This window comes from Halomonas sp. TP35 (assembly GCF_052375975.1).
Taxonomy (GTDB): domain Bacteria; phylum Pseudomonadota; class Gammaproteobacteria; order Pseudomonadales; family Halomonadaceae; genus Vreelandella; species Vreelandella citrativorans.
Window position 1 is genome coordinate 1 of the sequence record NZ_JBQSUZ010000003.1, and the last position, 114,505, is coordinate 114,505.

Sequence of the window (114,505 nt, forward strand, 5' to 3'; positions counted from 1 at the left end):
GCCTTCAGCGAATGAAAAGACAGCTTCGTGTGCAAGACTTGATGCTGAGTGCCCTCACCACAATCGATCAGGTACCAGCCCTTGCCCTTGCTCTCTCGCAAAACGACCCCGGCGACGTTTCTGCTTTTCTGCTTTTCTGCTTTTCTGCTTTTCTGCTTTTCTGCTTTTCTGCTTTTGGTGGGTACACCGGCTGAGGTGCCTAGGAAGAGTAGATTCATGTCGCGTCCATGCTTTCTCTTATGCATTAGTTTTAAGACTAAGCCAATGGACTTTCAGCTAGTTAAATAGTAGCAGTAGTTCCCTTACAATCATAATAAGGCATACATTAATACAGATGAAACTGATCTACATCCTACGAGTTTGACTTACACGACTTATAGCTAAATAATATTCGCAAAATTCTGATCGCAGCGAGCAATTTGTTCTGCAACCATATTTTGCTATATCTATTAACGATGACCAGGATAAATAAAGCTGAAATTTGCTTTTAATAACGTGTTCATTATCACAAAAAACATACACAACCATCTTAAAAAAATAAACTCTTAGCCCTAAAAACAACCATTCCACTCAAGAATTCTTAATAGAATCGTAATGTTCAATAGCTTTAACCATACGGTCTAAAAGAGGCTTTAGACCATCAAAATTAATTTTATTTCTCTGATCTTGTATAACTTTTTTAGCAAAAACCTCCTTCCCGTATTCCTTTGCATTATCTCTTCCGTCTTTAGGATTAAATGTCTTACCTGACACTACTACACCTCTGGCAGTGTCATCAAAAAGATCTTCAATCATCGTATCTTTACCTGTTGCGCTCAATGGCGTTAACACTATATATAAATTGTGCATCACATGAATAAAATCAGCTTTACGAAAATCATGCTTTTTCAATGAAACTGGGTAGACGGTTGGCGTTTCTATTTTCTTTAACTTATTTTCAATTTCCTTGTAAAAGCCTGAATCATTATCCAGAACAATCAAGACAGGATGCTGTGGCTTTGGGGCTTTATAAAATGCATATTGAGCTTCAAACTTGCTAATAAAATAACTCAGATATGATGTACCACCGAAAAGCTGCAATAAAAATCTCGTACGTTTGGAATACTCTAAAAAACGCACTAGAAGATCATAACTTGGTTTTTTAGTTTCAGAATTGACTCTTGTTTTTGCCAGCTTTGGGTAAGCGCTCACTAGCCTTTTTATCGCAGTTTTAAGATATACATTATCCGTCTTACCTTCACAAAGAATTGTTGGCTTAGCGTTACCATAAAACAAGCGATAGTATAAAAAGCGACTAAATGTTCTCTCTCGGTCACTCAAAAGCGGTAAAGTATTGTGGCCATGCTTAGCAAATTGGTAAACATAATTCAGCGGCGCTTTTTGCCTTAACCTATTATAGCTATCGACTTGGTCAATAAAATTAAGCTGGCCTTCAAGCTCGTTAATATTTCCTTCTACAACGACATCTGAAACTATCTTTGTAAAACTACCGGTTCGAAAAAGACTATGGCATTGTGATTTAGCTGTTCGCCAATACTCTTTTTTCACGTTGGGCTTCCGGTTAACAACAAGGCCTGTTACATCTTGTCTAGAATCTTTAAATTGAACTCTTGTTTTTTTATCATTAATAGAAAAACCGGAACGTGAAATTTCACTTTTAAGCTTCTTTCCAGCAGCATATTTTCCGTTATCCAATCTCGCAATTTTTTCCGGAAAAACCTTCTCACGAGTAGAAAAAGTAAGGTCATCTGCATATCGAGTATAAATGCATGAGTACTTTTCAGCCAGCGCAGCTAATCGAATATCTAATGCGTGAGTAATCAAATTTGTTATGACTGGAGAACAAGGACCACCTTGGGGCAATTTGTTATCATAGCAAGCAATCTGAGCAATAACGGTGGCAATATGTGAGTCTAATTTAAAATTTTTATTTTTAATGAAAAAACCTCTAACCCGACCAAAGTTAAAGCTATCAAAAAAATCTTTCAAATCTATATTCAATACATTCTTCTGACCTAAATGCATCATAGCATTAGTAATAATCGAACGATTACGAACAAAGCCATGAGAAAGCGACTGCTGTTTTATATCAGCATTAGGCACCTTAATCTTAAGTATTTCGTGATTATTAGCTTTAGAACTTTTATCCCTATTTTTGTTTACCTCTGAACGTGGAAACTTAACTTTATTAATTTCATCAATACAATCCAACAAAAGATTCGAGAGGCTTGATTGAAGGCTTTTTAGTTTTTCAATTGGTGCATTTATTTCTCGTTTCCCACCGTTCTTTTTGGGGATAGAAAACTGAACATACTGATTCTCTGGTCTTAATATGTATAGCACATAAGTGAGAAAAGAGGCTTTAACCCCGAGCAATTCGGCAAGCTCTTGTTTAGTCGTTACAGCTTTAAGCTTGCTTAATTTGTTCATAAAAAACTGGCTACTAAGTCAATTCACAAAGAGAGGGAATGGCTTATGGGCACCCCTACGCATGTAAGGTCAACCTAGCGTCAAGTGTAACACTCTAAAGATGCATTCCTGCCGGACATTCTTTTCACTGATCGCGATACGCGACCCAAAATCTGCCCATAAGCCGAATCCAACTTTATCAAGCGACGATTTTATTTTCAATGTATTATAAAATTTTTTCTCTACTGCTCTCCTTCTGATCTCAATATTTTTTTAATCAAATTGTTATTTTTTATGTAAGTCGAATTTTTGCCAGTCTTCTCTAGGTTGAATATCAACTAAAGCTGTAATTACATTCAGCTCAAGCGTACCTTGCAGTGATAAAAGCATATGAAGGCGTATTTATTTAACTTTATTAGTTACCTATTCTGACTCCCACCCATTAATTCGACCAAAGTAAAGCAAAGACACTGGTTTGAGTAGCAGCACCAACAAGACGACTTCTAGCCCTACCCCACACAAACCATTTCTCCACCAAACCACTGCTGCTTTAGCCCCCGCTGCTTTTCCAGCAACAACGTTAGGTAGTCGCGCAATGGATGAGCGGATGGCAGCGTGGCAAGGTGCTTGCGAAGTCTGCGCTGGTAAGGAAACTGTTCAGCAGGCACATGCAGCGGCGTGGCGTGTTGGGTGAGCCATTCGATGCCGGGTAGGAGTAAGTGGGTGGCGTTACTGTCGAGTGCGAGCATGACGCCTTTGACGTCGAAGTCACCGGCATAAATATGCGGCCGTTGGGTTTTGCGCCAGGCCTCGGCCAGTTGCGCAAAGCCGCCGCCGTAGTGGCTGTCGCCACGGTAGACGATTAGCGGGTTTACGTAGCCGCTTAGCGCTGCAATATCCGGCGAAAATTCATAGAAGCTACCCAGATTCTCTACTTGAATCAGCACATCGCAAACCTCAAGGCGAATTTCATGCCAATCAACATCATGCATTGAACGCGGTTTAACCGATAACCAAGCGGGCACACTGGCGGGAAGGCTTACCAATACCCGCTGCGCGCGCGGGCCTTCGCTTACATTTTTGTCTTCATTATAACCCTGCTCAGCCTGCTGCAAGCTGCTTGCTCCGCTTAAGTAGTCCTCCACCAACCTTTGCCCTAACTCTTTCAATGTTCGGTTAATATTTGTCAGCTGCTGTTGATCAAAAACGTGTTTATCACCGCGCCGCGCAGCCCCCAAAGCCACTTCGTGCATGTCAGACCAGTCAAGCACCGTTGTTAACGCTTGGCTCGGCTGCCGGGAGACACAAGGTTTTTTAAGCAACTCCTTAGAGACACCCTGTAATAGTCGATAGGCTGACGGAGAAAGTGAATAACTCATACGGCCAACTGCAGTTCAACGTCGTGGATCAGGCGCAGGTGATTGAAGGCACTCGCCTGGCTCTCCTGCTGTTTAAGGCGAAACGCGCGCTGGTCGTTGCGCGGCAGGCCCTGGTACTCGGCGATCACTTGGAACAGCCAGATTTCATCCGGCCATTCGAGCGGGCTTTGGTGCAAGTAATCAAGGGCACTGACCGGCGCTGCCTGGGGCTGGTCGATCACGCTTAAATAAAAGTGTTCGACATCCTGCTTTAGCGCCTGTTGGCGGGCGGCGGCCAGGCTGCTCTCCTGGGCTTGGGCGGGTGCCGCTGCTTCGACCGTTTGCGGGGTGTGGCGCGGCTGGGGAAGTTGGTGGAGCAGGTCGGCGAGTACCTGGCACTCCAAGTTACGGTCAAGCGCCGGGGCGGCTGCTGCGTTTAGTGGGGCGGCCTGGTTGACCAGCGCGGGCACTTCGCTGCGCCGGGCGTAGTTGCCGGGTACAAAGCCTGGGTGCTCGCGCATAAACGCGGCCATGCCGCTAATCAGGCGGCTGCGCGCCTGCTGCTTACGAAAGCGCGCCATCAGCTCGATCAAGCGCCGCTGCACTTCGCGTAGGCCGGTGTAGTGGTGGCTTAACTGCTGCTGTAGCTGGCTGATCAATAGCTTGCGCAGGCTGCCGTCGCTGCCTACCAGCTCTATCAACTCGTCAAAGTTAATCAGCGCCAGGCCGTCCAGAAGCCTTGCGATCTGTTTCTGGGCGCGGTCGTTTTCGCGAATTTTATCGTTAAGCTGGCTGACGAAGCCAAAATCGCTATTCAGCCGCTGCCATAAGCTGTCGATGGCATCAGCAAAGCGCCCGTTCAGGTCGTCGACTTCCTGGCGCAGGCGCATCAGCTGTTGCTCCAGCCGCCAGTGCTCGCCCCGACTGCGCGCCTCGCGGTAGCTGTGTACCAGCGCACGAATCAGCTCCAGGGTTTCCGCCACGTCGGCGTTCACATGGCGGCGGGTTTCATCGGCGAGCATTTCCGCGATCAGTTCGCGCACCTTGGGCGACAGCTTCACGCCGCTCTGCTCGTCCGGGCGCCACAGAATACGCGCCGCCAGCATCTTGCGCAGCGCGCTATCGCTGAGTGATTCCAGCGGCACTTCATCGCGGGTGTAGGCCTGCATCAGCGCTTCAGAATGCTTGCCCAGCAACGCCAAGCGCTCAGCGCCGGTTTTGAGCAGGCGGCTCTCCAGCTCATTCACGCTCTTATTCACAACAGAGCCTCCTGCGTGCCTTCTTCTCCTTCGGCATCAATCGGCAGGTTCTCTTCATCCCGAATAAAGCGCACCAGGTCGACCAGGTAATCGATCTTGCCGGTGATCACAAATACCTGACGCTCTGAGTGCGGCTGAATCAGGTAGCCGTGCTCTTTCAGGCGCTTGAAAACCTGCTTTACCTGGGCATCCAACTGGTCACTTTGTGAGCCAAAAAAGCTGTCGGTAGCCAGGCGTTCCAGGCGCTCGCGCAGGCTTTGGTTGTCTTCACACTTGGCGCTGAATTCGGCCGGTTTGAGTACATCGCCGGGGGCGGCCAGAGTATCGCGGCCCAGCGCTTCTTGAACCAGCTGTAGCCACTCCAGCAGCGGCAGTAGGCTGTTGAGCGTATCGCCAAGCTGGCGTGAGAGCTGATCCCGGGCGCTGTCATTCAGTTGGCGCCAGGCCAGAAAATAGACGCTGCCGTCTTCGTTGCTGGCCAGCCGCCGGTTAAGCGGCCGCAGGTAGGTGTCGATCTCCTCGCGGGTTTCTGCGTTGCTCAAGTGACGATAGCCGCTTTCATCGCTGACCGGGCAGACAAATTCCCCGGCGAGTAATCGCTCAAGCAGTGGGCCATGTTCGATCATACCGTCACCTCCTGCTGACGTTCCTGGAGCCGCTCGGCCAGGCGGCTCAGGCGCGGTTCAATGCGTTTTAACACCCGTTTATTGGCGTTAGCGTTATCGCGGTCAATCAAATAGCGATTGGCGAACAGCAGCAGTACATCCGATTCGGGATTGGGGAACGCGCCGACAATATGAATGCGGTTGCTGTCACAGGCCTCAAACAGCTTTTCGACGTTGTGATAGGCCAAGGTGCCGATCTCATCGATGGGCCAGTGGATGGCGATTTCTGCGTCACCACGCAGCAGGCGAGTAAACGCGAGCAGGAATTTACACAGAATCAGGTAGGCCATGCCGTGGCTGGAGGACTCCAGCAGCTGGCGGTCGTTTTTAATCACCAGGTCTGTGCCGCCTTCGTTCAAGTGAAGCTCCAAGCGCAGCAGGCTTTCAAAGCTGTACTGCTGGTCGCTGCGCAGTAAATCGACCACGTCGGCGAGGGTGTTCAGGTAATCGTCGCTGGGTAGCGTCTGGCCGGATTCGCGCCACTCTTTATAGCGCTGAGCGAACAGCTTCAGCGGCTCCCAGAAGCCCAGCTCGTCGATGGTGGACTGAATACGCACTTCGGCCTTGGTGATGCCTTCCAGGCGCAGGTCGTCGGCGACTTCTTCAGAAAGCCGGCGGCTCTGGGCGCTGATGCGGCGGTTCAAATCGCGGAATACGGTAAAGAATTTATCCAGGTCGTCGCTCAGGTTGCGGCCTTCCTGAATCAACTGCTGCTGTTGGTCTTCAAGCAGTTTGAGCATGTCGCGCAGTAGCGGCAGTTGGAGGCGCGGGTTGTCGCTTTGCAGCTTGCTGCGCTCGCTCTCCAGCGCTTCGGCAAAGCCGCTGCTGGCGTCCTTGATCAGTTGGCTTTCCACATCCAGGCAGCCACGGCGCAGCTGTTCGATTAACTGATGGCGATTGCCCAATGCCTGGCGGGCGCGCTCAATGCGCTCGTCCACATCGCCCAGCGGCGCAGAAGCGGCCTGGCCGTCGGGTTCAATGGCGAGGCCTTCCAACTGTGTCAGCAGTGGCTTTAAGGCTTCCAGGCTGGCGTGTTCACTCTCTCGCTTCGTTTTAAGCGTGCTGACGGTGCTTTGGTGAGTTTTGCGCGCGGCCTGAAAATCATTTTTCAAACGCTCTTTATCGCGCTGAAGTTGCTGCTCGGTTTGCTCCAGCTCGGCTTCCTGGGCGACCAACTGCGGCTTGTGCTGCCCCCACTCCACGCGCATAAAGCGGGTGTATTCGGTAAGTTCATCCTGACGCGCGGCGGTGACGCGGATGCGTTCCTCCTGGCTTACCAGCCGCGCCTTGGTGTCTTTTAGCTTTGCCGGGTCGACGCCCTGCTCGGCCAGCTCCTGGCTAAAGGCCTCTTCCAGCTCCGCCCGCTGGCGTTGGTGCTCGGTGTTGGCATCGCTCAGCTGCTGCTTGTACTGGCGCAGCTGGGCTTCCAGGCTATCCACCTGGCTTTGGCCATCGGCTTTTAACTCTAACAACTGGCTTTGATGGGTTTCACCCAGCGTTGTTAGGGCTTGCTGCTTCTCTTCACGCAGCTCAGCTTGTGCCTGCTCCTGGCGGGCTAACGTGGCTTGATGAGTGGCGCGGCGCTCCTGTTGATGCTTGGCGTGGCGTTCTTGCTGCTGGCGGCGCGCTTCAAGGGCAAACTCAACTTCCTGCTCGGCACGCTTATGGGCCATACGGCCCTGATCTTGAGCTTCATCGGCCTGTTGGACGCTCTCGTTATGCTGTTTAAGCGCTTTCTCGGCCGTTTGGCACTCTGCCTGCGCGCGCCGTTTGGCACTATCCGCTTCTTCAATGGCGGCAAGCAGCGTGGCTTCGTCCTGGGCGTAATCGGGCAAGGCAATGGCCGAGAGATCCAGCGCCAGCCCAAACAGGTCGTCGCTGCCGCCGTCGGCTAGTTGAGGTGCTAGATCGCGCCGTTCCAAAAGCTCGGGCGCAATCACTTTACCTAACTGCTGCTCCCAGCCGGGGCGATGGTAGCGCAGAAAATGGCGCAGGCTGCCCTGTTCAGGGTCACGCTGCTGGTAAAGCGCGTAGCTGCGCTGCTCGGCGCGCTCAAGGTGCTGACGCAGCTGAACCAACTGCTGCTCGGCATCGTCCCTGGCGCGGCGGCAGCTTTCAAACTCGCGGCGCAGGCCATCTAGCGTCGCGGCCGATGCATTACGCTCTTGCTGGGCCTGATCCAGTCGCGCCTGGGCAAGCTCCGCCTCGTTGGCTTCTTCGGCGGTTTGTGTCGAAAGCGAGAGCTGGGCTTTTAGCTCGGCCAGCTGCTCAACGCCCAATTCAAGCTGGGCCTGATACTCGCCTTCCAGGCGTTGGCGCTCCTGTTGATAGCGCTCGCTTAGCTGCTGCTCGGCTTCCCACTGCTGTTCACGGCGCAGGGCTTTCTCTTCGACCAGGGCGTCGATCAATTCCTGGGCTTCACCGGTCTGGCGGGCCAGCGCCTCGGAAAGCTCACGCAGGCGTCCATCAAGCCGCGCCTGGCTCTCTTTTACCGCATCCTGCATCACGTTCAGGTGGGCGCGCAGCTGGTCGCGCTGCTCGCGCCACTGAGGCAGCGCATTGATATCGCGCTCAAGAGCGGGCATATCCGCCTCGAAATAGTGCTCGTACTGGGTTTGCAGATCATTAAGGCGGCGCTGGGTCTGCTGTAAATCGCTGACCACTTCGCTATGGCGGTCGTTAAGCTCATCCCGCGCCTGGGCGTAGTCGCTTTCCCGCTGCTGGAAATCGCGTTGATGGCGTGCAAGCTCGGCGTCCACATCGGCCATGCGCCGCTCAGCCTGCTGGCGGTCATCTTCAAGCTGGGGCTTAAGCTGCCAGAGGGTGGCATCCAAATGGGCAAGCTCGCGATCAATCCCGGCAAGCCGGGCAAGCGATGCCTGCAGGGGCTCCAGGCGCATCGATTGGCGCATCTGGGCAATCCATTCACGCGCCTTGGTGTTACGAATCCGCGTGACCGGCAGTTCAACGCCATCCTCTTCGAAAATCGCTGCCAGCATGGTTTTGAGGGTATCCATCTTGCCCTCTTTGGCATGCACCGCCGACACCAGCTTTTCAATATGGCGAATGCGCCGCTCGGGTTTGACCAGGCTGAACTGCGCGGCGATCTGGCGCAGCTTGAGGCCATCACGACTATTGCCGTGCAGTTGGGTAAAGTCGTTCTGGATCACCGAGCGAAATTCAGAGGTCGCGCCAAGCTTGGACGACACCGGCGTACCGCTGCGGCGCAGGCCGCTGGCCCACTGGCTGTAGTCGAGTGCGGTCACGCCCGCCTCGCTCTCCACCAAATAATCTTCCGGCTGATAAGGCCCGCCCACAAAGCGGTACTCTACCCCGCCTTCAGCTTTTCGGGTCAACACTGCCTGGCAGATGTTGCCCGCCTCACGGCGGTATTCATACACCAGGTAGCTGTTGCGATGCGGCAGATAAAACGCATCAAACTTCATGCGCGTTTTGGGCACTACCTTATTGGGCAGCTCGCCGTAAAACACCGGTACCAAGCGCTGAAGCGTGGTTTTACCCGAAGCGTTAGTACCGCAAATATTGGTGTGGCCGTCCACACTGAGTTCAACCACGCCTTCAAGGTGGCCGTGAATCATCACGATACGTAGCAGGTGGGCCATGCCGTGTCCTTGATCGATAGGGTTTCGAAAACGACTATCTTGCCAGACGCGAGCCATAGCAGCTACGCGTCTAAAAAAAGCTGGCCTACCATAGCACTTAGTACTACAAATAAAAGGTGACAGTAAAGGTATCAAATGCGAGTATTTAAGAACAAAGTATTCACTAAATGGGCAGCAAAGGAAGGGCTGGGTGATGCTGCCTTGTTAGCCGCCGTTGAAGAAATGGAACGCGGCATGATTGATGCCAACCTGGGTGCTCATGTGGTGAAAAAGCGCGTGGCGGTGGGTGGTCGAGGTAAAAGCGGCGGGGTCAGAACCCTGTTAGCTTACAAAGTCAGTAATAAAGCGTTTTTTGTTTATGGCTTTGCCAAAAATGCTCGCGTCAACATCAGCGCCAATGAACTAAACGCATTGAAATATTTGGCAAAAGAACTGCTGGCTTACAGTGACGAAGCTTTAGTAGAAGCCATTAATCATGGCGTGTTAATTGAGGTAGAAAACGATGGATAAATCAATCCTGGACATGGTGCATGAAACAGCTCAAGACCTGCACGCGGCGGGTGTAATGAAAGAAATAACACTGCGCGAGTTCGATGCGCTTTGCCTGCCCCCAGTAAAAGAGTACACAGCGCTACAGATCAAGCGAATTCGCACAAAAAACCACGCCAGCCAAGGCGTTTTTGCGGCGTACCTGAATACCAGTGTTTCAACGGTTCAGAAATGGGAGCAAGGCCAAAAGAAACCCAATGGCTCCTCGCTAAAGCTGCTGAACCTGGTGGCTGAAAAAGGATTAGAAATACTGGCTTAGCCGTTAGTGCCTTCTACTCTGCTTAATAACCCCTCAAAAAAAACGCACCTCGTTGGCTGCCAGCCCTTCCAGCGACACCAAGCACAACGCCAACCCGTTCAGCGAAGCGCTAGAAAGCGCGTTAGAGATCAAGCTAATGCCTATACTTAAGCAAGCCCAGGATCCGCTTGATCTATTGAATCGCGGTAAAGTACTTCAAGAAGCGTTTTAAGTTAATCATTGACACAGTTTTAGGACTTTCTATGCCCCGCTACCCCGAGCACCTTACCGGCGAAGGCCCGGTTAATCCCTTTCCGGGAATAAAAGTACTTGAACGCCGCCTGGGCCGAGCGATCCCCCACCAGTTGGGTTCCAACGAAGGGCTGGACATGCCTCACCAGGCGCTGCGCGAGCACTTTGGTGATGCGCTGGCGGCGCACGCTTACGGCTATGGAGACGCCGAGGCGTTTGGTGTGCGTACCCGGTTAAGCACTCAGTTGGGCACGCCTTTTGATCATCTGTTGGTTGATGCGGGTGCCGATAGCCTGATTGCGCTGGCATTACGCACTACCTGCGAACCCGGCGCTACGGTGGTGTGCACGGCGGGCACCTATCCCACGTTTGGCTACTTTGCGAAAGGCCAAGGCTGCCGCTTGGTTGAACCTGGCTACCATGAAGCGCCCGGCGTGTTGGCGCCGGACCTGGAAGCGCTGGTCGCCGCCGCGCAACAGGAAAACGCCCGCCTCGTTTACCTGGCCAACCCGGATAACCCCAGCGGCCACCTGCACAGCGACAGCGCTATTATCAAACTGCGCGAGGCGCTGCCGGATACCTGCTGGCTACTGCTGGATGAAGCGTATGGCGATTTTCGTGATGATGCGGGAAGCGAGTTTTCGGCTAAAGCGCTGCCCGGCGTGATTCGCCTGCGTACACTTTCCAAAGCCCACGGCTTAGCGGGGCTGCGCATTGGCTACGCCATTGCAGAGCCTGACGTACTGGCCATGATGATGAAGGTGCGTATTCACTACGCGGTTTCCGCACTGACGCTGGCCGCCGCCGAAGTAGTACTCGACCATCCTGAAGAAGTGCGCCAGCACGTGGCGGATGTAAAAGCCCGCCGAGAGCAGTTGGCCGAGTACTTTCGTGCTTTAGGGGCCGATGTACTGCCGAGTGCCACCAACTTTATCGGCATTCGCCTGCCCAGTGAGGAACTGGCCGCCCACGTACATCAGCAGCTGCTTTCAGAAGGTGTGCTGGTCGCTCGCCTAGCGCACCCGGCGCTCGCCAACGTGATACGCATTACCGCCGTAGCGGATGCCCTGGTGCCGGGCCGGCTGGCAACGCTTGAGCAGGCTATTAAAGCGCACGTCTGAACTGCTTAGACTTATCTATAACCCCGGCTTAAGCCGGGGACAACCAGTGCCTGAAATCCTCTAGCTCGCCCCATACCGCTTGGCGATAGAGGCGCTGTAGCCTGCCTGTGACGCTGTCGTGGCTAATCGGTTCGCTGGCGGGCGGTGCGCCTGCGCGAACGCCTATCCGGCGTCCATCAAGTTCTCGAAGCGGGAGTATTTCCGCGGCGGTGCCGGTTAAAAAAGCCTCATCGGCGGTATACAGCTCATCGCGAGTAATTCTGCGCTCACGCACCTCAATACCCAGCACCTGTTGCGCTAGCTGAATCACGCTATCCCGGGTAATCCCCTGCAGGCACGAGGTCACCTCGGGCGTGTGCAGCACACCATCGCGTAGCAGAAAGACATTAGCCGCCGAGGCTTCGGCCACATAGCCCTCGGGGTCGAGCATGATGGTTTCATCAAAACCGGCTTTAACGGCGGTGTTGAGCGCCAGCATCGAGTTGACGTAGTGGCCACTGGTCTTGGCGCGACACAGGCTGATATTCACATGATGGCGTGCCCAGGAAGACGTTAGCGCGCGCAGCCCGTGGGTAGCGGCCTGGGGTGAGATATACGGCCCCAAATCCCAAGCGGCCACCATCACATGGGTCGTCAGCCCTTGGGCGCGTAGCCCCAAGCCTTCTGCGCCTAGAAACACAGTGGGTTTCAAGTAGGCATTGCTCAGGCCGTTTTTACGCAGGCACTCGCGCTGGGCGGTGATTATTTCCGCTTCGTTAAACGGCAGCGGGACGTCCAGCGCATGGGCGCTTTCCGCCAAGCGGCGCGTGTGTTCTGCCACCCGAAAAAGATGTGTACCGGTAGCGCCAGCGTAGGCGCGCACACCTTCAAAACAACCCATGCCGTAATGCAAGGTATGGGTAAACAGGTGCACCTTGGCCTCGCGCCATTCGCGCCATTCACCGTCCTGCCAAATCCAACCGTCGCGATCATAAAGCGGTGTCATGCCCGTTCTCCCATTGTTGGCGCCAGCCATCGATCAGAACCTGCTGGTGCGGCTGCAAGGCCTGATAGCCCCAAGCAGCGATTTCATCATTCTGCGGATCGGGTACGCCAAGCGCGCTGCCCGCTAGGATTTGGATAACGGCGTGGCCACATAATGGAACGTAGCCTTCTGAGTAGCCGCCTTCGTGCACAAAGGCGAGCTTGCCTGCGCAGCAGCGCTCGGCCAGCGCTTTAAGCTGAGCCGTCATGCGGGCGAAGGCGGCACTGTTGAGGAGCATCTTGCCCAGCGGATCTTTGGCACAGGCGTCATAGCCACAGGCCACTACGATCAAATCCGGCGCGAAGGCTTCGAGCACTGGCAAAATAAGCCTTTCCATCGCGTACTCATAAGCCCCGAGGCCACAGCCGGGAGGCAGTGGCAGGTTAAGGTTGGCACCCAAACCGGCCCCCTCACCCTGCTCCGCAAAGTGCCCTGTTTCCAGCGGGTAATTGGCCGCTTGGTGCACCGAGACAGTCAACACATCAGGCTCGGCGTAAAATGCTGCCTGCTGGCCATTGCCGTGGTGAACATCCCAGTCGAGAATTGCCACCCGCTTCGTCTGACCCAAGGCACGTGCGCACATGACCGCGACAGGGATGTTGCCTAACAGGCAGAACCCGCGGCCCTGGTCCGCTTCCGCGTGATGTCCTGGCGGACGACACAGGGCATAAGCATTGTTGACCTGCCCCAGCGCCACGGCTTCTACCGCTGCGATAGCCAGCCCAGCCGAGTGCTGGGCGGCGGCCCAACTACCCGGCATGAATGGGGCGCAGTCGCCGCCGTTACCGCCCTGCGCCCGGTCGCCTTTTTGTAGCGCCTCTAAATAGCGCGGGGTGTGAAAACGCAGCAGGTTATCAACGCTGGCCGCCGGCGGTTTGACCACTCGGAGTTCGTCGATCAGGCCGCTAACTTCCAGTATGTTTTTAAGCCGCCGCTTGCTTTCGGGGCTTTCCGAGGCGGCTTGGGGCTGCAAGAACTCATTGGGGGCAGAAAACACCCCTATCGCGCCCTGGTCATGCCAAAAGCAGCGCTCGTGCCAGTAAAATCCCGTTGTGCTCATGGTGCAAAGCCCTGCATAAAGGCAGCCAAGTTGGCGCTAAGGTGCTCGGTCGGATAGCCTCCTTCCTGAATAATCACCGTGGGCAGCGCCAGCGCTGCCAAGTGCTTGCCCACGTCGATAAACGCTTCGGTTTTCACACTCAACCCCGCTAGCGGATCGTCCTTATGGGCATCCAAACCTAGCGCGACGACCACGGCTTCGGGCGCATAGCGTTGCAGGTGATCAATCAAGACCGCGAGAGCGTCTAAATACACCTCTCCATCGCTACCCACCGGCAGGGGCAGGTTAACGTTGGCGTCCAGGCCACCGCTCTCCCCCTCTTCATCGGCACCGCCCCAGAAAAACGGGTAGAAGTCGCTGGGGTCAGCGTGTAGCGAACCGGTCCACACATCGCTTCTTGCGTAAAAAATATCTTGAGTTCCGTTTCCGTGATGGAGATCCACATCAATGATGGCCACCTTGGCATAGCGCTCGCGCAGTACGGTGGCAGCAAGCCCAGCATTATTTAACAGGCAAAAACCGCCTGCGCGCTCCGGCCCCGCATGATGGCCCGGCGGGCGACACAGCGCATAGGCATTGGGCGAACCGTTCAGCACCGCTTCTGCTGCAGCTTCAGCGGTGGCCGCCGAGGCCAGCGCCCCACGAAAGCTGGTCGCGCCTATCGGGCAGGCCATATCGTGCAGGTGCCACCCGGCTTGGCCAAGTGGATGGCGTGGATAGTGATGGCCGCCGCCGCAAGGATGAACATTAGGGGCGACGAATTCTGCGGCATTGGGGAGTTCCTGCCAACGCGCATAGATAGTGTCGAGGAAATGCAGATAGCGCGGCGTATGGATCTGCTCCAGGCGCTTACGCAGCGTGGGGGAATCGGCAGTTAAAGGCTCGCCCAGCGTAAGCCCTGCGCTTGCCAGGCCCTGGGTAAGCAGCTCGGCACGCACCGGGCCTTCTGGTGAAGGCGCAGGCTGGCCGCGCAGCAGGAAAGTCGGCGGTGCGTGGTAGGCCTGATCGGGGTGGTAAAAACATTTCATAATGCGTTCACAATCCTTGGCAGCCCGTTAGAGTAAAGAAGGAATCCAGGTAGATAGCACTGGGAAAGCGGCAAGCAGCACGATCACCACAATAAACGACACGTAAAACGGCAGCGATGCCACGATAGCCCGCTCATAAGGTACTTCGGCTATTCGCGCGGCGGTCATCAGCGTCATACCTACCGGCGGTGTTACGTTGGAGATATTGAGTACCACGATCATTAGAATCGCGAAGTGCAGTGGATCAAAACCCAGCTGCATCATGGCGGGTACTAACACCGGGGCAATCACGACCAGCGCGGGCAGCACATCCATCACCGTGCCAATCAACAAGAGTAGCAGGCAGACCAGCATTAGCTGCACAAAGGCCACATCGCTAAAGGTGGTAATCATGCTGGCAGCGTCTCGGGCAATCCCTGAGCGGGTAACGAACCAGCCCAGTACGGCCGAGGTAGCGAGCAGGAAAAACACCACGCCGGAGAAGCGTACCGTGGTCACCAGGGCGTCCCCTATCTTGCGCCAGGTAAGATTGCGGTAGAACACCACGCCAATCACGATGGCATACACCGCCGCAAAGCCGGAGGCCTCGGTAATCGTGGTGAGCCCCGAAAGAATGCCGCCCAGAATAATTAGCGGCACCACCATCGCCGGTAGCGCAACCAACAGCGCCACCATTGCTGCCTTAAAGGGCGTGGGCGCCTGTTTGGGATAGCCGCGTTTCCAAGCCAGGAAAAAGCTCACTCCAAGTAGCGCCAACGCCATCAGCAGGCCGGGGATAATGCCGCCCGCAAACAGGTCGATCACCGATATATCGCGCAGCAGCGTGGCGTAAACCACCATGACCACACTAGGCGGAATGATCGGCCCGATAATTGATGAGCAGGCGGTAACTGCGGCGGCATACTCGGCGTCATAGCCTTGTTTTTTCATCTCGGGGATCATGATTTTGCCGATGGCGACGGTATCGGTCACTGCCGCGCCCGTGAGGCCGGCAAAAAATACCGAGACCGAAATATTGACGTGGGAAAGCGACCCACGCACCCGACCAAACAGCGCATTGTTAAACGCGATCAGCTTATGGGTGAGTCCGCCCTGGTTCATCAGCTCAGCGGTAAAGATAAAGTACGGCACGGCAATCAGTAGAAAGCCGGAAACGCCGGAGAACATACGGTCCGCGATAATCCCCAGCATGCGCTCGCCACCCAGCGCAAAGCCACCCGCCAAGCCCGACATCGCCATGACCACTGCCACCGGCGCCCCAATAAACAACAGCAGTACGAAGACTAAAATTGCAGGGGTCATGAGCGGCTCTCCCCGTCATTGGTTTCAATGAGCTCATCAATCATGTCGCGCTCATCTATAAAGTGCTCCAGCAAGGCAAAGCCGTGTACCAGATGAAGCAACATAATGACGCCGCTGATAGGCACCACTACGGCGGTGAACTTACTGGGAATGCGAATTTGATCGGAGACCATGTATACTTGGGTCGCGTTGGTGAAGTAGCCCCAGCCATACCAGATCAACATCAATGCAAACAGGCCGATGACGGCCAGACAAAGGCCAGCCGCAATCTGCACCATGATTTTGGGCAAACTACGCACCAGCAGCGTCATTGCCACGTGTTCGCCATAGCGCAGCGAAATGGTCATCGAGAGAAAGCCTATCCACGGCAAAAACAGCCGCGCCAGCGAGTATGTCCAGCTCAGCGTACTGCCGGTAAATAGCTTATAAAGAAACGCGGTAAAAGAGATGCCCAGCATGGCAAGGATGCAGCCAATACTCAGTACGATCGCCACCTGATTGACGCTATCGCTTAGGCGGCGCAACGGGTATAAAACGCCCATAATGATTCCTCACGCTGGGGCATGCCCACTCCCCAGCGTTTATCCGTCGCTAACCGTTATTGACCATAAATACGCATGTCGTCGTTCGCTAACTGCTGACCAACCTGCTCGACTTCATCAAGCAGCCCCTGCACGCGAGCGCCATCCATGCCGAAGTCATCAACAATCCACGTCTGCCAAGCCGGGCGGGCAATCTCGGCCATACGCTCACGTTCGGCATCGGGCATCAAGTAGCAGTCTTCAAAGCGCTCACAGGATTCCACCCAGCTGGCCGTCGCCAAGGCACCCGACATCCCGTGACTTAGCTGAATCGCTTCGCGGGCAGAGCTTATCAGCGCCTGTTGGTGACTTTCCGGCAGCGTCTGATACCAGGATTCACTGACCATCCAGGGCGCGCTGTTATACACATGCCCGGTGAGCGTGGTGTAGTCCGTCACGGCATCGAAGTTGAAGGTGGTATTGAGCACAGGCGCATTGAACTGGCCGTCGGCCAGCCCGGTTTCCAGCGCGGTAATCAGCTCGCCCCAAGGCAAAGGCGTGGCGGAAGCGCCCAGTGAGCGCATGATCGCCACGTGGGCGGGGTTCTCTTCGGTGCGAATATTAAGCCCTTCCAGATCCTCAAGCGTCTCGATCAAATGGACATTGTTGGTAAACGCGACGAAGCCGCCGCCGTCATCAAAAGTGCCCAAGTAGCGCATATTGGCTTCTTCGACGGTGCCGGACATAAAGTCGGCAAACCATTCGCTGTCAAAGAAGGTCCATGCCTGCCGCCAGCTGGTAAACAAAAACGGGGCGGTGACCACTTGATAATCACCATAAAAAGAGGACATGGCCCCGGCTGACATAATGGTCGACTGAAGCGTGCGGCCAGCCTGCACTTCAGAGCCATTTTCCACTTCAGAACCCAACTGCCCACCGCCGAAAATGGTGACTTCCAAATCGCCGTCGGTACGCGCTTCCACAAGGTTTTTGAAGTGCACCAGCGCCGGATAAATTTCGTTGTTACTCATATCCTCCGGCAGTTGCGTGGCGATCACCATTTCATACGACTGCGCTTGCACGTTGGCACTGGCAATCGCTAATGGAAGTGCTGCCATAGCAGCAAAGAGGAAAGATTGTTTAGCGTTCATAACACACCTCGTTTTGATTATTGGTTGGTCTTCGTTATGAGTGACGTCTTAGGTCATTTTCGTAGCGACAGCAGGGTTGTAGTTATTCTCACAATGTCGGCTTATTCATCCTGGTCAGGCAGCGACTCCCATACCTCAATAGCGGCGGCCAGGTCTTCAAGCGATGCGCCAACCGATTTAAACAGCGTGACGGTGTCATCGGCGCTTCGGCCAGGCTTAGCACCAGAGAGCACTTCGGCTAACTCAGCCTGAATATCCGCAAAAAGGAACGCCCCTTCATCAATCGCCTGAAGAATATCGCCCGCTTCGCCCTGGGCGCCTGCGTAGGTATCCACAAACACTGCCGCACGGCGTAGGCATTCGGCATCGGTTTCGCGCATTTGTGGTCGAAATGCGCCAATCAAATCCAAGTGCGTGCCGGGCATTAACCATTCGCCTTTAATCAGCGGCTGGGTTGAAAGCGTCACGCAGCTGACGATATCGGCTTGCGCTACGGCCACGGCCAAATCGTCGACCACTTCAGTAGTAAAGCGCGTGGCGTACGCCTGGGCGATCGCCGCGGCCTTACTGGCGTTACGCCCCCAGACCATCACCCGCTTAATGGGCCTAACGCTGGCATGAGCTTCAATCACCATGGACGCTAGCTTGCCCGTGCCCACCACCAGCAGCGTTTCGGCAGACTCCTTGGCTAACGCCCGAGCCGCTAATGCGGAAGCAGCCGCCGTACGTCGCCGCGTGAGTTCGCTGCCATCAATACATGCAAGCGGCTGGCCGTGTTTTCCTTCGCTGAGCAGGTAAAGTCCTGAAATCGCCGGTACGCCATGGTCTGCGTTTTGCGGAAATACATTGACCATTTTGACGCCAATATAGCCGGTAGCTTCCCAGGCGGGCATCAGTAGCATGGTGGCTTCGCCGTCGGGCCGGTGCATGGCGTGATGATGGCGCGGCGGTGACTCAACGCCATTTACAAACGTTGCATGCAGCCGACTAATCAGCCCTTCCCAAGAGAGGTGGCAAGCCACCTCTTCAGCAGAAACAATCCGCATATCAAGCCTCCGGCAGCGCGGCGACCACCATGATTTCGACTTTCCATTCAGGTTTGGCAAGCTTTGCCTCAAGTGCAGCACGCACGGGTGGGCGTCCAGGCACAATCCAGGCATCCCAGGCTGCGTTCATTTGGTCAAATTCGGCCATGCTGGTGACCCAGACTTGCGCTGAAATAAGGTGCTGTTTGGAAGTGCCCGCCTGCTCCAGCAGCTGGTCGATACGCGTTAGCACCTGTTCGGTTTGACCACGCATATCGGCGCTAGCATCGCCCGGCACTTGGCCTGCCAAGTACACCGTACCGTTATGAATAGCCACTTGGCTCATACGCGCATTGCTGTCTTGATAGGTAACGCTCATAGAGTTTCTCCAGAAAATAATAGGTTCCATTTGAGACTACGATGTCGCTAGGCAACTCGCTTGCCCCAAACTCCGACAGTTTTGCCCGTAAATCAGGTAAGTCTCAAGGCGGGATAAACAAGTGGCAAAAAAGAAGTGAAAAAGAGGAGAAAAGCCTAGCGGTCTGAAGAAGGGGCAATGCCAAAGTGGCGGCGATAAGCGCGCGAAAAACTGCCTTGATCCCGAAAACCCACCAGCATTGCAATGTGGCCCAGGCTCAACGCTGTGCCGCGCCAGGGTGCGGGCATGTTCCAAACGCCGCTGTTGCACGTAGGCCAAGGGCGTTATCCCGGTCAGCTCGCGAAAGCAGGCATGAAAATGCCCGGGGCTCAGCGCACACAGAGCGGCCAGCTGTTCTACCCGAATATCATCGGCTAGATGCTGGTCCAGCCAAGCGTCAAGGCGCTCCAGGTCAAGTCGCTCACTCACACACCGCGTGCCCAACTGGGCAACGGCTGAGGCGGGTTCATCCTGCAAATACATGGTCAGCGCACGCAGTAGCAAAATGGCGATTTCGTTTTGTAGCCCGGGGCACTGCTCAAGCTGATTCGCTAGCGCATGGGTAAGCTGATTTAACGCCGGAGGGATGGTAAAAAAACGTGGCTTATCAAATAGCCGCTCGATGTCATCGCCCTTTTCCAGGCTGGCTAACTGGGCAACCGGAATATCCAGCACCAGGGTACGGTTACTGCCATCGCCTTCATACTCATGATGCCGTGAAGAGGGAATTAAACAGCCACGGCGGGCGGTAACACGCTCCCCCTGTCCTTCCATGGCAAGCTCTGTCACCCCGCTGGTTGCCAAAATCAGCTGATGAAAGTCATGCGAGTGAGCCACATGTTCAGATGCCAAGTTTCGGCTTTGCAGCTCAAAACGTGTCATGGCAATCGCCTTTCTTATTGGAATCTATCTTTGCACTATAAAACGACCCTTAGCGGAAAAGCGAGCCAGCAAAGATAGCGCCGAGCGAACGCACGGGTTCATTGAAGCCATCTTTACCTACCCACTGAACCCTACATACCAGATCACAAAAGGCACCGCGGCCAAAAACAGGATAGAGACCATGGCAAGCAACCCGTCTCTGGTTAAGAGCCCGGCCGCGAAGCAGGCGATAGCCGCAGATGCTATTGAACCCGACGTGGGGATGACTTCCATAAACGGCATGAAGGGCGTTACGGCCAGGATAACGGCGAGCGGCAGGTATGCGGCTTGAGAAAACGCTCAACAAAGTGCACCGGTTTGCGCAGCCAGTTAATCCCTTTACAGAGTTTATGGGTGGATAGCGCTTTACGTGAAATGAAGCCTAGCAGCCAGAGGCAATCCCGCCCCAGAATTATCTGTGACACGAGAATAAACTCAATGATGGCCACAATGGCAGAGCCCCACCGGAATCGAGCTTGCGGGAGACGTCGAAATGAGGGCAAACATGAGCATCAATGACGCAAAGGAGTGTGCGCCAAGCTCGTCGACAAGCGACCCGATCGTTACTTTTTGCCCGTGCACCGAGTGTTCAAGGTGATTCAGAACCTCGCCGAGTGCCCGCGTCGTGTGCTCGGCCATTATTGAGCTCCCTGCTTGCTATAAAGCCTTTCAGGCAATAAATGAAGCACCTGTATCCATGGCATGAAATAGCCGTCTACAACAACGGCGCTGTCACTGTCGAGTGTAGTGCAGATCGGTATATTCAAATATGAGGCAAATATGGGGCGCCGCACGAGTGTAGACACGCGCCAATACGCACAAGCTGTTTGGAGATTTTAGGATGCCAGAACCAAAAAAGGGCCTAGCGATAAACGCTAAGCCCGAAAATTTGGTGCCGGTGGCCAGACTCGAACTGGCACACCCGTAAAGGCGGCGGATTTTGAATCCGCTGCGTCTACCAATTCCGCCACACCGGCAATGGATGCGCATTATACGGAGATAACCACGCAGGTCAATCACATTGACTGACTTTATCTAGCGAAGGGGGTATCCTATGCCGCCTGTTTGACCACCGTTAAGAGCCAACCCATGCAGCGCGCGGACTTTTATTTCGAGCTACCCGATGAGCTGATTGCTCGCTACCCTTCTGAGCAGCGCAGCGACTGCCGTTTGCTATGCGTGGATGGCCAGAGCGGCGCGCTTGAGCATCGCCAGTTTACGGACCTTCTTGAGCGCTTAAACCCCGGCGATTTGCTGGTGTTTAATGACACACGAGTGATCCCTGCCCGCCTGCACGGCCATAAAGCCAGCGGCGGCAAAGTGGAGATGCTGCTTGAGCGCCCGCTGGACAGCCACCGAGGCCTGGCACATATCCGCTCGAGCAAATCGCCCAAGCCCGGCACCGAGCTGATCTTTGAAGGTGATATTCACGCCATGGTGGAAGGCCGCCACGACGCGTTGTTTGAGCTGCGCTTTTTAGGCGAGACGCCAATGATCGCGCTGCTGGAGCAGCACGGCCATATGCCACTGCCGCCTTATATCACTCGGGAAGATGAACTCAGCGACCGCGAGCGCTATCAAACCGTTTATGCCCGCCGAGATGGCGCCGTGGCCGCTCCCACGGCGGGCCTGCATTTCGACCAACCGCTGCTGGATGCCTTGGCTGAAAAAGGGGTTAACAGCGCGTTTGTCACCCTGCATGTGGGCGCGGGTACTTTTCAGCCGGTGCGGGTGGACAATATTGTTGAACACCATATGCACAGCGAGTGGATCGAGGTGTCAGAAGCCACCTGCCAGCAGGTACGCGAGACGCAAGCTGCGGGCAACCGGGTGATTGCCGTAGGCACCACCAGCGTGCGCTGTTTGGAAAGCGCCTGTCAGAAAAGCAGCGATGGGCAGATAGCGCCCTACAGCGGGGATACGGACATTTTCATCTACCCCGGCTACGAGTGGCGCTGTGTGGATGCGTTGATTACCAACTTCCACCTGCCGGAATCGACACTTTTGATGCTGGTGTCGGCGTTTGCCGGTTATGACACGATGATGAACGCCTACCGTGAAGCCGTTGCCGAACGCTACGCTTTCTTTAGTTATGGCGATGCGATGCTGCTCACCCGCTAAGCGCCTTTACGTTGCCCTTAGCGTTTTACCGATGATTATTTGACGAGTTACCACAATGCGAAACGAATGCTTTATGCGCTTTGAGCGCTTGGCCGACGATGGCCGCGCTCGTCGCGGTCGCCTCCACTTCCCCCGTGGCACGGTCGAAACCCCTGCGTTTATGCCGGTGGGCACTTACGGCACGGTAAAAGGCATGACGCCGGACTCCATCAAGGAGATCGGCGCGGAAATAATCTTAGGCAACACCTTCCACCTGTGGTTGCGCCCCGGTACCGAGGTCATTGAAGCCCACGGCGACCTTCACGACTTCGCCCAGTGGGACAAGCCGATTCTCACCGACTCCGGCGGCTTTCAGGTGTTCTCATTAGGCGAGACGCGCAAGATCACCGAGCAGGGCGTGCACTTCCGCTCGCCGGTGGATGGCAGCAAGGTCTTTATGGGGCCCGAAGAGTCCATGGCCGTGCAGCGCTCACTGGGCTCTGACGTCGTGATGATTTTTGACGAGTGCACGCCCTACCCGGCCACGTTTGAAGAAGCCGAGAAATCCATGGAGCTGTCGCTACGTTGGGCCAAACGCTCACGCGATGCCCACGGTGACTCGCCTTCAGCGCTTTTCGGCATCATCCAGGGCGGTATGCACCCCGAGCTTCGCGAGCGCTCGCTCAAAGGCCTCTTGGAGATCGGCTTTGACGGCCTGGCGATTGGCGGGCTTTCCGTTGGTGAGCCCAAAGAAGAGATGATCAAGGTGCTGGATTACCTGCCCACCTGGATGCCTGATGAAAAACCACGCTACCTGATGGGCGTGGGCAAGCCTGAGGACCTGGTGGAAGGCGTGCGCCGGGGCGTTGACATGTTCGACTGCGTCATGCCGACCCGCAACGCACGTAATGGCCACCTGTTTACCGCTGACGGTACGGTCAAGATTCGTAATGCCAAGCATCGCCATGACACCAGCCCCCTTGAAGAGGGTTGTGACTGCTATACCTGCAAGAATTTCTCGCGCGGCTATTTGCATCACCTGGACCGCTGCAATGAAATGCTGGGTTCGATGCTCAATACCATCCATAACTTACGCTACTACCAGCGTGTAATGGCTGATTTGCGCGCGGCAATCGAAGCGGGTACATTGACGACCTTTGTGGAAGGCTTTTATGCTCGGCGCGGCCTGCCGGTGCCTCCCCTGGCCGAATAGTCATCATCCGCTTTGGCGGGTAAGCCAAGGGGCGCTTATAAACATGATAGTTAATCAACGCCTCCTCTAACTCTCTCACCCATTAAGGGTCTTAACCCAGGAGTTCTCTGCAATGCTGGATTTCTTCATCTCATCAGCCCATGCCCAGGAAGGGGCAGCTGGCGGTGGCATCGCGCAAATCGTTATGTTGGTCGGCTTTGTGCTGATTTTCTATTTCCTGCTGTGGCGCCCTCAAGCTAAACGTGCCAAGCAGCACAAACAGCTGGTCACCAGCCTGGACAAAGGCGATGAAGTCGTGATCGGCGGAGGCCTGGTTGGCCGCGTCACCAAAGTCAGCGATGAGTTCCTGACCCTGGAAATATCTGAAGGCACCGAAGTCAACGTACAGAAAAACGCCGTTGCTGCCGTGCTGCCGAAGGGCACTATTAAGTCCATCTAACGCTTAAAACACCCCTGCCGATTCAGTGCCAGCCACCCCGGCAGGGGTGCCATGGTAGATACGATGGTAAATTTTGCTGTGCGTGGACCTCCCCGCACAGCAATTCCGTTTGTAATTGAAGGCAGGGCTTGCATGCTCAACCGTTACCCCCTGTGGAAGTATCTGCTGATACTGGTCGTCCTGGTGGTTGGCCTTATCTATTCGCTTCCCAACTTATTCCCCGAAGATCCCGCTATTCAGCTCAGTAGCTCCCAAGGCGAAACACTGAATGAGCGCCAAATTGAACGCGTTGAGAGCGCACTCGGCGAAAACGGCATCGCCGTTAAAGGCGTCGAAGAAGTTAACGGCCTGTGGCTGATTCGCCTGCGTAACGACAATGACCAGCTCAATGCCCGCGATATTGCCGCCGATCTTTTAGGCAATGACGCGACGGTCGCACTGAACCTGGCAGAAGCTACGCCGACTTGGCTTCAAGCATTTTCCGCCTCCCCCATGACGCTGGGTCTTGACCTGCGCGGTGGCGTTCACTTCCTGCTGGAAGTGGATATGGACGCTGCGCTTACTCAGCGCCTGGAAGTGAATGCCAGCGCCATGCGCGAGCTGTTGCGTAGCGAGCGTATTCGCTACCGCAATACCGATGTTGAAGGCCGCTCCCTCTCCATCGACTTTGCAAACGCTGAAGACCGCGACAATGCACGTCGTTTGATCAGCCGTGACTTCCCCAACTTTGACTATACCAATGAGGGCAGCGGCCGCTCCTCCAGGCTGGTGATGGCGCTGAGCGATCAGACCATTAACGAAATCCAGGACTACGCCATCAACCAAAACTTGACCACCCTGCGTAACCGGGTGAACGAGTTGGGAGTTGCCGAGCCGATGGTGCAGCGTCAAGGCCCTAACCAAATTGTGGTTGAACTCCCCGGCGTGCAGGACACAGTGGCCGCCAAACGGATCGTGGGCGCGACCGCTAACCTTGAATTCCGGTTGGAAGCCCGTAACGACACGCCGAATGCGGAAACGGAAACCCACGTATTCCGTAACGATTCATCACGCTCTGCCGAGCTAATGCGCGATGTCATCATTAGCGGCGACAGCGTTTCCAGTGCCAGTAACAGCTTTGATGAAAACGGTCGCCCTCAGGTGAATATCAACCTGGACGGCACTGGCGGCACGTTGATGAACCGCGCCACGCGCACCAATATTGGTCGCAATATGGCGGTGCTGTTTATCGAGCACAAGAGCGAAGATACGGTCGTCATTGACCCGGAGACCGGCGAAGAGACGATTGAGCGCGAGCCTTATGTAGAGCGCGGCTTGATTAGCCTGGCCACCATCCAAAGCGCGTTGGGCAACAGCTTCCGGATCACCGGGCTCGACTCTCCCACTGAAGCTGCCGAACTGTCGCTTCTGCTGCGTTCGGGTTCGCTGGCGGCGCCGATCTACTTTGTACAGGAGCGCACTATCGGCCCAAGCCTGGGTGCGGAAAACATTCAACGCGGCCTGCTCTCTGTTCAGGTGGGTCTACTGCTGCTCGTGCTGTTTATGCTGGCGCGCTATAAAGTGTTTGGCATTTTTGCCAACATTGCGCTCGCTCTTAACCTGACGATTCTGGTCGCGGTCATGTCGATGCTGGGCGCCACGCTCACCTTGCCAGGCATTGCGGGCATCGTGCTGACGCTGGGCATGGCGGTGGATGCCAACGTACTGATCTTTGAGCGAATACGTGAAGAGTTGCGTAACGGGCTGTCGATTCAGCAGGCCATTCATGCAGGCTACGAACGCGCCTTTACCTCGATTGTCGATGCCAATATTACCACGCTGTTAGTGGCGATCATTCTGTTCTCGATTGGCACCGGCCCGGTCAAAGGCTTTGCGGTCACACTGTCTATCGGCATCTTGACGTCCATGTTCACCGCGCTAATGGTGACACGTGCCTTGGTCAACCTGACCTATGGCAGCAGGCCCGTCAAAAAGCTATGGATCTGAACAATATGGATCTGAAGAACCTAGACTTAAAAAGCATGGATCTGAACCACGTGCTCAGCCCCGAATGCAAGAGGTGGCAATGAAACCCCTATCACAACTGCAAATCGACTTTATGGGGCGGCGCAATATTGCGTTTATCGCCTCTGCCGTGATGCTCATCGTGTCGATTGGCGCCCTGCTCTCCCAACAGCTCAACCTGGGGCTCGACTTCACTGGCGGCACACTGATCGAAGTTCGCTACGGCGCCGCACCCTCGCTGGATGCCATTCGCCTTCTGCTGGTAGAAAGCGGCTTCCAGGATGTTTCTGTACAAACGTTCGGCGCATCAACCGAGGTGCTTATTCGCCTGCAACAGGCCTTTGATCCTGACGTTGGCAGCGACGTTGTCAACCTGCTAAGTGCCAGCGGAGACAGCGTTACTCTGGTGCGCGCTGAATTTGTTGGCGCCCAGGTGGGCGATCAGCTGCGCGATCAAAGCGGCCTTGGCCTGCTGGTCGCGCTCGGTGTGGTCATGCTGTATGTCGCTTTCCGCTTCCAGTACAAGTTTGCCATCGGTGCGCTGTTGGCGCTGCTTCACGATGTGATTATCGTCGTGGGCGTGTTCGCACTCTTTCATCTTGAGTTCGACCTGACCGTGCTGGCGGCGATTCTGGCGGTTATCGGCTACTCATTGAACGACACGATCGTCGTCTATGACCGTATTCGTGAGAATATCCGTACGTCACGTATCGACGATATGACGCAGATCATCAACGAAGCCATCAACGCCACGCTATCGCGCACGCTGGCAACCTCCGGCACGACCATGCTGGTACTGTTTGCCCTGTTAATCCTCGGTGGCGATATGATTGAGAACTTCGCTATCGCCTTGCTGATCGGTATTGGCGTCGGCACGTTCTCCTCCATCTACATCTCGGGCGCGCTGCTTCTGCCGCTCAAGCTTTCGCGTGAGGACTTGATCCCTACCAAAAAAGAGCTTGATGAAGAGGAAGAAGAACTGCCGTAACAATCCGTTCTTGTATAACGACAAAAGGCTCTGCCGGGATAACCCGGCAGAGCCTTTTTAGTGGTTGGCTGGCAACCTGGAACGTCTACCACTCAACATTCACAGCGTGCTATTAACTACCAGCCATTCATTTTCAACTATTCATTCACTACCAGCCCATCAAAAATGCGGCGCCAGCTGTTTGATCAGCGCCTTGTAAAGACGTGGGCCTGCGGCCATCAATTGGCCTTCTACCTTAACGCTCGGCTGACCATCGGGCGTGCCCATTAGCGCGCCGGCTTCTTTCAAAAACAGCGTACCCACCTGCATATCCTGCTCTTCCATACCCAGCACAAAGGCGCTGTCCACTCGGCCGCTGGCCAGCTCACACATGTCCAGCAGGCCACAGCCCGTCGCGACAAGAGTTTCTACCTGAGGTGCAAGTTGTTGGGTAACGGTAAGAAATGCCGGCAAGTTGCCAGGACGCAGCCACGCTTCGGGCAGGCTCATGGCCAAACGCGTACCGGTAATCGCGGTGGGTTTGCTAACCCGCATACGCTTGCCATTGTGTTGAGCGCCACGACCACGGCTGGCGATATATTCATCATCGCCAAACGGTGAGATAACCACCGCGTGTTCCGGGCGGCCTTTAACCAGACACACCACTGAGAGAGCAAAGCCTTTACCCGCTACCGCTAAATTAGAGTAGCCATGAATGGGTTCGATCTTCCAAACGGTCTCACTACCTTCGTCTTCACCCGCTTTATGCGAGGTGTAGCGACCCACATAGCCGTGCTGGGGGTAGCCACGCTCCAACTGGTGGACAATGGTCGCCTCGGCCTTGCGCGCCGCGTCTTCAAGCAGACGGTCAAGGTTGGATTCTTCATGAGCGTTTTCGATACGCTCACGAACACGTTGAAACTGTTCAACTGCGCTGCGCGCTGCGCGCAACGTAAATTGGACCATCGGATTCATGATCGGGCCTTGTCACAGTGATGTTAAAGAACGTTAGGCGAAGGAATAATTGCCTATGGCGCGCAATTCTAGCAGACCCCTCTCGGGCACGCTATCGACTCGTGCTAAACTGCTCGTTTTCCGCGTTTGTTCGCTATGTTCTTCATCAAGCCCTGTTCTTCATCAAGCCCTGTTCACATTTATCGAGCCCTATCATTATGCTTGAGCGCATTCGTATCGTTTTAATCGGCACCAGCCATCCAGGCAACATCGGCGGCGTTGCTCGCGCCATGCACAACATGGGCCTGGCCGATTTGGCGCTGGTGGCTCCGCGCTGCGAGATCATTACTCAGGACAGCATTTCGCGCGCCTCCGGTGCGGATCATCTTCTGCATCAGGCCAGCGTACATGCAACGCTTGAAGATGCCGTTGCCGACTGCACGCTGGCCGTTGGCGCGAGTGCGCGCTCGCGCACCCTGCCCTGGCCCATGCTGACACCGCGCGAACTGGCAGACCGCCTACCCGGCGAATGTCAGGCATCAACATCACGCGTCGCACTGGTCTTTGGCCGGGAAGATAGCGGCCTGACCAACGCCGAGCTGCAGCGCTGCCACGCCCATGTCCACATCCCCACCAATGCTGACTTTAGCTCGCTGAATCTGGCCGCCGCCGTTCAGGTACTTGCCTACGAGAGCCGCATGGCCTGGTTAAGCCAGCAGGACGCAGCGCCCACGCCTGATACTGATGATGAGCTAGTGCCCCACGAAGAGCTGGAGCGTTATTTCGAGCACCTGGAGCGCACGCTAATTACCATTGAATTTCATGACCCAGCCCAGCCTCGTCAGTTGATGGCGCGGCTACGCAGGCTCTATTTGCGCGCCCGCCCCGAAAAAATGGAGATGAACATTTTACGCGGCATTTTAACCGCAACGGAAAAATCAGCAGACAAACAATGACCGGCATCCGCAAACCTGGGGTGGGGCATAGCTTGAAGTTACGCACCCGCGCCCCAACCTCGCTATCCTGCTAACGATGCGTTCTGTCATCCGCGATGCCTTAAATGACCGCGTGCCAGCCCTGACCAAGGATCACTCATGTTCCAACGCCTACGTGAAGACATTAACAGCGTATTTGACCGCGACCCGGCGGCCCGCAATTTTTTAGAGGTACTGACCAACTATCCCGGCCTCCACGCGCTGTTAATTCATCGTTGCGGTCACTGGCTATGGAAAAAAAACCTGAAATGGCTGGCCCGTACGCTGTCTACGTTTTCCCGCTGGCTGACCGGCATCGAAATTCATCCAGGGGCCACTATCGGTCGGCGATTTTTTATCGACCATGGTATGGGGGTTGTTATTGGAGAAACCGCGCAGGTTGGTGACAATGTAACGCTGTACCAGGGTGTAACTCTCGGTGGCACCAGTTGGAACAAGGGCAAGCGCCACCCCACCCTTGAGGATGGCGTTATTGTCGGCGCGGGGGCTAAAATCCTCGGTCCCTTTACCGTGGGTGCTGGCGCAAAGGTTGGCTCGAACGCGGTGGTCACCAAGGAAGTACCGCCTGGCGCAACGGTGGTGGGCATTCCCGGCAAGATTGTTAAACGCACCGACCCCGACGTTGAAGAAGCGCTAGAAGTAGACCCGGTTCGTCGCGAGGCCATCTGCCAAAAATTTGGTTTTGATGCCTACGGTGTCAGCCAGGACATGCCCGACCCGGTGGCACGCTCCATGCAGGCAATGCTGGATCACATGCACGCGGTGGATGAGCGCATTGAACGAATGTGTTCAACGCTGCGTAAGCTCGATGGCAGTTACCATGAAGGAAGCCTGCCCGCGCTGCGCGATGAAGACTTTGCCGATATTCTGGATGAAAACGATACCGGTTGCGCCCCCAAAAGCTCAGATGACAATACGCCGCCTCCGGCTAAAGGTTGACCAAACTACTCAGGCTTTCCCATAATGGCAGCACATTTGCCGGGAGCACGCTGAACGTTCAGCGCCGAGGTGCCTGTCATGCGTTTAACTACCAAAGGCCGTTACGCCGTTACCGCCATGCTCGACTTGGCGCTGAACGGCGAGCTCAGCCCGACCAGTCTGGGGGATATTTCGCAGCGTCAGGGGATTTCCCTCTCCTATCTTGAGCAGCTGTTTGCGCGCCTGCGCCGCTCAGGTCTTGTCCGCAGCGTTCGCGGCCCGGGCGGCGGCTATTTGCTGGCCAAACCAGCGGCCGACATTAGCGTTTCAGCAGTCATTGATGCCGTTGATGAAACGGTAGATGCTACCCGCTGCCAAGGATTATCCGACTGTCAGCAGGGAAGCACCTGCCTGACCCACCACTTGTGGTGCGAACTATCCGGCCAGATTCGACATTTTCTTGATGACATCACCCTTGCCCAATTGATGCAGCGCCCCGATGTTCTACGTATCGCCTCGCGGCAAAAAAATCGCGTTGAAGCGGGTATTCTCGCCTCATCACCGTAATGGCCAAGGGCGTTATTACCGCTGCCCTGGCGCTATTAAATTAAGCGGGTCTTCATGACAACGACAACCACACCTTCACTGCCTATTTATCTGGATTACGCCGCCACTACGCCGGTGGATGCCCGCGTAGCCGAGGTTATGCAGCGCTATCTGACCGCGGACCAGCTATTTGCCAACCCTGCCTCGCGCAGCCATATGCTAGGCTGGCAGGCTGAACAAGTGGTGGAGCAGGCGCGTCGCCAGGTAGCCGATACCATTGGCGCCGACCCGCGTGAAATTGTCTGGACCAGCGGTGCAACAGAAGCTGACAACCTGGCGCTGATTGGCTACCTGCGGGCCAACCGCGAACGCGGCATGCACCTGGTCACGTCTACCATTGAGCATAAGGCAATCGTTGATACAGCGGTTGCGCTTGAGCGCGAAGGCTTTGACGTTACCTGGCTTACGCCCGCACACGACGGTACCATTTCGCCGGAGATGCTACGTGCTGCCATGCGTGATGACACCGCGCTGGTTTCATTAATGGCGGTCAACAACGAGCTAGGCAGCATTAACGATATTGCCGCGCTCGCCAAGGTAGCCCATGAATTTGGCGCAGTTTTCCATACCGATGCGGCTCAGGCCGTTGGCCGAATCCCGTTGGACGTGGTGGCTCAAAAGATCGATTTAATGTCCCTTTCTGGGCATAAAACCTATGGCCCTAAAGGCGTGGGTGCACTGTATGTCAAACGCCACCCGGACATTCGCCTTGAGGCATTGATTCACGGTGGCGGGCATGAGCGCGGCATGCGCTCCGGCACCCTTCCAACGCATCAAATTGCCGGTATGGGTGAAGCATTTTTGCTGATGCAAAAAGAGCATGCTGACGATCAGGCACATATCACGCACCTACAACAGCGCTTTTTAAAGGGGCTTGAAACACTGGATGGCGTGGTGGCCAACACCCCGCTTGACCGCGCAGTACCCAATATTTTGAACCTCGCGTTTGAAGGCATCGACGGTGAGTCGCTGTTGATGGCCCTGCGCGATGTGGCCGTTTCTACCGGCTCCGCTTGCAACTCGGCAAGCGTTGACCCTTCGTACGTCTTACTGGGGGTAGGCGTTCCGCGCACGCTAGCACTTTCATCGCTACGCTTTAGTTTTGGACGCTTCACCACGCAAGACGATATTGATCACGCGCTAACCCTCATTCGCCATGCGGTGAGCGGTTTACGAACACTGCCACGCTAAGCGGCTAGCGCTTTTACAAGGAGCACGCCTTATGGCAACACTCAACATTACCCCAGCTGCCGCACAACAGATCCGCCACGTGCTTGATGAACGTGGCCAAGGCCTAGGCCTGCGTGTGTCGGTCAAGCCCAGCGGCTGCTCGGGCTACAGCTATGTGCTGGACTTTGCCGATGAAGTCGGCAGTGACGAAGTTCTCTTTGAAGATCACGGCGCCAGCGTTTATGTGGCACCTGATGCACTTGAGATGCTGGACGGTAGCGAAGTGGACTATGTCAGCGAAGGGCTGAACCGCTTTTTCAAGTTCAACAACCCAAATGTTAAAGATGAATGCGGCTGCGGTGAAAGCTTTACGGTGTAATACGCAGGCGCCAATGTCATCATCGGTATTCAACCCCCGCTTGAGGCGCTATAATCGCGCCCACTCGGTAATCGGTGAACACTACCGTCATTTTGCCGAAACGATTTTCCTTCGCCGCCCCGGTTTGCCGAGGCGGCAATTTCTGCTTTATCCCTTTTTCTAAAGGCCTCAAGGAGATATTTACATGGCTACTGAACGCACTCTGTCTATCATCAAGCCCGATGCCGTTGCCAAAAACGCCATTGGCGACATCATCGCTCGCTTTGAAAAAGCAGGCCTGCAGGTTGTTGCCGCTAAAATGACCCACCTTTCTGAAGAGAAAGCGGGCGGTTTCTACGCCGAGCACAAAGAGCGTCCGTTCTTTAAAGACCTGGTGGGCTTCATGACGTCCGGCCCAGTGGTTGTTCAAGTGCTTGAAGGTGAAGGCGCGATTGCCAAAAACCGTGACCTGATGGGTGCTACCAACCCAAAAGAAGCGGCCCCGGGCACTATTCGTGCTGACTTCGCGGAAACAATCGACGCTAACGCTGTCCATGGTTCCGACTCTGCAGAAAGCGCTGCGCGCGAAATTAGCTACTTCTTCGGTAATGACGAAATCTGCCCGCGCTAATTTTTAGCGGCGCCGTTTCAACATTCGTTGCCGGCCATTTTCGCGGGGGCCTGGCCCCCGCCCCTTTCTAGAACGCTGACCGCCATGACCACCACCGTAGCCCAACATACGCCCGCTTCCCAATCTGCACCTGACAGTGAAACGCCAGCGGCAAAAGCGCCTGAGCGCCAGAACCTGCTTGGCATGTCGCGCGAACAGATGGAAGCGTTCTTTTTGTCGATTGGCGAGAAGAAATTCCGCGCCGCTCAGTTGATGAAGTGGATCCATCAGGAAGGTAGCGACGACTTCACCGCGATGACCAACCTGTCCAAACCGTTGCGCGAAAAGCTGGCAAAAGTGGCCGAAATTCGTGGTCCCAGCGTTATTTACGAAGGCACCTCAACCGACGGTACCCGTAAGTGGGTATTAGAAGTAGAGGATGGCAGCTACGTTGAAACCGTGCTGATTCCCGCTGAAAACGGCAAGCGGCGCACGCTGTGCGTCTCTTCTCAAGTGGGCTGCTCGCTGGACTGTAGTTTCTGCTCCACCGGCAAACAGGGCTTTCAGCGTAACCTTACCGCCGCCGAAATCATTGGCCAGGTATGGGTTGCACAGCGCAGCGTCGGGCCGCGCCGTGACACCGCTAACCGCCCGGTTACCAACGTGGTCATGATGGGCATGGGCGAACCCCTGCTCAACTTTGACAACGTAGTGCCGGCCATGAAGTTAATGCTGGATGACAACGGCTACGGGCTCTCCAAGCGCCGCGTCACGCTGTCGACCTCAGGCGTTGTGCCGATGATCGACAAACTAGGCGACGAAATGGACGTAAGCCTGGCTATTTCACTGCATGCCTCTACAGACGAGCTGCGCAATGAACTGGTGCCGATCAACCGCAAATACAACATCCAAATGTTGCTGGATGCATGCCATCGCTACCTGTCCAAGTGCCCGGACAATCGCCAGGTCACTATTGAATACACGCTGATCAAGGACGTTAACGACCAGAAAGAGCATGCCGAACAGCTCGCCGCGCTGCTTAAAGAGTTGCCCTGTAAGATTAATTTGATACCGTTTAACCCGTTTCCTAACTCAGGGTATGAAACACCATCACGCAACCAGGTCATGCGCTTTCAACAGTGGCTGTATGATTTGGAGTATAACGCGACGGTTCGTATCACTCGGGGTGAGGATATCGACGCAGCCTGCGGTCAGTTGGTGGGACGCGTGAAAGACCGGACGAAGCGCAGCGCTCGCTATATTCAATCGGTACAGATTGACGCTGACTAAACGGTGCTTATCTTGACTTCCGACGAGCACAGCGCTTTGATGGACACGGTTTATTCGTTGTGCCGGCGGTTAGTTAGCTATTTACACCATGAGGATCAACATGATCTGTCACTACAGGCGTTTTAACCCGTTTAGGGTGCCCATGTTCGCTGTACTGTTTAGCAGCGTATGGCTCGCCGGTTGTGCCACATCAAACACGTTACCTTCTCAGGCAAGCAATGACGCCAAGGATGCGTATACGCAGCTCGGCGTTGCCTACCTGGAGCGCAACAATCTCCCACGGGCGCGCGCCGCCTTGGGTCACGCGCTGGAGATCGATCCGCACCATGCCAAAGCATTGCAGGCCTTAGCCATGGTCTATCAACAGCAGGGCGACATCGAACTTGCCGACCAATATTTTAAACAAGCGATCGACGCCGACCCGACATTTACCCGTGCCCGCAATAATTACGCGGCATTTTTGTATCAGCAGGGGCATATTGCTGCCGCTTGCGATCAGTTGGAAAACGCATCTAATGATGCCCAGTACGCCAACCGTGCCCAACTTTTTACCAACCTGGGCCAATGTTATTTAGCGCTGGAAGAATTTGATAAAGCGCGTGGGCGTTTAGCCCGCGCGCAGCGTATCGACCCGCGACAGTCGCGGGGGTACTTGACGTTAGCCGAACTGGAAGTTTCACAGGGCAATTACCATGAGGCCTGGTCACCGTTGCACACCTATTTGCAGTTGGCCGGGCCAGACCGGGCAGCGCTGGAAATGGCAATTGATATCGCTCATGCCCAAGGCGACCATGCCACGGCAGCCGATTACCAGCGCCAGCTTGGCCTTATGAACTGACGCCCTGACCACTTAATTATTTAAGGATGCTCAGCCATGAGCGACACACAGTTACAAGATAGCGTTACTTCCTCCCGTTCCACCTCCTCTCCCGGCGAGATTCTTTTGCGCCAACGAGAAGAGCTCGGCGTGCCCATTGGAGAGGCGGCGCGTGCGCTTAATTTGCGGCCGGCTGTCGTTGATGGCCTTGAACATGATCGTTATGACGAAATTCCGGTTATTGCTTACCGTCGTGGTTACCTGCGCTCCTACGCCAAATACCTGGGTCTGAGCGAGCATGTGATCCTGGACGCTTACCAGGAGCGCTATGGCGCCGCGGATGCCGAACGAAAAGTGATTCCGGTGGCGGTTAGTCGGCCCCCCTCAAAGCTGGGTGCCTGGTTATTTAAGCTGGTGACCTTGCTGGTGATTGCTGGCCTGATCGGCGTAACCGTAATGTGGTGGCAGAGCCGTGGTGGCAGCGAGCCGCCTGGCTTTAATGAGACGTCCGGCGTTGAAGAAGGCAGCGAAGTACCGTCGGCATCGGGTACCGGTGCTGAGCCCACGCCACCTCAGCAGCCCGCCATCACCTCGCCCGCTCAGCCGGAAAACGATACGGCCACGGGTGATACCGCTGGTAATAGTGAAACACTGCCTACTGATAACGCGGAGCAGGCCGCGACGGTCGACGAGTCTGCCGCGCTTGATATTACGGCAGATACGGATGCGGCTGACGCTGATGTAACAGAGGCTGATGAAGGTGCCACCGAGGAAGCGGCAACGGCCCCGGCAGGCAACCCAGGCCAGATGGAGCTCACGTTTAACGAGCAGTCCTGGACTGAAATTTTCGATGCCAACAATCAACGTGTATTTGTTGGCTTACAAACGCCCGGCACCAATGTAACCGTTGAAGGTGTGCCGCCGTTTCGTTTAACCGTAGGAAACGCCACTGGCGTCGTACTGCGTTACCAAGGTGAGCAGATCAACCTTGCAGAACGCGCAGGCGCCAACAATGTCGCCCGATTTACCCTGGGAGAGTGACCCGTCTTATGCACGCCCCTTCTCCGATAAAACGCCGCCAGTCCCGCCAGATTCACGTCGGTAATGTGGCGGTAGGCGGAAATGCGCCTATTTCCGTACAGAGCATGACCAACACCAACACGCTGGACGTGGCGGCTACCGTTGGGCAGATTCAGCAGTTGGAAAAAGCCGGTGCTGACATCGTACGCGTTTCCGTACCGGACATGGACGCCGCCGAAGCCTTTGGCAAAATCAAGCAGTTGGTGGATGTGCCGTTGGTGGCCGACATTCACTTTGACTACAAGATCGCCCTGCGCGTCGCGGAGCTAGGCGTTGACTGCCTGCGCATCAACCCCGGCAATATTGGCCGTGAAGATCGCGTACGCGCGGTGGTGAGTGCCGCACGCGATAACGGCATTCCTATCCGCATTGGCGTTAACGCCGGTTCTTTGGAAAAAGACCTTCAGAAAAAGTATGGCGAGCCCACGCCTGCCGCGCTGGTGGAATCCGCCATGCGCCATATCGACCACCTGGATCGGCTCGATTTTCAAGAGTACAAGGTCAGCGTAAAAGCCTCTGATGTGTTTATGGCCGTCGCGGCTTACCGTGATCTTGCCACGCGCATTGAGCAGCCGCTTCACTTGGGTATTACCGAAGCAGGTGGGCTGCGCTCGGGCACCGTTAAGTCGTCTATTGGCCTGGGCATGCTACTGATGGATGGTATCGGCGACACGATTCGTGTGTCACTTGCCGCCGACCCGGTAGAAGAGATTAAAGTCGGCTTTGATATGCTCAAAAGCCTGCGCCTGCGCGCCAAGGGCATCAACTTTATTGCCTGCCCCAGCTGCTCACGCCAAAACTTTGACGTTATCAGCACCATGAATCAGCTTGAAGAGCGTCTGGAAGACATCATGACGCCGCTGGATGTTTCGGTGATTGGCTGCGTCGTTAACGGCCCGGGTGAAGCAAAAGAGACCGATATTGGCCTGACCGGCGGCAGCCCCGCCAACCTGGTGTATATCGACGGCAAACCGGCCAGCAAACTGCGTAACGACCACCTGGTGGATGATCTTGAGCGGATGATCCGCGAAAAAGTGCGCCAAAAACAGCAGCAAGAAGATGACATGATCGCCCGCAGCGTTTAATGCCGGGGCCATGCATCAGCCAGGATGCAGAACGAGGAGTTTTCATTGAGCAAGTCCGCTGTTAAAAAGATTCAAGCCATCCGTGGTATGAACGACCTGTTGCCCAGCGATAGTCCTCGCTGGCAATTTTTTGAGACCAAAGTACGTCAGTTAATGCATCGCTACGGCTTCGATGAAATTCGCACGCCGATTGTCGAGCAAACAGCGCTGTTCGCCCGCTCGATTGGTGAAGTGACCGATATCGTCGAAAAAGAGATGTACACCTTCGACGACCGCAACGGCGATAGCCTGACACTGCGTCCTGAAGGCACCGCCAGCTGCGTGCGCGCAGCGATGGAACACGGCCTGCTCTACAACCAGACCCAACGGCTTTGGTACCAGGGTCCGATGTTTCGTCACGAGCGCCCTCAAAAAGGCCGCTATCGCCAGTTTCATCAGGTAGGTGTTGAGACATACGGCTTTGAAGGGCCGGATATCGATGCCGAAGTGATTCTGCTCTCGGCACGCCTGTGGAAAGAGCTAGGGCTGTTTGAGCATGTCACGCTTGAGCTTAACTCGCTGGGTTCTGCCGAGGCGCGGGTGGCCTACCGTGAAAAGCTGGTGGCTTATTTCGAACAGCATCGCGAAGTGCTTGATGAAGACTCTCAGCGCCGCTTGATCAGTAACCCGCTGCGCATTCTGGACTCTAAAAATCCGGCCATGGCGGACATGCTTAACGGCGCCCCGCAGCTCATGGATCATCTTGATGATGCGTCGCGCGAACACTTCGAGCAGTTGAAAGCCATGCTGGATGCGGCGGGCATCCCCTTTGTGATCAATCCTCGCCTGGTGCGCGGGCTCGACTACTACTGCCGTACGGTGTTCGAATGGACCACCAGTGCGCTGGGTAGCCAAGGCACGGTATGTGCTGGCGGTCGTTACGATGGCATGGTGGAACAGCTGGGCGGCAAGCCAACCCCAGCGGTTGGGTTCGCCATGGGTATTGAGCGGTTAATCCTGTTGCTGGAGACGCTAAACCTGGTGCCGGACGAAGCCCTGGGCGGCTGCGATGTCTATCTCCTGCCTATGGACGATAACGCAACGATTGCCGCGCTCACGCTTGCCGAACAGCTGCGTAGTGAGCTTCCCGACTTGCGCCTTCAACTGCACTGCGGCGGCGGTAGCTTTAAGAGCCGCATGAAAAAGGCCGATAAAAGTGCTGCGCCCATCGCCATCCTGCTGGGCGAGGACGAACTGGCCGAACACGCCGCCACGCTTAAGTTCTTGCGCGATGACCGCGAGCAGCAGCGCGTGAGCCAAGCGGCACTTTCTGCCACGCTAGGCGACCTTCTGGCCCACTAAGCCAAACAAACAGGCGCTGTGCGCTTACAAATAACTAATCGCCGCTGTGCTGCGGCGATTTTATGCAATAGGAGGCCGCCCGTGGCGGATCGAAGCGAAGAAGAGCAGTTGGATGTCGTTAAGCGCTGGTGGAAAGAGAATGGAACCTCTCTGATTGCAGGTGCCGCTCTTGCTGCTGCGGGCGTCTTTGGCTGGAATGCATGGCAAAACTATCAGCAAGGCCAGTCGGAAGCCGCTTCGGTGCGCTACCAGCAGTTGATCAACGTTGCCATGGCCAACGAACTGGATGAGCAGCAAACGGCCAGCGCCCGCGAGCTAATTAGCGAGCTTACCGACGATTACGGCAAAACGCTCTATGCTGAACTGGCGCTGCTTATGGACGCTCGGTTAGCCGTACAGCAGGGCGATATCGATGCGGCAAAGGTCTCTCTTGAACAGGTAGCCGATAACTCATCGCGTCGCTATGTGCAAAGCCTGGCCTGGCTGCGTCTGGCACGCATTGAGGTCGCCAACGGCAATCCTGAAGCGGCACTTGCTTTACTGGATGAGCCGATCAGCGAAGCCCTGGCGGCGCAGCAAGCCAACGTCCGCGGTGATGCCTACGCAGCCCTTGGGCAAACCGACCAGGCGCGGAGCGCTTGGCAAAACGCGCTGGAACTTGCAGAGAGCCTCGACCAAACGCTTTACGGCGTACCATTCAAGCTTGACGATCTTGGCGCCGAGGAGGCGACACAATGATGAATCTGCGTCTTTCCAAACAGATCATGCGCGTGACGCTAGGTGCGGTAGCCATTGCTCTACTGGCAGGTTGTGCCAATAAAGGCGAACCCGCGTATACGCCCAAAGAGCTGCGTAGCTTTGATGAAACATCAAACCTGACCACGCAGTGGCGCCAGAATATCGGCAGCGGCCTGGGCCGGGCGCGTTACCCTATCGCACCTTCCCGTGAAGGCAGCACGATCTTTGCCGCCGACGCACAAGGCCTGGTCATGGCATTAAACGCTAACACCGGTGATCGTGAGTGGCGCGTAGAGCTTGATACACCGATCTCCAGCGCGCTGACCGCGATTGCAGGCCAGGTCTACCTGGGCACTCGCAACGGTGAAGTGATTGCACTTGATCAACGCGATGGCAGCGTAAGCTGGCGCTCCAGAGTATCCAGCGAAGTGCTGGCCGCGCCTCAAGCCAACCAGCAACTGCTGGTCGTACAAAGCGTTGATGGTCAGATAACGGCGCTAGACCGTACCAACGGTCAGGAGCGCTGGGTTTATACCAGTTCTCAGCCTGCCCTTACCCTTCGCGGTACCGGGACGCCGATGGTCATTGACCCGGTCACTTTCGTCGGCCTCGCAAACGGACGCCTGGCCACGCTTGATAACCGTAGCGGCCAGCCGCTGTGGGATATGCAAATCGCCACCCCCAGTGGCCGTAGCGAAGTTGAGCGACTGGTCGATATTGCCGGCCAGCCGCTGATTACGCCTGACGGCCGCCTGTTTGTCACCAGTTACAACGGTCGCGTGGTGGCGCTGGAAGCCACACGCGGCAGCGTACTCTGGGAAAGTAATCTCTCTAGCCGCCATTCACCGCTGATGGTGGGTAACTATCTTTATGTGGTTACCGACGACAGCCACCTCGTCGCGCTTGATGCCGAAAATGGCCAAGAAATATGGCGTAACAATGAACTTGAAGATCGTTGGCTTACCGCCCCAGCCTTTGCTGATGGCCGTATCGTGGTTGGCGATTTTGAAGGTTATGTCCATTTGATCGACGCGCGTGAAGGTAACATCGTGGGCCGCACCCGGGTGCATAAATCCGGCATTAGCGTGTCCCCCATTACTGATGGCAGCACCATTCATGTCCAGGCCGACAATGGTCGTCTGGAAACCCTGGAAGTCACTCCATGACACCCGTCATTGCTTTGGTCGGTCGCCCCAATGTGGGCAAATCGACACTGTTTAACCGCCTAACGCGTTCGCGTGATGCACTCGTGGCCGACTTTCCCGGCCTCACCCGCGACCGCAAGTATGGCAACGGCATGCTGGGCGGCAAAGCCTATACGGTGATTGATACCGGTGGTATCAGTGGTGATGAGGAAGGTATTGATGCGGCGATGGCAGAACAGTCGCTTGCCGCGATTGATGAAGCCGATATTGTCCTGTTCCTGGTCGATGCCCGTGCCGGGCTTAACGTCGCTGATGAAGCGATTGCCAACCACCTACGCGTTAACCAGAAAAAAACCTGGTTGGTGGTGAACAAGACCGATGGTCTGGAAGAGCACTCGGCCATGGCCGACTTCTGGAAGCTGGGCCTTGGCGACCCTTGGGCCATTGCTGCCGCGCACGGACGTAACGTTTCAACGCTGATTGATACCGTGCTTGAGCCGTTTCCCGAGCGCGACCCTAGCATTCCAGCGGATACCGGTTCCAAAGGCATCCGCATTGGGGTAATTGGTCGCCCCAACGTGGGCAAATCCACACTGGTCAACCGCCTTCTGGGTGAAGACCGTGTCGTGGTGTTCGATGAAGCCGGTACCACGCGTGATGCTATCGAGATTCCTTTCGAGCGCCGCGGCAAGCCGTATGTGTTGATCGACACCGCCGGTATTCGCCGCCGCAAGAACGTGAGCGAGATTGCCGAGAAGTTTTCCATTATCAAAACCCTTGACGCGATTAAAGAGTGTCATGTGGCGGTGATGGTGCTGGATGCCCGCAGCGGCCTGGTTGAGCAGGATCTTCACCTGTTGGATTACGTGCTAACGACGGGGCGTGCGCTGGTACTGGCGATCAACAAGTGGGATGGCCTGGAGAGCGAAGCAAAAGACAAGATGCGTGCCGATATCAAGCGCCGCCTGGGCTTTGCCGACTACGCTGAAATGCACTTTATTTCAGCTCTGCACGGCACCGCAGTGGGTGATTTATACCCCTCCATTGAGCGGGCATTTAATGCGGCCAACGCACACTGGTCGACCAACCGGTTGACGACCCTGTTACAGGATGCGGTCAGCCAGCACCAGCCCCCGATGGTTAACGGGCGGCGTATTAAGCTGCGTATGGCCCACCAGGGCGGCAGCAATCCGCCGATTATCGTTGTGCACGGTAATCAGACCGCGTCGGTTCCTGAAGCGTATCGCCGCTATCTGATCAATACTTTCCGTAAGGTGTTGAAGGTGCGCGGCACGCCCATGCGGTTTGAGTTCCGCTCAGGCGATAACCCGTTTGACTCTATGGCCGGGGCCAGTGATAAAGAGAAAGCTAAAAAGCGCGAGCTTACCCGTACCAAAGATGCGCGGAAAAGCCGTCGTTAAACGCTCCATGCGCTATCCCGCAGTAATAACGCCTGCTTGTTTAAGCAGGCGTTTTTTGTTTCAGGCGAACATGTACAAATTTGCTTGACAGAAATCAGCGCGGGCCCTCAAATAGCCGCGCTTTTAGCTCATGCTCCCCGGCGCTTGCCGCCACCACCCTTCTCAGGAGGGAACCCTATGTTGTATGCCGTTCGTCACTGGCGCTGGCTTGTGATGCTGAGTTTGGTAAGCCTGCTTACCGGCTGCCTTGCACTCCCCCAAACGGGGCTATTTGCCTTTCGCTTGGCCATTACCTCACTCGGCGTGGAAAATGTGCGTGTCGGCCCCTACTCCATTGACGCAGGCCTGGACACCAGTGACTTGACCAGTCTGCTGACTTCAAGCCTGGGCATGGGTAGCCTGCCGGTTCAGGCAACGCTCGCGATGGGCCTTGGGCTGCCTGCGGGAATGCCGGCGGTAGCCATGTCAGGCTTTAACTGGACGCTGGATATGCCAGGTGTTGACCCCGTAGAAGGGGAGTATACCCAGGATGTTTCATTAACCTCGGGCGACGGCGCCAATCTACGCCTGCCGGTGGCATTTGATATCCTGGGCACCGATGCCCAAAAAATGGCGCCAATGCTGAATTTGGTCCAGCAGCTTGCCTCTCAAGGCGAACTTCCCGCAGGCAGTGAGCTTGCGATCACGCCGGGCGATTTACGCGGCCTAGGCATGACGCTACCGGCGGGACTGCTCACACCGACCATTCGCCTTAATGTGGGTGAAGATGGTCAGCTAACCCCTCAGCGTTAAGCTGTTTCTGCCAGGCATGGAAACAGAGGCTAGCCAATGCTCCACGTGGTCAAGTCATCTGGTTAAACGTCGGCTCAGTTCAGCGTCTCAAGTGCATTAAGTGATAACAAGGGGATTGATTTACCCTACACAGTGGTTATCTTGTTTGCATGGAACTCAATCATCTTTAAGGAAATCATCTCATGCGTTGGCTTCGTCCCTTTGCTGTTACTGCGCTATGCGCTTCTTTAGCGGCCTGCTCAACGTCCCCTACCGGACGCTCGCAATTATTGCTGCTTTCCGATGACCAGCTTAACGAGATGGGCCAGCAGGCATTCGCCCAGTACCAGCAGGATATTCCTACCGCAGGCCAGGCAAGCCACCGCTATGTGCAGTGCATCACCAATGCCATCGTGGATATATTACCGACTGAACAGCGTAATCTTGACTGGCAAATCCGGGTATTTGAAGCCGAACAGCCCAACGCCTTCGCGCTGCCTGGCGGTTATATGGGGGTCAATACCGGCATGCTGACTATTGCCACCAACCAGGATCAACTGGCCTCCGTGGTAGGCCATGAAATTGGTCACGTACTTGCCCGCCACGCCAATGAGCGGGCATCGACCGAAAACGCCACGTCGCTAGGGCTTTCGGTTATTTCCAGCGCATCGGGTATGCAAACCCCTGGCGGACAACAGCTGATGGGCGTGCTGGGCATGGGCGCGCAATACGGCATTGCCTTGCCGTTCTCACGTAGCCATGAAAGCGAAGCGGATGTTATTGGCCTGGACCTGATGGCGCAGGCAGGCTTTGATCCGCGTCAAAGCGTTACGCTCTGGGAAAACATGCAGGCCGCCTCGGGCGGTGGCGCGCCACCGGCCTGGATGTCGACGCACCCAAGCCAGGGGCAGCGTATTGAGGGCCTACAAGCCAATATGGATAGAGCGCTTGCCACCTACGAGCAGGCGCGCAGCAGCGGGCACACGCCTAACTGCCAGCGCCCGTAACCCTTTGCTTTAATTTTTAACGATAAAGGGCCGAGCCATCTCGGCCCTTTTTTTGATGAATACATGCAAGCGGCTAACCCGCGTTGAGCATTCTGCGCAGCATCTGGCGTACCTGGGTCGTCTCGGGGCGTACATTTCGCCATAGATAAAATGCTTCGGCGGCCTGCTCTACCAGCATTCCCAAGCCATCCAACCGCTGGGCACCATGCGTTCCTGCCCACTTCAAGAAGACCGTTTGCGTAGCGCCATACATCATGTCGTAGGCCCAGGCATCGTTTGCAAATAGATTATCCGGCAGAGGAGGTAAATCGCCCGCTAGGCTGGCACTGGTTCCGTTAATCACGACACTAAAAGGGCCTTTAGCTGCCTTAAACCCTCCGCCGTGGATCTCGCCCAAATCAGCAAAATCGTCGGCCAATTGTTGGGCTTTTTCAGCCGTTCGGTTAACGACCACCACCTCGCCAGGCTTTTCTGCGAGTAACGGCTCTAAAATTCCCCGCACGGCCCCACCAGCGCCCACCACCAGGATGCGCTTATCGGCAAGCGCTACACGGTTATATGCAAGGTCGCGTAACAAACCAACGCCATCGGTATTATCGCCGTAAGTAAGGCCATTACCTCCGACTATCAGCGTATTCACCGCGCCAGCCCGCTGAGCACGTCTGCTCAGGGTATCGCAGAGCGCAAACGCCTCCTCCTTAAAGGGTACGGTAACGTTGGCCCCTCGCCCGCCGTTATCAACAAACGTTCGCCAGGCATCGGTAAAGCCATCCAACGGCGCCAGTTGTGCTGTGTATTCAATTTTTTGCTGTGTTTGCAGGGCAAATTCGTTATGAATGAGGGGTGATTTTGAGTGCTCAATGGGATTACCCAATACGCAGTAAAGGTCACTCATCAACTCGTTCCTGTACGCTGTTTTATATTTCTGTGGATCACGATGTTTAAGCCCTATCCGACACGTTGAGCCAGTCTCTTGGCACCAGGTAATCATTTAGCGTGGCTTCAGCACTCCCAGGGGCAGGCGTATAGTCATACTCCCAGCGCGCCAGTGGTGGCATCGACATTAAAATTGACTCGGTGCGCCCGCCGCTTTGTAAGCCAAAGAGCGTTCCTCGGTCCCATACGAGGTTAAATTCTACATAGCGACCGCGACGATAGAGCTGAAACGCTCGCTCATGCTCGCCCCAGGCAGCCGCTTTGCGGCGCTTAACAATGGGTAAGTAGGCCTCTAAAAAGCTATCGCCCACGGCGCGTTGAAAGGCGAAACACTCCTCGAAACTGCCAGCATTCAAATCATCGAAAAACAGCCCACCCACTCCACGGGTCTCATCACGGTGCTTTAAATAAAAATACTCATCGCACCATGCTTTATAGCGGGCATAAACATCATCGCCAAAAGGATCGCAGGCCGCTTTGGCCACCTGGTGCCAGTGCACAGCGTCCTCAAGCACCGGGTAATAGGGCGTTAAGTCAAAGCCTCCACCAAACCACCAGACGGGCGTTTCGCCCTCTTTTTCAGCAATAAAAAAGCGTACGTTGCCGTGGCTAGTAGGGACATGCGGGTTTTCAGGATGCAGTACCCAGGAGACCCCGACCGCATGAAAGCTGCGACCGGCAAGCTCCGGCCGAGCTGCCGTTGCCGAGGGCGGCAGTTGAGCACCATACACATGGGAAAAGTTGACGCCGCCTTTTTCAAAGACACCGCCCTGCTCAATCACGCGTGAGCGCCCGCCACCGCCCTCTTCACGCTGCCAGCTGTCTTCCTTAAACGCAGCTTTACCGTCAGCCGCGGCCAGCCCCTCACAAAGCCGGTCTTGAAGGCCGAGCAGGTACTGTTTAACGTCGTCTAAATGCTCGTGCGCCACGATGACTCCCGTTCAAAATTCTTATTACAAAGTAATCTTAACCATAATGCATTTAAGCACTTGGCACTTAAGCCGTTTACTTACCTATTTAAGCGCGCATTACCTGGCCACTGACTAAATCACGAATGGTGCTGGGTCGTGGATTCCCGCCCAGCTCGCCCGCTACTATCGCGGCGATTTCCTGCCCAAAAATAGTGACTACTTCTTCATCACTCATGGCAGGCGCCTCGCCCGCTCGATTGGCCGATGTCGACACCAGTGGCCCGCCAAACGCTTCACATAACGCTTTCATTAAGGGATGGTCGGTCACTCGTAATGCCACGCGTTGATGAGCACCGCGAACCAGCGCATGGCTGCGACCATTATCCGGCACCAGCCAAGTGTTAGGGCCAGGCCAACTGGCCGCAAGTGGAGCATGCAGTTCAAACGGCAATTGGTTTAGCCAGGGCTGAAACTGCTGGATACTGGCCGCCACCAAAATAATGCCTTTGGAAGGGTCGCGCTCTTTCATGCGCATTAACCGGGTAAGCGCTTCGTCATTATCCGGGTCACAGCTAAGCCCCCACACGGCTTCGGTGGGGCACGCAATAACACCGCCAGCATGCAGTGCATTAATGGCAACTTCGAGGTCGACAGCCGGCTTCATTGGCGCTCCTGCTCTACAAGCAATTAGCGATAAGAGAATGCTCACATCCTATCATGGCCTGGGTAAGCGCACCCAACCTCCCACCTGCTGAGCGACCCATCCATCAAGCTCCAGCATCAATAACCGCTGCTGGCAGTTGCTGACAGACTCCCCGGTATGCTGAACCAGTGAATCAAGCGGCACCGGCGTTGCCGATAAAACGTTAAGCAGCTCATCAGGCAGTGGCTCGCTTAGTGGCGCAATTGGCCCTAAAGGGGGAGATGAAGCCTTCACTGACGCTGGTAAAAAGCTACCCGCCCACTGCTGTAACTCTTCAAGCATATCGTCGACATGGCGTACCAGCGTTGCTCCATTACGCAACAAGTGCAGGCAGCCTTGGGCCTGAACATTGTGCAAAGACCCAGGCAGGGCAAAAAGCTCCTTGTTCTGCTCCAGGGCCAAGCGGGCACTCACCAACGAGCCGCTTTTCTCGGTGGCCTCAATCACTAACGTACCCAATGAAAGCCCGGTCACAATCCGGTTGCGACGCGGGAAGAACGCGGGACGTGCCTTGGTGCCCGGAGGATGCTCTGACAACAATAGCCCGCCAGGCGCACAGCTCAGTTGCTCATGCAGGTCGCGATGTTGAGCCGGGTAAATAACGTCCACGCCGCAGCCTAACACCGCAATGCTGCTTCCACCGGCACTCAGTGCAGCACGCTGAGCGATACCATCAATGCCCAGCGCCATACCGCTGACCACACACCAGCCTCGGCGAGCAAGTTCCCGCGCAAAGCCTTGGGCATTGGCGTTACCTTCCGAGGTGGGTTTGCGTGTTCCCACCATGGCAATCCTTGGCCCTTCAAGCGCCTGTAAATCCCCTTGGGCCCAAAGAATGGCGGGCGGGTCCGGTAGCTCGTTGAGCAGCTCAGGCCAGGCCGGGTGGTGGCGATGCAGAATATGCCGCGCTGGTCCGCTCTGCTGCCATGCCCGCGCGTCGTCTACGCATCGCTGAAGCGGGCTGCGCTCGGGGTGTTCAAGCCACAGCCGTAAGGCACTGGCGGCGTTAGCGGGCAGTGTCGCCAGCCAGCCTTCTGGCCAGCGCGGCTGGCGTGCCACCATCTGGGTAATGCGCAGTGCGCCCATGCCCGGCAAGGCGTTGACCACTAACCACTCACTGGTATTCATCGACGCTCCTCAACGTGCATGCTGAATATCCCAATTCCGTTATAAATCCGGAGTCACCACACGATCACCCACTTCCAGCATGCTGGAAGCTTGCATCACCAGCGCATAACTCACCTGCTGGTAAGGCTTCACTACCATTGCCCAGCCCGCTGGGGTCGGTGGCAACGGCGTTACTACCTGGCGACGCGTGTCAAAAACGGTTTCGCTCGGCGCATTCACTTGAAGCAGATGCCCTGGCTCCAAGCCGTCTTGCGCGCCTACATCCAAAGCAATGATGTGCAAGGCACCTATAAAACGTACGCCGCCGGGCACGGCGAGAATACGACCGTTTATTGCATTGCGCGGCAGGTGGGGTTGAAGCGCCGTTCGAGGCGCATCGGGTTCCAGGGCAAGAATAAGATCGTTACTACGCACCTCTTGATGAGCGCTGAGCACTTCCAGCAGGGCAATATCACCCTCACTGCGCACAAGACGAGCTTCGCCAATGTGACTTAACGCCTGCCCCAACACCGCGCCATCGTCAGCAGTATAGGTCTGTGTCTGACGATAAATACCGAGTGTGGCAGGGCCTAGCGCATTATTCGTTACGTTGCTCGGTACGCTTTCCAGTGCGTGGCTCGGCATAGCGCCACGGGCATAAATTCGGTCGCCTGCACCGTTGATCAACCGCTGGTGCTCGCCGGCCAACACATAGGCCATCTCAGGCTGGCGCACTCCGGGTTCTATTACTCGGTGTTCACGCCAAAAAGCGTTAAGGCTTTCAAGCGAGAGCGCGCCAAGTTCACTTACCCTCGCGTCTAGCGGTCCATCGGGCATTGGCAAGGTGCGTATTTGGGGAGAAAGCGTCACCACCGGCAGCGTTTCAGCGCCAACGGCGTGAAGGCTTATTAACAGCCCTGGCAGCAGGTTTACTACCCTCTTGAGCAAGTCGCAAAGCGCGTTTTGTCTTGCTGCGCGGCGCATAAAGTTGGCTAGCACTATCCCGTACTCCGTGAAGGATGTTTCGATCATTTTCATGGCGCTTCACCGCATGTGCTGATGCCCAGGAGCGCTGCCAGCGTGATATAGTGGTGATTAGCAAAGAACCAGGCCGCCGCGATTCGGCCTGATTATCCAAGATTTAGCTTAACGATGACGGTAATCCCCATGGCCAAACTTCCTATTCTCGAATTCCCCGATGAGCGCCTGCGCACCAAGGCGGTACCGGTGGAAACCGTTGACGACGAGGTCCGCCAGCTTGTCGACGATATGTTAGAGACCATGTACGACGCTCGTGGCATTGGCCTTGCGGCCACCCAAATTGATGTCCATCGTCGTGTCGTCGTCATGGACGTAAGCGAAGATAACTCGCAGCCGCTGGTGCTGATCAACCCTCGTTATACGCCAGTCGGCGAAGACAAAGAGCCGCTTTCTGAAGGCTGCCTGTCGATTCCCGAGTACTACGCGGAAGTGCCGCGCTACCTTACGGTAAAACTCAACGCGCTTGACCGTAACGGCGAGGCGTATGAGCTTGAGGCCGACGGCCTGCTGGCGCACTGCATTCAACACGAGTACGACCATCTTGAAGGTGTACTGTTTGTTGATTATCTTTCGCCGCTAAAGCGCGACCGCATCATGAAAAAAATGCAGAAACGTCATAAGCTGATGAAAGACGACGCTTAACAGCCATCCGTTTTAGCACAGTTTACTTCGGTTTTTGTAGAAGTTTTGTAAGTGAGCGTATTTATAACGCTTAAGGCCGAGAAGCCTGGTACTCCATACAACGGTACAACAGCCGTTGTATACCCTGCTTCTCGGCCTTTATTGTTGCCCCAGGCTTTCTCATTTCCCCTGTTACCAGGTACCTGTTGTCATGTCACAGTTGCGCGTTGTTTTTGCTGGCACGCCTGATTTCGCTGCCTCAAGCCTTGCGGCCCTACTGGCTAGCAAACATAAGGTAGTGGCGGTTTATACCCAGCCCGACCGCCCGGCAGGTCGTGGTCGCAAACTCACGCCAAGCCCCGTTAAAAAGCTTGCTCTTGAGCATGCGCTTCCGGTCTACCAGCCACAAACGCTAAAAGACCCGGCCGCTCAAGCTGAGCTTGGCGCCTTAAACGCCGATATTATGGTGGTCGTGGCGTACGGTTTATTGCTGCCTCAGGCAGTATTGGACACGCCGCGCCTGGGGTGCATTAACGTCCACGCCTCACTGCTACCCCGCTGGCGCGGTGCCGCCCCGATTCAGCGCGCGATTGAAGCCGGTGATAACGCCTCGGGCGTTACCATCATGCAAATGGATGCAGGGCTTGATACCGGCGCCATGCTGCACGAAGTACGCACCCCGATCACCGAGCAAACCACGGGTGGCGACCTGCATGACCGCCTGGCGCTTCAAGGCGCCACTGCGCTAACCAGCGTGCTGGATAAACTGGCCAACGGTAACACCAGTGCAACACCCCAGCCGGAAGAAGGCGTTACCTACGCCACCAAGCTCAGCAAAGCAGAGGCCGAGCTGGACTTCACTCAGCCTGCAGAACGCCTTGCGCGTAAAATCCGCGCCTTTAACCCTTGGCCGGTGGCGTGGTGTCAGATGGGTGATGACCGCTTACGCTTACTCATGGCAAGCGTTCAAGCCGGTGAACAGGGCGCAACGCCGCCCGGCACGCTGCTTGAAAACGGTGAAGACCATCTGCGTATTGCCTGTGGCCCTGAAGGCCGCGAGGTTTTATGTATCAGCAGCGCCCAACTTCCTGGCGGCAAGGCCATGGCTGTGCGCGACTTACTCAATGCCCGTCATGCTCGTTTGACACCCGGTAACCGCCTTGGTCAGCCTGAATCCCAGCAAGGAGACGCTTTATGAGTCAGCAACGTTCACACCCCGGTAAGCGCGCTTCAGGCAATAGCGGCCAGGACGTTCGCGCCGCCGCCGCCCGTGCATTAGCGCCGGTCATCTCTCAGCAAGGCTCACTGGCCGCGTTGGATGAGAACAGTGTCGTTGCCCGCGACCGAGGCCTTTTAAAAGAGCTCTGCTTTGGCACCTGCCGTCAGCTTCCACGTTTGGAAGCGCTGGCTAACAGCCTCCTAAAACAGCCCTTTAAAAAGCGTGACAGTGATATTCACGCCCTGCTGCTGCTGGGTATTTATCAGTTGCTGTATATGCGTATTCCCGCCCACGCAGCCGTCGGCGAAACCGCCGGTGCCGCGCGTTTGTTGGGTAAAGAGTGGGCGACCCGAGTACTGAATGGCTGCCTGCGCCGCCTACAGCGCGAGTCGGATGAACTCCAGGCCGCCGTTGATAAGGATGAGAGTATTGCGCTGGCCCACCCCCGTTGGCTGCTGGACGCACTACGCAACGCCTGGCCGGAGCAGTGGCGTGCAATTGTTGAAGCAAATAATCAGCCTGGCCCCATGACGCTGCGCGTAAATCAACACCACAATGACCGTGAAGCCTATATAGAGCGGCTGACCGAACAAGGATTAAGCGGTGAGCTCTGCATCCACTCGCCGGATGGCATTACCCTTAACACGCCCTGCGATGTTACGGTGCTGCCCGGATTTTCCGAGGGCCACGTTAGCGTACAGGATGAAGCAGCCCAACTGTGTGCTGCGCTACTTGGCCCTGCCTTGGCACCTCGCCCCGGTGCACAAGTATTGGATGCCTGCAGCGCGCCTGGCGGTAAAACGGCTCACTTGCTGGAGCAGTTCGATATTGCACTGACCGCCCTGGATAGCGATAACCACCGCCTTTCGCGAGTAGAAAGTACGCTAGACCGATTAGGCCTATCCGCCACGCTCCAGAATGTGGATGCCACTCAGCGCGACTGGTGGAACGGCACGCCGTTTGAGGCTATTCTGCTTGACGCTCCTTGCTCGGGTACGGGCGTCATTAGGCGTCATCCGGATATCAAAACACTTCGACGTAAAGAGGATATCCGCAAGCTAGCCAAGCTACAGCAGCAGCTACTGGACAATTTATGGCCCATGCTGCGCGAAGGCGGCACGCTGTTATACGCCACCTGCTCGGTACTGCCTGAAGAGAATGCCCAACAGATCGAGGCATTTCTGGCGCGCACGCCCGATGCCAAAGTGACCACGCCCAGCGATGTGGCCTGGGGTATCCAAAGCGGCCAAGGGCGCCAGCTATTTCCAGAGCAAGGACGTCACGACGGCTTTTTTTATGCCAGGCTAGAGAAGCAGTCTGCCTAGGCGCGTTCTGGTGCCAAGGCAGTGAACTCATGACTAAGGATGGAGATACCATGACTCACCACACCTACAAGCACGTAGAAATCACTGGCTCTTCCGAGAAAGGCATCGAGGAAGCCGTGCAGAATGCCCTCGCCAAGGCATCAGAAACCATCCAGCACATGCGCTGGCTTGAAGTGACCGATACACGTGGCCATATTGAAGACGGCCGCGTGGCCCACTGGCAGGTCACCGTTAAAGTCGGTTTCACGCTGGAATAATCCTTACCTGCATTTCGACGGCGGCTGGTTTACACTGGCCGCCGTCTTTATTGCAGCGCATTACGTTAGATGTACAACGCTACCTATTGCGCTGGCGCTTTCAATGGAACCGATGCTCAGTAATGAAAATCATCATTCTCGGCGCCGGCCAGGTCGGCGGTACCCTGGCGGAGCACCTCGCTCGCGAGGAAAATGACATCACCGTTGTCGATACCGACGCCAATAAGCTGCGCGAGCTGCACACCAAGCTCGATATTCGTACCGTTACCGGCGCGGGCTCCTACCCTATCGTTCTGCGGCAGGCTGGCTGCGAAGATGCTGACATGTTAATTGCGGTGACCAACAGCGACGAAGTCAACATGATCGCCTGTCAGGTCGCGCATACGCTGTTCCGCACGCCTACCAAAATTGCCCGGGTGCGTGCCACGCCCTATCTGACCCGTAAGGGGCTTTTTGCCCACGAAGCGATCCCCATTGATGTATTGATCAGCCCCGAACAGGTGGTCACCGATCACGTCCGCCGCTTGATTGAACACCCCGGTGCGTTGCAGGTGTTGGACTTTGCGGATGGTCTGGTGCAGCTAGTGGCGGTCAAAGCGGTGTATGGCGGGCCGCTGGTGGGTCAGGACCTGGCCTTTTTGCGCAGCCATATGCCTAACGTGGATACTCGCGTCGCGGCTATTTATCGGCGTAACCGTCCCATCATTCCTCGCGGCGACACGGTCATTGAAGCTGACGATGAGGTGTTTTTCCTTGCCGCTCGGAGAGACATTCGCGCGGTCATGAGTGAGCTTCGCCGTATCGAACGAGGCTTTCGCCGCGTGGTAATTGCGGGCGGCGGCAACATTGGCGAACGCTTGGCCGAACATCTGGAACACAGCCACCAGGTCAAGATTATCGAGCATAGCCTTGAGCGCTGTACCACGCTTTCCGAACGGCTTGACCGCACCGTGGTGCTTCACGGCAGCGCGACCAGCAAGCGGCTTCTGGAAGAAGAGAACATTGAAGACTGCGACATTTTCTGCGCGCTGACCAACGACGACGAAGTCAATATCATGTCGTCGCTGCTGGCCAAACGGCTGGGGGCCAAGAAGGTGCTCACGCTGATCAACAATGCCGCTTACGTGGACCTCGTTCAAGGTGGCGAGATCGATATCGCGATTTCGCCCCAGCAGGCCACCATTGGCAGCCTGTTAACCCACGTGCGCCGAGGCGATATCGTCAATGTGCATTCACTACGCCGAGGAGCAGCAGAAGCCATTGAAGCCATTGCTCATGGCGACAAACACTCTTCGAAAGTTGTCGGTCGTACCGTTCGCGAGATCGGCCTGCCCGAGGGCACCACGATCGGGGCGATTGTGCGCGGCAAGGACGTCATTATCGCTCATGGGGATGTCACGGTGGAGAGCGGCGATCACGTGATTCTGTTTGTGATCGATAAGCGCCGCATCCGCGATGTCGAGCGTATGTTCCAGGTCGGCTTGACGTTCTTTTAGGAGCATGCACCTACCATGAGTCTGCGGGTAATTTTACGCATTTTAGGGCTGCTGCTGATGCTGTTCAGCCTGACGATGCTCCCTCCCATTTTGATTTCCCTGTGGTTTCGCGATGGGGTCTGGTACGCATTTATGATCGGTATCGCCATTACGGTGATCACCGGCTTAACCTTGTACCTACCCAACCGCCGTGCCCACAAAGAGCTACGCATCCGTGATGGTTTTTTAATCGCGGCGATGTTCTGGACGGTTCTGGCGCTGTTTGGTTCGCTACCGTTGATGCTGTTTGGCGATGCCTCGCTGAGCATTACCGATGCGGTGTTTGAATCGTTTTCAGGCCTGACCACGACAGGCGCCACGGTGATTACGGGGATCGACTTTTTGCCCAAGTCGATTCTCTACTATCGCCAACAGTTGCAGTGGCTTGGCGGGATGGGGATTGTGGTGCTGGCCGTCGCGATTCTGCCTACGCTTGGGGTCGGCGGCATGGCACTCTACCGCACTGAAATTCCAGGGCCGCTGAAAGACTCCAAACTAACACCACGAATTACCGAAACGGCTAAAGCGCTTTGGTACATCTACGCCACTCTCACCATGGCCTGCATGGTGGCCTATATGCTGGCCGGCATGGATTGGTTTGATGCCCTGGGGCACAGTTTCTCTACCGTGGCGATTGGTGGCTTTTCTACTCACGATGCCAGCATCGGCTACTTCAATAGCCCCGCGATTGAGCTGATTTGCGCAGCCTTTATACTCATTTCTGCGTTTAGTTTTAGCCTGCACTTTATCGCGTGGCGTGAAAAACGCCTGCTGCACTACTTTCAAGACCCGGAGGCGCGCTTTTTAATGCTGTTTCTGGCAGGGCTTGTCACGATTACCGCGATTACCCTGTGGCTGACACACACCTACGATACGCTAAGCGGCTTGCGCTACGCGCTTTTCGAGGTGGTATCCATCGCGACCACAGCAGGCTTTTCTGTCGCTGACTTCTCGGTCTGGCCTGGCGCTATCCCTTTTTTACTGTTTATTGCCGCCTTTGTGGGCGGCTGCTCGGGCTCAACGGCGGGGGGGATGAAGGTCATCCGGATTATCCTGATTCTCAAACAGGGCATGCGCGAGGTTATGCGCTTGATCCATCCCAATGCGGTTATCGCGGTTAAAGTCGGCAAAGTGAGTGTACCCGACAGCATCGCCCAAGCTGTTTGGGGGTTCTTCTCCGCCTACGTCATGCTGTTCTTTTTAATGCTGATGGGCGTTATGGCGACCGGCGTGGATCAGGTCACCGCTTGGTCGACTGTGGGGTCAGCGCTTAATAACCTTGGCCCGGCGCTCGGAGAAGCCAGCGGGAACTACGGCGAGCTACCTGATCTTGCCAAATGGATACTGGTGCTTGCCATGCTGCTGGGCCGCCTGGAAATTTTTACCGTGTTAGTGTTATTTACGCCCGCTTTTTGGCGGCGCTAATTCGGATGATGCCGTTTACTATTTGAATTGAGACACCTTAATGAGCCAAGACGACACCACCCCGCTAGCCACGGCGCCTGACGCACTACCCGCCACTAGCGGGCCGCTAAAAACGGTTACCGTGGGCGGCACTACCTACACCTTGCTGGGTACGGCGCACGTGTCGGCACAAAGTGCTGACGATGTAAGAATGCTGGCTGACAGCGGGCTTTATGACGCCGTAGCGATTGAGCTGTGCGACGCTCGCCATCACAGCATGACGAACCCGGATGCCATGGGTGAGCAGGACCTTTTCCAGGTATTCAAGCAGGGCAAAGCGGGCATGGTCGCGGCAAGCCTGGCACTGGGCGCTTTTCAACAACGCATCGCTGAGCAGTCCGGCATTGAGCCAGGTGCCGAGATGCGCGCCGCGCTTGAAGAGTGCCGTAACCGTAACCTGCCGCTTTTACTGGTTGACCGCGATGTCGGGATAACGCTTAAGCGCATCTACCGCAACGTGCCCTGGTGGCAACGCTTTTCACTCTTTTCAGGCCTGATTGGCAGCGTACTATCGCGCCAGGACGTATCCAAGGAAGAGATCGAAAAGCTAAAAGAAGGCGATATGCTGGAAGCCACGTTTAGCGAGTTTGCCGCTGAATCTGAAGCCCTTTACACCCCACTGATTCGCGAGCGCGACCGCTACATGGTGCTACGTCTTGCCGAACAGGCGCCACCTGGGCGCTTCAAGAACGTGTTAGTGGTGCTGGGCGCTGGCCACCTGAAAGGCACCGTTGAGCACCTGGAAGCACCATTACCCGAGAACCCAACAGTAGAGCGCGAAGCGTTGGAAGCTTCACCGCCGCCCTCCAAACTCTGGAAAGCCTTGCCGTGGCTGATTACCGCGCTGGTCATTACCGGCTTTGGTATTGGCTTCTCACGCAATACCGACTTGGGTTGGCAGTTGGTGCTGGAGTGGTTCTTAATCAACGGGGTTCTGTCCGGCGGAGCGACCATTATTGCGCTTGCCCACCCGGTCACCGTTATTACCACTTTCTTTGCCGCCCCGCTTACCTCGCTGAACCCAACGATTGGGGCCGGTTTTGTCGCCGCCGGGGTGGAGCTTTACATGCGCAAGCCCAAGGTGCGTGACTTTGCCTCGCTACGTCAGGATGTCACCCACCTCAAAGGGTGGTGGAAAAATCGGGTGTCGCGCACGCTGCTGGTGTTTATCCTCGCCACGCTCGGCTCAGCCGTGGGCACTTGGGTTGCAGGCTTTCGAATTGCAGGTGCCTTGTTTGGTAGTGGTGCGGCGTGAGTACGCTTAAGCGTTCGCCCTGGCAGGCAGATGCCCTGCTGTTGCTGGTAACCATACTGGCGGCGGGCGGATGGATTTTCTCCAAGGAAGCGCTTGCCGGTATGCCGCCGCTGCTGTTTATCGGCACACGCTTTTTGCTGGCTGGGCTCATCCTGCTGGGCTTTGCCTGGCCCGCCTTAAGCGCTATGCCTGCACGGCGTATTCGGCGCGGTATTTTTGTGGGCTTTCTGTTTAGCGGCGCCATTGGCTTCTGGATCATGGGGCTTGCGACGTCAAATCACCTGGGCGAAAGTGCGTTTATCAATAGCCTGGGGATATTGCTGGTGCCTATCGTTGCCAAGCTGCTGTTTGGCGACAGACCACCACGCACCACCTGGATCGCCCTGCCCGTTGCCCTGCTGGGCTTCGCATTACTCTCCCTTAATGCTGGTTTCAAGGTAGAAACCAGCCAGCTTTTGATGGTCTGCGCAGCACTCTGCTTTGCGTTACTCATCAATATTAATACCCGCGTCGTGCGAAACGTAGCCGCCCTACCGCTCACCACACTTCAGCTGTTATCCGTGGGCACCGTATTAACCCTGGTGTCCTTTATGTTTGAGCGCCAGCCCGTCGCGCTTAACACGTCTATTCTGGGCTGGTTTATGGCCAGTGTTCTATTGGCAAGCGCCCTGCGGTTTTTCCTGCAAATTACCGCCCAGGGAATGACCACGCCAAGCCACGCCTCGGTGGTATTGATGCTGGAAGCGGTATGGACCGCATTATTTGCCGCCTGGTGGTTTGGCGAAGTTATGGCGCCGCTACAGCTACTCGGCTGCGGGCTAATTTTTACCGCCCTGCTGATTAACCGCTGGTACTGGGTGCGCAAGATACTCCTGCGCTGGCTACCCGGCGCTGCCCGCTAGCGACTCTCTTCCAACTCTTCAAACTCTTCCTTTCGTGCTAACAGGCGCGTCATTGCCTCAGTGGGTTCTGCAATTTTCTTGTAGAACCGGCTGGCGGCGTAGCTATCGTTAAACACATCGAAGTAGTCATCCAGCACGGCCGCCGCATTGTTGTCGCCCCCTTGGCGCAACAGCTCAATGGCCACTTCTGCCGTACATAAATGCGCTTTCGAGGCGGGCTTACGCAGCCGGTAGCGGGTTTCTCGCTCGGTATGCAATGGCAATACTGGCAACGCATCCAGGTACGCACTCTTGCGAAACATGCGCCGCGCCTGCCGCCATGTACCATCCAGAATGATAAACACAGGAATACGCGACGCCTGTTTGGCGCTGTGTACGGCGTCCATTCCCACCACCCGGTCGGCATAATCGGGCTGGTCATCCGGGAAGATAACAAAGGGCACGTAGCGCGGGTCTGCCAAAAGCTCGGTTAACTGCGCATCCGGCGCCGTTCGGTACCAAGTGAATACCTGCGTTTGCGCCAGAACGTCCCCTATCAACCGGCCCGTATTGGTCGGCTTATAGTGTTCCAGCGGATGCGTCAGCAGCCATACCTGGGCGTGGCTGTCGGCCTTCACCTGGTACGGACAAAGGCAATTTAGCGCGGGCAAATTGCAGCCCTCACAGCGTATGACAAAACTGCCCCGCGCCTTGAACTCACGCCGCGGTGGGCGAGGATGACCAGCGACAGAATCACATTCAGTTGAGGCAGGCATCCGCGCTCCAAAGGTAATCAACAGGATGAAAAAGGGCGCAGAGTATAAAGCAGTGCTTGATCATTGACGAATCCATCACCACCGTAAACCTTTTTAATTTTCTTAGTTGACATAGCAAACACTTCGTCGCTAGAGTCTTGTCAACTTTTTATATAAATATGGTTTACCAATGATCGCAACTGCTGCTCCGCGCAATGACTGGACGCTCGAAGAAATCAACGCCCTGTTTGCCCTGCCGTTTAACGATTTACTGTTCCAGGCCCAGCAGGTGCACCGAGCGCATTTCGACCCTAACGCGGTCCAGGTATCAACCTTGCTGTCGATTAAAACCGGTGCCTGCCCCGAAGACTGTAAGTACTGCCCGCAATCGGGCCACTACACCACACAGCTTGAAAAAGAGAAGTTGTTGGAAATCGAAAAGGTGGTGGAACAGGCCCAAGCCGCTAAGCACGCTGGCGCCAGCCGTTTCTGCATGGGCGCAGCCTGGCGCAGCCCCCGGGACAAGGATCTGCTCGTTGTTGAAGAGATGGTCCGCCAGGTAAAGGCGCTGGGGCTTGAAACCTGCATGACGTTGGGCATGGTCAACGACCAACAGGCTAACCGTTTGGCAGCCGCCGGGCTGGATTACTACAACCACAACCTGGACACGTCTCCCGACTACTACGGCGAAATCATCACCACGCGCACCTACAGTGACCGCTTGGAAACGCTGGCGACCGTTCGTGAGGCGGGTATGAAGGTCTGCTCTGGCGGCATTTTGGGCATGGGGGAAGGTGCTCAGGATAGAAGCGCCCTGCTGCAACAACTGGCCAAACTCAGCCCGCACCCGGAATCGGTGCCGATTAACATGCTGGTCAAAGTGCCCGGCACGCCACTTGAGAACGTGGAAGACCTCGACCCGCTGGAGTTTATCCGCGCCATTGCCGTAGCGCGCATCATGATGCCCCAAAGCCATGTGCGGCTTTCCGCCGGGCGCGAGCAGATGAGCGAATCCACCCAAGCGCTGGCGTTTCTGGCCGGTGCCAACTCCATCTTCTACGGCGACAAGCTGCTAACGACCAGCAACCCCCAGGCCGACCGCGACCGCGCCCTGTTTGCCAAGCTAGGCCTGCATCCAGAAACGCGCGAAACCTGTGAAAGCGAGGCCGCGCAAAGTGAGCGCTTGGCTCAGCAGCAGCTTAACCAGCGCGCCGCTGAGCTTGCGGTGGATGCCAGTGTCTGAGGCGTGGCATCAACGTCTGGCCAATGCGCGGGCGGTTCGTCAGCACGCCCGGCAGTGGCGCACTCGGCGTACCCGACAGCCACACCTGGTGAACTTCGCAGACAATGACTATCTTGGCCTGGCAAAAGACCCTCGCGTTCAGGCTGCCCAGGCCGAAGGCGCTCGCCGATTTGGCGCCGGGGCCAGCGCATCGCACCTGGTGAACGGCCACCACGCGCTTCACGATGACCTGGAAGAAGCCCTGGCAGCCTGGACAGGCCGCGAGCGAGCAGTGCTGTTCTCCACCGGCTATATGGCAAACCTGGGCGTGCTACAGGCGCTTGCCGATACCCACACGGCCATTTTTCACGACCGGCTCAATCATGCCTCACTGCTGGATGGAAGTGCGCTGAGCGGCGCCCGCTCGCGGCGCTACCACCATAACGATAGTGACGACTTAAGCCGCCTGCTGGCGCGCAGCCGCTGTACCCACAAGCTGGTGGTTAGCGACGGTGTCTTTAGCATGGATGGCGATGTGGCCGATATTGAAGCGCTGGTGCGGGTAAGCCAACAGCATGATGCCTGGCTAATGATTGATGATGCCCACGGCCTTGGCGTTATAGGCAATAACGGCAGCGGCTGTGTGGGCACACGCTGGGGAAGTGACCAGGTGCCGATTCTGGTCGGTACACTGGGCAAGGCGCTGGGCACTGCCGGCGCGTTTGTTGCAGGCGATGCACAGTTGATCGACCATCTGACCCAGTTCGCCAGAAGCTATATCTACACCACCGCACAGCCGCCCGGTGTTAGCGCCGCAACGCTGGAAGCGCTTGCGATTGTCCAGCGCGAACCCGAGCACCGCCTGCGCCTTGCGCGTCATATAGACTACTTTCGTGAAGAGGCTCTACGGCTGAACCTGCCGCTGGGTGAATCGCGCACGCCCATTCAACCGCTGTACCTGGGAGGCGAGTCGCGCGTGCTGCAGTGGGCCGAACAGCTGTATCAAGCGGGAATTGACGTTGGCGCAATTCGTCCACCCACCGTGCCCAGGGATGAGTCTCGCCTGCGCATTACGCTCAGTGCTCGCCATTCGCGTCGTGATATCGACCGGCTTCTCGAAACGCTGGCGGCCTGCCACTTGGAGGCATTATGACGCGCTTGGTACTGCTTTCAGGCTGGGGAATTGACCGGCGCATCTGGCGGCCGTTACACCCTTACTGGCCCGCCAATGTCGAGGTCGCCGCCGTTGATTGGCCTGGTTACGGCAAGGCGCCTGCACTGCCTGCCAACGCCTCCCTGAGTGAGCTTGCCACGGCCATGACAAGTCGTCTGCCCAGCGATGCGGTTTGGGTCGGATGGTCGCTGGGCGGCCTGCTGGCGACTGCGCTGCTTGATTATCTTCCTGCGCCACAAGGGCTACTACTGCTGGGAGCAGGTGCCAGGTTCTGCACGCCGGATAGCGCGACGTCAGCAGCGCTTGCCGACTTCCAGGCCATCTTTGCGCACCGTGGCGATGCCGCGTGGCGCCACTTTCTACGCTGGCAGGCTCAAGGAGAGCCCGCACCGTATCAGGTTCACTCACAGCTGCGCACCCTGCTTGGCAGTACGCCCCCGGCAGACCGTACCACGCTTTCTGCAGGCCTTCACTGGCTGGCCACGCTGGATAATCGTCGACGCCTGAATACGTCGCCATGCCCGGTGGTTCATCTAGTGGGCGAGCATGACCCGCTGATCAGCGCTATTGAGTGCCAGCGGACGCTAACACTTGAACACGGCGGCCACTGCCCAATGCTCTCGCAGCCAGCGCGTTTGGCGTCACTGCTCGCCGCTCAAGCCGCTGCGCTATCTGCCAGGGAGATGGCATGAATTCGACACCCTCTCAGTTACGGCGGCCCAGCGCCGACTGGCAGGCCCGAGTGGCGCACGCTTTCTCCCGGGCAGCACCGCAGTACGATGCGCTGGCCAGCGCCCAACGCCATATCGGTGAAACGCTATGGCACGACTTGCCACCTGAGTCTAACCATATACTCGACCTGGGCTGCGGTACTGGCTATTGGTCGCAGCGGCTGGCCAAGCGCTACCCCCACGGCCACGTCACGGGGCTGGACATTGCGCCGGGCATGCTGGAGCACGCTCGCTCACGCCACGGCGACCACATTGCCTGGCAATCAGGCAGTGCCGAGTCGTTGCCCATCCCTCGCCACCTATTCGACCTGGTGTTTTCCAACCTGGCCATTCAGTGGTGCCGCGACACATTGGCCGTCATGCAGTCGCTGTATCGAGTGCTGGCACCAGGTGGCCTGGCGTACATCAGTACGCTATTACCCGGCACGTTGGTTGAAGTGGCTTTCGCCTGGCAACGCTCAAGCGCGCTGCTAACGACTCCCTCCTACAGCGTAGTTAACGATGCTATTCACAAAAGCGGTCTGCGCTGCACTCACCAGGCGCCCCGTGTGGAAACCTTCTTTTATTCTGATATCAAGGCCGTTATGGCTTCCATCAAGGGCGTTGGCGCACAAGTGGCCAGGCCCAGCGCCATACTCACCCGAGCGGACCTGGCCGCGGCTGCCACGCGCTTTGAGCAGCTTCGTAAGCGCCAAGGGCTTCCAGTCAGCTATCACTGCCTGACCCTGCAGCTGGAGAAACCCCGATGAAGCGCTTTTTTGTTACCGGCACCGACACCGATGCGGGCAAAACGCTGATTGGAAGCGCGCTTCTTTATGCCGCCCGATGCCAGCAGTTGAGTACCTTAGGGCTTAAACCCATCGCCTCTGGCAGCTCGCTAACGACGAAAGGACTGCGCAATAGCGATGCGCTGGCACTGCAGCAGCAGTGTGAACCGCCGGTTGACTACGCCACGGTTAACCCGATGGCCTTTGAGCCTGCGATAGCACCTCACCTGGCCGCACAGGAGGCAGGCCAGATGCTAAGCGTGTCTCAGGTTGCCCACTGGCTGCGCGACACCCTTGGCCAGACGCCCAGGGCGTTCACTTTGATTGAGGGTGCGGGTGGCTGGCGCGTGCCGATCAACGCACAGGAGGATTTTGCCGACATCGCCATCGCGCTGAGGCTGCCGGTGATCCTGGTGGTTGGTTTAAAGCTCGGCTGCCTGAACCATGCCCGCTTAGCGGCTGATGCCATTCGCGCCGACGGTCTGACGCTTGCGGGCTGGGCAGGCAGCGTGATTGACCCCGCCTTTGCGGCGGATACTACCCGTTTCACGGCCAACATGGCCCACCTTAACGCCAGGCTGGCAGCGCCCTGCCTGGGCATTGTGCCGCATTTGACAACGCCCGATGCGGCCACCGCCCACCGCTATCTCTCGTTGGAGGCATTATGAACTCGCCAGTCTGGCCCCCCTACGCACACCTTAAAACCCAACCGCCCGCCCCCAAGGTGGTCGGCGGTAGCGGCGCCTATTTTGAGCTGGAAAGCGGCGAGCGCCTGCTGGATGCTACCTGCTCCTGGTGGTGCATGATTCACGGTTACGGCCATCCGCGCCTGGTGGCGGCTATTCGCGAGCAGGCGGAAACACTCTGCCATGTGATGCTCGGCGGGCTCACCCATGACCCCGCCGACCGGTTGGCGCGTGAGCTGGTACGCATCACTCCCGACGGGCTTAATCACGTCTTCTACTCTGACAGCGGCTCGGTAGGCATGGAGGTGGCGATGAAAATGGCGCTGCAGTACCAAGTGCTCACTGGACAGCCGAAAAAGCGCAAAATGCTCTCGCTAATGAAGGCCTATCACGGAGACACCACGGGTTGCATGGCCGTGTGCGACCCAGAGGAAGGCATGCACAGCTTGTTTTCAAGTCTGCTGCCCCAGCACCATTTTGCGCCTTCGCCAACCGCTCCTTTTAACGCAACGCAAGCGCAGGTAGCCGCCGATTTAGATGTGCTAGGCGAAGTACTTGAGCGTCATCATCATGACATTGCTGCGCTGCTGATGGAGCCGCTGTTGCAGGCCGCTGGAGGGCTGAACATGACCTCCCCGGATTATTTGCGCGGCGCCCGTGCCCTGTGTGACGCATTTAACGTGGTGCTGATCTTTGATGAGGTTGCCACGGGGTTTGGCCGCACCGGCAAACTATTTGCCGCCGATCACGCCCACGTTACCCCGGATATCATGGTGCTTTCCAAAGGGCTAACTGGCGGCTATTTGGGCCACGCCGCCACGCTTGCGACCGACCGCATTCACGACGCCTTTATCGGTGACAGCGCACACCACGCCTTTATGCACGGCCCAACGTTTATGGGCAACCCCTTGGCGTGCCGGGTAGCGCTGGAAAGCCTGGCGGTATTTGAAGAAGAAAACTATCTTGGCAAAATAGCGCTCTTAAACCGGTTACTGTGCCGCGCCTTGCTGGAGGATCAAGCACTCATGGCGCACCCAGAGGTTGCCGATGTGCGCGTACTGGGTGCCACGGCCGTTATTGAAGCGCACTCGGAAACAGCGTTAACAGGCGTTGCCACGTTTGCCCGCGAGCAGGGTGTTTGGCTACGCCCGATTGGGCGCTGGCTCTATACCATGCCCGCCTATATTACCTCTGAGCAACAGATAGCCCACATTACCGAGGTCATGAAGGCCTGGTTTCTGAAATCGTCATCCTGTTTGTCAGGCTAAAGCGCTAAGGCAGTGTTAGCGCGCCTTCTCTTTTCCAGCGCTCCACCAGCACGGGCACACCTTCCCCGGCAGTAGCATTAATCGCCAGTACGCCGGGCGGGCTTAAGGCATCGGCATCCGGGTCAACCAATGCGCAGGGCGTGTCGTAGTCGATATACGAGAGCAGTGAGGCGGCGGGCATCACCGCAAGCGAGGTTCCGACAACCAGCAAAAAATCCGCTTGGCTGGCTAGTTCGCAGGCCTCTTCAAACAGCGGCACGGCCTCGCCAAACCAGACCACGTCAGGACGCAGCTGGCTGCCCTTATCGCACAGATCACCCAATGCAATACCGCCCTTAACGAGCGGATAGCGCATGCGCTCATCCGCGCTGGAGCGGGCATTTAAAATTTCGCCATGCAAGTGGATCACATCGCTGGAACCTGCTCGCTCATGTAGATCATCAATATTTTGAGTGATAACGGTGACCTTGAACCCCGCCTGCTCCAGGCTTGCCAGCGCCCTGTGCGCGGCATTGGGCTGGGCACTGCGGATCTGCTCTCGGCGCTGATCATAAAATGTCAGTACACGTTGGGGGTCGCGCTGCCAGCCTTGCGGCGTTGCCACCTCTTCCACAGGGTGGTCTTCCCATAAGCCATCGCTAGCACGAAAGGTCTTGATACCGCTTTCCGCGCTAATGCCCGAGCCGGTAAATACCACCAGATGGCGCGCTGTCGTCATGATTACCTCGCTGCTTTACCGCGGTTACTGTTCAGCATCTACAAAGCGCTGCTCGTTCCCATAAGGGTACACGTCAATGATACGGCCATCGACAATGGCCTGCTGCAGGCCCTGCCAGTAGCGGACCTCAAACAGCTCCGGGTGAAGCTGTTTAAACACCCGCAGCCGCTCCGGGTTGGCAAACATGAACGGGCCAAACTCCTCGGGAAAGATATCGTTCGGGCCAATGGAGAAGCTTTCATTTCCACCGCTCAGGTAATCGTCACCACTCGAGGCCGGGATAGCGCGAAAGTGGCACTCGGTGAGGTAACACACCTCATCGTAGTCGTAAAAAATCACCCGCCCCTGGCGCGTAACGCCAAAGTTTTTGAGCAGCATATCGCCTGGGAAAATATTGGCGGCGGCCATCTGCTTTATGGCATCGCCATAGTCTCTGAGCACCGCTAACTGTGCCTCATCGTCACACTGCTCCAAGTAGATATTCAGTGGCGTCATCATGCGCTCGGTATAACAGTGTTTGATGACGACTTTCTCGCCTTTCAGCGATACTGTAGAGGGGGCAACTTCCAACAGGTGAGCCAAGCATTCCGGGGCGAAGTGGTCGTTATGTACGGTGAAGTTAGAAAATTCCTGAGTATCGGCCATGCGGCCTACCCGGTCGTGGCGCTTCACCAAATGATACTTTTCGCGCACGATGTCAGGTGTCACGTCCTTGGCAGGGTCGAACTCGTCTTTAATGATCTTGAATACCGTACGCGCACTTGGCAGTACAAACACGGCCATCACCATCCCGCGTACGCCGGGGGCGATAATAAACACGTCCTCACGCTTGGCGACCTGCTGATTAAGCGCGCGAAAGAACTCGGTTTTGCCATGTTTAAAAAAGCCAATGGCCGCGTAAAGCTCACCGGCTGGCTTATGGGGCATTAAGCGCTGCAGGTAACTCACACACTCATTCGGCACCGCGACATCCACCTGAAAATACGCCCGGCTGAACGAGAAAATAATGGCTACATCGTCAGGCGTAATCAGTACGGTATCCAGATGAAGCTGGGGGACATCCTCAGTGTTCTGCTCGGTATGCTCTTGATGGCGTACCGGCAAGACCAGCGGCACCTGGTCGCCGCCGCCGGTGATTCGTCCCACCAGGTATGCCCCTTTATTGCGGTAAAAAACGCTGTGAAGAAGCTCTATAGCGGCGTCCTTTGCCTGCCATATAGTGCCTGGCAACATTTTGTTTAATAGCGCGGCCCCCAAGCGGGTATCTCGTGCAATATCGGCAAACGGGTTGTGCAAGGCAGCGCCTTCCAGTGCCCAGCGCAGGGCCGCCTGCCAATCCCCATCAATTGAACGGCGTCGACACAGCTCAATACCTGAACGTTGCGCGGCCTCCTTTCGTGAGCTGATAACAAACATCCACTCATTGCGAATATGGCGATGCTTGAAAATGGCGCAAAAGAGCGAGTTAAAAAAGGTTTCGGCCAGTTCAACATCCAGCCGCGGACTAATTAGTTTGGCATAGTGGCTACGCGCTTCACGCCAGACCTCGCGATGGGCTAATAACCCATTTGAAAACGTACGCTTGAGACGTTCAACCGCGTCATCCACCTTCTGCTGATAGAGATTAATCCGCGCAATGGACGCTTGCTGACTCTCCCGCCAGGCACCTTCTTGAAAGCGGCGCTGAGCGTCCAGGGTAATGGCTTTAAAGCGGGTTCGGTACGCTTCAAAGCCATGCAAAATGGTCGCGGCCAAGCGATAGGCAGGCGTGGTGTTCACAAGCGGGACTCTTGTCGCTTTTTAATCAGCCTATAGGATGAAAAGCCATGAAGCCATTCAGCAAAGGCGCTTTATTGAAGGAGCGGGTAGCCTCTTCACGTCGTGCGGTATAAGCGCTAATCAGCGACCAAAAAGTTTTTCGTTGCGCCCGAGGCGGCTGCGTTGTCTTCAAGTACTTTGTCTTCAAGTACGCTGTCTTCACTGCGATCTTTTAATTTAACGCCCGATATTTTCAGCTCGCGGGCTTCTTTAAGCAGTAAAAATAGCCGCCGGGCCGCCTCCGCCATGTTCAGGCCCGCAGGGCGCACGTTGGAAATGCAGTTGCGCCGGTCATCCTTAAGCCCCGGCTCGGGCGCCCAGGTCATGTAAAGCCCGAGGCTATCCGGCGAGCTAAGCCCGGGCCGCTCACCAATCATCACCAGTACCGCATCGGCATTGAGCAGCGCGCCAATTTCATCACCAATCGCCACCCGACCTTGCTCGACGATAGCGAGCAGCGCTAACTGCCACTCAGCGTTGTCCTGCTCAAACTGCTGATACAGCGCTTTTAAAAATGGCTGGCTGTTCTGCTGAACTGCCAAGGCAGAAAGCCCATCGACGATCACCACGGCCAGATCGGCGCGTGATGGCGAAGTTTGGGCATATTGTAAGCGCTCCCTCGAATCATCATTCAACCGGCGGCCAACATCGGGGCGCTGGAGATACATAGCGCGATCCTCCACTTGGCTGTGCAAGCGAAGCGGCTCATGTTCAAGCGCAAAAGCCTTTTGCAACTGCTGGGCCAACGCCTCGACATCCAGCGGGGCATGCACCGCATCCTGCGCCTGAGCGTGGGCCAATTGAAACTCAAGCAGCTTACCGGTAGGCAGGCTGACGCCCGCCCGGCCCAAGCCAATACGCGCATCGGTAAATGCACGCAGCCGTTCCCAAGGGTTCTCTACAACAATAGGCGTTGGGTTAGACGTCATGGCGCGGCTCCCTGGGCAGGTGGCGCAGGCTGTTGGCGAACGCGGCGGGCACTTGGTCGTTTAGCCGGTACGTATTTACATCGCTGAAAATCTGCATCTCCGCCAGCCAGCGTTCAAACTCCGGCGCGGCTTTTAGCCCAAGCACGCGGCGGGCGTAGAGCGCATCGTGAAACGAGGTGGTCTGGTAATTGAGCATAATGTCGTCAGACCCCGGTATGCCCATCACGAAATTGCAGCCCGCCACGCCCAAGAGGGTTAGCAGGTTGTCCATATCGTTCTGGTCGGCTTCAGCATGGTTGGTGTAGCAAACATCACAACCCATGGGCACGCCCAAAAGCTTGCCACAGAAGTGATCCTCAAGCCCGGCCCGGGTGATCTCTTTACCATCGAACAAGTACTCGGGGCCGATAAACCCCACCACCGTATTGACCAACAGTGGGCTGAATTTACGCGCCACCGCGTAGGCACGCGCCTCGCAGGTCTGCTGGTCAAGCCCATGATGAGCATCCGCGGAGAGTGAACTGCCCTGGCCGGTTTCAAAGTACATGACGTTGCGCCCCACTGTGCCCCGATTAAGCGACTGGGCTGCCGCCTCGGCTTCGGCCAGCGTGTTTAAATCAAACCCGAAGCTTCGGTTGGTGGCTTCGGTACCGCCAATCGACTGAAACACCAGGTCCACCGGGGCGCCCTGCTCAATGGCTTCCAACGTATTGGTGACGTGGGTCAGTACACAGGACTGGGTGGGAATCTGGTACTTCTGAATCACGTCATCCATTAAGCGCATCAGCTTAACGCTTTGAGCCACGTTATCGGTGGCCGGATTAATTCCGATTACCGCGTCGCCGCTACCATAAAGCAGCCCATCCAGAATACTCGCCGCAATACCGGTGGCATCGTCCGTCGGGTGGTTGGGCTGTAGCCGGGTGGAAAGCCGCCCGGGCAGGCCGATGGTATTACGAAAAGCCGTGGTAACTCGGCACTTTCTGCCCACCAGAATCAGATCCTGATTGCGCATCAGTTTACTGACCGCCGCGGCCATTTCCGGCGTAATGCCTGGGCGAACGGCGGTGAGCACTTCTGAAGTTGCTTGATCCGAGAGTAGCCAGTTACGAAAATCCCCTACCGTTAAATGCCGAAGGGGCGCAAAGGCCTCGGCGTCATGGTCATCGATAATCAGCCGGGTGATTTCATCGTGTTCGTAGGGGATCAGTGCGTCATTCAAGAAAGTGGTCAACGGCAGTTCCGCCAGCACCATCTGTGCCACCACGCGCTCCTCCGCACTGTCGGCGATCACACCCGCTAAACGATCGCCCGAGCGCGCTGGGGTCGCTTTGGCCATCAGTTCGGCCAGGCTTTTAAAGCGGTAGTGGTGGCTACCTACCGTCGTTTGAAAGGTCTGGGCCATGGTGTTTACCTGCCGCGCGTTGGATATTCTGAGTTCACCATAGCGCTTTTGAGATCGTTACGCCCAATGCATTTCCCTCCACCTTCTTCCGCCTTCAAGGTAATAACTAGCTGCTCCAAACAGTGTGCCTTAAACGCCAAATGTGCTGCGCAGCTACTGGCCTACTCAATACAAGCGCTGAGATTTTTCCTGGCTGAATCAACGCGCGCTTTCTAATCGCTCCCAAATTGTTATATTATTACATAACACAAACCCATTTAGAGGCATGCTAGCAATGACTGCGTTTTCTCCCCTGCCCGTTACCGTGCTGTCGGGCTTTCTGGGTGCCGGTAAAACCACCGTGCTCAATCATATTTTGGCCAACCGTGAAGGCCTTCGTGTGGCGGTGATTGTGAACGATATGAGCGAGGTGAACATTGACGCCGCGCTGGTGCGCGGTGGCCCGGGCGAGCCAACGCTTGAGAGCGAAGTAGCGCTTAATCGCTCAGAAGAACGCCTTGTTGAGATGAGCAATGGGTGCATTTGCTGCACGCTGCGCGAAGACCTGCTTATAGAGGTCAACCAGTTGGCCAAGGAAGGAAAATTCGATTATCTGGTGATTGAGTCGACCGGCATCTCCGAACCCTTGCCAGTGGCTGAAACGTTTACCTTTGAGGATGAGGACGGCCAAAGCCTCTCCCATATCGCCCGGTTGGATACGCTGGTAACGGTCGTCGATGGTGCCAACTTTCTTGCCCAATACCGTGAAGCACAAAGCCTGGCGGAAGCAGGAGAAAGTCTCGGCGAAGAGGATGAACGCAACGTTGCCGACCTGCTGGTTGATCAGATCGAGTTCTGCGATGTATTGCTGATTAGTAAAACGGATTTAATCAGCGAAAAAGAGCTGGAGGCGCTGAAAGCCATTTTGCACTCCCTCAACCCCGATGCCGAACTGGTCCCTATTCGCCAAGGCGGCGTGCCGCTTAATAAAGTGCTAAATACCGGCAGATTTGACTTTGAGCGCGCTCAACAGGCGCCGGGCTGGTTAAAAGAGATGCGTGGCGAGCACGTACCCGAAACCGAAGAGTACGGCATCGGAAGCTTTGCTTATCACGCCCGCCGCCCATTTCACCCAGCCAAATTTCACGATCTGCTGCATTCCGAATGGTTTGGAGAGGGTTTATTGCGCTCGAAAGGTTTTTTCTGGCTGGCCACCCGCCCCCAGTGGGCCGGGCAGTGGAGCCAGGCAGGCGGCATTGCCCATCATGGCATGGCCGGTATGTTCTGGAAGTCGGTTCCTGAAGAGCGCTGGCCAACAGACCCGGAGTACCGCCAGTTCATCACCGAGAAGTGGGAAGAGCCATTTGGGGATATGCGCCAGGAACTGGTGTTTATCGGCCAAGGTCTGGATAAAGCCCGCATGCGTGACGCACTGGATGCCTGCTTACTCAGCGAAGGTGAGCTACTGGAAGGCATAGAGATGTGGAAAACGCTGCCTGACCCCTTCCCCGCGTGGGAATAAATCTGCTTGCAAGCGCCAAGGCCTCAGGTATCGACCTGAGGCCTTTTCTATTGCGCTTATTGTCAGCGTTTTTAGACGCTTCGGGGCTTTCTGGAAGCCGCCCAGCGAAGCGCATCAATAATCGCAATAATGATCAAGCTGCCGCCCAATACCGGTAAGGCGAACCCTAAAAGCGTTAGGATGGCGAGCAGGCCCAACTGAGCGGGCACGCCCAGCATGATAAACAGCGCGGTCATGGTTTGTGCCTTATTCACCGTGGTGTTTTTAACGCGCTGCCACCACATCCGATAACCCCACACAATAAGAAACACCAGGGCCGCTGCAAATAGCGCCAGCACCAGCTGGTTAAGCAGGCCAAACAGTACGCCCATATGTAAATCAATACCCCAGCGCGTTAGCTTTGCCGCCAAGGGAAACGTTGAAAAATCTGTTTGCTCAAGAATACGCATATCGCTTGGGTTCAATGCGACCTGGTCTACCTGAGTAGGCCAGCGGCGGTCAATTTCAGTCACACGCCACGCTCGGCCTTCGCTGGCAGGCGGTTCTAGCTGAATTCTACCTGCCAGTAGTCCTGCGCCCCTGGCTGCCGCAAGCGCCTGGTCGAATCCTTCCGGGCTTACAAAATCTCCGGCTTCGGGGGCGCTGCTCACACCATGGTCGGCATGCATGTCGTGATGGGCATGGGAATCATGGCTCACTGCATCCCCTGGCGCGGGAAGCACGGTCGATACGCTCGGCGTACCCCAGCCCCACTCCTGTCTTAATTCGCCAATATTGCCACCGGCCCATTGCGACCAGGTAAGCCCCGTGGCTGAGAAAAACAGCAGCCCAACGAGCGCAAAAACACCGACGGTTGCGTGCAAGCGTCGTGCCGCCATACGCGGGCTTGGGCTTTTAAGCGATTTACGTCGCGCTAACCAAAGCACCAGGCCCAGCAGCGCAATGATCCATAGCCATGACGCCGCTAGTTCGCTATACAAGCGCCCTACATCGCCTAGCAACAAGCCACGGTGAAACTGATCAAGCGCCGTGCGAAACGGCAATATTCCGCTGGTGCCATAAACGGTCATGTCGCCTTTCACTTCAAGCGTTGCCGGGTCTATAAAAATAGCCCGATGCTCGGAAGGTCCAAGCACTGGGTCGGCAAACATAACACGCGTAGTGCTGTACACATCCGGTGCGGGGCGAACCACGGCGGGTAGCGTGTCCTGGCCTACCACCCACTGCGCCGTTTCAATTTGCCGGGCCAGCGGCTGCGGTGCGCTCTGGGTACTTACCGTTAAGGCATCCCGGTAAAGCCACGATTCCACCGAAGGTGTTAAAACGTAGACAATACCGCTTAAGGCAGCCACCAGGATAAAGGGACCTACCAGGAGCCCCACATAAAAGTGCATCCGCATTAATAGCGCAAAGAGAATTTTTCCACTTCGCCCAGACCGTGCTGGGTCAGCTTTATTGGATGACATACTTATCGTTCCCTAAAAGACATTGAACAACGTTATTTCTCGACATGACGTATATAAAAAGGGTTATTGATCTTTAAAAAAGTTAACGATTAAAACGCTACAAACATCTTTTTAAATCATTCATACAAAGTATGCGGCTATAGGTCGCATAAGGCTCAGCGATTTAAGGAATCTACCGTTAACGGATAATTTTATGGTTACTCAGTACCGGACTGGTACAATCACGCTTCTTGTTAACCCCGTGAGGGCTGAATTTGATGCCACTGTCTCGCTCAGCACGCTTACCCTACTATCGCGCTACATTAGCGATGGCGTGGGTAGCCATGTGCCTGTTATTTGCGGGGCCGCTCATTTCTCAGTTCCAGGCCAGTCATCACGACCATGGCCACCATGCTCACAGCCAGCTCCATAACCACAGCAACAGTCATAACCACAATGCGGATGCTGAGCATCATCACTCTACGGATGAACACGCCGAACACCCTGTAGCGCATTCCCCACCCGATACGGCTACTGGCCGCGCGCTTTCCAGCACGTTGTCAGACTGGCACAACCAGTGTGGCTACTGTGAGCTGTGGCAACACAGCCCGTCGCTCTCTATTGCGTTACCCGCCCTTGCCCACGAAGCCTTCGTTGCGTTGGGCGGCGCATTTCTTACGTTCCAGACCGGTGCGTTCATTCAGTATAACTATCCGCATGCGTTAACTCGCGGGCCGCCTTCTTTTATCGTCGAGCATTTAAAAACATCTACGCGAACAGTGTTAATAGTAACGCGTAAAAGCAAAAAAGAAATAGGGTTGTTAGGCTTTTTAAAAGCATAACAAGGCCCGACTTTAGTGCGTCTTAATATTTAAAAAATACGACGAATATCTTTTAAGCTCATCCCTTAACAACAAGACAGCTCGATACTTACTGCTATACGTTAAAACTATTAATAGCTTTGCTACTCTTTTTAATCAGCATCCGGCTTACTCATTTGTATCATCATCACACTTGAGCCAGCACATCCAAGAAGGTGCTCAGGAACGCAAAAACGGGGTGCCATTAGGCACCCCGGTGGCGATTTTTATGAAAGCGGTATTACTTAAGGAATGATGCGCTCTGCGCGTAAGCGGGTGAACAGATCAAAAAACGCGCCGCGGGTTTCACGGAAGTGATCAAAGCCGAAATCGCGTGACTTGGTCACATCGTTGACGCACTCAAGCTCACGCCCAAGGTCGGCATCGGAGTGCCACCAGGAAGCCAGCTTGGTCACATCGGCTTCCATCAGGTCATGCTTCTCAGCAATGTCGGCCCAGACCGGCGCGCTATCGGCCATTTGTGTTTCCAGAGGCAGTGGCGTTTCCGGGCAGTCGGCCACCTCCAGCTCGAAGAACTCGCCTATTTCACGCCACATCCGGCGCCAGCGGAAAACGTCACCGTTAACGGTGTTGAACGCTTCGTTATGTGCCCCCGGGGTGGTGGCTGCCCACTCCAGTTGGCGTGCCAGCACCAGCGCATCAGTCAGGTCGGTCAGTGCATTCCACTGAGCCTGCGAGCCTGGAAAGGTAAACGGCTGGCCGGTTGCCTTGCAGATGGAGGCGTAAACTGCCAGCGTTACGCCCATGTTCATGGCGTTACCCAGGGCATAGCCGATCACGGTATGCGGGCGGTGCACATTCCAGCTGAAACCGTCACGCTCGGCGGCGGCGAACAGGGTGTCTTCAAGGGCGTAGTAGAAGTTTTCGCCGGGTACGCGCGGCGCGGATTCACGAAATGGCGTTTCAGTCTTGCCGCTGCCGTAGCTCTCAAAAGAGCCCAGGTACTGCTTGGTGCCGGTTACCAGCGAGACATGCTTAATTTTCGCGCCCTGCAAGGCATCCAGCAGGTTCTGCATCATCGCGCCGTTGGCCTCGACGTTGGCCTTTTCACTATCGCGCTTGATCCAGGTGCAGTAAAACACGTGCGTGATGGGTAAATCTGCCAGGGCTTTCTCGGTGGCCTCGCGATCCAGTAGATCAGCAGTAACAGGGATAATGCCGGTCTGGGTAGTGGGACGGCGTGACAAACCATAAACGGTCCAGCCACTAGCATTGAGATAGCTTGCCAGGTTACCGCCAGTAATACCGGTAGCACCTACTATAAGAGCATTGCCTTTACGCATTATCGACTCCTTATCCAAACGAGGTAACTCGTTGCCATCAAAATTGCTTTGAAAGAGTTAGCTCTGAGAAACACTCTGAAAACGACGAACGCTGTGTTCGTATCGGTTATGGCTTATTCTGGACAGCAACCAGAGTTGCTACAATTGGAAAAATCGCAAATCTTTATTGCTTTAGGCGCAACCTAATGGATCTCAATGCATTACGCGTTTTCGAGCGCGTTGCCGCGACCGGCAGCTTTACCGCCACGGCTCGTCATTTTCATCGAGCTGTGTCGTCTATCTCGCGCCAAATTGCGTCTCTAGAGGAGTCGTTGGGTCAGCAACTGCTCTACCGGCACACGCGGGCAGTGACGCTGACCGAAGCCGGTGAGCGCTACTATCAAGACGTGCGAGGCATCCTTGAACAGCTCGACCTGGCGACCGAAGCGCTGACAGCGCCAAATGCCGAGCCTTCCGGTGTGCTGCGCTTAAACGCGCCGGTCGCCTTTGGTCAGCGTCAAATCATGCCAATTCTGCATCGCTTTCAGCAGCGCTACCCGGCGGTCAACGTCGAGTTAATGTTGACCGATCAATTAACCGACCCGGTACGCGAGGGCATCGATATCACGTTTCGCGTTGGCGAACTGGCCGACACCACGCTGGTGGCACGCCGTTTAGCCCCGATGAATTACGTGGTGGCCGCCGCGCCGAGCTACTTGCAACACGCAGGCACGCCGAATACGCCCGATGACCTGAGCCAGCACAACTGCTTGCTTTACCAGGGCGAAATGGGCCGCCAGCGTTGGTATTTCCACCATCCCGAGCAGCCGCAGCCCATTACCTGCAAAGTCGATGGCCCTCTTTATAGCAACGATGCCGGAAGCCTGGTGCAAGCAGCGCTCATGGGTCAGGGTTTCGTCATGTTTCCTACCTGGTTAATCGCCGATGAATTGGCTTCAAAAAAACTGCTACCCGTACTTGAAGAGTGGCGCTGCGAGGTCGCCCCCGGCAGGCGCGATATTCATGTACTGTACGCGCAGCGTCGCCTGCATACGCGAAAGGTAAGTGCCTTTTTGGATCATCTGTTTGAAATGGTTGGGCCAGCTCCCGCGTGGGATAACTGGCGTGAAAGCCGCCTGCCCGATGAACGTACTTAGTGGCAACACTTAGCGAATGTACGTAGCGAAAATACGTACCGTTGAACCAAGCGATTTTTACACTTTTTGATGAATAGCTAATTTAGCCATTTATCTATATAACTACGCCCACTCTCTTATACGAGTCCCCTTTGATGTTTCACTTCATCGTTGCCATACCCTGCCTGATGGTTATTGCCCGTTTCCTGGCACCGCTGCGTTGGCCGTTATGGGTCAAGATTGCCCTCAGCGCGTTACTGCTTCTCGTTTCACAGCACCACCTGCTGACGTTTTTGGCCTTTGGCAGTATGTTTTCCCCCGAGGTACCCAGAAGCATGGTGCTAATGATCAACTGGCTGTTCGGCACCCTCCTTTTTCTGGCGGTGTTACAACTCATCGTTGATGCGGTAACGCTTCTCTTAATGGCAGCAAAAAGGCGGCGACTCAAGATCCCCGCCTCTTTGCGTTATGCGATTGGGATCATCGCGCTGGGCATCGCGGCCTTTGGGGTCAACCAGGCAGTGCGCGTACCGCCCATGAAGGAGGTTGAAGTAACCATTACCGGGCTGCCCACGCAGTTTGACGGGTATCAAATAATTCATTTAACCGACCTGCATATCAGCCGGTTATTTGAGGCGCCATGGGTTAACGCGGTGGTCACCAAAACCAACGCCTTGGCACCTGATTTAATCGTGATTACCGGCGACCTGATCGACGGCGACCTCGAAACCCGACGGATGGATGTAGCACCGCTTCAAGCACTTTCGGCGCCGGATGGCGTTTATGCAAGCCCCGGCAACCACGAATATTACTTTGGGTACGAGCAGTGGATGGCGCATTACCAATCACTTGGTATGCAGACGCTGGCCAATCAACATGCTGTGATCACACGAGACGGTGCCCACCTGGTGCTTGCTGGCATCACCGATTTACGAGCACCGCGTACCGGCTGGCCCGCGCCGGATGTAGACGAAGCAATCGCTGACGCCCCCACTAGCGCGCCGATTATCCTGCTTGACCACCAGCCGTTTGATGCCGCTAGGGCAGCTGCCACCGGGGTTGATTTGCAGCTTTCCGGCCACACCCACGGCGGTATGATTTGGGGGTTTGATCGTATTGTGGCCTTGGCCAATAACGGTTTTGTCTCAGGCTTTTACGATGTTGACGGAATGACGCTTTACGTCAATAACGGCACCGGGCTCTGGCCTGGCTTTGCGCTGCGCTTAGGCAAGCCTTCAGAACTCACCCGCATTACGCTGCGCCAGGGTTAAGACACCACTCTGCCCACTGCCTCACCTCAGGGTAGGCGCGCTGTTCGAATACGCCAAAGCCATCAAGGCTGCGCGCCTTGAGCGGCGTAAACACCGGCATACTCAGGCCGCACAAAAAATGGGCTAGCCGCTGGCGGTTGGGAGGCTGGCCTGTTTGCGCCGTATGGCGCTCGATAAAGGGCGCGGCGTAACGGCTGAAATCGGCGTCTGCCAGTGCCGGTAAAGACGGCGCAGCGGGCAACTGAACGCTATGCCCATAGCAGACCGAGCAGTGCCCACAACGGCTATCGTCGCTTGCGCTTAACGTTGTGTCGCCAAAGTGCTCGGTTAAACGCCGGGTCAGGCATGTATCGGACTCAAAGAGCGCCAGCATGGCCTGCAGCCGCTCGATCTCGCTCCGCTCGCGCGCTAAACACTCGTCATATAGCTGGCTCGCCAGCCCCTCAAGGCTGAATTCCGGCTGACGGACGTCATACACGTCGGTCATTCGTTTGCCTTCCAGCGTCAGCCAGCCTTTATCCTGAAAGTACTCAAGGGCGGTAATCACGCGAGCGCGGGAGGCATCGACCTGTTGCGCCTGCCCTGCCGACTGCAGCCGCTCGAAATCCACACTCCCCCAGGTGCGGGCGATGGGGATATTATCGACCAGCAGGCGGACAAAGGCCGCCCGTTCACCCTGAAAGCGTGCAACCAGCGCCTCTGGTTCAGTGTGATAACGCAACCGGTATTCCGCCAGAAAGGCGAAGCGCGGTGCAATAATGCCGTGCATTTCCAGCCGTACCAGCAGGGTTTTCAACGGCAGCAGGCGAATATTGGTATCGCGCGACAGCACATTGAGCAGCACTTCCCACTGGCGGTCAGGCGTCGCACCGGCGGCGGCGATCTCCTCAAGCAAGCGCACAATGCCCACGTATTCCGGCGTATCGCCGTACACAAAGTTTTCCAGCACACGCAAGCCATCACGCCCTGCCATAGTCAGGCAGGTGGAAGGCAGGCCATCGCGTCCTGCCCGGCCGATCTCCTGGCTATAGTTCTCGATGGATTTGGGCAGGTCAAAATGCACGACGTTGCGAATATTGCCTTTGTCGATGCCCATGCCAAACGCGATGGTGGCTACAATACACGGCGACTCCCCACTCATAAATTGGCGCTGAATCTCATCTCGTCGCACTGAATCCAGCCCCGCGTGATACGCCTGAGCGTTGATTCCTTGGGCAGCCAAGGCGCTGGCCACTTGTTCAGCAGTTTGCTGCAAGGTGACATAAATGATGCTGGGCGCTTCATTGCCCGGCTGCATTTGAGGCTTTAGCCAATCGATCAAATGTTGCTGACGGTTACCCGCTACTGGGTGCACCAGTAATTCAAGATTGGGCCGATAGAAGCCTGTGGTAATCACATTATTTGGATCAATGGAGAATTTCTCGCCCATATCGGCGATCACCGCAGGCGTGGCCGTGGCGGTCAGCAGCAACACTTGAGGGATTGCGAACTCGCGCTGGTACTCGGGTAACTTGAGATAGTCCGGGCGAAAGTTATGTCCCCATTCAGACAAGCAGTGGGCTTCATCGACCACTAACAGCGAAATATTTACCTGACGCAGAAAATTCCGGAAACGCTCGTTCTTGAGCCGCTCCACCGACACCATGAGAATCTTCAACTCGCCGCTTCTGGCGCGCTCCATCACATCACGCACGGTGTCGCGGTCCTGAGTGGAATCAATAGTGGCCGCCGCCACGCCGTGGCGGGTTAAAAAGGCGAGCTGATCCTGCATCAGTGCTAAAAGCGGTGACACCACCAGCGTTAAATGGGGTAGATGCAGCGCAGGCAACTGATAACACAGTGACTTCCCCGCACCTGTGGCGAAGATAGCCGCCGTGGAGTGCCCCTTTAACACCCGGGAGACTACGGCCTGCTGGCCGCCGCGAAAGTCGTCAAAACCGAATACGTCTTTCAGGGTTTGTTGCGGCGTCGGTGAGGACATATAGCTTCCTGATGGTGACGTACTGGAATAAGCGGTGACTTTTCAGCCTGAATTAGCCATCTGACCTGCTCAAAGAGCGCTCTAAAACGCCTTCTCAAGCGCAAAGCGCGGCTGGGTCTGGCCCTCTTTAGTAACAGTCTCCATAAACATTTCAAGCGGGCGCACCCACAAACCGTACTCCCCATAAAGGGCGCGGTAGGCCACTAGTGGCTCTTCGGTTTCGCTGTGGTGGGCGGTGCCAACCACTTCGTAAAGTGCGCCTTTATAGTGGCGGTAAATACCGGGAACGGGGGCGGTCATTGGCTTTCCTTCTGAGTGGCTGGCTGGTTGGCTTTTTTAGCCAGGCGTTCGAGCACTTTAGAGGCTGCGACAAAGCCGAACGTGCCGGTGACGAACGTGGCGGCGCCAAAACCGGAGGCGCAGTCCAGGCGGGTGGCGTCACCGCTGCCGGGCTTTTGCAGGCACACTTCACCGTCGCTACCGGGATACACCAGTTGCTCGTCGGAGTAGACACACTCGACCGAGAAGCGCCGCTTGGGGTTGCGCGAGAAGTTGTAATCCCGGCGCAGGCGCGAGCGCACTTTGGATAACAGCGGGTCGTGCTCAGTACGGGTTAAGTCGGCCACTTGAATACGTGTGGGGTCGGTTTGCCCACCGGCGGCACCGGTCACGGTAATCGGGATTTTACGCCGCTTGCACCAGGCAATCAGCGCGGCCTTGGCGATAACACTGTCGATAGCGTCCACTACGTGGTCGGCGTCCTCGGGAATGCGCTCGGCCAGGTTCGTGGGCGTGATAAATGCGGTGTCAGCGACAATGTCGATTTCCGGCGCAATCAGGCGACAGCGTTCAGCCAGCACCTCTACCTTGGGCTGGCCGATGGTGCCGTCCAGCGCGTGCAGCTGACGGTTGATGTTGGAGACACACACATCGTCCAGGTCGATCAAGGTAAGCTTACCGATACCTGAACGCGCCAGCGCCTCCACCGACCAGCTACCTACGCCACCTACGCCCACCACCACCACATGCGCATGGCGAAACGCGGTGGCCGCGCGCTGCCCATAAAGGCGTCGAATACCGCCAAAACGGAACTCATAGTCGTTAGAAGCATGGTCGTTAGAAGCATAATCGTTAAAAGCCGTGCCAGCAGAGGCTGGCTCAGCACTTGCCGGGGTAACCGGTGGAAGTGAAGGCGTAGTAGACATGGCAAGCTCTTTTTAAAGCATTTGAAGGGCAGAGGGCGCAGTCAGCGGCGGTGTCCGCACGCTGTCCAACGGCAGGTGGCCTGCCCAGCCTAAATGATGGAACAAGGCGGTCATGGTGTCATCCAGGGCACAGGTTAGCGCAACCCGTTTAGCCAGCACGGGGTGATCAAAGGCTAAATGCGTGGCCGCTAGCAACAAGCGTGGCGCATTCAGTTGGTCGGCAAAAAAACGATTATGGACGCTTTTACCGTGCTTGGCATCACCAATAATGGGGTAACCGCGCCGCGATAAATGGCGGCGAATTTGGTGGCGACGCCCAGTGAGTGGGCGCGCTTCCACAAGCGAATAACGGGCTACTGGATAGCGGTCAACCTGAACGGGAAGCTCGACACTGTCCAGGCGGCGTATATCGGTCATGGCGGGCATCGCAGGCATTTCTGCTTTAGGCCGCAAGCCATCCTCTTCACGTAGCGGATAGTCCAGACGCGCCTCATCAGGTGCTTTGCCACGCACCACCGCCAAGTAGCGCTTTTCGACCTGACGTTCACTAAACGCTTCGCTTAAAAGCCCGGCGACAGTCGAGGAGAGGGCAAACACAATAACGCCCGACGTTGGCCGGTCCAGCCGGTGCACGGGATAAACGCGTTTGCCTATCTGGTCACGCAGTTGCTGCAATAAAAACTGCGTTTCACCCCGTGCCAGCGCCGAGCGGTGTACTAAAAGCCCGGAGGGCTTATGCACGGCGACAAGGTGCTCATCCTGATAGAGGATTCTAAGCGGCAACATAGCACTTCCTGGGTAAAAACGAGGCGCTATTGTCGCGGCTGGACAGGCAGATGTCATCCGTGAAGTTATGTTAAAGCTAGCCAGCCAGCGTTGGCAACATGGGGACTCGGCAACTACCTTGTAAAGGCACCCCTTCGGGGGCTTCCACGGAACAGGAAAGGAGAACGAACGATGCGTTATTCAGCTCCGCTCACCGGTGTCGCCGCAGCCCTGCTACTGGCCACTACCGCTAGTGCTCAGACAAATGAGAGCGAATCGCTTGAAGTGAATATGCACGAGGTAACATCCGAAGGCGTAAACGATGCACTCGGTACCGTGACGGTTGAAAGCTCCGAATTCGGGGGAGTGGTATTGACGCCTTCCATTACCGGTCTAGAGCCGGGTATTTATGGCTTTCATCTGCATGAAAACCCCAGTTGCGAACCGGCCGAAAACGATGACGGCGAAATGACCGCTGCTCAAGCCGCCGGCGGTCACTACGACCCGGACAATACCGATACCCATCAGGGTCCTTATGGCGAAGGCCACTTGGGTGACCTGCCGGTACTGACCGTCAACGAAGATGGAGAAGCGAACCTGCCCGTGCTGGCACCTCGGCTTAGCATGGACGACATAACAGACCGCGCCCTGATTATTCATGAGGGCGGCGACACGTATGAAGACGAGCCACACTTGGGTGGCGGTGGTGCGCGCATGCTCTGCGGTGTGACACCTTCATAAAGCGCTTACGTTACGCAAGAAGATGACCGGGCAGCCTAAGGCTGCCCGTTTTCATATTGATGTGTGCCATGACGCTCAGTGGGCCACTAAAGTCTTAAAGCGGTTTGCTTAACGACACTGTACATTCTGCCAACTAATCAGCGCCCTAGCTGATTTTTCATCTGTCGTCTTTCACTATCCCCTGACCACTGAGTGCCCAACATGATTACCTTTATCGTCTCGATACTGCTGTTAATCGTGGGTTATTTTACCTACGGTAAATTCGTTGAACGGGTCTTTGTCACTGATCGCAAGCGTCAAACGCCTGCCTATAGTATGCGTGACAACATCGACTACGTACCGATGAACACAACGCGTAACTCGCTTATCCAACTACTTAATATTGCCGGTGTCGGGCCCATTTTTGGCCCTATTCTTGGCGCACTTTACGGTCCGGTCGCCTTCGTTTGGATCGTGATTGGGTGTATTTTTGCCGGTGCGGTGCATGATTATCTAACGGGCATGATCTCGATTCGCAACCACGGCGCTCACCTGCCTCAACTGGCGGGCAAGTTCCTGGGTAAAGTCATGAAGCACGTGGTTAATGGCTTTGCGATTTTACTACTGCTGCTGGTGGGTACCGTATTTGTCACCTCCCCCGCCGCGCTGCTGGACAATATGACGCCGATATCACTTACCCTGATTATTATGGCGATTTTTGTCTACTACCTGATTGCGACACTGCTACCGATTGATAAGGTGATCGGCCGCATCTACCCCTACTTTGGTGCGCTGTTACTGTTCAGCGCGGCGGGTATCGGCATTGGCATGATCGTGACGGGCGCACCGATTCCTGAGCTTTCGTTCCAGAATATGCATCCGGAAGGCGCACCTATCTTCCCGTTACTGTTTTTAACGATTTCTTGCGGCGCGCTTTCGGGCTTTCATGCCACCCAAACGCCCATTATTTCGCGCACAACGGAAAACGAAACCAGCGGGCGCAAAATCTTTTACGGCATGATGATTACCGAAGGCATTATCGCCATGATCTGGGCAGCAGCAGCCATGAGCCTGTTCCACGGTGACCAAAGCCTTTCTGACGTATTGGCGGCAGGCGGCCCTGCGGCCGTGGTAAGCGAAGTGTCCACTACTATGCTTGGCGCCGTAGGCGGCACGCTAGCGATACTGGGCGTTATCGTTCTTCCGATCACCTCTGGCGACACCGCGTTTCGTAGCGCACGCATGATCATTGCCGACTACCTGAAAATTGATCAACGCCCGATCGTTAAGCGTCTGCTGATTGCCGTACCTCTGTTTGTCGTGTCGTACGCACTCACCCACATGGACTTCACGCTACTGTGGCGCTACTTCTCTTGGGCAAACCAGACCACCGCCGTGATTGCGCTATGGGTCGCCACGATGTATCTGGTGCTATCGCGCAAACCGTACCTGATTACGTCAATTCCGGCGGTCTTCATGACCATGGCCACCTTTACCTATATCGCCTATGCGCCCATTGGTTTTGGCCTGTCGCTGCAGGTGAGCTATGTGGTGGCGGCAATGGGTACGCTGGTGTGCATCGCCCTGTTTATGAAGCGTGTACGTCGTTTGAGCCGCGCGACCTTTACGGTTGATGAGCCTGCCACTAATTTTAGCGAAGACGTTCTCGCGACCTCCTCCAAATAAATCCATACCCCGGGCAGCCTGCTGCCCGGCAAGCATTAAGCGCTGCACCGTCAGCGCTTTTTTTGCGCCTATCTTTTTGTCATCTCTGCTACATTTTTCATCACTCCCGCGCCTGCTCTTTCTATTACTTTCTTCTTCTGCCCCTGGATTTTATTACGGCATATTGTCGACCCCATAGAAAACGTTATATCATAACCATTAATAGCGATTTAATGGCCTGATTTGAGATGTTGGCAATGTGCAGCGACCCCGTTTTATCCGTGCGTAATCTGCGCATTCAAATTGACCAACAGCCAGTGGTTGATGGCCTCTCCTTTGACGTGATGGCCGATGAGCGCGTATGCCTATTGGGCGCATCGGGGTCGGGGAAATCATTTACCGCGAAAGCGGTGTTAGGGCTTTTACCGCCTAATGCTCAGGTACAGGGAAGCATTCGCCTTCTTGGCCAGGAAGTTATTCACACCCCTGCTGCACAGCGGCGCAATGAAACCCGTGTTTCCATGGTGTTTCAGGATTCGCTTTCGGCGCTCAACCCGCTGGTAACTATCGGCTCTCAGTTGCGCGAGCCCTTCACGCGTCATCACGGCTTATCACGTAAAGCGGCCCTGCAGGCCGTTATTGCGTTACTGGAAGCCATGGGTCTTCCTGACCCACAGCGATTGATAAAACGCACGCCTGCCGAGCTTTCCGGTGGCCAGCGCCAGCGCGTGTGTATCGCGCTTGCCATGGCCTGTAAAACCTCGTTGCTCGTTGCTGATGAGCCTACGACCGCACTGGATGTCGTCACCCAGGCGCAGGTACTCCACGCCCTGCGCGAACATACCGGCAAAACGGCCACGTCTCTGCTGTTTATCACTCACGATCTTCACGCTGCCGCTCAGCTGTGCCAACACGCTGTGATTATCGAGCGCGGCGTCATGGTTGAAAGCGGTGAGCTGGATACGCTGATTACCGCCCCACAACACCGCTTTACTCAAGAGTTAGTGGCCGCTGCGCATAGCGTACAGCCAGCCGAGTTCACGAGCGTGGCCGAACCTCTATCCGTTGATTACTTAAAGAGCGCCTGATGCAAAGCCCCATACCCTTGAGTAGTCAAACAACATTTGTTGGCAGAGAAGCGTTTATCTCGGCACGCGGCCTCAATAAAAGCGTCACGTTACCGCGTGAGGTATTTTGGCGGGCAGGTGAGCGTAAACGCATCATGAATGATGTTGACCTTACGCTTTACCCCGGCGAGCGCGTGGGGCTGGTGGGCTTGTCCGGCTCGGGCAAAACTACCTTACTACGCTCGCTTCTAGCCATTGAAGCACCTGATAGCGGATCAATTACCTGCCAGCATAAAGCGGTGCGCCCCGCGTCCACGGCCCGCCTGCGCTGGTACCGCCAGGCGGTTCAGTATATTCCCCAGGACCCGGCTTCTTCGCTTGACCCACGAATGAGCGTACGCGCGCTGGTTGCCGAGCCGCTGATTCGGCTCAAGGTAGCGTGCGACCCAGTTGAGCGTGCCCAGGAAGCGCTTGAGCAAGTGGGTTTAGGTGCCCCGTTTCTAGACCGCAAACCCCATGAGCTTTCCGGCGGCCAGGCGCAGCGGGTGGCGATTGCCCGAGCCATCGCTACCCGCCCGCGCTTTTTACTGGCCGACGAGCCGCTTAGCGGACTTGACCTGCCGGTGCGCGCTCAGGTGATTAACGTGCTGAAGCGGCTTTGCGATGAGAACGGCACAGGCCTGCTGATGGTGTCCCACGATTTATCCGTGGTCGCCAGCCTTTGCAAGCGCACCCTGGTAATGGATGACGGCAGGATTGTTGAAGACCGCCCTACCACTGAGCTTTGGCGCATACCTCGCCACCCCATCACGCTTGATTTGATCAAAGCCGTCTCTCAACTGCCTACCTGCGCTTACCCGCACTGTCATCCGGCGGACGTGGGGGCGCTTGTATAGCGGGCTTATAAACAACCTATCCGCGACGAATAATCCGTTTCGCCAACATGGCGTCCAAGCGTTTGCTTACGAACGTTTGGCGGCTGTTTTTAACGTCTACTTCTGTTCCTGACATGGAGACTCCCCAATGCTACGCCACACGCTTCGCCTATCGTTCCCCGTTGCCTTGGCCGCGCCTTTTCTACTCGCTGGCTGCTTTGATAACCAGCGTGATGACACCTCTGCCTCACCAGACGCCGACGAGCGAATTAGCGTCGCGATGCTTCAGCCGCCGCGTTCAGGGTTGAGTCCGTTATCCGACGACGCGTTTAAACTATCGCGCTGGAGTAACGCTGAAACTCTGGTTCGTCTGGACACCAACAGTGATCCTCAGCCATTTCTGGCGACCAGGTGGGAGCAGGTGGACGATCAGACGTGGCGCTTTATGATTCGTGACGGTGTGGTTTTCCACGACGGTACCGAGCTGACCGCCAACGACGTCGTGAACTCCCTGACAGCCGCCACTCAAGCAGCCCCCAAGCCGCGTATTCTGGACGGCGTCAACATGACCATTGAAGCCGATGGTGACAATGCCGTGCTGGTACGTACCGAGGAAGCCGACCCGCTGATTGCCAACCGACTTTCCAGCCCACAGCTGGCGATTCTAGCCGCTAGCGCCTACGGCGACGATGGCCGGGTGAATCCCATCAAAGCGGGCACCGGCCCTTTTGTTTTGAAAGAGATCAACGGCACCACCAGCGCCACGCTTGACCGGTTCGATGGCTACTGGGGCGAGCCCACCGCCATTGCCGGCATTGATGCAGATTATGTCTCCGACGGTACGGCGCGCGCTGCGGCCCTGAGAACCGGCACTGCCGATGTAGTAGAAGCCATTCCGGTGTCGCAGGTGGCGCTGCTGGACCAGGCGCTGGTGCACGAAGTGCCCATGCCGCGCACCAACACGCTGTATCTGAACACGCAATCAGGCCCCATGGCTGACCCCGGCCTGCGAGCGGCCGCGCGTGAAGCGATTGATCGCTCGTCCATTGTGAAGACCGTTTACGAAGGCCGTGCCGATATTGCCGAAGGTCTGCTGGGTCCGGCGCTGGCCTGGGCAAGCGACTACCGTACCTCAATAGACGACCGTACCGCGCCTACCGCACCAGAGGGCGTCGAAATCACTCTGGCGACCTTTACCGATCGCGCTGAGCTGCCGGAAGTCGCCGTCCTGCTTGAGCAGCAGTTGACCCAAGCTGGCTTCAAGGTGACGCAGGAAGTACGCGAGTATGCGCATATTGAATCCGACGCGTTAGCCGGTGAGTTTGATGCCTTTATTCTGTCGCGTGCCACCGTGCTGGATTCTGGCGACCCGGTGGCCTACATGTACAGCGACTTCGCCTGCGAGGGCTCTTTCAATATCGCCCAGCTTTGCGACCCGGCCGTTGATGAGGCACTTGCCAACGCCTCACAGCAGCCCACCGGTGAGGCACGCCGCCAAGCGATTATCGACGCTGAAGCCGCCATTCTGCGCACCGATGCGGCGATCCCAATGCTCCACGAGCGAGTCATTCAGGGGGAATCGGCACGGGTTAGCAATGCCGAACGCGACCCCCGTGAGCGCATGCTGATCACCGAAAAAACCGCTATCGATACTGATAGCGAGTCCTGAAGGCGCGCCACGCATGATTAACGCAACATCGCAGACCTTGTGGCGCAGCTTACGCATTGAGCCGTTTATTCCCCTGTTGTCACGCCTAGTGACGCTGGCAGGCGTTGTGGTTCTGGTGGGCCTACTGCCCTGGCTTTCAGGCCGCGACCCGGCGCTCAGCATCTTGCGGGCGCGCTCTGCCGAGCAGGAGGCAACGCCTGAAGCGCTGGCGGCCATTCGTGCCCAGCTGGGCCTGGAATCCGGGCCGCTGGAGATGCTGCAGCACTGGCTGCTGGGGCTTTTGCACGGCGATGCGGGCAACTCATGGATTTCAGGCGCGCCGGTGCTGCCCGGCATGCTAAAGAGTGCCCAGGTATCCTTGCTGCTGATGAGCTTTGCCATGCTGGTGGCGGTGGTTACCGCAACGCTTATTTGCCTGCCAGTGGTGCGGCAAGGTTTGCGTGGCCAGATTAGCCACTCGTCTGGCACCGTGGGCGCGGCATTAACGGCGCTGCCAGAATTCCTGCTCGCCTCGTTGCTTCTGGTAGTGTTTGCCGCCTGGCTTAACTGGCTGCCGCCCTATGGCTGGCGGGGTTTGAACTACGCGGTGCTTCCAGCGTTGGCGCTGGGGCTTCCCGCAGGCGGGCTGCTGGGCCGCTTGTTCAGCGATGGCCTCTCGGCCACCTTTACCGAGCGCTGGGTGGCGACCTGGAGTGTGGCGGGCTTCTCTCATCGCCGTATTACGCTCTCCGTTCTGCGCCGTACGCTGCCAAGCCTTATGCCCCAGGTGGGTATGGTCATGGTCGGCCTAACCGGCGGTGCGATAGCCGTTGAGCAGGTGTTTTCGATTCCGGGCCTTGGCCGGGCAACGCTGGGGGCAGCCTCGGCCCAGGACATGCCTGCACTGCAAACCGGCATTCTTATTCTGCTGGTGATTGCGATTGTGCTGGGCAGCCTTGCCAATATTGGTCGCGCGCTGCTGCTCGGCCGGGCATTTCGGCTGGGCGCACTGCCCGTGGCCCACTCCGAACAGAGCGTGTCGCGTCGAGCGTGGATCGTCCCGACCGTCGCGGTCCTTCTGCTGTGTGCGCTGGTGGTCGCAGGCATTACCCGAGATCCGTTTAGCTCGACCTTTATGCGCCTGGAAACACCCAGCCTGGGCTTGCCGCTAGGGGCGGACGGCACCGGGCGCGATATTCTGGCCCGCGTGGCCCATGGTGCGCTCTCCACGATTGGCATGGCGGTTGCAGTGGTATTTTTCACGCTGATTCTGGGGCTCTTGATTGGCCTGGCACCCAAGCTTGCCACCGGCCCCATTGAGATTACCAAGGCAACGCCGCCCACCATTGCAGGTCTTATCGTGGCCGGTTTGATGGGACCCAGCACCAGCGGCGCCATTATTGCGGTTACGGCCGTGGCCTGGGCACCGCTGGCGGCGCATACAGCAGCGCTGGTCGCCGAGGCAAAAGCCCAGCCCCACGTACGCATAACGCCACTTCTTGGGGTGGGGCAGCTTCGGTTGATGGGCCGCTATATTCTTCCTGCGGTGATTGGCCCGGTATTTCGCCACGCCATGCTGCGCTTGCCTGGGGTTGCGCTGGCGCTTGCGGCACTGGGCTTTTTGGGTCTTGGGCCACGGCCACCTTCGCCAGAGTGGGGGTTAGTGTTGGCAGAAGGCATGCCATACATTGAACGCGCCCCTTGGGCGGTGCTGATTCCTGCGCTGGCGCTGGTGCTGCTCTCGGTATTGGCGGTATCGCTTTCAAGTTTTGTGGGTTCAAGCAAGCCCGCCCGTTAGGCAATAGCACTCATGACAGGCAAAAAAATGCCCCCAACACTGTCGGGGGCATTTTTATTGGGCGGTGGCGAATAAGCGCGACTCCAGGAGTAATGCTTACTCGTGGTCGCCCGCCAGCTGCATTTGGCGCAGCATGTAGTTCTGAATACCGACCTGCTCGATCAACTTCAGCTCGGTTTCGATATGGTCGATATGATCTTCTTCATCGGCGAGCAGATCGCGCAGCAAATCACGTGAAACGTAGTCTTTAACGCTTTCACAATAAGTGATGGCTTCGATGTAGTCGTTACGACCGTCGTGCTCAATACGCAAATCACTTTCGAGCATCTCTTTAACGTTTTCGCCAATGTGCAGCTTGCCCAAGTCCTGAAGGTTAGGAATACCTTCCAGGAACAGGATGCGCTCAATTAGCTTATCGGCGTGCTGCATCTCTTCAATGGACTCGTCATATTCCCATTTGGCGAGCGCTTTTAGGCCCCAATCCTTGTACATCTTGGCGTGCAAGAAGTACTGATTGATAGCGATAAGTTCGTTGCCCAACGCTTTATTGAGGTGCTGAATTACTTGGGGATCACCTTTCATGACGTCACCTTTTCGTTGTAATGCTGAGAGTTCATCTAAGCAATCAAATAGTTACGTTAATAAGGAGTATAGGCCACGAAAAGGCATACTCCCAGCTTTCTGAGAGTATAAAGAAGAGATGAAAAAATTCAAACAAATCAGTTATTTGCTAACGATAACTCTAACAAGAGTGATTCGCGTCATACGGCGTAAGCGAGACTCATATCGGCTTCCAAACGGGCATTTTGTACCGCTTCACGCGTTAGCGATTTAGCCATACAGGCGCACTTGCCGCATTGGGTCGCACAGCCGGTGGCTTCACGCACTTCTCGCCAGCTGCGCGCTCCGTCGCTCACCTGCTGACGTATCTGATGATCGGTTACTCCCTTGCACACACAAACGTACATGGCGACACCTCATTAATCACATGAGGTGAATGTAAATGATTCGCATACATCTTTGCAAGTAAAAACAGATGCTCTTTAGCAGTGATTGCCCTTAGCATTTAGCTTTTAGTATTCAATTCAGCTTGTTAGTTATTTAGTTGCGAAGAAACTAATGTTTTTTGTCCTGGCGTTTTGGCACTACCACTGTACAGGTATGGGAGGCGATATCTGGCCAGCTACGCCGCTGCTTATCGACAAACACCCACCCATAGCCCATGCCCAGCGCCGCCAACGAGAGCCAAGCCGTGGCACAGCGAACAAAGCCTTGTTTAAGCGTAATTCTTTGCCCGTTCGGTGTTTGCACGCGCAGATGCCATGCCTGCATACCCAGCGTCATGCCGCTACGAGACCAGAAAAAGCAGAAGAAAAAAGTGACGGAAACAAGTAACAGCGCACGCAGGCTCCAAACCGATAGCGCAGAAACACCCACGGCTTCAACGGGCTGCCCCAACACCAGTCGAAAAAAAGCCAGATGGACAATGGTTACAATCAGCCAGAGCGCCACCACCAACACGCTGTCGTAGAGCAGAGCGCCCAGGCGGCGACCTAAACCAGCGCCCATGACGTCAGCCATTACGGCGCAGGAAGTAAATCCCAACAGCGGCGCAGGCGAGTGTTGGCACCAGCACAGCCCATACGGGCGAAAACCCAAAGATCGTCGACGCAGGCGCAAGCAGATCCTGCATATATTTAAATGTCAGCCCGGTCACTACGCCATAAAAGACGCGGGTTCCTGCCGCCACAGTACGCAGCGGGCCAAACACGAAGGACGCCGCTATCAATACCAGCGATCCCATGGTGAGGGGCATTAAGACTTTTTGCCAAAAGTACAACAGCGGTTGATCCGCCGTTAAGCCTTGCTCTTGAAGGTAGCGTGAATACGCCCATAGCTCGCTGGGTGCCTGACTATCGACCGAGCGCAGCAGCCGTTCTAACTGCACCGGCGTAATCTGTGTTTCCCAAACAGCACTGGCCTGATAGTCGGATTCAGTGCGGTCATCATAGATACGTGTCGTGGTGATGTTTGCAAGCCGCCAGGCGCCCTCTTCCCAGTGCGCCCGGTCAGCGTGGGTGGCTTCCACCAAGCGGCGCCCATCAAACCGGTAGCGGGTTAAATCAAGCACGACCTCATCGGCCCGTATGGCACCAAATCGGTAAACGCTGTCGCCTTCAAACTGCCAGCCGCTACGGCTGGCGGGTTGAGCACTTTCCCCTTGGCGCTGCTCAAGCCGCCATGCTTCGGCAAACTGCTCGGTACGCGGGCTAACAAACTCAGCAACCAACAGTACGGCCACAACCACCAGCAACACCGGCTTCATCACGCCCCATACGATGCGCGCCAGCGAACGTCCTGAAGCACGCATCACGGTCAGCTCGTTGCTGGAAGCCATACTTCCCAAGCCAATGAGTGCACCTATCAGTACCGCTACGGGCGCGTATTGATAAAATCGCCAAGGCACGCGCATCAGTAGATAGAGAAACACATCAAACGCGGTAAAATTCCCTTGTACGTCGCTCAGGTCGCCAATGTAGGCAATGGTGATATCCAGCCCCAGCAGTACGAACTGCACAACGATAATTGCCCCCAGCACGTTGCGAGCGATGTAACGATCCAGACGATCAGCCAGCATTAGCGCATCCCCTTACGTTGTGAGCGCCACAAAAGCAGCAAGCCGAGGGCTAAAAACAAGAGATGCACGGGCCAAACGCCAACCAATGGCGAGAGCTTTCCACTGCCAATCGCATCGACCGCAGCAAGCAGTAAACTCAAATAAGCCACATACAAAAATACCGCCGGTAGTAGCTTGGCAAACCGGCCCTGGCGTGGGTTCACCCGAGAAAGCGGCTGGGCGATGAGCGCTAATACAAAGACCATGAACGGCAAACCGGTACGCCACTGAAACTGCGCTTGGGCGCGTGGGTTGGGGTCATCCCAAAGCGCTGCTGTGGTAGCGTATTCAATAGAATCAAACTCCTGAAGACCACGACTTAACCCCAGGCGCATCGTATAGCGCTCAAACGTTAGCCGCTGGGCATCCTGCTGGCCCGGCACCACACCGTAGCGCTCGCCATTTTCCAATATTAAAAAGCGGCTGCCCGTTTCAACGCGCGTTTCCTGATACCCCGAACCGGCCCGAGTAACAAAGCTATGTGGGTTTTCTTTATTAGGCTGCTCATGAACCAACACCTCCTGCATCTCGGTGCCGTCGCTGCTGAAATCGCTGATATAAGCGGTACGCCCACCACCGAAATCCTGGAATCGCCCGGGTGCCAGTACCGAAACATCCAACCGGCTGCGCTGCTCTGCAAGCGTCGCTGCCGTTTGCAACGCCCCAGCGGGGGTTAGCCACAAGCTACAAAAGCCCACCAGCACCGCCACTACCGAGGCGGGCAGCAACGTTACTCGCAACAGCCGCAGAGGGCTCATGCCACAGGCCACCATCACGGTGATTTCGCTGTTCATGTACATTTGGCCATAGGCCAGCAGGATGCCTAGAAAAAACGCGAGCGGAAGCACCAGTTCCATAAAACCGGGTAGATGAAACATCATCAAGCTACCCAGAATGGTAACGGGGATATCTCCCTCCGCCGCGTCAGAGAAGTAACGAATAAAACGACTGCCCATAATGACCAGCAGCAAGATACCTGCCACAGCCGACATGGTGAGTAACACTTCGCGAGTTAAGTACCGAAATAAAATCAATGCCCTCTCCGGCTAATCGTGCAGGATGCCATGCAATGCGCCCATGGCTTGGGTACACTAACCCAACACCCAGTACGGGGCATTATCCCGAATCCCTCGATGCTTGTCTTGTTGGAGACGTTATGGAATTTTCCGTTCAGACCGCCAATCCGGCCAAAACCGAAACGGCTTGTCTCGTCATCCCCATGTTTAAAGGTAGCGACTTGTTGCCCACGGCCGCCAGCCTGGACGACGCCAGTGAACGTTTAATCAGTCAGTTGCTTGAGCGCGGCGATTTCGATCCTACGCTTGGCAACGTACAGATGATTCCTTTCGCGCCGGGGCTTTGCGCAGAACGGCTTTTGTTAGTAGGCCTCGGAGAACGCGAAAAGTGCCAGGAAGGCGCCTTTTTAAAAGCGCTGGATGCGGCCATGGTGGCGCTGACCAAGTTGCCAGTAGATGAAGCAAGCATCGCGTTTAATGATGTTCCTCTTGAAAGCCGCGACAGCAGCTGGAAAGCGCGCAAGGTGCTGGAGGCCGCAGAACGCGCGGCTTACCGCTTTGACCAGTTTAAGTCGCAGCCAGCGCCTTTAGCGCGCCTTAACGCACTCACACTTTTTAGCGAGCCTGAAAACGCGACGCTTACCCAGCAAGGCGCCCAGATTGGCGCAGCAATTGGCCAAGGCATCAACTACGCCCGTACGTTGGGCAATTTACCTGGCAATGTGTGCACGCCAAGCTACCTTGCCCAACAGGCCGAGCAGTTGGGCAAGACATCCAACGGCGCGTTAGAGGTGGATATTCTCGACGAAGAGGCGCTGGATGCCCTCGGCGCTGGCTCACTACTGTCGGTTGGCCGAGGCAGCCACGAACCTACGCGCTTGATTGTCATGAAGTACAACGGTGCGACGGAGAGTGAAGAAGCCCCCCACGTCCTGGTAGGCAAAGGGATCACGTTTGATACCGGCGGCATTTCGCTGAAACCCGGCGAAGGCATGGACGAAATGAAATTCGACATGTGCGGCGCCGCCAGCGTATTCGGCACCGTGAAGACAATGCTTACGCTCAAGCCCAGGCTCAATTTGGTCTTTATTGTCGCCGCCGCAGAAAACATGCCCGATGGCCTTGCCACCAAGCCGGGCGATATTATTAAAACGCTGAAAGGTCTAACGGTTGAAGTGCTTAATACTGATGCCGAGGGCCGCCTGGTACTTTGCGACGCACTGACCTACGCCGAGCGCTTTAAACCAGCAAGCGTTGTCGATATCGCCACGCTAACAGGCGCGGTAATTGTTGGCCTGGGCCACCACGCGACGGGCCTGCTCTCCAACGATGACGACCTGGCGCTCGATTTGCTGGAGGCCGGTGAAGCTTCCTGGGACCGCGCCTGGCATTTACCCTTGTGGGATGAGTACCAGGAGCAGTTGGAATCCAACTTTGCGGACCTGGCCAATATCGGCGGGCGCCCGGCAGGTACGATTACCGCCGCGTGCTTTTTATCGCGCTTTGCCGACCATTTCCCATGGGCGCACCTGGATATCGCCGGTACCGCTTGGCACTCGGGCAAACAGAAAGGCGCCACCGGCCGTCCGGTAGGCCTGCTTTCCCAGTACCTGCTGGACCGTGAAGCCGATGCCCAGGTAGAAACCAGCGTCAACTAATCGCACGATCGCGCGCTCAATGGTTGCCTTTGAGTGCCACAACCGTTAAATCTGGAAGTATTAGCGTGTGCTCTATCGTTTATGGCACGCGCTACGCTAACGACACGCTTATATCGCCCTTCGGGGCCTGGCTCTAGCGGAGAAAACACGCCGTGCCCACTAGCTCTACGACTCGTTTTGAAATCCTGCCGTCCAATCAACCAACGGCCGACAGCATTCGTGACAACATCCTGGCCAACCCAGGCTTTGGCAAGCATTTCAGCGACCATATGGTCAATATCCGCTGGACGGTAGATGCCGACTGGCACGGCCACCAGGTACGCCCCTACGGCCCGCTGACGCTTGATCCGGCCGCATCGGTCCTGCATTACGGCCAGGAAATTTTTGAAGGCATCAAAGCCTACCGCCATGCCGATGGCTCGGTCTGGACTTTCCGCCCTGAGAAAAACGCCGAGCGTTTTCGCCGCAGCGCCCGCCGCCTGGCACTGCCGGAACTCTCCGATGAAGACTTCATTGGTTCCATCAAGGCGCTGCTGGCCCAGGACACTACCTGGGTGCCCACACCGTCAAGCGATGCCGACGAGTGCAGCCTGTATCTGCGCCCGTTCATGATCGCCTCTGAAGCCTTTTTAGGCGTACGCCCGGCTCACGAAGTCGACTACTACGTGATCGCTTCTCCGGCAGCGTCTTACTTTAAAGGCGGCATCAGCCCCGTTTCGATTTGGCTCTCCTCGCACTACAAGCGGGCAGCCCCCGGCGGCACCGGCTTTGCCAAGTGCGGCGGTAACTACGCGGCCTCATTGGCCGCGCAAAAAGAAGCTGAAGCTCACGGCTGCGGCCAAGTGGCGTTTCTGGACGCGGAGGAGAGCAAATGGGTTGAAGAGCTGGGCGGCATGAACCTGTTCTTTGTTTTCAAGGATGGGCGCTTGGTGACGCCACGCTTGACCGACACCATTCTGGAAGGCGTTACCCGCAACTCAGTGCTCACGCTTGCGAAAGATGAAGGCTTAACGCCCGAAGAGCGCCCGATCAGCATTGATGAGTGGCGCGAAGGCGCGGCCTCCGGAGAGATTACCGAAGTGTTCGCTTGCGGAACCGCGGCGGTCATCACACCGGTGGGCGAGCTGGTGACGGAAAATGAGCGTATTCGCCTGAACGGCGACGGCGGCAACGACGTGGCCATGCGCATTCGTAAAAAGCTGCTCGACGTGCAGTACGGGCGCAGTGAAGACAAGCACGGCTGGCTCACCCGGTTAGTGTAATGCCTCCCGCCGCCGCCAGCCATGGCGGCGGCACTGTTTTAAACGCGTTTTGAAAGAGCTGGAGCCGCTATGGCGCGCATCGATTTTTATATCCTCCCGGATACCACCCTGGAAGCGCGTTTGGCATTCGCCTGTAAGCTGGCCGAAACCATTTGGCGTAAGGGGTACCGGCTTCACCTTCACTGCGAAGACAAGGCCTTGGCCGAGCAGGCTGATGCGGCCCTGTGGAATTTTCGCGAAGACGCCTACCTGCCCCACGCGCTTGAAGACAGTGAAATGGCGGCCAGCGTACCGATAACGCTGGGCTGGCAAACCCTGCCTACGCCCAAAGAAGAAACCGCGCTTCTCAATCTGCATCCCGATATTCCTGATGGCGTTGAGCGCTATGCGCGCGTTGCCGAAATTATCAACCAGCATCAACACGTTCTGGTCGCCAAACGCGCCTGCTGGCAGCGCTATAAAGAACTGGGCCACGAAGTGGTGCCGCACAAGCTTGGTTAACCAAAATGAGCGGTTCTTATGAACGACAAACCTGCGTCACTGACAACACCGCCGGAGGGCTATACAGCCTGGCTGGCTGAGCTCAAGAACCGCATTCATAGCGCCCAGCAGCGGGCGACACTGGCGGTCAATCGCGAGCTGGTGCTGCTCTATTGGCAGACTGGACAGGATATTCTCCATCGCCAGGCCGAACAGGGCTGGGGAGCCAAAGTAATAGATCGACTGGCAAATGATTTACGTACGGCCTTTCCCGAAGGAAAAGGATTTTCCAGAGCAAACTTGATGTACATGCGCGCGTTTGCCGAGGCTTGGCCAGACGCCGAAATTGTCCAACAGGCTGTTGGACAATTACCCTGGGGCCACAACTTGGTGCTGTTGAGCAAGTTAAAAGAGCCCACTGAGCGTTTGGCTTATGCCCATGCCGCCCTGGAACATGGGTGGTCACGCAATGTACTGGTGATGCAGATTGAAACCCGCTTACTGGAACGCCAAGGAGCTGCGGTTACCAATTTCGAGGCCCGCCTACCCAAGCCACAATCCGACCTGGCGCGCGAGTCGCTGAAAGATCCCTACCGCTTTGATTTTCTCGGGCTGTCTGCCGAATCGCAGGAGCGTGAAGTGGAAGGGGCATTAGTGCGTCATGTCACAGAGTTTTTGCTGGAGCTGGGTGCAGGCTTTGCTTTTGTCGGACGGCAGGTAGTCATCGATGTGGGCGGTGAGGAGTTTTTTATTGATCTGCTCTTTTACCATCTTAAGCTGCGTTGCTATGTGGTAATTGAACTGAAGACCGGCAAGTTCAAGCCAGAACACTTGGGACAACTGGGCTTTTATCTCACGACGGTTGATCGCCAACTTAAAGGTGAGCAGGACAACCCCAGCATCGGCCTTCTGCTATGTAAGAGCAAGAACAAGGTGGTGGCCGAGTATGCGTTAAGCGATAAGTCCCAGCCGATGGGCATTGCCGAATACAAACTGTTGGAATCGCTGCCTACCGAACTACAATCGGGCCTGCCTAGCATTGAGAAGATCGAGCAAGAACTAGGCGAGATAAAAGATCAGTCTAAATAGAAGAAGCAACACCGCGTAAGCTTTGTGGCACAAATGACCAACAAAGCAAAACGCTAACAATAACGAATTAGCGGAAGAGTATGATGATGTCTGCCTCTTTTTTAACTCGCCATCCGCTCGCTGTGATTGTTATTGCTCAGCTGTTTGGCACCTCGCTGTGGTTTAGCGTTAATGGCGTTGGCTTGGCATTACAGGAGGCGGTGGGTCTTAGTGAAGGTGATCTCGGTTTACTGACCATCGCGGTGCAGGCCGGGTTTATCACCGGTACGCTGTTAATCGCCATTACCGGCCTTGCCGACCACATGCGGGCAAGCCATCTGTTTGCGCTGTCGGCGGTGCTCGGTGCACTTATCAACGCGGCGTTTATTGGCGTTGCCGACAGCATAACGTTGGCGGCAGTGGCACGCTGTGCCACCGGCCTTTGCCTGGCAGGCATCTACCCGTTGGGCATGAAGCTGGTGGTGAGTTGGACACCTTCGCATGCGGGCGCGGCTCTGGGCTGGCTTGTCGGCATGTTAACGCTAGGCATCGCCTCTCCCCATTTACTGCGCGGATTAACGTTGCACCTGCCCTGGCAATGGCCACTGCTATTGGCATCGCTGTTGGCGCTGGTCGCGGCGTTGATGGTTTTCCGGCTAGGCGTTGGGCCCCACCTGCCCGCTAAAGCCGGAAGCGGACGCCCCTGGGCCGGGCTTGGTGCGTTCAAGCAGCGTCAGTTTCGCAAGGCCGCCCTAGGCTACTTCGGCCACTGTTGGGAGCTTTATGCATTCTGGGCACTGGTGCCTTTTTTGGTTAGCCGCGAGCTTGAGCGGCTCAATGCGTCAGCAAGCCTTCAGCCGTGGCTAAGCTTTGCCGTTATTGCCCTTGGCCTGCCTGGCTGCGTGTGGGCAGGTCGGTGGAGCCGGAAAGCGGGTAGCGCCCACGTCGCTTTTGTGGCGCTATTAACATCGGGCGTACTTTGCCTGGTTTACCCGCTATTGGGCAGCCTTTCACCCTGGTTACTGCTGGCGCTGCTGGGCGTTTGGGGCATTAGCGTGATTGCCGATTCAGCGCAGTTTTCGGCGCTGGCATCGGCCCACGCGCCCGCTGAGCGGCTGGGCGCGGCCTTGGCCATGATGAACGCTATCGGCTTTGGTTTGACCATTCCCTCCATTGCCTTGGTCACCGCCCTTTGGGCAAGCCAGAGCGTGGCGGTTATCTGGTGGTTGTTGCCAGGCCCTGTGTTGGGTTTAATCGCGATGCGTGGGTTACATCTCCCCTCGGCAAAGGCCTGACGCTCTGCCCCTTATCGCGCTATACTTGTCACCATTTTTTTGCACGTTGTGAGCCGACTCCCCATGGAAAAGACCTACCAACCCGAACAGATTGAAACCCGCTGGTATAAGCGCTGGGAAGCCGATAACCGCTTTGCCCCTTCGGGTAAGGGCGCGCCTTTCTCCATCATGATTCCGCCGCCCAACGTCACCGGCAGCCTGCACATGGGCCACGCGTTCCAGGACACCATCATGGATACCATGACGCGCTGGAAGCGAATGCAGGGTAACAATACGCTGTGGCAGGTAGGCACCGACCATGCGGGTATCGCCACGCAAATGCTGGTTGAGCGCAAGATCGCTGCAGAAGAGGGCAAAACGCGCCACGACCTGGGCCGCGATGCGTTTATTGATAAAGTTTGGGAGTGGAAGGAAGAGTCTGGCGGGCACATTACCCGCCAACTGCGCCGCATGGGCGCCAGCGTTGATTGGAGTCGCGAGCGCTTCACCATGGATGACGGTTTCTATAAAGCCGTTCAGGAAGTCTTCGTGCGTCTGCATGAGGAGAAACTGGTTTATCGTGGCAAGCGGCTGGTCAACTGGGACCCGACGCTACACACGGCGATTTCCGACCTGGAAGTGGAGAACAAGGAGCAGCAAGGCAGCTTCTGGCACTTCCGTTATCCGCTGGCCGACGGCGTTAAAACCGCCGATGGCAAGGATTATGTCGTGGTTGCCACCACCCGCCCCGAAACCCTGCTGGGCGATACCGGCGTTGCAGTCAACCCAGAAGATGCACGATACGCCTCGCTGGTGGGCAAGTTTATTGAGCTACCGCTGGTGGGCCGCCGCATCCCTGTAGTGGCCGACGAACACGCCGATATGGAGAAAGGCTCGGGCTGTGTGAAAATCACCCCGGCCCACGACTTCAATGACTATGAAGTCGGCAAGCGCCAGAACCACCTGCTGATCAACGTTTTTTCCAAAGACGCCGCGATTCTTGAACAGGCGGAAATCTTCAACCTTAAGGGCCAGCCCCAGCCTGAAGAAGACGCTAGCCTGCCCGCCAAGTACGCAGGCCTTGATCGTTTTGAAGCGCGTAAACAGATTGTCGCCGACATGGACGCACTTGGCCTGCTGGAGCAAGTGGAAGCCGTCAACAACACTCTGCCCTATGGCGACCGCTCGGGTGATGTGATTGAGCCGCTGCTTACCGACCAGTGGTTCGTGGCCGTTGAGTCGCTGGCCAAACCAGCGATTAAAGCCGTAGAGAACGGCGACATTCAGTTTGTCCCTAAAAACTACGAAAACATGTATTTTGCATGGATGCGCGACCTTCAGGATTGGTGTATTTCCCGTCAGCTGTGGTGGGGCCACCGTATTCCGGCCTGGTATGACGCAGAAGGCAATGTGTACGTTGCCCACAGCGAAGCCGAAGCACGTGAAAAACATGGCCTGGATGCGGGCCTGGTGCTCACCCAGGACGAAGACGTTCTGGATACCTGGTTCAGCTCAGGTTTATGGACCTTTGGCACGCTTGGCTGGCCAGAAAAAACCCCGGAGCTTGAAACCTTCCACCCCACCAGCGTGTTGGTGACAGGCTTTGACATCATCTTCTTCTGGGTAGCCCGGATGATTATGATGACTTTAAAGTTCACCGACCAAGTGCCCTTCAAAACCGTGTATGTCCACGGTCTGGTACGTGATGGGCAGGGACAGAAGATGTCCAAATCCAAGGGCAACGTACTCGACCCGATTGATCTTATCGACGGCATTACGCTGGATGCACTGCTTGAAAAGCGCACCGGCAACATGATGCAGCCGCAAAAAGCCAAGGCGATTGCCAAAGCGACCAAGGACGAATTTAAAGACGGTATCGAAGCCCACGGCACCGATGCGCTGCGCTTTACGTTCCTCTCTCAGGCCACCACTGGGCGCGATATTAAATTTGATATGAACCGCTTGGAAGGTTACCGCAACTTCTGCAACAAGCTGTGGAACGCCTCGCGCTACGTGCTCATGAATGCCGAAGGCGAAGATTGCGGCATCGCTTCTCAAGGTCAGGGCAGCGAGGTTGAGCTATCGCTGGCCGACCGCTGGATCATTTCCGAGCTGCAGAAGACAGAAGCCCAGGTGACCAAGGCGATGGACGAATACCGCTTCGACCACGCCTCGCAAGCGCTCTACGAGTTTGTCTGGAATGAGTATTGCGACTGGTATCTCGAGCTTTCCAAACCGGTGCTGTGGGATGAAAATGCCTCCGCTGAAGCCAAGCGCGGCACACGTCGTACCTTGGTGCGCGTGCTGGAAACCATTCTGCGCCTGGCGCATCCGATGATGCCTTATATTACAGAAGAGATCTGGCAGCGCGTGTCGCCCCTCGCGGGCACGTTTATGGGCGAAGGCACCTCATTGATGCTTCAGGCATGGCCGGAAGCCGATGAGAACAAGATCGACGAGCAGGCCACCCGCGATATCGAATGGCTCAAAGGCGTCATTATCGCCGTGCGTAACATTCGCGCCGAGATGAATATTTCCCCCGGCAAGCCGCTGGACGTTCTGTTAACCAAGGGCAAACCGGAAGATGCCAAGCGCCTGGAAAGTAACCGCCATTTCCTGGCCAAGCTGGCCAAGTTGGAAAGCGCGACCTGGCTTGAAAACCCCAACGATGCCCCGCTTTCAGCCACGCAATTAGTGGGCGATATGGAAGTTCTGGTACCAATGGCCGATCTGATCGACAAAGACACCGAGCTTGCCCGGTTGAATAAAGAGATCGAAAAGCAGGACAAGCTGATGGTTGGCATTGAGAAAAAACTGGGCAACCCCGGGTTTATGTCTAAAGCCCCCGATGCCGTCGTCGAAAAAGAGCGCGGCAAGCTGGCCGAGTTCCAGTCGGCTAAAAAACTGCTGCAAGAACAGAAAACCAAGATTGAAGCGCTGTAAACCGCTGACGTAACTCGTTCAGCCTAAAACGCCCGGCTCTTAATGGAGCCGGGCGTTTTTTTATAGTTTATCTATAACTCTACGTATACGCCGAAGCTATGGCAGGCTTCGTCAATCACGCTTCACACGCGCTGTTGCGATGATGCTAGCTTCCCTCTCGCCAGCCGCCAAGCACTCGGCTATCCGGGCCGAACAAGACCAACCGGTCATGGTCAATGAGATAACGATAGGCGCTTTCCAGCATGTTCGTTACCTGCGCGGCGTTTTCCATATCGGGGCACGCCATACGCGTGCTCGCCAGCTCTTTTACATCGAAGCGGTGCCCTTCGCCCAAGCTTATCTGCCCCGTAAAGCGGTTACAGCCGTCATAACCGGCAATCGTTCCATCGCGAGAGATTTCAAAAAACGGCGTTTCGTTAAACGCTAATTTCTCATCTGTTCCGATCAACAAAAGATCCCAGCGCTGATCTACTATCGCTCCTGAAAGCTCCGCACTGCTCGGTGCTTCATGCCCCTCTTGAGGCGCGGGCGAACTGCTGCATGCGCTCAAAAGCAAAGCCGCCGATACACACAAGGGCAGCAAGCAATGACGCAGCGTTAACGTCTTCATGGACATAATCGTCACCTTATAGGTTTTACCAGTTACCGCTGTTTTCCATGGAAGCCCATGGCTCTTGAGGTGCTAGCGTGTCACCCTTTTGCAGTAGCTCGATTGAGATACCGTCAGGCGATTTTACAAATGCCATGTGCCCATCCCGTGGGGGGCGGTTAATAGTAACACCGGCGTCCTGGAGCTTCTGACAAAGCGCGTAAATATCGTCTACCCGATAGGCCAGGTGACCAAAATTACGGCCGCCAGTATAGGTTTCAGGGTCCCAGTTATACGTCAATTCAAGCTCGGGAGCGGAGAGCTGCGCAGAGCGCTCTTCATCTTCGGGGGCGGCAAGAAAGATCAGCGTAAAGCGGCCTTTTTCGTTCTCTTTACGGCGTACTTCTTTAAGACCCAGCAGGTCACAGTAAAAGTGAAGCGATGCATCCAGATCGCTGATACGTACCATCGTGTGTAAAAACTGCATGTTATTTCCTTTTCATTAAGACCGGTGAATGAATGTTAACGCGGATATCCATTATGTGGATGGAAACAGAATAGGTCTTAACCAGCAAATCTTGTGCATATCAGATGGCTTATGCCCAAATGCTCATCAAAGCTCATTATTCAGCCCGACCTACACCACTATCGGTTTAAATGACGGCCTGCTTTAACCAACCATTAGACAGATTTAGTATACAAGGTCGAATTCAAAGAAAAATCTGTATAGTGCTATTTGAGGGCTATCTCAAAGGAGACGTTAGTGGACTCAATCACACAGGCGGCGTTGGGCGCTGCGATTGGCGGTGCGGTGCTGGGTCGGCGCTTGGGCCGTAAAGCCATTCTCATAGGGGCACTAATGGGCACGCTGCCCGACCTGGACGTAGCGCTGGACTATGGCGATGCTATCGCTAATGTGACCGAGCACCGGGGGTTTAGCCACTCGTTATTTGTACTGACCGGACTCGCGACGTTACTAGCCCTGCTTAGCAGCCGTTTTGCCCCTGCACGCGATATTTCCTTCATCCACTGGTGGTGGTTTTTTACACTCACGCTAATCACGCATCCACTGCTTGATGCTCTGACCACCTATGGCACGCAGCTCTTCTGGCCGCTAGAAACATCACCGGTCGCTTGGCCGATTGTATTTATCATTGACCCGCTCTACACCCTGCCTCTTCTAATTGGTTTAATCGTAGGCATCGCGTCAAAACAGGTACAAAAGTACGCTACGGCCGCGCTGACTGTCTCAAGCGTTTACTTATTACTAGCAGCCGGAGCGAAGCTGAACATTGAGCACCGGCTGGCAACGGTTCTTGCCGAGATGGGGCTAGAGGAGGCGCCTTTACTGGTTCAACCAACCCCTTTTAACACGGTGCTATGGCGGGCTACCGTGGTCAATGAGGATCACTACTATGAAGGTCTGATTAGCGTATTTGATGGCAAGCGTCAGCCACGTTTGGAGCCGTTATACCGCAATATAGCGCTTGAAGAGAGTGCGTTGGCGGGCCCGCTTGGCCAGCGGCTAATGTGGTTTACTGGCCCTTTTTTGCGCTATGACACCATCAATATTGAGGGACATGAAACATTAATTGCTACCGATCTTCGGCTGGGCTATCCCGGCTTTCACCCGTTCAGCTTCACCCTCGCAGCGCTGCAGGATGACACATGGATACCTGTGGATGTCAGCGAGCAGATCGAGACCGCACGTGGGCTGCAGCTAAATATGCTGTCGCGTCTCGCAGCAAGGGCCGCTGGAGATGCCATGGCGCTTTGTGCAAGCGACTTTATCTCGCCTGAGTGGCGCGCTGACCCGCTTCAATACCACTGCTAAGCGGTGGCCACCGCACCGCTAGCAGTGATGGCTGATAGGCGCTGAAATAAAAGCTTAGGGGGCGATTCCCTGCCCACAACCACTGAACTGCTCACCTCCGTAGCTGAGCGTTACCCGCGCAGGGAAGGGAAAACCGCTCATATTGTCAAAGCAAGCGCCCGCTTCAATACGCACGCGAAAGAAAGGCTCAATGCGGGCGTTTTCAAGCACCACCCGGCCCGCTTCGTTGTCCATCACGCTCACCATATAGGGCAACTCAATACGCTCTTCGCCGTAGTTAAGCTCCAGGGTTAACGTGGGGGAATCGTGTGCGAGCGCTACCACCCAACCAGGCTCATTGCCATGCCCAAAAAACATAACGCCTGGACGCTCTGAACGAGTAAGAACGTTTCTCTCTTCGCCAAGGGTGCACTGCAGCTGGCCACGCGGTGTTTCTACCATGGCCTGGTTACCTCGATTCCAAAAACTGATACCGCCATCCTGGTAGCGAGCCCCATTGGCGACGACCGCTTGAGGCAGCTGCCAGGCACCGTGCAGCGACCAAAGCCGTAGGTCATTAGTATTCGTCGCTGTCACTAAATTCTGGTCAGCGGGCTGACAGTGCCAGCCCTGGTACTGCTCGGCGTTTCCAGCAAAAAGTACCGAGGGCAGCAATGGGGCACTGCTGTTAACGGTCATTGTGCCAGACTCGTCTGCTGGTGAAGACGTAGAGGCACAGCCGGTGAGTGCCATCAAACAAGCACCCACAGCGGCTAGTCGAAGGGGGGTAAAAAACGTCATCTCTCAAGGCTCCCTGCGCGCGTGATTTATTGTGTAATGCACTAGCTTCGCTTAAAGGCGTGTAGATCCTGCGGATCAAAGGTATCAAACCTGGACGGCAATCCCAATGCTGCCCGTTTTTCCGCCAAGTGATGTTTCTCGGCCAGCCACGTGGGGTCTTGAGAGGGCTCACGACCATTTAGCTCGGCTAGCTGCGTTATCCCTTGATGGTAAAAGGTCACGATATTAAGCGCGGCTTGATTATCGTCTTCAAGTGCACGCCTAAGCGTAGGTAAATACCCCCTGATTTGCGACAGGTGTTGCTTTAACTGCCATACATAGCGCATCTCGGTCATCCAGGGCCGTTCGCGCAGTACCGCAAAGAGTGCGCTGGTGGCTAGAAGTCCCAGGAAGATACCCAACGCGTAGAGCCATAAGCTGCTGCCCAGGGCAGAGGTCAGCAGCATGGAAAACAGCATTCCAAAAATGGCCAGCTGGCCCGCCATCGCAAAGCTAATCATACGCGCCTTACGGCGGTAGCGTTGTACATCATGCGGCTCAAGGGTAAACACCATGGCCAACCTCGCAATCCAAATGAGTGCTCTATAATACGGGGCTGACCAACGCAAACAAGCCTGAGTCGCTTAATGTGAGCTTAATCGTTCTGCGGCCATTTTTAACAACCGCTCGGTTGCCTCCCAGCCAACACAGGCGTCGGTTACCGAGACACCGTAACGCAGTGCGCTAGGATTCAACGGCTGCTTGCCCTCAAACAGGTGGCTTTCAAGCATCAAGGCGACTAGATTGGCGTTGCCCGCCTGCCGCTGAGCCAGTACATCCAGCATTACTTCATTCTGGCGACGATGATCTTTACGTGCATTGGCGTGGCTACAGTCGACCATTAAACGTGGGTTCTGACTCGCCTCATGCAGCGCCTTAACCGCTGCCTGAACATGCGCCGCCTGATAGTTCGGCTCGCCATGCCCACCGCGAAGCACGACATGCGTATGAGGGTTACCGGCTGTTTGCTGCATGATGGGACGTCCATGGCTGTCCTGAGCAAAGCGCTGATGCCCATGAGCGGCAGCTTGTATTGCGTCAATCGCGACCTGTACATCACCGCTGGTGGCATTTTTGAATCCGACCGCCGCGGCCAAGTCACTGGCCAGCTCACGGTGCAGTTGCGACTCTGTCGTGCGCGCACCAATCGCTACCCAACTTAAGAGGTCATCCAGGTAGGGCGCGAGCATGGGCTGAAGCAGCTCGGTGGCCACCGGCAGGCCTCGGGCGGCAACGGCATGCATCAATTCACGAGAGAGGGTAATGCCCTTGGGCATATCACCACGACCATCTAAATCAGGGTCATAGGCCAGCCCTTTCCAGCCAACCGTCGTGCGCGGCTTTTCAACGTAAACCCGCATTACCGGTAAAATCTGCTCATCCACCTGTTCACTTAGCGCCGCCAAACGGTCAGCGTACTCAAGCGCTGCGTCCGGGTCATGGATAGAACAGGGGCCTACCACCACCAATAATCTTTTATCCTGACCACTTAATATTTTCTGAACCGCTTCTCGCTGTTGAGAAATTTGCTGGCCTAACCGAGCATCAACGGCAACGCTTTGGCGTAACTCGGCGGGTGTTGGTAAGTGATTAACAGGGCTGGGCGTACTGTCGCCAAGGGGTTTGGCGTTAGCATTCTTGATCGGGGCTAGGCTTGCCTGGGCATTCATCATTAACTCTCCGGTATCACATGACATCGTTGATTGGCGTTACCACCCAAACGGGCACGGTCGGAGGTGGCAGCTTGCACCGACCGCGCGTCGCTAAATCGCCAGCCATAGCCCACATAGCCGGTAGCGATAGTGACGTTATAAGCGCGATACATCATGGTGAAGCTCCTTAATGAAATTCCTATGGCAAAAGCCGTTAAACGCAAAAAGCCCCAGCGGGGTTACCAACCGGGGCTTGAAGATTCGGCAGGCAACCTGGAAGGTGTGCCTGGTAGCGCGACGTTAACCGTCGGCCGCGGGCACACCGTGGCTAAACCAATATCCAAAATAGGCCACAACGCTCATGCACACACTAACCGCCATAAAAGGCAGGCGGTTAGCAGTGTGGAAAGGCGCTTGTGTGTGCATATTTTTCCTAGTGATTGGTAAGCCAAGGGGCCGCGAAAAGTCGTTTTAAAAAATGTATATCTTTATCCTGCCCTTAAGCTTGGCAAATGGCAACTGTTGATTAATAAACAGCGCCATAGCCAAAAGTGACAGACTAACACCGTGGGTCAATCACCCACGCGGCGCATAAGCAAATACGTCGGAAAAAACCCGCTCACTCACCACGCCTTTGGCTTCCAACACATCCAGGCAGGCGTATACCATGCCGGGCGAGCCGGAGAGATACACGTCATAATCGCTGAACGTCAGCGTCGCTTTCTCCAGTACAAGATCAACCCGGCCCTGATGATGATGAATACGCTCGCCGCTTGCCAAAGGCTCGGTTAGCGGAAACTCGGTGACCGCTTTAAACGTTACATTGGGATAGCGCTGCGCCCACTCAGTCGCCAGGCTTTCAGCGTAAAGGTCGCGATGCTCACGGGCAGCCCACCAGAGTGAGATTGGCCGCTCAGGCTGGTCACGCAGGGTGGCCTCAACAATCGCTTTCATTTGTGAAAACCCTGTGCCGGCAGCAATCAGTAGCAGCGGACGCTCGCTTTGCGCGTCAACCACACATTCACCGCCGGGCAAGCGCAGCGTTAGCTGATTGGCAACCTGGAGCAGATTTCGAAGTCGTACTGAATTATCGCGCTCAGGCCAGTGCTGAATATGCAGTTCAATGACGCCATCGCCCTGCTCGGCACTGGCAATTGAAAAGGGCACCCAGGTATTGTCATCCAATTTAAGTTCTAGATATTGCCCAGGCGCATGCTGCATTGATTCTGCGCGCCCTTTTAGCGTCACGCCAAATACGTCAGGATTTAAATCCTCAACGGCCGTTACCTGGCAGGTTAACGTCCTTGCGCTCATGAAAACCTCTATATGAAAAATCGATCAACGTGCGCCGCTAAACTTGACTACCTTCTTAACTGCCATGCCGCGGTGCTGGCAGAGGAATACCGATTCCCAGCTCTTCCCACCGCTCGTCAACGCGCTTTTTGACCGTATCGTCCATCACGATGGGTGTGCCCCACTCACGGTCCGTTTCGCCTGGCCATTTGTTGGTCGCATCGAGCCCCATTTTGGAACCCAAGCCAGAGACGGGCGAGGCGAAATCCAGATAATCGATAGGCGTATTCTCAACCATCACGGTATCTCGCGCCGGGTCCATACGCGTGGTAATCGCCCAGATCACGTCTTCCCAGTTGCGCGCATCAACGTCGTCATCCAGCACAATCACGAACTTGGTGTACATGAACTGACGTAAAAAGCTCCATACCCCCATCATCACGCGCTTGGCGTGACCTGGGTACTGCTTTTTCATGGTGACAACCGCCATGCGATACGAGCAGCCTTCAGGCGGCAGGTAAAAGTCGACAATTTCAGGAAACTGCTTGCAGAGTATCGGCACAAACACTTCGTTGAGTGCCAACCCAAGAACGGCAGGCTCATCCGGTGGTCGCCCGGTATAGGTGGAGTGATATATCGCATCCCGACGCATGGTCATACGCGTTACCGTAAAGACCGGGAAGTGATCCACCTCGTTGTAATAGCCGGTGTGATCACCGTACGGGCCTTCCGGTGCCATATCATCAGGATAGATAACCCCTTCCAGAATAATCTCACTGGAGGCAGGCACTTCAAGGTCTGAATGGCCGCACTTAACAAGTTCGGTACGCGAGCCGCGCAGAAGCCCGGCAAACGCATATTCGGAGAGTGAGTCAGGAACGGGGGTAACGGCCGCCAGGATTGTGGCCGGGTCGGCACCCAGCGCCACGGCAACCGGGAAAGGTTCGCCTGGATGCGCTTGTTGAAACTCCTGGAAATCCAGCGCGCCGCCACGGTGGGAGAGCCAGCGCATGATCAGGCGGTTTTTGCCGATCTTTTGCTGCCGGTAAATCCCCAGGTTCTGACGCTTTTTATGCGGGCCTCGGGTAATGACCAGCGGCCATGTCACCAAAGGCGCCGCATCGCCCGGCCAGCAGTGCTGAATAGGCAGGCGGTCAAGATCAACCTCGTCACCTTCAAAAACGACTTCCTGCACAGGCGCCCGCTTAACGGTTTTAGGCCCCATGCTAAGCACTTGTTTGAAGATAGGCAGCTTATCCCAGGCATCTTTCAACCCCTTGGGCGGATCTGGCTCTTTTAAAAAGGCCAGCAGCTTACCCACTTCACGCAGCGCTTCGACCGACTCCTGCCCCATTCCTAGTGCCACGCGCTTTGGCGTACCGAAAAGATTGCCCAGCAGCGGCATATCATGGCCCTTCACATTCTCAAACAAGAGTGCCGGGCCACCGGCACGCAGCGTGCGGTCGCAAATTTCGGTGATTTCCAGGTAAGGATCGACTTCGGCTTGGATACGCTTGAGTTCACCGCGCGCTTCCAGCGCCGCGATGAAGTCGCGCAAGTCGTTATACTTCAAGACACACTCCCCGATAGGCTTACGCCGCTATGCAAGTATTAATCAACCCTAGCGGCGTTTCATCGCTTCAAAGAATTCAAGATTCGTCTTGGTATCCTTCAGACGATCAATCAGGAATTCCGTGGCAGCCGTGTCTTCCATCGGGTTGAGCAGCTTGCGCAAAATCCACATGCGCTGCATCTCTTCCTCAGACGCCAGCAGATCTTCACGCCGCGTGCCGCTGCGACGAATGTTGATTGCCGGGAAGACGCGCCTTTCCGCCAGCTTGCGATCAAGGTGCGCTTCCATATTACCGGTACCCTTGAACTCTTCGAAAATGACTTCATCCATCTTCGAACCGGTATCCACAAGGGCCGTGGCAATAATGGTCAGGCTGCCACCTTCTTCGATATTACGCGCCGCACCGAAGAAGCGCTTAGGCTTCTCAAGCGCATGCGCGTCGACACCACCGGTAAGCACTTTACCGGAGCTCGGCACGACGGTGTTGTAGGCACGGGCCAAGCGGGTAATCGAGTCCAGCAGGATGACCACGTCTTTCTTGTGTTCAACCAACCGCTTGGCTTTTTCGATAACCATTTCAGCGACCTGAACGTGGCGCGCCGGCGGCTCATCAAAAGTGGAAGCCACGACTTCACCGCGTACGGTACGCGACATTTCGGTAACTTCCTCCGGGCGCTCATCGATCAACAGTACGATCAGATGGCACTCAGGGTTGTTGCGCGTAATCGAGGTGGCGATGTTCTGCAACATCAGTGTCTTACCCGCTTTAGGCGGAGACACCAGCAGGCCACGCTGACCTTTACCAATCGGCGCAGTCAGGTCGATGATACGGGCCGTAAGATCTTCGGTGGAACCGTTGCCGATTTCCATCCGCATGCGGTCATCCGGGAACAGCGGCGTTAAGTTCTCAAAGAGAATCTTGTGCTTGGCATTTTCCGGACGGTCAAAGTTGATCTGGCTAACTTTGAGCAGGGCAAAGTAGCGCTCGCCTTCTTTGGGCGGGCGAATTTTGCCGGAAATGGAGTCGCCTTTACGCAGGTTAAAGCGGCGAATCTGCGAGGGCGATACGTAGATATCGTCCGGTCCGGCGAGATACGAGCTGTCGGCGCTGCGCAGGAAGCCAAAGCCATCCTGAAGAATTTCCAGTACACCGTCGCCGTAAATATCCTCACCGCTTTTAGCGTGTCGTTTGAGGATGGCGAAAATGATGTCCTGCTTGCGCGAACGGGCCAGGTTATCGATACCCATTTCGCGGGCGATATCGAGCAGCTCGGGAACGGTTTTTTGCTTGAGTTCAGTGAGATTCATCGGTGTGTTAGAAAGTTGCTCTGGAAGCTAGGCGCAAGGCGCCAGAATAAGACAGGAGGCGTAGCACGTACTGATATGGCTAGGCGCCGTGTGATGCGTTCAGATCCCGATAAAGCACGTACTCGATGGTAAGCCGCTGGGCATGTGCAAACTCATGGCGTTGGTGCAATGAGGCATATGAGTTATTGCTCAGTTCGAGGGTACATGCAGCTGTTTGCTCTGATTAGCATAAGGAAAGAACCAATCAGCGGGTCATCTGACGACTTGGAAATATGGCTGATGCTATATGGATAAGCAGTATCTTGTTAACATGCTGGATAAGCGTTAGTTAGTCAACATGCGCAGCACAATCATCGCGTGCTTAGCCAAGGTAAGTACAGCATTAAATAAATACGACGTTCAATAAGTCCCGGTAATACCAAGAAAACCTAGTACCAGGAAAGCTTAGCACCAAGACAACTGAATCGACACGCTATCAACGATCTCTTGTCAGCAGAGCTATTTCTAGTAATTTTTGGGTAATTTCTAGCAATCAGCCCTGTAGCAGGCAAGGTCGAGTCAGGCCTGTAGTTCGATGGTAGTCAAGGCCCGCGATAAACGCAAGTCTTTGCCAATTGACAATAGCCCAAGTGCACCGCAACCTTGGCAAAGCCAATACGAAGGATAGCTCATGCCCAAGGACATTTCACCTCCTGTTAGCGAACTGGAAAACGCAGTACCACAGCGGCTAGCCGCCATTGACCTCGGCTCCAACAGTTTTCACCTTCTGGTAGCCAACTATCAAAATGAGCGTCTACAAGTCGTTGCTCGATTGGGTGAAAAAGTCCAACTGGCGGCTGGACTGGATGAAGAAGGCAAGCTTAACGAAGCAGCCATTCAGCGCGCCCTGGATTGCCTGGGTCGCTTCGCGCCGTTTTTAAGCGATATTGAGAGCGCAAACCTGCGTATCGTGGGCACCAACGCCCTGCGTGACGCCCACAATAGCCAAGCGTTTATTGAACGGGCTGAAACACAGCTTGGTCACCCCATCGAAATTATTGCGGGCCGTGAAGAGGCCCGGCTTATCTATCTAGGGGCTGCTCATGCCTTGGCCGAAAACGGACGCCGCTTGATTGTCGATATTGGTGGCGGCTCAACAGAATTTATCATTGGTGAGGAGTTTGAGCCCAATGCGCTGGAAAGCCTGCGCATGGGCTGTGTGACCTTTACCAGCCGCTACTTTCCTGACGGCGAGATTAGTGAAAAGCGCATGCGCCGCGCCGAACTGGCCGCGTTATCAGAACTTGCCCATATCCAGCGCCCCTACCTACGCCTTGGCTGGGAAGACCCGGTAGGCTCCAGTGGCACTATTAAAGCAGTAGCCAGCGTTCTTCTCGCCTACGGCGACACACCCACTGAAGGTGTGATTACGCGTAGCGGGCTCAAAAAACTGCGTGAGCGCCTGCTCAAGTGCAAACAGCTGGACAAAGTCGAGCTCGACGGGCTAAAGCCTGACCGCGCACGAGTTTTCCCTGCTGGGGTGGCCATTTTAAGTGCCATCTTCGAGGCATTTGATCTGAATCAAATGCGTTTTGCCGACGGCGCCCTGCGCGAGGGTGTGCTCTATGATATGGCTGGACGCAATAGCGCAGAAGACACGCGCTCCAAAAGCCTTGACGTTCTCCAGCGCATTTACGACGTGGATACCCGACAGGCCGATAACGTGGCCGAGACCGCACTACGTCTGTTTAAGCAGGTGCAAGGCGCCTGGTCGCTCACCCATGAACACCGTTACTATCTTCAGTGGGCCAGCCATGTACACGAAATTGGCTTGGCTATTTCCCATAGCCAGTTTCATCGCCATGGCGCTTACCTGCTGGAAAACTCTGATCTGGCGGGTTTTTCACGTCCGGAGCAGCATCAGCTGGCCTTTCTAGTGCGTGCCCATCGGCGTAAATTCCCGCTCAAGGAGTGGCAGGCGCTCCCCAAGGCGCAGCACACGCACAGCATACGGCTTGCCCTATTGCTGCGCCTGGCAGTACTGATTAACCACTCACGCCCCGAAAACGCCCCGCCCTTGCCGAACATTAGTGTTGATGCCGACAGCTTAACGCTGGCACTGCCCGCCAGCGATGAACCAACGCTACTCAGCACCGATATTGAGCAGGAGCAGGCTTATATGGATGCCGCAGGCTTCACTCTGAACGTCGTACAGGAAGGCTAAGAGAGGCAGACGGGCGCACCGCCTACGAGACAAACCTTACGTTAGCCGCTTTCCAGAGCACTCTGGCAGGCGGCTGAACCACGCCAAGGCAAGTGTCTTCCGCCATGACCATCACCAGCCGCTCGCGCTCCCATGGGGGAATTTGGGCCTCCTGAAGCAGCCTTTTAACGTCTCGGCGCCCTCGCTCGGCAAGCGCAATCACTTCACCTCCCTGGCGCCAGCGCAACGTTAACGGCGTCTCGGACTTCAACGAGAGCTCCAGCGCACCTAGCGGTGTTGCTTGCCCTGCCCTGCCATCCCAGGCACACTGCCAAGCCGGTAGCGGCTCAAGCGGCGCCATTAGATAAAGCCGCTGTTGCCATACCCGAGCCTCGGCTCCTGGCCACGTGACGTGTACACCAGCATCCGGTGCGGCCGTTAATTGATCAAGCAGCGTCTCAAGGCGACGCTGAGGCGGGGTCGGCAATAATCGCTGTTGGCACCAGGAGCGTACCAGCAACCGCTGGCGAGGCCGTGAGCGCGTGGCCAACGCAAGGGCATCAATACTCTCCAAATCGGTGCTGTTAGCATCTGTGCGAAGCGTCTCCAATTCCGCTTGAGCATACTCACTGAGCAGTGCATCCGCTTCCCCGGCATGCTTAGCGCTATGGGAAAACGCGCCAGCCATTTCGGGCCAGCGCGCTTTGAGAAGAGGCAACACGTCATGACGCAGGCGGTTACGATCAAGCGTGACATCGCTATTAGTGGGGTCTTCGCGCCATTCAAGGCCGATTTGATGCGCTCGCCCCTCCAGGCAGCGCCGGGCAATCGAGAGCCAGGGCCGAACGAAGGTAAGGCCGTGTGCATGACGACAGTGTGGCATTCCCGCTAACCCGCGAATACCGCTTCCCCGCAGGGCAGCCAGCAGAAACGTTTCCGCTTGATCATCCTGATGTTGGGCCAGCCAAACGGTGCCCCCTGAGGGGACATGTTCATGAAACGCAGCATAGCGCGCCTGACGCGCTGCCGCCTCAATACCGCCAGCGGCGTCAACCGTTACGCGCACCACACTAAGCGGCACGCCAAGCTGCTTGCAAAGCGCTTGGCAGTACTGCTCAAAGTCATCGGCAGCGGCCTGCAGGCCATGATGAATATGGATGGCGCGCAGTGGGCGATTGGCCTGACGGCAAACAGAAACTGCCAGCGTCAGCAATAAGGCGGAATCGAGCCCCCCGGAAAGCGCGACCCAAATAGAGCGCCCCGGTGGGGTTTCCACCAGGGCGTCGTTTAACAGGCGTTCAAGCTGATTAGGCAGTTGGGGCGCCATAGCTCATTAAACGCTTATAACGGCGCTCCAGCAGGGCATCTGTATCCAGTGCCTGAAGGCGCTCAAGGCCCTCGGTGACGATCTCTTTAACACGCTCCGCCGTCGTCATCGGATGACGATGCGCACCGCCTAGCGGCTCTTTAATCAGCCCATCTACAAAGCCAAGCTCTTTTAAGCGCTCTGCGGTGATCCCCATTGCCTGGGCCGCATCAGAGGCTCTTTCAGCACTTTTCCAGAGAATAGACGCACAGCCTTCTGGTGAAATAACCGAATAGGTGGAGTACTGAAGCATGTACAGCTCATCGCATACGCCGATCGCCAATGCCCCACCGGAGCCGCCTTCGCCAACAACCGTTGATATAATCGGTGTTTTTAAGCGCGACATGACCGCCAGGTTGTAGGCAATCGCTTCACTCTGACCACGCTCTTCCGCGTCAATGCCTGGATAAGCACCGGGGGTATCGATAAAGGTTAAAATCGGCATTTTGAAGCGTTCGGCCATTTCCATCAGACGACACGCTTTACGATAACCTTCAGGGCGAGGCATACCGAAGTTACGGCGCACCTTCTCTTTAACATCGCGTCCTTTCTGGTGGCCGATCACCATTACCGGCTTATCATTCAAGCGCGCAACGCCGCCTACCAGGGCAGCGTCATCAGCGAAGTTACGGTCGCCATGTAGCTCGTCAAAGTCGCTAAACATATGCTCAAGATAGTCGAGCGTATAAGGGCGCTGAGGATGACGCGATAGCTGAGAGACCTGCCAGGGAGTCAAATCCTTGAAGATCGATTCGGTCAGCTTACGACTTTTCTCCTCCAGCCGGGATATCTCATCGGAGAGATTAACGCTGTCGGAGCTAACCAAACGCAGCTCCTCAATTTTTGCCTGAAGCTCGGCAATGGGCTGTTCAAAATCGAGATAATTGGGATTCATCGGCTCTGCCTGTAAGCTGCCTATAAAAAAGGCCTTGTCGAAACGAGTATCTAATAGACGTATTATCGCATCCTGACCCTGCCACGCAAGGCAGGGTCTGCTCAATTACGCTACCCAACCGTCTTACGGTCAGGTTTAGCGGTAACGTAGCTGAACCCCCGCCTGCCCTTCCACATCGCGCAACGCAAGCAGCAAGTCATCACTGGGCGCGACTTTCCATTCACCGGCAAGCTCCAGCCAGCCGACGGCTTGGGCATGGCGATACTGCAACCGCACCGGCAAACCGCCATTATCCCGGTAGGGCGCTAAACTATCACGCAGACTCTCGACCAAGCGGCCATTGATACGCTCGGCGTCCAGTGCAAGCTCAACGGCATCGCCATAGCGAATACGGGCAGTGACCATAGGCGTTACATCTTTTCCACGCAGTCTAAGCCCGCCGGAGAAATCGTCACTGGAAACTTCGCCTTCAACAATCAATACCTGGTCAGCTTCTATCTGACCACGCAACTGATCGAATAGCTCACCAAACAACGATGCTTCAATACGCCCGGTGCGATCATCCAGGGTGATAAACGCCATGGTATCGCCACGTTTGGACTTCATGGTACGCATCGCAACCACCAGCCCGGCCACCCGCTGAGGTTCCCGGGAGGGTTTTAAATCGCTAATGCGTGTTGATACAAAGCGTTTTAATTCACGCTCATATTCATCAATCGGATGCCCGGTAAGATAAAGACCGAGGGTATCTTTTTCGCCTGAAAGGCGCTCGCGGTCGGTCCATTCTCGCGCACCGAGGTACTCAGTGTAGACGTCGGGCGCTTCGTCTTCGGCATCAGCAAAGGCCTCGCCGAACATGTCCAGCATGCCCAAGCTCTGGTTGGTGTGGTTCTGGGCGGCAGCCTTCAGGGCATCTTCCATAGAGGCCGCCAGCACGGCCCGGTTAGGACCAAGATTATCCAGCGCCCCTGAGCGAATCAGCGCCTCAAGGGTGCGCTTGTTCATACGCTTAGGGTCAAGCCGACGGCAGAAATCGAACAGGTCGGTGAACGGCCCACCCGTCTGGCGCGCCTCGACAATTGCCCCGATGGGCCCCTCGCCCACCCCACGAATCGCACCCAAGCCGTAAACCACGCGCCCTTCGGTATCCACGGTAAATTTGTAGCCGCCTACATTCACGTCTGGCGGTGTAACGGTCAGTTTAAGGTTGCGGCACTCCTCGATTAACGGTACCACTTTATCCAGATTGTCCATCTCGGTAGACATAACCGCGGCCATAAATGGCCCTGGATAATGGGCTTTCAGCCACGCGGTCTGGTAAGACACCAGCGCGTAGGCGGCAGAGTGCGACTTGTTAAACCCGTAACCGGCGAACTTTTCCACCAGGTCAAAGATGTTACCGGCAAGATTCTTATCGATACCGTTGGCCGCACAACCCTCCATGAAGCCATCGCGCTGCTTGGCCATCTCTTCGGGCTTTTTCTTACCCATTGCTCGGCGCAGCATATCGGCCTGGCCCAGCGAGTAGCCTGCCATTACCTGAGCGATCTGCATGACCTGCTCTTGGTAAAGGATAATACCGTAGGTAGGCGACAACACCGGTTTTAACAGCTCGTGCTGGTAATCCGGGTGTGGATAAGATACTTCGGCACGGCCATGCTTACGGTTGATAAAGTCATCGACCATGCCTGACTGCAGCGGGCCGGGGCGGAACA

At 56.0% G+C, this 114,505-nt stretch carries 108 protein-coding genes, 1 tRNA gene and 2 pseudogenes (1 of these 111 cut by a window edge); 58 read left to right on the forward strand and 53 right to left on the reverse strand.

The features are described from left to right. From ACT3RU_RS05270 to ACT3RU_RS05295, 6 genes and pseudogenes are all read right to left on the reverse strand, one after another. Positions 1–218, reverse strand: a pseudogene (locus tag ACT3RU_RS05270) (hypothetical protein); the annotation flags it as partial. A gap of 352 nt (positions 219–570) precedes the next feature. After that, positions 571–2,430, reverse strand: coding sequence for a retron Ec67 family RNA-directed DNA polymerase/endonuclease (locus ACT3RU_RS05275; protein WP_483392562.1), 1,860 nt, complete (start codon positions 2,428–2,430; stop codon positions 571–573). Between the two features lie 488 nt (positions 2,431–2,918). Then, complete coding sequence (locus ACT3RU_RS05280) at positions 2,919–3,788, reverse strand: DUF7281 domain-containing protein (protein WP_192527110.1); 870 nt, start codon at positions 3,786–3,788, stop codon at positions 2,919–2,921. Then, on the reverse strand, positions 3,785–5,026 hold the full coding sequence (locus tag ACT3RU_RS05285; protein ID WP_412767830.1) for a hypothetical protein: 1,242 nt from the start codon (positions 5,024–5,026) through the stop codon (positions 3,785–3,787). The genes ACT3RU_RS05280 and ACT3RU_RS05285 overlap by 4 nt, the downstream gene beginning before the upstream one ends. Then, complete coding sequence (locus ACT3RU_RS05290; RefSeq protein WP_192527111.1) at positions 5,023–5,652, reverse strand: hypothetical protein; 630 nt, start codon at positions 5,650–5,652, stop codon at positions 5,023–5,025. The genes ACT3RU_RS05285 and ACT3RU_RS05290 overlap by 4 nt, the downstream gene beginning before the upstream one ends. Continuing rightward, the gene (locus tag ACT3RU_RS05295) at positions 5,649–9,314 is read right to left on the reverse strand and encodes an ATP-binding protein (protein WP_192527112.1); all 3,666 of its coding nucleotides are present in this window, start codon (positions 9,312–9,314) and stop codon (positions 5,649–5,651) included. The genes ACT3RU_RS05290 and ACT3RU_RS05295 overlap by 4 nt, the downstream gene beginning before the upstream one ends. 135 nt (positions 9,315–9,449) lie before the next feature. Between ACT3RU_RS05295 and ACT3RU_RS05300 the strand changes: the two genes are divergently transcribed. Genes ACT3RU_RS05300 through ACT3RU_RS05315 form a run of 4 tightly spaced genes read left to right on the forward strand, consistent with a single transcriptional unit; the run spans position 9,450 to position 11,474 of the window. Further along, complete coding sequence (locus ACT3RU_RS05300) at positions 9,450–9,824, forward strand: type II toxin-antitoxin system RelE/ParE family toxin (protein WP_192527113.1); 375 nt, start codon at positions 9,450–9,452, stop codon at positions 9,822–9,824. Beyond that, entirely contained in the window at positions 9,817–10,122 is a 306-nt protein-coding gene (locus tag ACT3RU_RS05305; RefSeq protein ID WP_192527114.1) for a helix-turn-helix domain-containing protein, read from the forward strand. Before ACT3RU_RS05300 ends, ACT3RU_RS05305 begins: the two co-directional genes overlap by 8 nt. A 52-nt stretch (positions 10,123–10,174) precedes the next feature. Continuing rightward, positions 10,175–10,333: a hypothetical protein gene (locus ACT3RU_RS05310; RefSeq protein WP_192527115.1), complete on the forward strand. Its 159-nt coding sequence runs from the start codon at positions 10,175–10,177 to the stop codon at positions 10,331–10,333. Positions 10,334–10,364: 31 nt separating this feature from the next. Beyond that, a complete protein-coding gene (locus tag ACT3RU_RS05315; protein ID WP_192527116.1) occupies positions 10,365–11,474 on the forward strand; it encodes a pyridoxal phosphate-dependent aminotransferase in 1,110 nt (369 codons plus the stop codon). Positions 11,475–11,502: 28 nt separating this feature from the next. Here the strand turns inward: ACT3RU_RS05315 and ACT3RU_RS05320 are convergent, their stop codons facing one another. The 13 genes and pseudogenes from ACT3RU_RS05320 to ACT3RU_RS05380 form a co-directional block, all read right to left on the reverse strand. After that, entirely contained in the window at positions 11,503–12,459 is a 957-nt protein-coding gene (locus ACT3RU_RS05320; RefSeq protein ID WP_192527117.1) for a branched-chain amino acid transaminase, read from the reverse strand. Beyond that, the gene (locus tag ACT3RU_RS05325) at positions 12,443–13,558 is read right to left on the reverse strand and encodes a class II histone deacetylase (RefSeq protein ID WP_192527118.1); all 1,116 of its coding nucleotides are present in this window, start codon (positions 13,556–13,558) and stop codon (positions 12,443–12,445) included. Before ACT3RU_RS05325 ends, ACT3RU_RS05320 begins: the two co-directional genes overlap by 17 nt. Then, positions 13,555–14,586 (reverse strand): histone deacetylase family protein, encoded by a 1,032-nt coding sequence (locus tag ACT3RU_RS05330; RefSeq protein ID WP_192527119.1) that lies wholly within the window; start codon positions 14,584–14,586, stop codon positions 13,555–13,557. The genes ACT3RU_RS05325 and ACT3RU_RS05330 overlap by 4 nt, the downstream gene beginning before the upstream one ends. A 27-nt stretch (positions 14,587–14,613) precedes the next feature. Next, positions 14,614–15,888, reverse strand: a complete 1,275-nt coding sequence (locus tag ACT3RU_RS05335; protein ID WP_483392563.1) for a TRAP transporter large permease — start codon at positions 15,886–15,888, stop codon at positions 14,614–14,616. Beyond that, on the reverse strand, positions 15,885–16,430 hold the full coding sequence (locus tag ACT3RU_RS05340) for a TRAP transporter small permease (protein WP_192527121.1): 546 nt from the start codon (positions 16,428–16,430) through the stop codon (positions 15,885–15,887). Before ACT3RU_RS05340 ends, ACT3RU_RS05335 begins: the two co-directional genes overlap by 4 nt. 56 nt (positions 16,431–16,486) lie before the next feature. After that, on the reverse strand, positions 16,487–17,560 hold the full coding sequence (gene dctP / locus ACT3RU_RS05345) for a TRAP transporter substrate-binding protein DctP (protein ID WP_192527122.1): 1,074 nt from the start codon (positions 17,558–17,560) through the stop codon (positions 16,487–16,489). Between the two features lie 101 nt (positions 17,561–17,661). Beyond that, positions 17,662–18,606: a bifunctional Delta(1)-pyrroline-2-carboxylate/Delta(1)-piperideine-2-carboxylate reductase gene (locus ACT3RU_RS05350; RefSeq protein ID WP_192527123.1), complete on the reverse strand. Its 945-nt coding sequence runs from the start codon at positions 18,604–18,606 to the stop codon at positions 17,662–17,664. Between the two features lies 1 nt (position 18,607). Then, complete coding sequence (locus ACT3RU_RS05355) at positions 18,608–18,964, reverse strand: RidA family protein (RefSeq protein ID WP_192527124.1); 357 nt, start codon at positions 18,962–18,964, stop codon at positions 18,608–18,610. Positions 18,965–19,119: 155 nt separating this feature from the next. Then, positions 19,120–19,885, reverse strand: a pseudogene (locus tag ACT3RU_RS05360) (AraC family transcriptional regulator). A 117-nt stretch (positions 19,886–20,002) separates the two neighbouring features. Continuing rightward, on the reverse strand, positions 20,003–20,203 hold the full coding sequence (locus ACT3RU_RS05365) for an exopolysaccharide biosynthesis protein (protein WP_412767833.1): 201 nt from the start codon (positions 20,201–20,203) through the stop codon (positions 20,003–20,005). Then, entirely contained in the window at positions 20,176–20,373 is a 198-nt protein-coding gene (locus ACT3RU_RS05370; RefSeq protein ID WP_412767831.1) for an exopolysaccharide biosynthesis protein, read from the reverse strand. The genes ACT3RU_RS05365 and ACT3RU_RS05370 overlap by 28 nt, the downstream gene beginning before the upstream one ends. After that, positions 20,360–20,563 (reverse strand): exopolysaccharide biosynthesis protein, encoded by a 204-nt coding sequence (locus ACT3RU_RS05375; protein WP_263974282.1) that lies wholly within the window; start codon positions 20,561–20,563, stop codon positions 20,360–20,362. The genes ACT3RU_RS05370 and ACT3RU_RS05375 overlap by 14 nt, the downstream gene beginning before the upstream one ends. 251 nt (positions 20,564–20,814) lie before the next feature. After that, positions 20,815–20,901, reverse strand: a tRNA-Leu gene (locus tag ACT3RU_RS05380). Positions 20,902–21,013: 112 nt separating this feature from the next. Between ACT3RU_RS05380 and queA the strand changes: the two genes are divergently transcribed. From queA to secF, 5 genes are all read left to right on the forward strand, one after another. After that, complete coding sequence (queA, locus tag ACT3RU_RS05385; RefSeq protein ID WP_192527125.1) at positions 21,014–22,045, forward strand: tRNA preQ1(34) S-adenosylmethionine ribosyltransferase-isomerase QueA; 1,032 nt, start codon at positions 21,014–21,016, stop codon at positions 22,043–22,045. Between the two features lie 73 nt (positions 22,046–22,118). Next, the gene (gene tgt / locus ACT3RU_RS05390) at positions 22,119–23,237 is read left to right on the forward strand and encodes a tRNA guanosine(34) transglycosylase Tgt (RefSeq protein WP_459560470.1); all 1,119 of its coding nucleotides are present in this window, start codon (positions 22,119–22,121) and stop codon (positions 23,235–23,237) included. A 112-nt stretch (positions 23,238–23,349) separates the two neighbouring features. Further along, positions 23,350–23,676, forward strand: a complete 327-nt coding sequence (yajC, locus tag ACT3RU_RS05395) for a preprotein translocase subunit YajC (protein ID WP_192527127.1) — start codon at positions 23,350–23,352, stop codon at positions 23,674–23,676. Positions 23,677–23,808: 132 nt separating this feature from the next. After that, positions 23,809–25,662, forward strand: coding sequence for a protein translocase subunit SecD (gene secD, locus ACT3RU_RS05400; RefSeq protein WP_192527128.1), 1,854 nt, complete (start codon positions 23,809–23,811; stop codon positions 25,660–25,662). A 79-nt stretch (positions 25,663–25,741) separates the two neighbouring features. After that, positions 25,742–26,668: a protein translocase subunit SecF gene (gene secF, locus ACT3RU_RS05405; protein ID WP_172118622.1), complete on the forward strand. Its 927-nt coding sequence runs from the start codon at positions 25,742–25,744 to the stop codon at positions 26,666–26,668. A gap of 159 nt (positions 26,669–26,827) precedes the next feature. Here the strand turns inward: secF and ACT3RU_RS05410 are convergent, their stop codons facing one another. Next, positions 26,828–27,622: an inositol monophosphatase family protein gene (locus tag ACT3RU_RS05410; protein WP_192527129.1), complete on the reverse strand. Its 795-nt coding sequence runs from the start codon at positions 27,620–27,622 to the stop codon at positions 26,828–26,830. Between the two features lie 197 nt (positions 27,623–27,819). Between ACT3RU_RS05410 and trmJ the strand changes: the two genes are divergently transcribed. The 16 genes from trmJ (at position 27,820) to ACT3RU_RS05490 (ending at position 42,953) form a co-directional block, all read left to right on the forward strand. Beyond that, entirely contained in the window at positions 27,820–28,557 is a 738-nt protein-coding gene (gene trmJ, locus ACT3RU_RS05415; protein WP_192527130.1) for a tRNA (cytosine(32)/uridine(32)-2'-O)-methyltransferase TrmJ, read from the forward strand. A 138-nt stretch (positions 28,558–28,695) separates the two neighbouring features. After that, a complete protein-coding gene (cysE, locus tag ACT3RU_RS05420) occupies positions 28,696–29,535 on the forward strand; it encodes a serine O-acetyltransferase (RefSeq protein ID WP_087106562.1) in 840 nt (279 codons plus the stop codon). A 78-nt stretch (positions 29,536–29,613) separates the two neighbouring features. Further along, entirely contained in the window at positions 29,614–30,081 is a 468-nt protein-coding gene (locus ACT3RU_RS05425) for a Fe-S cluster assembly transcription factor (RefSeq protein WP_087106560.1), read from the forward strand. Positions 30,082–30,135: 54 nt separating this feature from the next. Next, positions 30,136–31,311, forward strand: coding sequence for an aminotransferase class V-fold PLP-dependent enzyme (locus tag ACT3RU_RS05430; protein WP_192527131.1), 1,176 nt, complete (start codon positions 30,136–30,138; stop codon positions 31,309–31,311). 31 nt (positions 31,312–31,342) lie between these two features. After that, the gene (locus ACT3RU_RS05435) at positions 31,343–31,669 is read left to right on the forward strand and encodes a HesB/IscA family protein (RefSeq protein WP_087106557.1); all 327 of its coding nucleotides are present in this window, start codon (positions 31,343–31,345) and stop codon (positions 31,667–31,669) included. Positions 31,670–31,853: 184 nt separating this feature from the next. Then, positions 31,854–32,279, forward strand: coding sequence for a nucleoside-diphosphate kinase (gene ndk, locus ACT3RU_RS05440; protein ID WP_087106555.1), 426 nt, complete (start codon positions 31,854–31,856; stop codon positions 32,277–32,279). Between the two features lie 84 nt (positions 32,280–32,363). After that, on the forward strand, positions 32,364–33,548 hold the full coding sequence (gene rlmN / locus ACT3RU_RS05445) for a dual-specificity RNA methyltransferase RlmN (protein WP_087106553.1): 1,185 nt from the start codon (positions 32,364–32,366) through the stop codon (positions 33,546–33,548). Between the two features lie 100 nt (positions 33,549–33,648). After that, a complete protein-coding gene (gene pilW / locus ACT3RU_RS05450; protein WP_192527132.1) occupies positions 33,649–34,386 on the forward strand; it encodes a type IV pilus biogenesis/stability protein PilW in 738 nt (245 codons plus the stop codon). A 36-nt stretch (positions 34,387–34,422) separates the two neighbouring features. Next, positions 34,423–35,406, forward strand: coding sequence for a RodZ domain-containing protein (locus ACT3RU_RS05455; protein WP_192527133.1), 984 nt, complete (start codon positions 34,423–34,425; stop codon positions 35,404–35,406). 8 nt (positions 35,407–35,414) lie between these two features. Continuing rightward, positions 35,415–36,530, forward strand: a complete 1,116-nt coding sequence (gene ispG / locus ACT3RU_RS05460; RefSeq protein WP_192527134.1) for a flavodoxin-dependent (E)-4-hydroxy-3-methylbut-2-enyl-diphosphate synthase — start codon at positions 35,415–35,417, stop codon at positions 36,528–36,530. A 45-nt stretch (positions 36,531–36,575) separates the two neighbouring features. Continuing rightward, positions 36,576–37,871 (forward strand): histidine--tRNA ligase, encoded by a 1,296-nt coding sequence (gene hisS, locus ACT3RU_RS05465; RefSeq protein WP_087106546.1) that lies wholly within the window; start codon positions 36,576–36,578, stop codon positions 37,869–37,871. A gap of 81 nt (positions 37,872–37,952) precedes the next feature. Next, entirely contained in the window at positions 37,953–38,609 is a 657-nt protein-coding gene (locus tag ACT3RU_RS05470) for a YfgM family protein (RefSeq protein ID WP_192527135.1), read from the forward strand. After that, the gene (gene bamB, locus ACT3RU_RS05475; RefSeq protein WP_087106542.1) at positions 38,606–39,775 is read left to right on the forward strand and encodes an outer membrane protein assembly factor BamB; all 1,170 of its coding nucleotides are present in this window, start codon (positions 38,606–38,608) and stop codon (positions 39,773–39,775) included. The genes ACT3RU_RS05470 and bamB overlap by 4 nt, the downstream gene beginning before the upstream one ends. Next, positions 39,772–41,175 (forward strand): ribosome biogenesis GTPase Der, encoded by a 1,404-nt coding sequence (gene der, locus ACT3RU_RS05480; RefSeq protein WP_087106539.1) that lies wholly within the window; start codon positions 39,772–39,774, stop codon positions 41,173–41,175. Before bamB ends, der begins: the two co-directional genes overlap by 4 nt. A 177-nt stretch (positions 41,176–41,352) precedes the next feature. After that, a complete protein-coding gene (locus ACT3RU_RS05485) occupies positions 41,353–41,967 on the forward strand; it encodes a hypothetical protein (protein WP_192527136.1) in 615 nt (204 codons plus the stop codon). Positions 41,968–42,149: 182 nt separating this feature from the next. Beyond that, positions 42,150–42,953 (forward strand): M48 family metallopeptidase, encoded by an 804-nt coding sequence (locus ACT3RU_RS05490; protein WP_192527137.1) that lies wholly within the window; start codon positions 42,150–42,152, stop codon positions 42,951–42,953. A gap of 73 nt (positions 42,954–43,026) precedes the next feature. Here the strand turns inward: ACT3RU_RS05490 and aroE are convergent, their stop codons facing one another. The 5 genes from aroE to ACT3RU_RS05515 all read right to left on the reverse strand — a co-directional run bounded on the left by aroE (position 43,027) and on the right by ACT3RU_RS05515 (position 47,648). After that, positions 43,027–43,848: a shikimate dehydrogenase gene (aroE, locus tag ACT3RU_RS05495; protein ID WP_192527138.1), complete on the reverse strand. Its 822-nt coding sequence runs from the start codon at positions 43,846–43,848 to the stop codon at positions 43,027–43,029. 46 nt (positions 43,849–43,894) lie between these two features. After that, positions 43,895–44,818: an oxygen-dependent coproporphyrinogen oxidase gene (hemF, locus tag ACT3RU_RS05500; protein WP_192527139.1), complete on the reverse strand. Its 924-nt coding sequence runs from the start codon at positions 44,816–44,818 to the stop codon at positions 43,895–43,897. Positions 44,819–44,906: 88 nt separating this feature from the next. After that, positions 44,907–45,464: an L-threonylcarbamoyladenylate synthase type 1 TsaC gene (locus tag ACT3RU_RS05505; RefSeq protein ID WP_192527140.1), complete on the reverse strand. Its 558-nt coding sequence runs from the start codon at positions 45,462–45,464 to the stop codon at positions 44,907–44,909. A gap of 51 nt (positions 45,465–45,515) precedes the next feature. Next, the gene (gene dprA / locus ACT3RU_RS05510) at positions 45,516–46,631 is read right to left on the reverse strand and encodes a DNA-processing protein DprA (protein ID WP_192527141.1); all 1,116 of its coding nucleotides are present in this window, start codon (positions 46,629–46,631) and stop codon (positions 45,516–45,518) included. Between the two features lie 39 nt (positions 46,632–46,670). Next, on the reverse strand, positions 46,671–47,648 hold the full coding sequence (locus ACT3RU_RS05515; RefSeq protein ID WP_192527142.1) for a peptidoglycan-binding protein: 978 nt from the start codon (positions 47,646–47,648) through the stop codon (positions 46,671–46,673). A 129-nt stretch (positions 47,649–47,777) separates the two neighbouring features. Here ACT3RU_RS05515 and def point away from each other — a divergent pair, with 129 nt between their 5' ends. The 8 genes from def (at position 47,778) to ACT3RU_RS05555 (ending at position 56,229) form a co-directional block, all read left to right on the forward strand. Next, positions 47,778–48,293, forward strand: coding sequence for a peptide deformylase (gene def, locus ACT3RU_RS05520; protein WP_192527143.1), 516 nt, complete (start codon positions 47,778–47,780; stop codon positions 48,291–48,293). Positions 48,294–48,483: 190 nt separating this feature from the next. Next, positions 48,484–49,470, forward strand: coding sequence for a methionyl-tRNA formyltransferase (gene fmt / locus ACT3RU_RS05525; RefSeq protein WP_192527144.1), 987 nt, complete (start codon positions 48,484–48,486; stop codon positions 49,468–49,470). Further along, positions 49,467–50,816 carry a 16S rRNA (cytosine(967)-C(5))-methyltransferase RsmB gene (gene rsmB, locus ACT3RU_RS05530; RefSeq protein WP_192527145.1) on the forward strand — a complete coding sequence of 450 codons (1,350 nt, stop codon included), beginning with the start codon at positions 49,467–49,469 and terminating at the stop codon, positions 50,814–50,816. Before fmt ends, rsmB begins: the two co-directional genes overlap by 4 nt. A 50-nt stretch (positions 50,817–50,866) precedes the next feature. Next, positions 50,867–51,073, forward strand: coding sequence for a dodecin (locus ACT3RU_RS05535; protein ID WP_106374252.1), 207 nt, complete (start codon positions 50,867–50,869; stop codon positions 51,071–51,073). A gap of 122 nt (positions 51,074–51,195) precedes the next feature. Next, complete coding sequence (trkA, locus tag ACT3RU_RS05540) at positions 51,196–52,569, forward strand: Trk system potassium transporter TrkA (RefSeq protein WP_087106515.1); 1,374 nt, start codon at positions 51,196–51,198, stop codon at positions 52,567–52,569. Positions 52,570–52,584: 15 nt separating this feature from the next. Next, entirely contained in the window at positions 52,585–54,033 is a 1,449-nt protein-coding gene (locus ACT3RU_RS05545) for a TrkH family potassium uptake protein (RefSeq protein ID WP_192527146.1), read from the forward strand. A gap of 40 nt (positions 54,034–54,073) precedes the next feature. Beyond that, positions 54,074–55,327, forward strand: a complete 1,254-nt coding sequence (locus ACT3RU_RS05550; RefSeq protein ID WP_192527147.1) for a TraB/GumN family protein — start codon at positions 54,074–54,076, stop codon at positions 55,325–55,327. Beyond that, entirely contained in the window at positions 55,324–56,229 is a 906-nt protein-coding gene (locus tag ACT3RU_RS05555; protein ID WP_087106509.1) for a DMT family transporter, read from the forward strand. The genes ACT3RU_RS05550 and ACT3RU_RS05555 overlap by 4 nt, the downstream gene beginning before the upstream one ends. Here ACT3RU_RS05555 and ACT3RU_RS05560 read toward each other — a convergent pair. Further along, positions 56,226–56,984 (reverse strand): tRNA-uridine aminocarboxypropyltransferase, encoded by a 759-nt coding sequence (locus ACT3RU_RS05560; protein ID WP_192527148.1) that lies wholly within the window; start codon positions 56,982–56,984, stop codon positions 56,226–56,228. The genes ACT3RU_RS05555 and ACT3RU_RS05560 overlap by 4 nt on opposite strands. A 169-nt stretch (positions 56,985–57,153) precedes the next feature. Here ACT3RU_RS05560 and bioB point away from each other — a divergent pair, with 169 nt between their 5' ends. From bioB to bioA, 6 genes are read left to right on the forward strand one after another with little or no spacing between them, the layout of a single operon-like run. Further along, positions 57,154–58,206 (forward strand): biotin synthase BioB, encoded by a 1,053-nt coding sequence (gene bioB, locus ACT3RU_RS05565; protein WP_192527149.1) that lies wholly within the window; start codon positions 57,154–57,156, stop codon positions 58,204–58,206. Then, a complete protein-coding gene (gene bioF, locus ACT3RU_RS05570; RefSeq protein WP_192527150.1) occupies positions 58,193–59,338 on the forward strand; it encodes an 8-amino-7-oxononanoate synthase in 1,146 nt (381 codons plus the stop codon). The genes bioB and bioF overlap by 14 nt, the downstream gene beginning before the upstream one ends. Further along, the gene (locus tag ACT3RU_RS05575; protein ID WP_192527151.1) at positions 59,335–60,051 is read left to right on the forward strand and encodes an alpha/beta fold hydrolase; all 717 of its coding nucleotides are present in this window, start codon (positions 59,335–59,337) and stop codon (positions 60,049–60,051) included. Before bioF ends, ACT3RU_RS05575 begins: the two co-directional genes overlap by 4 nt. Further along, positions 60,048–60,839: a methyltransferase domain-containing protein gene (locus tag ACT3RU_RS05580; protein ID WP_192527152.1), complete on the forward strand. Its 792-nt coding sequence runs from the start codon at positions 60,048–60,050 to the stop codon at positions 60,837–60,839. Before ACT3RU_RS05575 ends, ACT3RU_RS05580 begins: the two co-directional genes overlap by 4 nt. Beyond that, positions 60,836–61,525, forward strand: a complete 690-nt coding sequence (gene bioD / locus ACT3RU_RS05585; protein WP_192527153.1) for a dethiobiotin synthase — start codon at positions 60,836–60,838, stop codon at positions 61,523–61,525. The genes ACT3RU_RS05580 and bioD overlap by 4 nt, the downstream gene beginning before the upstream one ends. Further along, complete coding sequence (gene bioA / locus ACT3RU_RS05590; protein WP_192527154.1) at positions 61,522–62,811, forward strand: adenosylmethionine--8-amino-7-oxononanoate transaminase; 1,290 nt, start codon at positions 61,522–61,524, stop codon at positions 62,809–62,811. The genes bioD and bioA overlap by 4 nt, the downstream gene beginning before the upstream one ends. A 4-nt stretch (positions 62,812–62,815) precedes the next feature. Here the strand turns inward: bioA and ACT3RU_RS05595 are convergent, their stop codons facing one another. The 4 genes from ACT3RU_RS05595 to ACT3RU_RS05610 form a co-directional block, all read right to left on the reverse strand. Further along, positions 62,816–63,529 carry an SIR2 family NAD-dependent protein deacylase gene (locus ACT3RU_RS05595; protein WP_192527155.1) on the reverse strand — a complete coding sequence of 238 codons (714 nt, stop codon included), beginning with the start codon at positions 63,527–63,529 and terminating at the stop codon, positions 62,816–62,818. A 24-nt stretch (positions 63,530–63,553) separates the two neighbouring features. Then, complete coding sequence (gene aceK / locus ACT3RU_RS05600; RefSeq protein WP_192527156.1) at positions 63,554–65,308, reverse strand: bifunctional isocitrate dehydrogenase kinase/phosphatase; 1,755 nt, start codon at positions 65,306–65,308, stop codon at positions 63,554–63,556. Positions 65,309–65,424: 116 nt separating this feature from the next. Further along, the gene (eutC, locus tag ACT3RU_RS05605; protein WP_192527157.1) at positions 65,425–66,276 is read right to left on the reverse strand and encodes an ethanolamine ammonia-lyase subunit EutC; all 852 of its coding nucleotides are present in this window, start codon (positions 66,274–66,276) and stop codon (positions 65,425–65,427) included. Beyond that, a complete protein-coding gene (locus ACT3RU_RS05610) occupies positions 66,266–67,681 on the reverse strand; it encodes an ethanolamine ammonia-lyase subunit EutB (RefSeq protein ID WP_192527158.1) in 1,416 nt (471 codons plus the stop codon). The genes eutC and ACT3RU_RS05610 overlap by 11 nt, the downstream gene beginning before the upstream one ends. Positions 67,682–67,955: 274 nt before the next feature. Here ACT3RU_RS05610 and zigA point away from each other — a divergent pair, with 274 nt between their 5' ends. Next, positions 67,956–69,182: a zinc metallochaperone GTPase ZigA gene (gene zigA / locus ACT3RU_RS05615; RefSeq protein WP_192527159.1), complete on the forward strand. Its 1,227-nt coding sequence runs from the start codon at positions 67,956–67,958 to the stop codon at positions 69,180–69,182. Between the two features lie 71 nt (positions 69,183–69,253). Here zigA and ACT3RU_RS05620 read toward each other — a convergent pair whose 3' ends face one another. After that, on the reverse strand, positions 69,254–70,648 hold the full coding sequence (locus ACT3RU_RS05620) for a PepSY-associated TM helix domain-containing protein (RefSeq protein ID WP_192527160.1): 1,395 nt from the start codon (positions 70,646–70,648) through the stop codon (positions 69,254–69,256). A 257-nt stretch (positions 70,649–70,905) separates the two neighbouring features. On the opposite strand from ACT3RU_RS05620, the gene ACT3RU_RS05625 reads away from it, so the two are divergent. Further along, a complete protein-coding gene (locus tag ACT3RU_RS05625) occupies positions 70,906–71,469 on the forward strand; it encodes a DUF2946 domain-containing protein (RefSeq protein ID WP_192527161.1) in 564 nt (187 codons plus the stop codon). A 263-nt stretch (positions 71,470–71,732) separates the two neighbouring features. Here ACT3RU_RS05625 and ACT3RU_RS05630 read toward each other — a convergent pair whose 3' ends face one another. Continuing rightward, a complete protein-coding gene (locus tag ACT3RU_RS05630; protein WP_192527162.1) occupies positions 71,733–72,791 on the reverse strand; it encodes an SDR family oxidoreductase in 1,059 nt (352 codons plus the stop codon). A 185-nt stretch (positions 72,792–72,976) separates the two neighbouring features. Here ACT3RU_RS05630 and ACT3RU_RS05635 point away from each other — a divergent pair, with 185 nt between their 5' ends. Continuing rightward, a complete protein-coding gene (locus ACT3RU_RS05635; protein ID WP_087106478.1) occupies positions 72,977–73,927 on the forward strand; it encodes a LysR family transcriptional regulator in 951 nt (316 codons plus the stop codon). 134 nt (positions 73,928–74,061) lie between these two features. Beyond that, positions 74,062–75,177, forward strand: a complete 1,116-nt coding sequence (locus ACT3RU_RS05640) for a metallophosphoesterase (RefSeq protein ID WP_192527163.1) — start codon at positions 74,062–74,064, stop codon at positions 75,175–75,177. On the opposite strand, the gene ACT3RU_RS05645 is transcribed toward ACT3RU_RS05640, so the two are convergent. The 4 genes from ACT3RU_RS05645 to ACT3RU_RS05660 form a co-directional block, all read right to left on the reverse strand. Further along, the gene (locus ACT3RU_RS05645; protein ID WP_192527164.1) at positions 75,158–77,158 is read right to left on the reverse strand and encodes a RecQ family ATP-dependent DNA helicase; all 2,001 of its coding nucleotides are present in this window, start codon (positions 77,156–77,158) and stop codon (positions 75,158–75,160) included. The two genes, ACT3RU_RS05640 and ACT3RU_RS05645, sit on opposite strands and share 20 nt — an antisense overlap. An 81-nt stretch (positions 77,159–77,239) precedes the next feature. Next, positions 77,240–77,458: a DUF1653 domain-containing protein gene (locus ACT3RU_RS05650; protein ID WP_087109909.1), complete on the reverse strand. Its 219-nt coding sequence runs from the start codon at positions 77,456–77,458 to the stop codon at positions 77,240–77,242. Beyond that, entirely contained in the window at positions 77,455–78,363 is a 909-nt protein-coding gene (gene tcdA, locus ACT3RU_RS05655) for a tRNA cyclic N6-threonylcarbamoyladenosine(37) synthase TcdA (RefSeq protein ID WP_192527165.1), read from the reverse strand. The genes ACT3RU_RS05650 and tcdA overlap by 4 nt, the downstream gene beginning before the upstream one ends. A gap of 12 nt (positions 78,364–78,375) precedes the next feature. Next, positions 78,376–79,149, reverse strand: coding sequence for a pseudouridine synthase (locus ACT3RU_RS05660; RefSeq protein WP_192527166.1), 774 nt, complete (start codon positions 79,147–79,149; stop codon positions 78,376–78,378). A gap of 171 nt (positions 79,150–79,320) precedes the next feature. Here ACT3RU_RS05660 and sodC point away from each other — a divergent pair, with 171 nt between their 5' ends. The 6 genes from sodC to ACT3RU_RS05690 all read left to right on the forward strand — a co-directional run bounded on the left by sodC (position 79,321) and on the right by ACT3RU_RS05690 (position 86,901). After that, positions 79,321–79,869: a superoxide dismutase family protein gene (sodC, locus tag ACT3RU_RS05665; protein ID WP_192527167.1), complete on the forward strand. Its 549-nt coding sequence runs from the start codon at positions 79,321–79,323 to the stop codon at positions 79,867–79,869. Between the two features lie 201 nt (positions 79,870–80,070). Further along, positions 80,071–81,534, forward strand: coding sequence for a carbon starvation CstA family protein (locus ACT3RU_RS05670; protein WP_192527168.1), 1,464 nt, complete (start codon positions 80,071–80,073; stop codon positions 81,532–81,534). 236 nt (positions 81,535–81,770) lie between these two features. Continuing rightward, the gene (locus ACT3RU_RS05675; protein WP_192527243.1) at positions 81,771–82,601 is read left to right on the forward strand and encodes an ATP-binding cassette domain-containing protein; all 831 of its coding nucleotides are present in this window, start codon (positions 81,771–81,773) and stop codon (positions 82,599–82,601) included. Next, positions 82,601–83,476 (forward strand): ABC transporter ATP-binding protein, encoded by an 876-nt coding sequence (locus ACT3RU_RS05680; RefSeq protein ID WP_192527169.1) that lies wholly within the window; start codon positions 82,601–82,603, stop codon positions 83,474–83,476. The genes ACT3RU_RS05675 and ACT3RU_RS05680 overlap by 1 nt, the downstream gene beginning before the upstream one ends. Positions 83,477–83,603: 127 nt before the next feature. After that, positions 83,604–85,124, forward strand: a complete 1,521-nt coding sequence (locus ACT3RU_RS05685) for an ABC transporter substrate-binding protein (RefSeq protein WP_192527170.1) — start codon at positions 83,604–83,606, stop codon at positions 85,122–85,124. 13 nt (positions 85,125–85,137) lie between these two features. Then, positions 85,138–86,901, forward strand: a complete 1,764-nt coding sequence (locus ACT3RU_RS05690) for an ABC transporter permease subunit (protein ID WP_192527171.1) — start codon at positions 85,138–85,140, stop codon at positions 86,899–86,901. 96 nt (positions 86,902–86,997) lie between these two features. On the opposite strand, the gene bfr is transcribed toward ACT3RU_RS05690, so the two are convergent. From bfr to lptF, 5 genes are all read right to left on the reverse strand, one after another. Then, complete coding sequence (bfr, locus tag ACT3RU_RS05695; RefSeq protein WP_087109927.1) at positions 86,998–87,483, reverse strand: bacterioferritin; 486 nt, start codon at positions 87,481–87,483, stop codon at positions 86,998–87,000. Between the two features lie 179 nt (positions 87,484–87,662). Continuing rightward, positions 87,663–87,869 carry a bacterioferritin-associated ferredoxin gene (locus tag ACT3RU_RS05700; protein ID WP_087109929.1) on the reverse strand — a complete coding sequence of 69 codons (207 nt, stop codon included), beginning with the start codon at positions 87,867–87,869 and terminating at the stop codon, positions 87,663–87,665. A gap of 148 nt (positions 87,870–88,017) precedes the next feature. Then, the gene (locus ACT3RU_RS05705) at positions 88,018–88,482 is read right to left on the reverse strand and encodes an RDD family protein (RefSeq protein ID WP_192527172.1); all 465 of its coding nucleotides are present in this window, start codon (positions 88,480–88,482) and stop codon (positions 88,018–88,020) included. Further along, positions 88,475–89,539, reverse strand: coding sequence for an LPS export ABC transporter permease LptG (gene lptG, locus ACT3RU_RS05710; protein WP_192527173.1), 1,065 nt, complete (start codon positions 89,537–89,539; stop codon positions 88,475–88,477). Before lptG ends, ACT3RU_RS05705 begins: the two co-directional genes overlap by 8 nt. Then, positions 89,539–90,612, reverse strand: a complete 1,074-nt coding sequence (lptF, locus tag ACT3RU_RS05715) for an LPS export ABC transporter permease LptF (RefSeq protein ID WP_192527174.1) — start codon at positions 90,610–90,612, stop codon at positions 89,539–89,541. Before lptF ends, lptG begins: the two co-directional genes overlap by 1 nt. A gap of 122 nt (positions 90,613–90,734) precedes the next feature. On the opposite strand from lptF, the gene ACT3RU_RS05720 reads away from it, so the two are divergent. From ACT3RU_RS05720 to ACT3RU_RS05745, 6 genes are all read left to right on the forward strand, one after another. Then, a complete protein-coding gene (locus ACT3RU_RS05720; RefSeq protein WP_192527175.1) occupies positions 90,735–92,252 on the forward strand; it encodes a leucyl aminopeptidase in 1,518 nt (505 codons plus the stop codon). 152 nt (positions 92,253–92,404) lie between these two features. Further along, the gene (locus ACT3RU_RS05725; RefSeq protein WP_192527176.1) at positions 92,405–93,514 is read left to right on the forward strand and encodes a branched-chain amino acid aminotransferase; all 1,110 of its coding nucleotides are present in this window, start codon (positions 92,405–92,407) and stop codon (positions 93,512–93,514) included. A 69-nt stretch (positions 93,515–93,583) separates the two neighbouring features. Continuing rightward, positions 93,584–94,015, forward strand: a complete 432-nt coding sequence (locus tag ACT3RU_RS05730; RefSeq protein ID WP_087109941.1) for a DNA polymerase III subunit chi — start codon at positions 93,584–93,586, stop codon at positions 94,013–94,015. An 18-nt stretch (positions 94,016–94,033) separates the two neighbouring features. Next, positions 94,034–95,083 carry a PDDEXK nuclease domain-containing protein gene (locus tag ACT3RU_RS05735; RefSeq protein ID WP_192527177.1) on the forward strand — a complete coding sequence of 350 codons (1,050 nt, stop codon included), beginning with the start codon at positions 94,034–94,036 and terminating at the stop codon, positions 95,081–95,083. A gap of 83 nt (positions 95,084–95,166) precedes the next feature. Then, the gene (locus ACT3RU_RS05740; RefSeq protein ID WP_192527178.1) at positions 95,167–96,357 is read left to right on the forward strand and encodes an MFS transporter; all 1,191 of its coding nucleotides are present in this window, start codon (positions 95,167–95,169) and stop codon (positions 96,355–96,357) included. Between the two features lie 63 nt (positions 96,358–96,420). Continuing rightward, complete coding sequence (locus ACT3RU_RS05745; protein WP_192527179.1) at positions 96,421–99,279, forward strand: valine--tRNA ligase; 2,859 nt, start codon at positions 96,421–96,423, stop codon at positions 99,277–99,279. Between the two features lie 145 nt (positions 99,280–99,424). Here ACT3RU_RS05745 and ACT3RU_RS05750 read toward each other — a convergent pair whose 3' ends face one another. Next, positions 99,425–99,895, reverse strand: a complete 471-nt coding sequence (locus ACT3RU_RS05750; protein WP_192527180.1) for an META domain-containing protein — start codon at positions 99,893–99,895, stop codon at positions 99,425–99,427. A gap of 19 nt (positions 99,896–99,914) precedes the next feature. Continuing rightward, complete coding sequence (gene gloA, locus ACT3RU_RS05755) at positions 99,915–100,355, reverse strand: lactoylglutathione lyase (RefSeq protein WP_087109952.1); 441 nt, start codon at positions 100,353–100,355, stop codon at positions 99,915–99,917. Positions 100,356–100,631: 276 nt separating this feature from the next. Here gloA and ACT3RU_RS05760 point away from each other — a divergent pair, with 276 nt between their 5' ends. After that, complete coding sequence (locus ACT3RU_RS05760) at positions 100,632–101,702, forward strand: metal-dependent hydrolase (RefSeq protein ID WP_192527181.1); 1,071 nt, start codon at positions 100,632–100,634, stop codon at positions 101,700–101,702. Between the two features lie 54 nt (positions 101,703–101,756). On the opposite strand, the gene ACT3RU_RS05765 is transcribed toward ACT3RU_RS05760, so the two are convergent. The 4 genes from ACT3RU_RS05765 to ACT3RU_RS05780 form a co-directional block, all read right to left on the reverse strand. Beyond that, positions 101,757–102,482, reverse strand: a complete 726-nt coding sequence (locus tag ACT3RU_RS05765; RefSeq protein WP_192527182.1) for an MliC family protein — start codon at positions 102,480–102,482, stop codon at positions 101,757–101,759. A gap of 41 nt (positions 102,483–102,523) precedes the next feature. Beyond that, the gene (locus tag ACT3RU_RS05770; protein WP_192527183.1) at positions 102,524–103,036 is read right to left on the reverse strand and encodes a DUF3087 family protein; all 513 of its coding nucleotides are present in this window, start codon (positions 103,034–103,036) and stop codon (positions 102,524–102,526) included. A 69-nt stretch (positions 103,037–103,105) separates the two neighbouring features. Then, entirely contained in the window at positions 103,106–104,191 is a 1,086-nt protein-coding gene (locus ACT3RU_RS05775; protein ID WP_192527244.1) for a 3-deoxy-7-phosphoheptulonate synthase, read from the reverse strand. A gap of 2 nt (positions 104,192–104,193) precedes the next feature. Next, on the reverse strand, positions 104,194–104,349 hold the full coding sequence (locus tag ACT3RU_RS05780) for a hypothetical protein (RefSeq protein WP_172118479.1): 156 nt from the start codon (positions 104,347–104,349) through the stop codon (positions 104,194–104,196). A 25-nt stretch (positions 104,350–104,374) separates the two neighbouring features. On the opposite strand from ACT3RU_RS05780, the gene ACT3RU_RS05785 reads away from it, so the two are divergent. Continuing rightward, entirely contained in the window at positions 104,375–104,620 is a 246-nt protein-coding gene (locus ACT3RU_RS05785) for a hypothetical protein (RefSeq protein ID WP_483392564.1), read from the forward strand. 129 nt (positions 104,621–104,749) lie between these two features. Here ACT3RU_RS05785 and ACT3RU_RS05790 read toward each other — a convergent pair whose 3' ends face one another. From ACT3RU_RS05790 to rho, 3 genes are read right to left on the reverse strand one after another with little or no spacing between them, the layout of a single operon-like run. Beyond that, positions 104,750–105,487 carry an NAD(P)H-flavin reductase gene (locus ACT3RU_RS05790; protein ID WP_192527184.1) on the reverse strand — a complete coding sequence of 246 codons (738 nt, stop codon included), beginning with the start codon at positions 105,485–105,487 and terminating at the stop codon, positions 104,750–104,752. 55 nt (positions 105,488–105,542) lie between these two features. Beyond that, the gene (gene ubiD / locus ACT3RU_RS05795; protein ID WP_192527185.1) at positions 105,543–107,039 is read right to left on the reverse strand and encodes a 4-hydroxy-3-polyprenylbenzoate decarboxylase; all 1,497 of its coding nucleotides are present in this window, start codon (positions 107,037–107,039) and stop codon (positions 105,543–105,545) included. A 48-nt stretch (positions 107,040–107,087) separates the two neighbouring features. Further along, entirely contained in the window at positions 107,088–108,347 is a 1,260-nt protein-coding gene (gene rho / locus ACT3RU_RS05800) for a transcription termination factor Rho (RefSeq protein ID WP_018918241.1), read from the reverse strand. 670 nt (positions 108,348–109,017) lie between these two features. Here rho and ppx point away from each other — a divergent pair. Continuing rightward, on the forward strand, positions 109,018–110,550 hold the full coding sequence (gene ppx / locus ACT3RU_RS05805; RefSeq protein WP_087109969.1) for an exopolyphosphatase: 1,533 nt from the start codon (positions 109,018–109,020) through the stop codon (positions 110,548–110,550). A 22-nt stretch (positions 110,551–110,572) separates the two neighbouring features. On the opposite strand, the gene tilS is transcribed toward ppx, so the two are convergent. The 3 genes from tilS to dnaE form a co-directional block, all read right to left on the reverse strand. Then, the gene (gene tilS, locus ACT3RU_RS05810; protein ID WP_192527186.1) at positions 110,573–111,856 is read right to left on the reverse strand and encodes a tRNA lysidine(34) synthetase TilS; all 1,284 of its coding nucleotides are present in this window, start codon (positions 111,854–111,856) and stop codon (positions 110,573–110,575) included. Further along, positions 111,837–112,790 carry an acetyl-CoA carboxylase carboxyltransferase subunit alpha gene (locus tag ACT3RU_RS05815; protein WP_192527187.1) on the reverse strand — a complete coding sequence of 318 codons (954 nt, stop codon included), beginning with the start codon at positions 112,788–112,790 and terminating at the stop codon, positions 111,837–111,839. The genes tilS and ACT3RU_RS05815 overlap by 20 nt, the downstream gene beginning before the upstream one ends. Before the next feature lie 135 nt (positions 112,791–112,925). Next, positions 112,926–114,505, reverse strand: the end of a protein-coding gene (gene dnaE / locus ACT3RU_RS05820; protein WP_192527188.1) for a DNA polymerase III subunit alpha. It continues 1,927 nt past the right edge of the window; the window shows 1,580 of its 3,507 coding nt (coding positions 1,928–3,507); its start codon lies beyond the right edge, outside the window; its stop codon occupies positions 112,926–112,928.

Excerpts from the sequence above, each read along its gene's own strand:
- ACT3RU_RS05550 (WP_192527147.1), top strand. The coding sequence starts at position 54,074 with ATGAGCCAAGACGACACCACCCCGCTAGCCACGGCGCCTGACGCACTA.
- ACT3RU_RS05785 (WP_483392564.1), top strand. The coding sequence starts at position 104,375 with ATGGCAAAAGCCGTTAAACGCAAAAAGCCCCAGCGGGGTTACCAACCG.
- ACT3RU_RS05625 (WP_192527161.1), top strand. The coding sequence starts at position 70,906 with ATGCCACTGTCTCGCTCAGCACGCTTACCCTACTATCGCGCTACATTA.
- ACT3RU_RS05720 (WP_192527175.1), top strand. The coding sequence starts at position 90,735 with ATGGAATTTTCCGTTCAGACCGCCAATCCGGCCAAAACCGAAACGGCT.
- rho (WP_018918241.1), bottom strand. The coding sequence starts at position 108,347 with ATGAATCTCACTGAACTCAAGCAAAAAACCGTTCCCGAGCTGCTCGAT.
- trmJ (WP_192527130.1), top strand. The coding sequence starts at position 27,820 with ATGCTTGAGCGCATTCGTATCGTTTTAATCGGCACCAGCCATCCAGGC.
- ACT3RU_RS05675 (WP_192527243.1), top strand. The coding sequence starts at position 81,771 with ATGTGCAGCGACCCCGTTTTATCCGTGCGTAATCTGCGCATTCAAATT.
- dprA (WP_192527141.1), bottom strand. The coding sequence starts at position 46,631 with ATGAATACCAGTGAGTGGTTAGTGGTCAACGCCTTGCCGGGCATGGGC.
- lptG (WP_192527173.1), bottom strand. The coding sequence starts at position 89,539 with ATGCTGGCTGATCGTCTGGATCGTTACATCGCTCGCAACGTGCTGGGG.
- ACT3RU_RS05635 (WP_087106478.1), top strand. The coding sequence starts at position 72,977 with ATGGATCTCAATGCATTACGCGTTTTCGAGCGCGTTGCCGCGACCGGC.
- ACT3RU_RS05640 (WP_192527163.1), top strand. The coding sequence starts at position 74,062 with ATGTTTCACTTCATCGTTGCCATACCCTGCCTGATGGTTATTGCCCGT.
- eutC (WP_192527157.1), bottom strand. The coding sequence starts at position 66,276 with ATGACGTCTAACCCAACGCCTATTGTTGTAGAGAACCCTTGGGAACGG.
- zigA (WP_192527159.1), top strand. The coding sequence starts at position 67,956 with ATGACTGCGTTTTCTCCCCTGCCCGTTACCGTGCTGTCGGGCTTTCTG.
- bioD (WP_192527153.1), top strand. The coding sequence starts at position 60,836 with ATGAAGCGCTTTTTTGTTACCGGCACCGACACCGATGCGGGCAAAACG.
- rsmB (WP_192527145.1), top strand. The coding sequence starts at position 49,467 with ATGAGTCAGCAACGTTCACACCCCGGTAAGCGCGCTTCAGGCAATAGC.
- ACT3RU_RS05300 (WP_192527113.1), top strand. The coding sequence starts at position 9,450 with ATGCGAGTATTTAAGAACAAAGTATTCACTAAATGGGCAGCAAAGGAA.
- ACT3RU_RS05355 (WP_192527124.1), bottom strand. The coding sequence starts at position 18,964 with ATGAGCGTTACCTATCAAGACAGCAATGCGCGTATGAGCCAAGTGGCT.
- ACT3RU_RS05670 (WP_192527168.1), top strand. The coding sequence starts at position 80,071 with ATGATTACCTTTATCGTCTCGATACTGCTGTTAATCGTGGGTTATTTT.
- ACT3RU_RS05730 (WP_087109941.1), top strand. The coding sequence starts at position 93,584 with ATGGCGCGCATCGATTTTTATATCCTCCCGGATACCACCCTGGAAGCG.
- der (WP_087106539.1), top strand. The coding sequence starts at position 39,772 with ATGACACCCGTCATTGCTTTGGTCGGTCGCCCCAATGTGGGCAAATCG.
- bfr (WP_087109927.1), bottom strand. The coding sequence starts at position 87,483 with ATGAAAGGTGATCCCCAAGTAATTCAGCACCTCAATAAAGCGTTGGGC.
- ACT3RU_RS05330 (WP_192527119.1), bottom strand. The coding sequence starts at position 14,586 with ATGAAATGTTTTTACCACCCCGATCAGGCCTACCACGCACCGCCGACT.
- ndk (WP_087106555.1), top strand. The coding sequence starts at position 31,854 with ATGGCTACTGAACGCACTCTGTCTATCATCAAGCCCGATGCCGTTGCC.
- ACT3RU_RS05375 (WP_263974282.1), bottom strand. The coding sequence starts at position 20,563 with ATGGCCGAGCACACGACGCGGGCACTCGGCGAGGTTCTGAATCACCTT.
- ACT3RU_RS05505 (WP_192527140.1), bottom strand. The coding sequence starts at position 45,464 with ATGAAGCCGGCTGTCGACCTCGAAGTTGCCATTAATGCACTGCATGCT.
- ACT3RU_RS05410 (WP_192527129.1), bottom strand. The coding sequence starts at position 27,622 with ATGAATCCGATGGTCCAATTTACGTTGCGCGCAGCGCGCAGCGCAGTT.
- tcdA (WP_192527165.1), bottom strand. The coding sequence starts at position 78,363 with ATGTCTACTACGCCTTCACTTCCACCGGTTACCCCGGCAAGTGCTGAG.
- ACT3RU_RS05765 (WP_192527182.1), bottom strand. The coding sequence starts at position 102,482 with ATGACGTTTTTTACCCCCCTTCGACTAGCCGCTGTGGGTGCTTGTTTG.
- ACT3RU_RS05645 (WP_192527164.1), bottom strand. The coding sequence starts at position 77,158 with ATGTCCTCACCGACGCCGCAACAAACCCTGAAAGACGTATTCGGTTTT.
- ACT3RU_RS05745 (WP_192527179.1), top strand. The coding sequence starts at position 96,421 with ATGGAAAAGACCTACCAACCCGAACAGATTGAAACCCGCTGGTATAAG.
- ACT3RU_RS05680 (WP_192527169.1), top strand. The coding sequence starts at position 82,601 with ATGCAAAGCCCCATACCCTTGAGTAGTCAAACAACATTTGTTGGCAGA.
- ACT3RU_RS05650 (WP_087109909.1), bottom strand. The coding sequence starts at position 77,458 with ATGACCGCCCCCGTTCCCGGTATTTACCGCCACTATAAAGGCGCACTT.
- rlmN (WP_087106553.1), top strand. The coding sequence starts at position 32,364 with ATGACCACCACCGTAGCCCAACATACGCCCGCTTCCCAATCTGCACCT.
- ACT3RU_RS05740 (WP_192527178.1), top strand. The coding sequence starts at position 95,167 with ATGATGTCTGCCTCTTTTTTAACTCGCCATCCGCTCGCTGTGATTGTT.
- ACT3RU_RS05630 (WP_192527162.1), bottom strand. The coding sequence starts at position 72,791 with ATGCGTAAAGGCAATGCTCTTATAGTAGGTGCTACCGGTATTACTGGC.
- queA (WP_192527125.1), top strand. The coding sequence starts at position 21,014 with ATGCAGCGCGCGGACTTTTATTTCGAGCTACCCGATGAGCTGATTGCT.
- pilW (WP_192527132.1), top strand. The coding sequence starts at position 33,649 with ATGATCTGTCACTACAGGCGTTTTAACCCGTTTAGGGTGCCCATGTTC.
- tilS (WP_192527186.1), bottom strand. The coding sequence starts at position 111,856 with ATGGCGCCCCAACTGCCTAATCAGCTTGAACGCCTGTTAAACGACGCC.
- ACT3RU_RS05515 (WP_192527142.1), bottom strand. The coding sequence starts at position 47,648 with ATGAAAATGATCGAAACATCCTTCACGGAGTACGGGATAGTGCTAGCC.
- ACT3RU_RS05290 (WP_192527111.1), bottom strand. The coding sequence starts at position 5,652 with ATGATCGAACATGGCCCACTGCTTGAGCGATTACTCGCCGGGGAATTT.
- ACT3RU_RS05690 (WP_192527171.1), top strand. The coding sequence starts at position 85,138 with ATGATTAACGCAACATCGCAGACCTTGTGGCGCAGCTTACGCATTGAG.
- ACT3RU_RS05815 (WP_192527187.1), bottom strand. The coding sequence starts at position 112,790 with ATGAATCCCAATTATCTCGATTTTGAACAGCCCATTGCCGAGCTTCAG.
- def (WP_192527143.1), top strand. The coding sequence starts at position 47,778 with ATGGCCAAACTTCCTATTCTCGAATTCCCCGATGAGCGCCTGCGCACC.
- ACT3RU_RS05455 (WP_192527133.1), top strand. The coding sequence starts at position 34,423 with ATGAGCGACACACAGTTACAAGATAGCGTTACTTCCTCCCGTTCCACC.
- ACT3RU_RS05430 (WP_192527131.1), top strand. The coding sequence starts at position 30,136 with ATGACAACGACAACCACACCTTCACTGCCTATTTATCTGGATTACGCC.
- aroE (WP_192527138.1), bottom strand. The coding sequence starts at position 43,848 with ATGAGTGACCTTTACTGCGTATTGGGTAATCCCATTGAGCACTCAAAA.
- ACT3RU_RS05335 (WP_483392563.1), bottom strand. The coding sequence starts at position 15,888 with ATGACCCCTGCAATTTTAGTCTTCGTACTGCTGTTGTTTATTGGGGCG.
- bamB (WP_087106542.1), top strand. The coding sequence starts at position 38,606 with ATGATGAATCTGCGTCTTTCCAAACAGATCATGCGCGTGACGCTAGGT.
- ACT3RU_RS05770 (WP_192527183.1), bottom strand. The coding sequence starts at position 103,036 with ATGGTGTTTACCCTTGAGCCGCATGATGTACAACGCTACCGCCGTAAG.
- sodC (WP_192527167.1), top strand. The coding sequence starts at position 79,321 with ATGCGTTATTCAGCTCCGCTCACCGGTGTCGCCGCAGCCCTGCTACTG.
- bioA (WP_192527154.1), top strand. The coding sequence starts at position 61,522 with ATGAACTCGCCAGTCTGGCCCCCCTACGCACACCTTAAAACCCAACCG.
- yajC (WP_192527127.1), top strand. The coding sequence starts at position 23,350 with ATGCTGGATTTCTTCATCTCATCAGCCCATGCCCAGGAAGGGGCAGCT.
- ACT3RU_RS05535 (WP_106374252.1), top strand. The coding sequence starts at position 50,867 with ATGACTCACCACACCTACAAGCACGTAGAAATCACTGGCTCTTCCGAG.
- ACT3RU_RS05620 (WP_192527160.1), bottom strand. The coding sequence starts at position 70,648 with ATGTCATCCAATAAAGCTGACCCAGCACGGTCTGGGCGAAGTGGAAAA.
- ACT3RU_RS05595 (WP_192527155.1), bottom strand. The coding sequence starts at position 63,529 with ATGACGACAGCGCGCCATCTGGTGGTATTTACCGGCTCGGGCATTAGC.
- ACT3RU_RS05580 (WP_192527152.1), top strand. The coding sequence starts at position 60,048 with ATGAATTCGACACCCTCTCAGTTACGGCGGCCCAGCGCCGACTGGCAG.
- secD (WP_192527128.1), top strand. The coding sequence starts at position 23,809 with ATGCTCAACCGTTACCCCCTGTGGAAGTATCTGCTGATACTGGTCGTC.
- ACT3RU_RS05610 (WP_192527158.1), bottom strand. The coding sequence starts at position 67,681 with ATGGCCCAGACCTTTCAAACGACGGTAGGTAGCCACCACTACCGCTTT.
- gloA (WP_087109952.1), bottom strand. The coding sequence starts at position 100,355 with ATGCAGTTTTTACACACGATGGTACGTATCAGCGATCTGGATGCATCG.
- cysE (WP_087106562.1), top strand. The coding sequence starts at position 28,696 with ATGTTCCAACGCCTACGTGAAGACATTAACAGCGTATTTGACCGCGAC.
- ACT3RU_RS05685 (WP_192527170.1), top strand. The coding sequence starts at position 83,604 with ATGCTACGCCACACGCTTCGCCTATCGTTCCCCGTTGCCTTGGCCGCG.
- ACT3RU_RS05435 (WP_087106557.1), top strand. The coding sequence starts at position 31,343 with ATGGCAACACTCAACATTACCCCAGCTGCCGCACAACAGATCCGCCAC.
- ACT3RU_RS05775 (WP_192527244.1), bottom strand. The coding sequence starts at position 104,191 with ATGAATGCCCAGGCAAGCCTAGCCCCGATCAAGAATGCTAACGCCAAA.
- ACT3RU_RS05490 (WP_192527137.1), top strand. The coding sequence starts at position 42,150 with ATGCGTTGGCTTCGTCCCTTTGCTGTTACTGCGCTATGCGCTTCTTTA.
- ACT3RU_RS05350 (WP_192527123.1), bottom strand. The coding sequence starts at position 18,606 with ATGCGGATTGTTTCTGCTGAAGAGGTGGCTTGCCACCTCTCTTGGGAA.
- ACT3RU_RS05275 (WP_483392562.1), bottom strand. The coding sequence starts at position 2,430 with ATGAACAAATTAAGCAAGCTTAAAGCTGTAACGACTAAACAAGAGCTT.
- ACT3RU_RS05305 (WP_192527114.1), top strand. The coding sequence starts at position 9,817 with ATGGATAAATCAATCCTGGACATGGTGCATGAAACAGCTCAAGACCTG.
- ACT3RU_RS05325 (WP_192527118.1), bottom strand. The coding sequence starts at position 13,558 with ATGAGCACAACGGGATTTTACTGGCACGAGCGCTGCTTTTGGCATGAC.
- ACT3RU_RS05660 (WP_192527166.1), bottom strand. The coding sequence starts at position 79,149 with ATGTTGCCGCTTAGAATCCTCTATCAGGATGAGCACCTTGTCGCCGTG.
- ACT3RU_RS05560 (WP_192527148.1), bottom strand. The coding sequence starts at position 56,984 with ATGCCTGCCTCAACTGAATGTGATTCTGTCGCTGGTCATCCTCGCCCA.
- ACT3RU_RS05735 (WP_192527177.1), top strand. The coding sequence starts at position 94,034 with ATGAACGACAAACCTGCGTCACTGACAACACCGCCGGAGGGCTATACA.
- secF (WP_172118622.1), top strand. The coding sequence starts at position 25,742 with ATGAAACCCCTATCACAACTGCAAATCGACTTTATGGGGCGGCGCAAT.
- bioB (WP_192527149.1), top strand. The coding sequence starts at position 57,154 with ATGATCGCAACTGCTGCTCCGCGCAATGACTGGACGCTCGAAGAAATC.
- ACT3RU_RS05340 (WP_192527121.1), bottom strand. The coding sequence starts at position 16,430 with ATGGGCGTTTTATACCCGTTGCGCCGCCTAAGCGATAGCGTCAATCAG.
- tgt (WP_459560470.1), top strand. The coding sequence starts at position 22,119 with ATGCGCTTTGAGCGCTTGGCCGACGATGGCCGCGCTCGTCGCGGTCGC.
- ACT3RU_RS05545 (WP_192527146.1), top strand. The coding sequence starts at position 52,585 with ATGAGTCTGCGGGTAATTTTACGCATTTTAGGGCTGCTGCTGATGCTG.
- ACT3RU_RS05295 (WP_192527112.1), bottom strand. The coding sequence starts at position 9,314 with ATGGCCCACCTGCTACGTATCGTGATGATTCACGGCCACCTTGAAGGC.
- ACT3RU_RS05790 (WP_192527184.1), bottom strand. The coding sequence starts at position 105,487 with ATGAGCGCAAGGACGTTAACCTGCCAGGTAACGGCCGTTGAGGATTTA.
- ACT3RU_RS05320 (WP_192527117.1), bottom strand. The coding sequence starts at position 12,459 with ATGACACCGCTTTATGATCGCGACGGTTGGATTTGGCAGGACGGTGAA.
- bioF (WP_192527150.1), top strand. The coding sequence starts at position 58,193 with ATGCCAGTGTCTGAGGCGTGGCATCAACGTCTGGCCAATGCGCGGGCG.
- ACT3RU_RS05485 (WP_192527136.1), top strand. The coding sequence starts at position 41,353 with ATGTTGTATGCCGTTCGTCACTGGCGCTGGCTTGTGATGCTGAGTTTG.
- ACT3RU_RS05280 (WP_192527110.1), bottom strand. The coding sequence starts at position 3,788 with ATGAGTTATTCACTTTCTCCGTCAGCCTATCGACTATTACAGGGTGTC.
- ACT3RU_RS05780 (WP_172118479.1), bottom strand. The coding sequence starts at position 104,349 with ATGATGTATCGCGCTTATAACGTCACTATCGCTACCGGCTATGTGGGC.
- fmt (WP_192527144.1), top strand. The coding sequence starts at position 48,484 with ATGTCACAGTTGCGCGTTGTTTTTGCTGGCACGCCTGATTTCGCTGCC.
- ispG (WP_192527134.1), top strand. The coding sequence starts at position 35,415 with ATGCACGCCCCTTCTCCGATAAAACGCCGCCAGTCCCGCCAGATTCAC.
- ACT3RU_RS05705 (WP_192527172.1), bottom strand. The coding sequence starts at position 88,482 with ATGGCTGACGTCATGGGCGCTGGTTTAGGTCGCCGCCTGGGCGCTCTG.
- ACT3RU_RS05315 (WP_192527116.1), top strand. The coding sequence starts at position 10,365 with ATGCCCCGCTACCCCGAGCACCTTACCGGCGAAGGCCCGGTTAATCCC.
- ACT3RU_RS05425 (WP_087106560.1), top strand. The coding sequence starts at position 29,614 with ATGCGTTTAACTACCAAAGGCCGTTACGCCGTTACCGCCATGCTCGAC.
- trkA (WP_087106515.1), top strand. The coding sequence starts at position 51,196 with ATGAAAATCATCATTCTCGGCGCCGGCCAGGTCGGCGGTACCCTGGCG.
- ppx (WP_087109969.1), top strand. The coding sequence starts at position 109,018 with ATGCCCAAGGACATTTCACCTCCTGTTAGCGAACTGGAAAACGCAGTA.
- ACT3RU_RS05700 (WP_087109929.1), bottom strand. The coding sequence starts at position 87,869 with ATGTACGTTTGTGTGTGCAAGGGAGTAACCGATCATCAGATACGTCAG.
- ACT3RU_RS05750 (WP_192527180.1), bottom strand. The coding sequence starts at position 99,895 with ATGTCCATGAAGACGTTAACGCTGCGTCATTGCTTGCTGCCCTTGTGT.
- dctP (WP_192527122.1), bottom strand. The coding sequence starts at position 17,560 with ATGAACGCTAAACAATCTTTCCTCTTTGCTGCTATGGCAGCACTTCCA.
- ACT3RU_RS05575 (WP_192527151.1), top strand. The coding sequence starts at position 59,335 with ATGACGCGCTTGGTACTGCTTTCAGGCTGGGGAATTGACCGGCGCATC.